This is a genomic window from Caballeronia pedi (assembly GCF_001544915.2).
In the GTDB taxonomy this organism is placed as follows: domain Bacteria; phylum Pseudomonadota; class Gammaproteobacteria; order Burkholderiales; family Burkholderiaceae; genus Caballeronia; species Caballeronia pedi.
Genome location: NZ_FCOE02000007.1, coordinates 1 through 112,625 on the forward strand (window position 1 = coordinate 1; position 112,625 = coordinate 112,625).

At 64.8% G+C, this 112,625-nt stretch carries 109 protein-coding genes (1 of these 109 running past the window's edge); 59 read left to right on the forward strand and 50 right to left on the reverse strand.

What is annotated here, in order from left to right; all coding sequences use genetic code 11:
* Positions 1-162 precede the first annotated feature (162 nt).
* The 10 genes from AWB80_RS12510 (at position 163) to AWB80_RS12555 (ending at position 9,404) form a co-directional block, all read left to right on the forward strand.
* A complete protein-coding gene (locus AWB80_RS12510; protein WP_061174990.1) occupies positions 163-1,425 on the forward strand; it encodes a molybdopterin-binding domain-containing protein in 1,263 nt (420 codons plus the stop codon).
* On the forward strand, positions 1,422-3,122 hold the full coding sequence (locus AWB80_RS12515; protein ID WP_061174991.1) for a formylmethanofuran dehydrogenase subunit A: 1,701 nt from the start codon (positions 1,422-1,424) through the stop codon (positions 3,120-3,122). The genes AWB80_RS12510 and AWB80_RS12515 overlap by 4 nt, the downstream gene beginning before the upstream one ends.
* Positions 3,123-3,127: 5 nt before the next feature.
* The gene (gene fhcD / locus AWB80_RS12520) at positions 3,128-4,069 is read left to right on the forward strand and encodes a formylmethanofuran--tetrahydromethanopterin N-formyltransferase (protein WP_061174992.1); all 942 of its coding nucleotides are present in this window, start codon (positions 3,128-3,130) and stop codon (positions 4,067-4,069) included.
* The gene (locus AWB80_RS12525) at positions 4,066-4,887 is read left to right on the forward strand and encodes a formylmethanofuran dehydrogenase subunit C (protein WP_061174993.1); all 822 of its coding nucleotides are present in this window, start codon (positions 4,066-4,068) and stop codon (positions 4,885-4,887) included. Before fhcD ends, AWB80_RS12525 begins: the two co-directional genes overlap by 4 nt.
* 62 nt (positions 4,888-4,949) lie before the next feature.
* Positions 4,950-5,522, forward strand: coding sequence for a cytochrome b (locus AWB80_RS12530; protein WP_061174994.1), 573 nt, complete (start codon positions 4,950-4,952; stop codon positions 5,520-5,522).
* Entirely contained in the window at positions 5,519-6,439 is a 921-nt protein-coding gene (pqqB, locus tag AWB80_RS12535) for a pyrroloquinoline quinone biosynthesis protein PqqB (RefSeq protein ID WP_061174995.1), read from the forward strand. Before AWB80_RS12530 ends, pqqB begins: the two co-directional genes overlap by 4 nt.
* Before the next feature lie 14 nt (positions 6,440-6,453).
* The gene (gene pqqC, locus AWB80_RS12540; RefSeq protein WP_061174996.1) at positions 6,454-7,200 is read left to right on the forward strand and encodes a pyrroloquinoline-quinone synthase PqqC; all 747 of its coding nucleotides are present in this window, start codon (positions 6,454-6,456) and stop codon (positions 7,198-7,200) included.
* Positions 7,197-7,505: a pyrroloquinoline quinone biosynthesis peptide chaperone PqqD gene (pqqD, locus tag AWB80_RS12545; RefSeq protein WP_208635643.1), complete on the forward strand. Its 309-nt coding sequence runs from the start codon at positions 7,197-7,199 to the stop codon at positions 7,503-7,505. The genes pqqC and pqqD overlap by 4 nt, the downstream gene beginning before the upstream one ends.
* Before the next feature lie 4 nt (positions 7,506-7,509).
* Positions 7,510-8,706, forward strand: coding sequence for a pyrroloquinoline quinone biosynthesis protein PqqE (gene pqqE / locus AWB80_RS12550; RefSeq protein ID WP_061174997.1), 1,197 nt, complete (start codon positions 7,510-7,512; stop codon positions 8,704-8,706).
* Complete coding sequence (locus AWB80_RS12555) at positions 8,703-9,404, forward strand: response regulator (protein WP_061174998.1); 702 nt, start codon at positions 8,703-8,705, stop codon at positions 9,402-9,404. Before pqqE ends, AWB80_RS12555 begins: the two co-directional genes overlap by 4 nt.
* Here the strand turns inward: AWB80_RS12555 and AWB80_RS12560 are convergent.
* On the reverse strand, positions 9,332-10,354 hold the full coding sequence (locus AWB80_RS12560; protein ID WP_061175240.1) for an ATP-binding protein: 1,023 nt from the start codon (positions 10,352-10,354) through the stop codon (positions 9,332-9,334). The two genes, AWB80_RS12555 and AWB80_RS12560, sit on opposite strands and share 73 nt — an antisense overlap.
* Before the next feature lie 175 nt (positions 10,355-10,529).
* On the opposite strand from AWB80_RS12560, the gene AWB80_RS12565 reads away from it, so the two are divergent.
* Positions 10,530-12,881 carry a TonB-dependent receptor gene (locus tag AWB80_RS12565; protein ID WP_061174999.1) on the forward strand — a complete coding sequence of 784 codons (2,352 nt, stop codon included), beginning with the start codon at positions 10,530-10,532 and terminating at the stop codon, positions 12,879-12,881.
* A gap of 56 nt (positions 12,882-12,937) precedes the next feature.
* Here the strand turns inward: AWB80_RS12565 and AWB80_RS12570 are convergent, their stop codons facing one another.
* Positions 12,938-13,984, reverse strand: a complete 1,047-nt coding sequence (locus tag AWB80_RS12570) for a beta-propeller fold lactonase family protein (protein ID WP_061175000.1) — start codon at positions 13,982-13,984, stop codon at positions 12,938-12,940.
* Between the two features lie 149 nt (positions 13,985-14,133).
* The gene (locus tag AWB80_RS12575) at positions 14,134-14,661 is read right to left on the reverse strand and encodes a DUF3280 domain-containing protein (RefSeq protein ID WP_087131255.1); all 528 of its coding nucleotides are present in this window, start codon (positions 14,659-14,661) and stop codon (positions 14,134-14,136) included.
* A 270-nt stretch (positions 14,662-14,931) separates the two neighbouring features.
* Between AWB80_RS12575 and AWB80_RS12580 the strand changes: the two genes are divergently transcribed.
* Positions 14,932-15,141 (forward strand): hypothetical protein, encoded by a 210-nt coding sequence (locus AWB80_RS12580; RefSeq protein WP_061175001.1) that lies wholly within the window; start codon positions 14,932-14,934, stop codon positions 15,139-15,141.
* A gap of 42 nt (positions 15,142-15,183) precedes the next feature.
* Here AWB80_RS12580 and AWB80_RS12585 read toward each other — a convergent pair whose 3' ends face one another.
* Positions 15,184-17,379 carry a SulP family inorganic anion transporter gene (locus tag AWB80_RS12585; protein WP_061175002.1) on the reverse strand — a complete coding sequence of 732 codons (2,196 nt, stop codon included), beginning with the start codon at positions 17,377-17,379 and terminating at the stop codon, positions 15,184-15,186.
* 231 nt (positions 17,380-17,610) lie between these two features.
* Here AWB80_RS12585 and AWB80_RS12590 point away from each other — a divergent pair, with 231 nt between their 5' ends.
* The 3 genes from AWB80_RS12590 to AWB80_RS12600 all read left to right on the forward strand — a co-directional run bounded on the left by AWB80_RS12590 (position 17,611) and on the right by AWB80_RS12600 (position 18,903).
* Positions 17,611-17,934 (forward strand): hypothetical protein, encoded by a 324-nt coding sequence (locus AWB80_RS12590; protein WP_061175003.1) that lies wholly within the window; start codon positions 17,611-17,613, stop codon positions 17,932-17,934.
* Positions 17,931-18,311: a VOC family protein gene (locus AWB80_RS12595; RefSeq protein WP_061175004.1), complete on the forward strand. Its 381-nt coding sequence runs from the start codon at positions 17,931-17,933 to the stop codon at positions 18,309-18,311. The genes AWB80_RS12590 and AWB80_RS12595 overlap by 4 nt, the downstream gene beginning before the upstream one ends.
* A 343-nt stretch (positions 18,312-18,654) precedes the next feature.
* Complete coding sequence (locus tag AWB80_RS12600) at positions 18,655-18,903, forward strand: hypothetical protein (RefSeq protein WP_087131256.1); 249 nt, start codon at positions 18,655-18,657, stop codon at positions 18,901-18,903.
* Positions 18,904-18,987: 84 nt separating this feature from the next.
* On the opposite strand, the gene AWB80_RS12605 is transcribed toward AWB80_RS12600, so the two are convergent.
* Together AWB80_RS12605 and AWB80_RS12610 are read right to left on the reverse strand one after the other, a co-directional pair.
* Entirely contained in the window at positions 18,988-19,587 is a 600-nt protein-coding gene (locus AWB80_RS12605) for a DnaJ domain-containing protein (protein WP_061175006.1), read from the reverse strand.
* An 88-nt stretch (positions 19,588-19,675) separates the two neighbouring features.
* Entirely contained in the window at positions 19,676-19,996 is a 321-nt protein-coding gene (locus tag AWB80_RS12610; protein WP_061175007.1) for a hypothetical protein, read from the reverse strand.
* A 102-nt stretch (positions 19,997-20,098) separates the two neighbouring features.
* Between AWB80_RS12610 and AWB80_RS12615 the strand changes: the two genes are divergently transcribed.
* From AWB80_RS12615 to AWB80_RS12625, 3 genes are all read left to right on the forward strand, one after another.
* The gene (locus AWB80_RS12615) at positions 20,099-20,653 is read left to right on the forward strand and encodes a phosphonate degradation HD-domain oxygenase (RefSeq protein WP_061175008.1); all 555 of its coding nucleotides are present in this window, start codon (positions 20,099-20,101) and stop codon (positions 20,651-20,653) included.
* Positions 20,654-20,753: 100 nt separating this feature from the next.
* On the forward strand, positions 20,754-22,163 hold the full coding sequence (locus AWB80_RS12620; RefSeq protein WP_061175009.1) for an MFS transporter: 1,410 nt from the start codon (positions 20,754-20,756) through the stop codon (positions 22,161-22,163).
* A gap of 105 nt (positions 22,164-22,268) precedes the next feature.
* Complete coding sequence (locus tag AWB80_RS12625) at positions 22,269-22,844, forward strand: lytic transglycosylase domain-containing protein (RefSeq protein WP_061175010.1); 576 nt, start codon at positions 22,269-22,271, stop codon at positions 22,842-22,844.
* A 36-nt stretch (positions 22,845-22,880) separates the two neighbouring features.
* Here AWB80_RS12625 and AWB80_RS12630 read toward each other — a convergent pair whose 3' ends face one another.
* Both AWB80_RS12630 and AWB80_RS12635 read right to left on the reverse strand, forming a co-directional pair.
* Positions 22,881-23,225: a hypothetical protein gene (locus AWB80_RS12630; RefSeq protein ID WP_061175011.1), complete on the reverse strand. Its 345-nt coding sequence runs from the start codon at positions 23,223-23,225 to the stop codon at positions 22,881-22,883.
* 102 nt (positions 23,226-23,327) lie between these two features.
* Positions 23,328-23,627: a hypothetical protein gene (locus AWB80_RS12635; protein WP_061175242.1), complete on the reverse strand. Its 300-nt coding sequence runs from the start codon at positions 23,625-23,627 to the stop codon at positions 23,328-23,330.
* 388 nt (positions 23,628-24,015) lie between these two features.
* Here AWB80_RS12635 and AWB80_RS12640 point away from each other — a divergent pair, with 388 nt between their 5' ends.
* Both AWB80_RS12640 and AWB80_RS12645 read left to right on the forward strand, forming a co-directional pair.
* Positions 24,016-24,489: a hypothetical protein gene (locus AWB80_RS12640; protein ID WP_061175012.1), complete on the forward strand. Its 474-nt coding sequence runs from the start codon at positions 24,016-24,018 to the stop codon at positions 24,487-24,489.
* Positions 24,490-24,670: 181 nt separating this feature from the next.
* Positions 24,671-25,174 carry an Mpo1 family 2-hydroxy fatty acid dioxygenase gene (locus tag AWB80_RS12645; protein ID WP_061175243.1) on the forward strand — a complete coding sequence of 168 codons (504 nt, stop codon included), beginning with the start codon at positions 24,671-24,673 and terminating at the stop codon, positions 25,172-25,174.
* Here the strand turns inward: AWB80_RS12645 and rarD are convergent, their stop codons facing one another.
* The gene (gene rarD, locus AWB80_RS12650; protein ID WP_061175013.1) at positions 25,175-26,152 is read right to left on the reverse strand and encodes an EamA family transporter RarD; all 978 of its coding nucleotides are present in this window, start codon (positions 26,150-26,152) and stop codon (positions 25,175-25,177) included.
* Between the two features lie 392 nt (positions 26,153-26,544).
* Between rarD and egtD the strand changes: the two genes are divergently transcribed.
* A complete protein-coding gene (gene egtD / locus AWB80_RS12655) occupies positions 26,545-27,513 on the forward strand; it encodes an L-histidine N(alpha)-methyltransferase (protein WP_061175014.1) in 969 nt (322 codons plus the stop codon).
* Position 27,514: 1 nt separating this feature from the next.
* On the opposite strand, the gene AWB80_RS12660 is transcribed toward egtD, so the two are convergent.
* Genes AWB80_RS12660 through AWB80_RS12680 form a run of 5 tightly spaced genes read right to left on the reverse strand, consistent with a single transcriptional unit; the run spans position 27,515 to position 33,595 of the window.
* The gene (locus AWB80_RS12660) at positions 27,515-27,811 is read right to left on the reverse strand and encodes an acylphosphatase (protein ID WP_061175015.1); all 297 of its coding nucleotides are present in this window, start codon (positions 27,809-27,811) and stop codon (positions 27,515-27,517) included.
* Between the two features lie 49 nt (positions 27,812-27,860).
* Positions 27,861-29,000: a hybrid sensor histidine kinase/response regulator gene (locus tag AWB80_RS12665; RefSeq protein ID WP_061175016.1), complete on the reverse strand. Its 1,140-nt coding sequence runs from the start codon at positions 28,998-29,000 to the stop codon at positions 27,861-27,863.
* A gap of 22 nt (positions 29,001-29,022) precedes the next feature.
* Positions 29,023-29,619, reverse strand: a complete 597-nt coding sequence (locus tag AWB80_RS12670; RefSeq protein ID WP_061175017.1) for a chemotaxis protein CheB — start codon at positions 29,617-29,619, stop codon at positions 29,023-29,025.
* A gap of 2 nt (positions 29,620-29,621) precedes the next feature.
* Positions 29,622-30,458, reverse strand: a complete 837-nt coding sequence (locus AWB80_RS12675) for a CheR family methyltransferase (RefSeq protein ID WP_061175244.1) — start codon at positions 30,456-30,458, stop codon at positions 29,622-29,624.
* Between the two features lie 17 nt (positions 30,459-30,475).
* Positions 30,476-33,595 (reverse strand): hybrid sensor histidine kinase/response regulator, encoded by a 3,120-nt coding sequence (locus tag AWB80_RS12680; protein WP_061175018.1) that lies wholly within the window; start codon positions 33,593-33,595, stop codon positions 30,476-30,478.
* A 173-nt stretch (positions 33,596-33,768) separates the two neighbouring features.
* Here AWB80_RS12680 and hpnA point away from each other — a divergent pair, with 173 nt between their 5' ends.
* From hpnA to AWB80_RS12695, 3 genes are all read left to right on the forward strand, one after another.
* Positions 33,769-34,779: a hopanoid-associated sugar epimerase gene (gene hpnA / locus AWB80_RS12685; protein ID WP_061175019.1), complete on the forward strand. Its 1,011-nt coding sequence runs from the start codon at positions 33,769-33,771 to the stop codon at positions 34,777-34,779.
* A gap of 244 nt (positions 34,780-35,023) precedes the next feature.
* A complete protein-coding gene (locus tag AWB80_RS12690; protein ID WP_061175020.1) occupies positions 35,024-37,270 on the forward strand; it encodes an NADP-dependent isocitrate dehydrogenase in 2,247 nt (748 codons plus the stop codon).
* Between the two features lie 200 nt (positions 37,271-37,470).
* Positions 37,471-38,001 carry a hypothetical protein gene (locus AWB80_RS12695; protein WP_061175021.1) on the forward strand — a complete coding sequence of 177 codons (531 nt, stop codon included), beginning with the start codon at positions 37,471-37,473 and terminating at the stop codon, positions 37,999-38,001.
* Between the two features lie 14 nt (positions 38,002-38,015).
* On the opposite strand, the gene AWB80_RS12700 is transcribed toward AWB80_RS12695, so the two are convergent.
* The gene (locus tag AWB80_RS12700; RefSeq protein ID WP_061175022.1) at positions 38,016-39,218 is read right to left on the reverse strand and encodes a glycosyltransferase; all 1,203 of its coding nucleotides are present in this window, start codon (positions 39,216-39,218) and stop codon (positions 38,016-38,018) included.
* A gap of 436 nt (positions 39,219-39,654) precedes the next feature.
* Here AWB80_RS12700 and ispH point away from each other — a divergent pair, with 436 nt between their 5' ends.
* Both ispH and hpnH read left to right on the forward strand, forming a co-directional pair.
* Entirely contained in the window at positions 39,655-40,617 is a 963-nt protein-coding gene (ispH, locus tag AWB80_RS12705; protein WP_061175023.1) for a 4-hydroxy-3-methylbut-2-enyl diphosphate reductase, read from the forward strand.
* A 13-nt stretch (positions 40,618-40,630) separates the two neighbouring features.
* Positions 40,631-41,785: an adenosyl-hopene transferase HpnH gene (gene hpnH, locus AWB80_RS12710; RefSeq protein WP_061175024.1), complete on the forward strand. Its 1,155-nt coding sequence runs from the start codon at positions 40,631-40,633 to the stop codon at positions 41,783-41,785.
* A 70-nt stretch (positions 41,786-41,855) separates the two neighbouring features.
* On the opposite strand, the gene AWB80_RS12715 is transcribed toward hpnH, so the two are convergent.
* The 4 genes from AWB80_RS12715 to AWB80_RS12730 form a co-directional block, all read right to left on the reverse strand.
* A complete protein-coding gene (locus tag AWB80_RS12715) occupies positions 41,856-42,251 on the reverse strand; it encodes a type II toxin-antitoxin system VapC family toxin (RefSeq protein ID WP_061175025.1) in 396 nt (131 codons plus the stop codon).
* Positions 42,248-42,487: a type II toxin-antitoxin system Phd/YefM family antitoxin gene (locus AWB80_RS12720; protein ID WP_425266850.1), complete on the reverse strand. Its 240-nt coding sequence runs from the start codon at positions 42,485-42,487 to the stop codon at positions 42,248-42,250. Before AWB80_RS12720 ends, AWB80_RS12715 begins: the two co-directional genes overlap by 4 nt.
* Positions 42,488-42,626: 139 nt before the next feature.
* Positions 42,627-42,821 carry a YbdD/YjiX family protein gene (locus AWB80_RS12725; protein WP_061175026.1) on the reverse strand — a complete coding sequence of 65 codons (195 nt, stop codon included), beginning with the start codon at positions 42,819-42,821 and terminating at the stop codon, positions 42,627-42,629.
* Positions 42,822-42,847: 26 nt separating this feature from the next.
* Positions 42,848-44,932 (reverse strand): carbon starvation CstA family protein, encoded by a 2,085-nt coding sequence (locus tag AWB80_RS12730; protein WP_061175027.1) that lies wholly within the window; start codon positions 44,930-44,932, stop codon positions 42,848-42,850.
* Positions 44,933-45,099: 167 nt separating this feature from the next.
* Between AWB80_RS12730 and AWB80_RS12735 the strand changes: the two genes are divergently transcribed.
* Both AWB80_RS12735 and AWB80_RS12740 read left to right on the forward strand, forming a co-directional pair.
* Positions 45,100-46,527: a cache domain-containing protein gene (locus AWB80_RS12735; protein ID WP_061175028.1), complete on the forward strand. Its 1,428-nt coding sequence runs from the start codon at positions 45,100-45,102 to the stop codon at positions 46,525-46,527.
* A complete protein-coding gene (locus AWB80_RS12740; protein ID WP_061175029.1) occupies positions 46,517-47,155 on the forward strand; it encodes a response regulator in 639 nt (212 codons plus the stop codon). The genes AWB80_RS12735 and AWB80_RS12740 overlap by 11 nt, the downstream gene beginning before the upstream one ends.
* Before the next feature lie 6 nt (positions 47,156-47,161).
* Here the strand turns inward: AWB80_RS12740 and AWB80_RS12745 are convergent, their stop codons facing one another.
* A complete protein-coding gene (locus AWB80_RS12745) occupies positions 47,162-47,779 on the reverse strand; it encodes an MlaC/ttg2D family ABC transporter substrate-binding protein (protein ID WP_061175030.1) in 618 nt (205 codons plus the stop codon).
* Positions 47,780-48,059: 280 nt separating this feature from the next.
* Between AWB80_RS12745 and hpnN the strand changes: the two genes are divergently transcribed.
* Entirely contained in the window at positions 48,060-50,720 is a 2,661-nt protein-coding gene (gene hpnN / locus AWB80_RS12750; RefSeq protein ID WP_061175031.1) for a hopanoid transporter HpnN, read from the forward strand.
* A 47-nt stretch (positions 50,721-50,767) separates the two neighbouring features.
* Positions 50,768-51,682, forward strand: coding sequence for an MlaA family lipoprotein (locus AWB80_RS12755; RefSeq protein ID WP_244206488.1), 915 nt, complete (start codon positions 50,768-50,770; stop codon positions 51,680-51,682).
* A 91-nt stretch (positions 51,683-51,773) separates the two neighbouring features.
* Here the strand turns inward: AWB80_RS12755 and AWB80_RS12760 are convergent, their stop codons facing one another.
* From AWB80_RS12760 to AWB80_RS12770, 3 genes are all read right to left on the reverse strand, one after another.
* Positions 51,774-52,082, reverse strand: coding sequence for a type II toxin-antitoxin system RelE family toxin (locus tag AWB80_RS12760; protein ID WP_061175033.1), 309 nt, complete (start codon positions 52,080-52,082; stop codon positions 51,774-51,776).
* On the reverse strand, positions 52,082-52,333 hold the full coding sequence (locus AWB80_RS12765; RefSeq protein ID WP_061175034.1) for a type II toxin-antitoxin system Phd/YefM family antitoxin: 252 nt from the start codon (positions 52,331-52,333) through the stop codon (positions 52,082-52,084). The genes AWB80_RS12760 and AWB80_RS12765 overlap by 1 nt, the downstream gene beginning before the upstream one ends.
* A gap of 64 nt (positions 52,334-52,397) precedes the next feature.
* Positions 52,398-52,871, reverse strand: coding sequence for an acyl-CoA thioesterase (locus AWB80_RS12770; RefSeq protein ID WP_061175035.1), 474 nt, complete (start codon positions 52,869-52,871; stop codon positions 52,398-52,400).
* Positions 52,872-53,255: 384 nt separating this feature from the next.
* Between AWB80_RS12770 and AWB80_RS12775 the strand changes: the two genes are divergently transcribed.
* The gene (locus tag AWB80_RS12775) at positions 53,256-53,630 is read left to right on the forward strand and encodes a DUF1493 family protein (protein ID WP_061175036.1); all 375 of its coding nucleotides are present in this window, start codon (positions 53,256-53,258) and stop codon (positions 53,628-53,630) included.
* A 9-nt stretch (positions 53,631-53,639) separates the two neighbouring features.
* On the opposite strand, the gene AWB80_RS12780 is transcribed toward AWB80_RS12775, so the two are convergent.
* The 8 genes from AWB80_RS12780 to AWB80_RS43940 all read right to left on the reverse strand — a co-directional run bounded on the left by AWB80_RS12780 (position 53,640) and on the right by AWB80_RS43940 (position 60,858).
* Positions 53,640-54,296 carry a phosphorylase gene (locus AWB80_RS12780; RefSeq protein WP_244206496.1) on the reverse strand — a complete coding sequence of 219 codons (657 nt, stop codon included), beginning with the start codon at positions 54,294-54,296 and terminating at the stop codon, positions 53,640-53,642.
* Positions 54,297-54,322: 26 nt separating this feature from the next.
* On the reverse strand, positions 54,323-56,302 hold the full coding sequence (shc, locus tag AWB80_RS12785) for a squalene--hopene cyclase (RefSeq protein ID WP_061175038.1): 1,980 nt from the start codon (positions 56,300-56,302) through the stop codon (positions 54,323-54,325).
* Positions 56,302-57,576 carry a hydroxysqualene dehydroxylase HpnE gene (gene hpnE, locus AWB80_RS12790; protein WP_061175039.1) on the reverse strand — a complete coding sequence of 425 codons (1,275 nt, stop codon included), beginning with the start codon at positions 57,574-57,576 and terminating at the stop codon, positions 56,302-56,304. Before hpnE ends, shc begins: the two co-directional genes overlap by 1 nt.
* On the reverse strand, positions 57,576-58,424 hold the full coding sequence (hpnD, locus tag AWB80_RS12795) for a presqualene diphosphate synthase HpnD (protein WP_061175040.1): 849 nt from the start codon (positions 58,422-58,424) through the stop codon (positions 57,576-57,578). The genes hpnE and hpnD overlap by 1 nt, the downstream gene beginning before the upstream one ends.
* 234 nt (positions 58,425-58,658) lie before the next feature.
* Positions 58,659-59,600: a GGDEF domain-containing protein gene (locus AWB80_RS12800; RefSeq protein WP_061175041.1), complete on the reverse strand. Its 942-nt coding sequence runs from the start codon at positions 59,598-59,600 to the stop codon at positions 58,659-58,661.
* 2 nt (positions 59,601-59,602) lie between these two features.
* Complete coding sequence (locus AWB80_RS12805; RefSeq protein ID WP_061175042.1) at positions 59,603-60,226, reverse strand: chemotaxis protein CheC; 624 nt, start codon at positions 60,224-60,226, stop codon at positions 59,603-59,605.
* Positions 60,219-60,587 (reverse strand): response regulator, encoded by a 369-nt coding sequence (locus AWB80_RS12810; protein ID WP_061175246.1) that lies wholly within the window; start codon positions 60,585-60,587, stop codon positions 60,219-60,221. The genes AWB80_RS12805 and AWB80_RS12810 overlap by 8 nt, the downstream gene beginning before the upstream one ends.
* A gap of 109 nt (positions 60,588-60,696) precedes the next feature.
* A complete protein-coding gene (locus AWB80_RS43940) occupies positions 60,697-60,858 on the reverse strand; it encodes a hypothetical protein (RefSeq protein WP_160147435.1) in 162 nt (53 codons plus the stop codon).
* Between the two features lie 515 nt (positions 60,859-61,373).
* On the opposite strand from AWB80_RS43940, the gene AWB80_RS12815 reads away from it, so the two are divergent.
* Both AWB80_RS12815 and AWB80_RS12820 read left to right on the forward strand, forming a co-directional pair.
* Entirely contained in the window at positions 61,374-63,614 is a 2,241-nt protein-coding gene (locus tag AWB80_RS12815) for a hybrid sensor histidine kinase/response regulator (protein WP_061175043.1), read from the forward strand.
* Positions 63,615-63,794: 180 nt separating this feature from the next.
* The gene (locus AWB80_RS12820) at positions 63,795-65,081 is read left to right on the forward strand and encodes a hypothetical protein (protein ID WP_061175044.1); all 1,287 of its coding nucleotides are present in this window, start codon (positions 63,795-63,797) and stop codon (positions 65,079-65,081) included.
* A 68-nt stretch (positions 65,082-65,149) separates the two neighbouring features.
* Here AWB80_RS12820 and AWB80_RS12825 read toward each other — a convergent pair whose 3' ends face one another.
* A complete protein-coding gene (locus AWB80_RS12825) occupies positions 65,150-65,701 on the reverse strand; it encodes an NADPH-dependent FMN reductase (RefSeq protein ID WP_061175045.1) in 552 nt (183 codons plus the stop codon).
* Between the two features lie 463 nt (positions 65,702-66,164).
* On the opposite strand from AWB80_RS12825, the gene AWB80_RS12830 reads away from it, so the two are divergent.
* Positions 66,165-66,404, forward strand: a complete 240-nt coding sequence (locus AWB80_RS12830; RefSeq protein ID WP_061175046.1) for a DUF4148 domain-containing protein — start codon at positions 66,165-66,167, stop codon at positions 66,402-66,404.
* Positions 66,405-66,515: 111 nt separating this feature from the next.
* On the opposite strand, the gene AWB80_RS12835 is transcribed toward AWB80_RS12830, so the two are convergent.
* Positions 66,516-67,448, reverse strand: coding sequence for an AEC family transporter (locus AWB80_RS12835; RefSeq protein ID WP_087131258.1), 933 nt, complete (start codon positions 67,446-67,448; stop codon positions 66,516-66,518).
* A gap of 561 nt (positions 67,449-68,009) precedes the next feature.
* Here AWB80_RS12835 and AWB80_RS12840 point away from each other — a divergent pair.
* Positions 68,010-68,579 (forward strand): lipocalin family protein, encoded by a 570-nt coding sequence (locus AWB80_RS12840; RefSeq protein WP_061175047.1) that lies wholly within the window; start codon positions 68,010-68,012, stop codon positions 68,577-68,579.
* An 11-nt stretch (positions 68,580-68,590) separates the two neighbouring features.
* On the opposite strand, the gene AWB80_RS12845 is transcribed toward AWB80_RS12840, so the two are convergent.
* Together AWB80_RS12845 and AWB80_RS12850 are read right to left on the reverse strand one after the other, a co-directional pair.
* On the reverse strand, positions 68,591-68,845 hold the full coding sequence (locus AWB80_RS12845; RefSeq protein ID WP_244206489.1) for a hypothetical protein: 255 nt from the start codon (positions 68,843-68,845) through the stop codon (positions 68,591-68,593).
* Positions 68,846-68,947: 102 nt separating this feature from the next.
* Positions 68,948-70,402: a sigma-54 interaction domain-containing protein gene (locus AWB80_RS12850; RefSeq protein ID WP_061175048.1), complete on the reverse strand. Its 1,455-nt coding sequence runs from the start codon at positions 70,400-70,402 to the stop codon at positions 68,948-68,950.
* A gap of 306 nt (positions 70,403-70,708) precedes the next feature.
* Between AWB80_RS12850 and AWB80_RS12855 the strand changes: the two genes are divergently transcribed.
* The 4 genes from AWB80_RS12855 to AWB80_RS12870 all read left to right on the forward strand — a co-directional run bounded on the left by AWB80_RS12855 (position 70,709) and on the right by AWB80_RS12870 (position 75,687).
* A complete protein-coding gene (locus AWB80_RS12855; protein ID WP_061175049.1) occupies positions 70,709-72,109 on the forward strand; it encodes a GntP family permease in 1,401 nt (466 codons plus the stop codon).
* A 767-nt stretch (positions 72,110-72,876) separates the two neighbouring features.
* Positions 72,877-73,671, forward strand: coding sequence for a 3-hydroxybutyrate dehydrogenase (locus AWB80_RS12860; protein WP_061175050.1), 795 nt, complete (start codon positions 72,877-72,879; stop codon positions 73,669-73,671).
* Between the two features lie 155 nt (positions 73,672-73,826).
* The gene (locus AWB80_RS12865; RefSeq protein WP_061175051.1) at positions 73,827-75,386 is read left to right on the forward strand and encodes a methyl-accepting chemotaxis protein; all 1,560 of its coding nucleotides are present in this window, start codon (positions 73,827-73,829) and stop codon (positions 75,384-75,386) included.
* Between the two features lie 67 nt (positions 75,387-75,453).
* A complete protein-coding gene (locus tag AWB80_RS12870) occupies positions 75,454-75,687 on the forward strand; it encodes a hypothetical protein (protein ID WP_061175052.1) in 234 nt (77 codons plus the stop codon).
* 10 nt (positions 75,688-75,697) lie between these two features.
* Here AWB80_RS12870 and AWB80_RS12875 read toward each other — a convergent pair whose 3' ends face one another.
* On the reverse strand, positions 75,698-77,698 hold the full coding sequence (locus AWB80_RS12875) for an AI-2E family transporter (RefSeq protein ID WP_061175053.1): 2,001 nt from the start codon (positions 77,696-77,698) through the stop codon (positions 75,698-75,700).
* Between the two features lie 275 nt (positions 77,699-77,973).
* On the opposite strand from AWB80_RS12875, the gene AWB80_RS12880 reads away from it, so the two are divergent.
* Together AWB80_RS12880 and AWB80_RS12885 are read left to right on the forward strand one after the other, a co-directional pair.
* Positions 77,974-78,156 (forward strand): DUF1289 domain-containing protein, encoded by a 183-nt coding sequence (locus AWB80_RS12880; RefSeq protein WP_061175054.1) that lies wholly within the window; start codon positions 77,974-77,976, stop codon positions 78,154-78,156.
* Positions 78,157-78,257: 101 nt separating this feature from the next.
* The gene (locus AWB80_RS12885) at positions 78,258-78,560 is read left to right on the forward strand and encodes a hypothetical protein (protein WP_061175055.1); all 303 of its coding nucleotides are present in this window, start codon (positions 78,258-78,260) and stop codon (positions 78,558-78,560) included.
* Here the strand turns inward: AWB80_RS12885 and AWB80_RS12890 are convergent.
* Positions 78,547-79,470, reverse strand: a complete 924-nt coding sequence (locus AWB80_RS12890) for a LysR family transcriptional regulator (RefSeq protein WP_061175056.1) — start codon at positions 79,468-79,470, stop codon at positions 78,547-78,549. The genes AWB80_RS12885 and AWB80_RS12890 overlap by 14 nt on opposite strands.
* Before the next feature lie 129 nt (positions 79,471-79,599).
* Between AWB80_RS12890 and AWB80_RS12895 the strand changes: the two genes are divergently transcribed.
* From AWB80_RS12895 to zwf, 7 genes are all read left to right on the forward strand, one after another.
* The gene (locus AWB80_RS12895; RefSeq protein ID WP_061175057.1) at positions 79,600-80,898 is read left to right on the forward strand and encodes an MFS transporter; all 1,299 of its coding nucleotides are present in this window, start codon (positions 79,600-79,602) and stop codon (positions 80,896-80,898) included.
* Positions 80,899-81,012: 114 nt separating this feature from the next.
* Entirely contained in the window at positions 81,013-82,089 is a 1,077-nt protein-coding gene (locus AWB80_RS12900) for a porin (protein WP_087131235.1), read from the forward strand.
* A 37-nt stretch (positions 82,090-82,126) separates the two neighbouring features.
* Complete coding sequence (locus AWB80_RS12905; RefSeq protein ID WP_061175249.1) at positions 82,127-83,557, forward strand: M20 family metallopeptidase; 1,431 nt, start codon at positions 82,127-82,129, stop codon at positions 83,555-83,557.
* A gap of 135 nt (positions 83,558-83,692) precedes the next feature.
* A complete protein-coding gene (locus AWB80_RS12910; protein WP_061175059.1) occupies positions 83,693-84,313 on the forward strand; it encodes a glutathione S-transferase family protein in 621 nt (206 codons plus the stop codon).
* Between the two features lie 51 nt (positions 84,314-84,364).
* Positions 84,365-86,452: a 2Fe-2S iron-sulfur cluster-binding protein gene (locus AWB80_RS12915; protein ID WP_061175060.1), complete on the forward strand. Its 2,088-nt coding sequence runs from the start codon at positions 84,365-84,367 to the stop codon at positions 86,450-86,452.
* Between the two features lie 71 nt (positions 86,453-86,523).
* On the forward strand, positions 86,524-87,423 hold the full coding sequence (locus AWB80_RS12920) for a LysR family transcriptional regulator (protein ID WP_061175061.1): 900 nt from the start codon (positions 86,524-86,526) through the stop codon (positions 87,421-87,423).
* Positions 87,424-87,598: 175 nt separating this feature from the next.
* Positions 87,599-89,074 (forward strand): glucose-6-phosphate dehydrogenase, encoded by a 1,476-nt coding sequence (gene zwf / locus AWB80_RS12925; protein ID WP_061175062.1) that lies wholly within the window; start codon positions 87,599-87,601, stop codon positions 89,072-89,074.
* 683 nt (positions 89,075-89,757) lie between these two features.
* On the opposite strand, the gene AWB80_RS12930 is transcribed toward zwf, so the two are convergent.
* The 5 genes from AWB80_RS12930 to AWB80_RS12950 form a co-directional block, all read right to left on the reverse strand.
* Positions 89,758-91,056 carry an FUSC family protein gene (locus AWB80_RS12930; protein WP_061175063.1) on the reverse strand — a complete coding sequence of 433 codons (1,299 nt, stop codon included), beginning with the start codon at positions 91,054-91,056 and terminating at the stop codon, positions 89,758-89,760.
* 89 nt (positions 91,057-91,145) lie between these two features.
* A complete protein-coding gene (locus tag AWB80_RS12935; protein ID WP_061175064.1) occupies positions 91,146-91,784 on the reverse strand; it encodes a LysE family translocator in 639 nt (212 codons plus the stop codon).
* A gap of 92 nt (positions 91,785-91,876) precedes the next feature.
* Complete coding sequence (locus tag AWB80_RS12940) at positions 91,877-93,493, reverse strand: alkaline phosphatase D family protein (RefSeq protein WP_061175065.1); 1,617 nt, start codon at positions 93,491-93,493, stop codon at positions 91,877-91,879.
* Positions 93,451-94,029: a universal stress protein gene (locus tag AWB80_RS12945; RefSeq protein WP_061175066.1), complete on the reverse strand. Its 579-nt coding sequence runs from the start codon at positions 94,027-94,029 to the stop codon at positions 93,451-93,453. Before AWB80_RS12945 ends, AWB80_RS12940 begins: the two co-directional genes overlap by 43 nt.
* A 33-nt stretch (positions 94,030-94,062) precedes the next feature.
* Positions 94,063-94,449, reverse strand: a complete 387-nt coding sequence (locus AWB80_RS12950) for a tellurite resistance TerB family protein (RefSeq protein WP_061175067.1) — start codon at positions 94,447-94,449, stop codon at positions 94,063-94,065.
* A 207-nt stretch (positions 94,450-94,656) separates the two neighbouring features.
* On the opposite strand from AWB80_RS12950, the gene AWB80_RS12955 reads away from it, so the two are divergent.
* The 3 genes from AWB80_RS12955 to AWB80_RS12965 all read left to right on the forward strand — a co-directional run bounded on the left by AWB80_RS12955 (position 94,657) and on the right by AWB80_RS12965 (position 97,476).
* Positions 94,657-96,000 carry an MFS transporter gene (locus AWB80_RS12955; RefSeq protein ID WP_425266851.1) on the forward strand — a complete coding sequence of 448 codons (1,344 nt, stop codon included), beginning with the start codon at positions 94,657-94,659 and terminating at the stop codon, positions 95,998-96,000.
* A gap of 304 nt (positions 96,001-96,304) precedes the next feature.
* Positions 96,305-96,787: a glycoside hydrolase family 108 protein gene (locus tag AWB80_RS12960; RefSeq protein WP_061175069.1), complete on the forward strand. Its 483-nt coding sequence runs from the start codon at positions 96,305-96,307 to the stop codon at positions 96,785-96,787.
* Complete coding sequence (locus AWB80_RS12965; protein WP_061175070.1) at positions 96,787-97,476, forward strand: hypothetical protein; 690 nt, start codon at positions 96,787-96,789, stop codon at positions 97,474-97,476. The genes AWB80_RS12960 and AWB80_RS12965 overlap by 1 nt, the downstream gene beginning before the upstream one ends.
* Before the next feature lie 11 nt (positions 97,477-97,487).
* On the opposite strand, the gene AWB80_RS12970 is transcribed toward AWB80_RS12965, so the two are convergent.
* Positions 97,488-98,006: a Spy/CpxP family protein refolding chaperone gene (locus tag AWB80_RS12970; protein ID WP_061175071.1), complete on the reverse strand. Its 519-nt coding sequence runs from the start codon at positions 98,004-98,006 to the stop codon at positions 97,488-97,490.
* Between the two features lie 300 nt (positions 98,007-98,306).
* On the opposite strand from AWB80_RS12970, the gene AWB80_RS12975 reads away from it, so the two are divergent.
* A complete protein-coding gene (locus tag AWB80_RS12975; protein ID WP_061175072.1) occupies positions 98,307-98,840 on the forward strand; it encodes a nucleoside deaminase in 534 nt (177 codons plus the stop codon).
* A 12-nt stretch (positions 98,841-98,852) separates the two neighbouring features.
* Here the strand turns inward: AWB80_RS12975 and AWB80_RS12980 are convergent, their stop codons facing one another.
* Positions 98,853-99,620, reverse strand: a complete 768-nt coding sequence (locus tag AWB80_RS12980) for an IclR family transcriptional regulator domain-containing protein (RefSeq protein ID WP_061175073.1) — start codon at positions 99,618-99,620, stop codon at positions 98,853-98,855.
* Between the two features lie 271 nt (positions 99,621-99,891).
* On the opposite strand from AWB80_RS12980, the gene AWB80_RS12985 reads away from it, so the two are divergent.
* Both AWB80_RS12985 and AWB80_RS12990 read left to right on the forward strand, forming a co-directional pair.
* Positions 99,892-101,301: an MFS transporter gene (locus AWB80_RS12985; protein WP_061175074.1), complete on the forward strand. Its 1,410-nt coding sequence runs from the start codon at positions 99,892-99,894 to the stop codon at positions 101,299-101,301.
* A gap of 108 nt (positions 101,302-101,409) precedes the next feature.
* Positions 101,410-102,324, forward strand: coding sequence for a LysR family transcriptional regulator (locus tag AWB80_RS12990; protein WP_061175075.1), 915 nt, complete (start codon positions 101,410-101,412; stop codon positions 102,322-102,324).
* 9 nt (positions 102,325-102,333) lie between these two features.
* On the opposite strand, the gene AWB80_RS12995 is transcribed toward AWB80_RS12990, so the two are convergent.
* Both AWB80_RS12995 and AWB80_RS13000 read right to left on the reverse strand, forming a co-directional pair.
* Positions 102,334-103,218 (reverse strand): bifunctional helix-turn-helix transcriptional regulator/GNAT family N-acetyltransferase, encoded by an 885-nt coding sequence (locus tag AWB80_RS12995; RefSeq protein ID WP_061175076.1) that lies wholly within the window; start codon positions 103,216-103,218, stop codon positions 102,334-102,336.
* A 32-nt stretch (positions 103,219-103,250) separates the two neighbouring features.
* Positions 103,251-104,264, reverse strand: a complete 1,014-nt coding sequence (locus AWB80_RS13000; RefSeq protein ID WP_061175077.1) for an AraC family transcriptional regulator — start codon at positions 104,262-104,264, stop codon at positions 103,251-103,253.
* 193 nt (positions 104,265-104,457) lie between these two features.
* On the opposite strand from AWB80_RS13000, the gene AWB80_RS13005 reads away from it, so the two are divergent.
* Complete coding sequence (locus tag AWB80_RS13005) at positions 104,458-105,309, forward strand: class I SAM-dependent methyltransferase (RefSeq protein ID WP_061175078.1); 852 nt, start codon at positions 104,458-104,460, stop codon at positions 105,307-105,309.
* Here AWB80_RS13005 and AWB80_RS13010 read toward each other — a convergent pair.
* The 4 genes from AWB80_RS13010 to AWB80_RS13025 form a co-directional block, all read right to left on the reverse strand.
* Positions 105,299-106,351: a Gfo/Idh/MocA family protein gene (locus AWB80_RS13010; RefSeq protein WP_061175079.1), complete on the reverse strand. Its 1,053-nt coding sequence runs from the start codon at positions 106,349-106,351 to the stop codon at positions 105,299-105,301. The genes AWB80_RS13005 and AWB80_RS13010 overlap by 11 nt on opposite strands.
* 62 nt (positions 106,352-106,413) lie before the next feature.
* Complete coding sequence (locus tag AWB80_RS13015) at positions 106,414-106,635, reverse strand: hypothetical protein (RefSeq protein ID WP_244206490.1); 222 nt, start codon at positions 106,633-106,635, stop codon at positions 106,414-106,416.
* Positions 106,636-106,713: 78 nt separating this feature from the next.
* Complete coding sequence (locus AWB80_RS13020; RefSeq protein WP_061175081.1) at positions 106,714-108,093, reverse strand: ATP-binding protein; 1,380 nt, start codon at positions 108,091-108,093, stop codon at positions 106,714-106,716.
* The gene (locus AWB80_RS13025; RefSeq protein WP_061175082.1) at positions 108,090-108,752 is read right to left on the reverse strand and encodes a response regulator; all 663 of its coding nucleotides are present in this window, start codon (positions 108,750-108,752) and stop codon (positions 108,090-108,092) included. Before AWB80_RS13025 ends, AWB80_RS13020 begins: the two co-directional genes overlap by 4 nt.
* Before the next feature lie 200 nt (positions 108,753-108,952).
* Here AWB80_RS13025 and AWB80_RS13030 point away from each other — a divergent pair, with 200 nt between their 5' ends.
* The 4 genes from AWB80_RS13030 to hpnK all read left to right on the forward strand — a co-directional run.
* On the forward strand, positions 108,953-109,342 hold the full coding sequence (locus AWB80_RS13030; RefSeq protein WP_143328022.1) for a hypothetical protein: 390 nt from the start codon (positions 108,953-108,955) through the stop codon (positions 109,340-109,342).
* Between the two features lie 257 nt (positions 109,343-109,599).
* Positions 109,600-110,805, forward strand: coding sequence for a bacteriohopanetetrol glucosamine biosynthesis glycosyltransferase HpnI (gene hpnI / locus AWB80_RS13035; RefSeq protein WP_061175250.1), 1,206 nt, complete (start codon positions 109,600-109,602; stop codon positions 110,803-110,805).
* Positions 110,806-110,827: 22 nt separating this feature from the next.
* Complete coding sequence (gene hpnJ, locus AWB80_RS13040; RefSeq protein ID WP_061175084.1) at positions 110,828-112,252, forward strand: hopanoid biosynthesis associated radical SAM protein HpnJ; 1,425 nt, start codon at positions 110,828-110,830, stop codon at positions 112,250-112,252.
* Between the two features lie 4 nt (positions 112,253-112,256).
* Positions 112,257-112,625 carry the 5' end (the start) of a hopanoid biosynthesis-associated protein HpnK gene (gene hpnK, locus AWB80_RS13045; RefSeq protein WP_061175085.1) on the forward strand. Its footprint extends 465 nt past the window's final position, so only the first 369 of its 834 coding nucleotides appear in the window; it begins with the start codon at positions 112,257-112,259; its stop codon lies off the right edge, out of view.

Consider the following 112,625-nt stretch of genomic DNA (forward strand, 5'->3'; position numbering starts at 1 on the left):
CTGCTTTCTTTGGTTACTTTCTTTGCAGCAGCAAAGAAAGTGACTGCCGCCCCGCACAGGGGCAACGCTTATAGACCGACGCGAAAACGGGATCCGGCGAAAAACAAGCGCAAGCAAAAGCAGAACCCAAAACCGGCATAAGCCTTGCTTTAAAGCACGACCATGCCCGCCACCCCCACAACACAGAACCCACAGGCCGCAGCCCCGAAAACCTGGACCTGCCCGTTCTGCCCAATGCTATGCGACGACATCACGCTCGCACCCACCGCCGACCGCGGCCTGTCAGCACCGCAAACCGCCTGCGAAAGGCTAAAGGCATCACTTGCCCAAGTCAGCCCACACGACGCAAGTCGAAGCCCAACGATCGACGCTCAACCCACCGATCTCGTGTCGGCGCTCTCGCGAGCCGTGGCGATCCTGTCCAGCGCACGGCGGCCGCTTTTCGGTGGACTCGCGACCGACGTAGCCGGCGCACGCGCACTCTATGAACTCGCGGCGCAACACGGCGCCATCCTCGATCATCTGCACGGCGACACGCTCGCCGACAGCAACCGCGCCATGCAAGACCGCGGCGCCTTCTTCACGACGCTCTCGGAAGTGCGCTCACGCGCCGATCTCGTCATCGTGTTCGCATGCGAGCCATCGCGGCGCTATCCACGCTTCTACGAGCGCGCAATCGGCGCAGGACGCGACGTGAGCATCGTATTCGTCGGATGTGACATCGACAAAGCAGCGAACGCGCGGACCGAATCGATCCTGCGCGAAACCGATCCCTTCGATACGCTCGCGCTCTGGTCCGCGCACGTCGAAGGCGGCCGCCCCATTTCGACGCCCGAACTCGTCGCGCTGACTGAGCGCATCCATTCCGCGCAATACACCGCGTTCATCTACGAGCCTTCGACGCTGTCGATGAAACATGCGGCGCTCGCAATCGAAGCATTGCAACGCATCGTGAAAGCGCTCAACCGCACCGCACGCGCCGGCGCGCTCGCCTTGACCGGCGACGACGGCGCCGCCTCCGTCAATCAGACCGTCACGTGGCTTTCGGGCTTTCCGCTGCGCACGCGCGTCGCGTATGGCCTGCCGCTCGATCACGATGCACATCGCTATCGCACCGAAACGCTACTGAGCCGCGGCGAAACCGATGCGCTCGTCTGGATCTCGAGCTTCATGCCCGAGCCCTTGCCCGCATCGCTCGATGACCGCGTGCCCGCGATCATCCTCGGCCATCCGTCGATGCAACTGTCCGCGCGCAAGGGCACGACCGTCTTCATCCCTGTCGCGATACCGGGCATCGACAGCGGTGGACATCTGTTTCGCATCGATACCTCGGTTGTCGCGCCGCTCGCCGCCGCGCGCGATACCGGCCTGCCGACGGTCGCATCGATCGCGTCGCGGCTCGCGCAGGCAGGGAGGCCGTCATGAGCCTCACGCGCCTCAAAGGCGGCACGCTCTACGATCCGGCGAACGGCGTGAATGGCGAAAAGCGCGATATCTATTTCCTCGACGGCCGTATCGTCGATAACGCGAAAGGCGAAACCATAGCGCCCGACCGCGATTTCGACGCGAACGGCATGGTCGTGATGGCGGGCGGCATCGATCTGCATTCGCATATCGGCGGCGGCAAGACAAATCTGTCGCGCCTGCTGCTGCCGGAAGATCATCGCGACGATCCGCGCGCCGTGCCCGATCGCCCGAACGAAGGCCGCTACATGCGCCTGCCCTCGTGCGGCACGTGTGCGCCGGGCACGCTTGCGGCCGGCTACCGCTATGCGGAAATGGGCTACACGGCCGCATTCGAGCCCGCGATGATCGCATCGAACGCGCGCCACGCGCATCTGGAAATGGGCGACACGCCGATCATCGATCACGGCGCCTACGTGATGATGGGCAACGACGAACTCTTCCTGCAGATGCTCGCCGCGAACGAAGACTTCGAGCGCCTGCGCGATTACGTCGGCTGGACCATCGATTCGAGCAAGGCGCTCGGCGTGAAAGTAGTGAATCCCGGCGGCATCTCGGCGTTCAAGTTCAATCAGCGCTCGCTCGATGTCGATGAAAGGCACGTGCATTACGGCATCACGCCGCGCGATGTCCTCAAGACGCTCACGCGCGCACTCACCGATCTGCGCGTGCCGCATCCGCTGCACGTCCACGCGAGCAATCTCGGCGTGCCCGGCAATCTCGAATCGACGATCAGGACGATGGACACGGCAGAAGGTCTGCCCATTCATCTGACGCATATCCAGTTCCACAGCTACGGCACCGAAGGCCCGCGCAAGTTTTCATCCGGCGCGCGCGCGATCGCCGAAGCGGTGAACGCGCGGCCCAACGTGACGATCGATGTCGGCCAGATCATCTTCGGCCAGACCGTCACCGCATCCGGCGACACCATGATGCAGTTCAAGAACGCGCCGATGGCCCGGCCGCGCAAATGGGTGCTCGGCGATATCGAATGCGATGCGGGCTGCGGCGTCGTGCCGTTCAAGTATCGCGAGCAAAGCTTCGTGAACGCGCTGCAATGGATCATCGGGCTGGAAATCTTCCTGCTCGTCGACGACCCGTGGCGCGTGTCGATGACGACCGATCATCCGAATGGCGCGCCCTTCACGAGCTATCCGCATCTGATCCGTCTTCTGATGGACAAGTCCTTCCGCGACGCGCAACTCGACACCCTTCAAGCCGATGCGAAGACCGCGAGCGCGTTGAGCGAAATCACGCGCGAGTTCTCGCTGTACGACATCGCGATCATCACGCGCGCCGGTCCCGCGAAGCTGCTGGGTCTCACTGATCGCGGCCATCTCGGCGCGGGCGCGGCGGCGGATATCGCCGTGTATCGCGACGACGCCGATCGCGAACGCATGTTCACATCGCCCGCGTATGTATTCAAGGACGGCGCGCTGATCGCGCGCGACGGCACGCTGCTCGCGACGCCCACGGGCGGCATTCATTACGTCAGCCCCGAGTACGACCGCGCGATCGAAAAGCGCGTGCGCGACTACGCGCAGGCGAATCTCGCGACGCGCTTCGAGAACATCGCGATCGGCGACGACGAAATCTGCGCATGCTGCAACGGCGGCAGGCTGCTGCCGGTTGCATGCTTCGCCGCGAGCGGAGGCTAAAGCGCATGCGCATCAACGACACGCAGATCGACGACACCTTCGCCGAAGCCTTTCCGATGAAGGCGACACGCCTCGTCATCACCGCGCATACGCCGACCTGGGCGCGGCATGCGGCCAATTCGCTGACGGGCTTCGCCACGTCCGTCATCGATTGCGGCTGCGAAGCGGGCATCGAGCGCGATCTTTCAGGCGACGAAACGCCCGATGGCAGGCCAGGCGTCGCGGTGCTGATCTTCGCGATATCGTCGAAGGAACTGGCCAAGCAGATCGCGCGGCGCGTAGGGCAATGCGTGCTGACATGCCCGACCACGGCCGTGTTCGGCGGCATCGATCCGGCGACGACGCGCGCGCCGCTCTCCGACAATGCGCCGCTCGGCGCGGGCCTGCGCTTCTTCGGCGATGGCTATCAGATATCGAAAGTGCTGGACGGCACACGCTACTGGCGCGTGCCCGTGATGGACGGTGAATTCGTCTGCGAAGAATTCACCGCGACGGTGAAAGCGGTCGGCGGCGGCAATCTGCTGTTTCTCGCGCGCGACACGGACAGCGCGTTGCACGCCGCCGAATCCGCCGTTGCCGCGATGCACGCGTTGCCGAACATCATCACGCCGTTTCCGGGCGGCGTGGTGCGCTCGGGATCGAAGATCGGCTCGAAGTACGCGGGCGCGAGCGCGTCCACCAACGATGCGTTCTGCCCGACGCTCGTCGGCTTGTCGAAGAAGAGCGAGCTGACGCCGGATGTCGCGTGCGTGCTCGAAATCGTGATCGACGGACTCACCGACGCCGATGTCGGCGCGGCCATGACAGCGGGCATCGCGGCCGCGACGAAGATCGGACGCGCGGGCGGCGTGCTGCGCATTTCCGCCGGCAATTACGGCGGCAAGCTCGGGCCGTATCACTTCAAGCTGCATGAATTGTCGAAGGATATCGACGGGAGCCGCGCATGAACGCGATCACGTTGCGCGTAAAAAGTGCGCCGGACTTTCGCGTCGACGGGTCGAAATTACTGCCTGCGTCGCTCGCGGCGGTGTCGCGGACCGAGTTGCCGCGCATCATGCTGCAAGGCGCGGGCGAGACGTGCGCGCTCGGCGATCTCTTCGATATCGCGCTGGTACAAGCCGACACGCCCGCGCTCACGATCGAAGGCGACGCGCGCTGGCTCGACAACATCGGCGCGAACATGGATCAAGGCACGCTGACGGTGCATGGCGCGACGGGCGACCATGCGGGCATGAAGATGTCCGGCGGCGAGTTACGCATATATGGCGATGCGGGCGCGTACAGCGCGTGCGAAATGCACGGCGGACGGCTCTCGATTCACGGTAACGCCGGCGATTTCGCCGCGGCGGCGCTGCCCGGCGACATGGAAGGCATGACCGGCGGCACGCTCGCGATTCACGGCAACGCGGGCGCGCGTCTCGCGGACCGCATGCGGCGCGGCACGGTGCTCGTCGCGGGCGATGCGGGCGATTTCGCGGCGTCGCGCCTCGTCGCGGGCACGGTCTGCATCGGCGGAAAAGTGGGCGCACACTTGGGATACGGCATGCGGCGCGGCACGCTGTTGCTGACAGACGCGCCATCTCGAATCCCGCCGACCTTCACCGAAGGCGGGCGCGGTTTCGACGTGTTCTGGCTGCTGCTCACGCGCATGCTCGCGCGCGAGATCGCACCCTTTTCACAACTCGCGGGCAAGATGTTGCCGCGGCGCTACGCGGGCGACCTCGCGGTGGATGGACGGGGGGAATTGCTGATCGCCAATCGCTAGCCTGGCGATAAAAATGGACCTGTATCCTGGAGAACGAAAATCATTTTCACGGGAGAGATGTCATGAGCACTGCGCGGACCAACGCAACGTCACGCAACGGCGGCATCGATGCCGCGGGCGAACGCTACGCACGCCCGTTGATCGCGCTGCACTGGCTGATCGCGATTGCGATCATCGCGATGCTGTGTGTCGGCTTCTATATGGTCGGGCTGCCGCGCGGCCTGCCGTTCAAGTCGGACCTCATCAACTTCCATAAGTCGCTTGGAATCACGGTTTTCCTGCTGGTGCTGATGCGCATCCTGGTACGCCTGGCTTATGGCCGGCCGCCTCTGCCGCCGATGCCGACGTGGCAACGCGCCGCCGCGAGCATTACGCAGGCTCTTTTATACGTAGGCATGGTAGGGATGCCGCTCACCGGTTATCTCGGCTCGTCGTTCAACAAGTTCGGCACGAAGTTCTGGGGTCTCGCGCTGCCTCAATGGGGCTGGGACGACAAGCATCTGCGCGAGATTTTCTTCGGCATCCACGGGACGATCGCGTGGATCATGGCCGCGCTGATCGTGGTGCATTTTCTCGGCGCGATGAAACATCAACTGGTCGATCGCGACGGACTCCTGCGGAGGATGCTGCCTTGAAAATTCGCGTGCTGGGTTCATCGGCGGGCGGCGGCTTTCCGCAATGGAACTGCAACTGCCGCAATTGCGACGGCGTGCGGCGCGGCGCCATCGCGGCGCGTGCGCGCACGCAATCGTCCATTGCTGTTACCGATAACGGCGAGGACTGGCTGCTCGTCAACGCATCGCCGGACATACTCGCGCAGATCGCGGCGAATCCCGAGTTGCAGCCCGCGCGCCGCGTGCGCGACACCGGCATCGCCGCCGTCATCACGATGGATGCGCAAATCGATCACGTCACCGGTCTTCTGATGCTGCGCGAGCGCGGCACGCCGCTGCCGCTCTATACGACCGACGCCGTGTGGCAGGACCTCTCGACGGGCTTTCCGGTCACGTCGATTCTCGCGCATTACTGCGGCGTCGAGCACAGGCGCATCGCGCTCGATGGCGCATCGTTCAGCGTGCCGGAACTGCCGCGCGTGACCATCGACGCATTGCCGCTGTCGAGCAAGGCGCCGCCCTATTCGCCGCATCGCGACGCGCCGGAAACGGGCGACAACATCGGCCTCATGTTCACCAATACCGCGACGGGCAAACGCGCGTTCTATGCGCCGGGGCTCGGCGCGCTCGAAGCGCATGTGCTCGATGCGATGCGCGAAGCCGACCTGCTGCTCGTCGACGGCACCGTGTGGACCGACGACGAAATGATTCGCCTCGGCCTCACGAAGAAGACCGGCAAGGATATGGGCCATCTCGCGCAGAGCGGCGCGGGCGGCATGATCGACGTGCTCGATTCGATCGATCGCGCGGGCGTGCGCAAGGTGCTGATCCATATCAACAACACGAACCCGATCCTTATCGAGGACGGGCCGGAGAGGCGGATTCTGTCGGAGCACGGCATCGAAGTCGCGCACGACGGCATGAGCTTCGAGCTATGACTGGAGACCGTTAGATGTCCGATCCGATGCTCAACCCAAGCACAGGCCCGATCTTCACCGCGGTGAAGGACGACGGTCCCGCGTGGACGCGCGATGAATTCGAAGCGCAGTTGCGCGCGAAGGGCACGGCGTATCACATTCATCATCCGTTCAATGTGAAGATGAATAGCGGCGGCTGTTCGAAGGAACAGATACGCGGCTGGGTCGCGAACCGCTTCTACTATCAGATCAACATTCCGCTGAAGGATGCGGCGGTGATGTCGAACTGTCCCGATCGCGAAACGCGGCGCCGCTGGGTGCTGCGCATCCTCGATCACGACGGTCAAGGCGATCAGCCCGGCGGCATCGAAGCATGGGCGCGCCTCGGCGATGCGGTCGGCCTCTCGCGCAACGATCTCTGGTCGCTGAAACTCGTGACGCCGGGCGTGCGCTTCGCCGTCGATGCATATGTGAACTTCGCGCGCCGCGCGCCGTGGCAGGAATCGGTGTGCTCGTCGCTCACGGAGATGTTCGCGCCGCAGATCCACAAGGATCGTCTTGCGACGTGGCCCGAACATTACACATGGATCGAGCCTGAAGGACTTTCGTATTTCCGCTCGCGCGTGTCGCTTGCGCAGCGCGATGTCGAACATGGGCTCGAAGTGACGCTCGCGCATTTCAAAACGCGCGAGCAGCAACAGCGCGCGCTCGATATCCTGCAATTCAAGCTCGACATCCTCTGGACCATGCTCGATTCGATCGAAAAGGCCTTCCCGCAATGAGCGACAGCAACCCGACCCAACGCAAGCAGGAAGCAGTCGAAGCGCCGGACGATTCGTTGCAGCCGAAACTGAAACGCCTGTTTCGTCTGCAATGGGAGCCGGCGCAGGATGCGCATGTGCTGCTCTATCCGGAAGGCATGGTGAAGCTCAATCAGAGCGCGGCGCAGATTCTCCTGCGCTGCGACGGCACGCGCGATATCCCGGCGCTCGTCGCGGATCTGGAGCAGGCGTTCAACGCGAGCAATCTCGGCGACGACGTGCGGGCGTTCATCGCCGGCGCGCGCGCACGAGGCTGGCTGGAGTAGCATCATGACCGACTTGTCCGAACCGATCGCAAAGCCCGAGCACGAAGGCGTGCCGATAGCGCCGCCATTGTGGCTGCTCGCGGAATTGACGTATCGCTGTCCGCTGCATTGCGTGTTCTGCTACAACCCGGTGAACTACGCCGATCACACGCGCGAACTCGACACCGATCAATGGATCGACGTATTGCGTCAGGCGCGCGCACTGGGCGCGGCGCAACTCGGCTTCTCGGGCGGCGAGCCGCTCTTGCGCGACGATCTCGAAACGCTCGTCGGCGAGGCGCGCAAGCTCGGCTTCTATACCAACCTCATCACGTCGGGCATCGGCCTGACGGAGAAGCGCATCAGCGCATTGCAGGACGCCGGACTCGATCACATCCAGCTTTCGTTTCAGGATTCATCGCAGGAGCTCAACGACTTTCTGTCCAGCACGAAGACCTTCGACTACAAGAAGCGCGTCGCGAGTCTCATCAAGGCGCACGGCTTTCCGATGGTGCTCAACTGCGTGCTGCATCGCTATAACCTGCCGCATATCGGGCGCATCATCGACATGGCGCTCGCGATGGACGCCGAGTATCTCGAACTCGCGAACACGCAGTATTACGGCTGGGCTCATACGAACCGCGCGCAGCTCATGCCGACCAAGCAGCAACTCGATGAAGCGGAGGCAATCGTCGAGCGCTATCGCGGCGAGATCGGCGACAGGTGCAAGATCTTTTTCGTCGTGCCCGATTACTACGAGCGCAGACCCAAGCGCTGCATGAACGGCTGGGGCTCGGTGTTTCTCGGCATCGCGCCCGATGGCGCCGCGCTGCCGTGCCATACCGCGCGCTCGCTGCCCGGCCTCACGTTTCCGAACGTCACCGAGATGCCGCTCAAGGACATCTGGTACGAGAGCGATGCGTTCAACCGTTTTCGCGGTTTCGGCTGGATGAAGGAGCCGTGCCGCAGTTGCGATGAAAAGGCCATCGACATGGGCGGCTGCCGCTGTCAGGCGTATCTGCTGACGCAAGACCCCGCCAATGCCGACCCGGTGTGCGACAAGTCTCCGCATCACGAACGCGTGATCGAAGTCGTGCGCGCGGCGTCGCTCAGGCAGGCGCCGCAGGAACAGCCCATCGTCTTTCGCAACGATGCGAACTCGAAACGCATCGCGGCGCTTGCTCGCGGTAATGGTTCAGAAGAAGGAGAAAACCAGCCATGAATGCCGACATCTCCGTGCTGCTGGTGGACGATCACGCCGTCGTGCGTGAAGGCTACAAGCGTCTGCTCGAACTGAGTCCCGACGTGAGCGTCGCGGGCGAAGCGGCGAACGCGGCCGAGGCCTATCAGAAGTTTTGCGCGTTGCAGCCGGATGTCGTCGTGATGGATCTCGCGCTGCCCGGCGCGAGCGGCATCGAGGCGATGCGGCGCATGCTGGCGCGCGAGCCGCATGCGCGTGTGCTGATCTTCAGCGTGCACGAGGAAGCGATCTTCGTGCGCCGCGCGCTCGATGCCGGCGCGCGCGGCTATGTCACCAAGGCGAGCGCGCCCGACGTGCTCGTCGAAGCGGTGCGTGCGGTTGCGCGTCGCGTGTGTTATCTGAGTCCGGATATTTCACAGGCGCTGGCGTTGCGCGCGACGATTCAGGAAGGGCCGCCGGGACGGCAACTGTCCGCGCGCGAGTTCGAGGTGCTGCGTCTGCTCGTGCAGGGTTATACGCTGCCGAGCATCGCGGAGAAGCTGGGTTTGAGTCAGAAAACGGTAGCGAATCATCAATCGGTGATCCGCCAGAAATTCGGCGCGGATAATGGCGTGCAGCTTGCGCAGATCGCGAATCGCCTCGGGCTTCACTTCGCCGATTTCGCTTCGTCGGCCGCTGCGTCGTTCGGGCCTGAAGTGGGCAACGGCAGCCCCGCCTGAGCCGGCACGCGCGCGCAGAACAAAAACCCTGCGCCCGGCTCGCTCGCAATCTGGAACTCTCCGCCGAGCGCTTCCACGCGCTCGCGCATGCCGATCAAACCCAGCCCCACGCGCGGCTTCGACAGATCGACACCCGGCCCGTCATCGGCCATCGTCACGACGATTTCCTCCGGCGCGCGCGCCAGAAAGATCTCCACGCGCGAGGTCCGCGCGAACTTCGAGACATTCGTCAGCCCTTCCTGCACGAGCCGGTAAAGCGTGATGTTGAGCGCATCGCTCAGATTGTCGAAATCGCCGTCGACGGCGAGCGTGAAGGTCGCATCGGGCAAGCGCTCGCGCCAGCCTTCGACGCAATGTTCGAGCGCGGTCGGCAAGCCGAATTCATCGAGCCCGATCGGACGCAGCTTGCGGATCATCCCGCCGATCTCGCGATACACATGCGTCGCGCTTTGCATCAGCGCCAGCGACAGCCGATGTATCTCCGCCTCGCGCCCCGCCGACAGATCGCGAATGCGCCCCGCATCGAGCGACATCGCGTTGAGGTATTGACCGAGTTCGTCGTGCAGCTCGCGTGCGAGATGGCGGCGCTCGGTTTCCTGCGCGGCGAGCGCCTGGTTCGCGAGGCGCCGGTTCTCGGCCAGCAGATGCTCGGCCTCTTCCTCCAGCGCGCGCCGCCTTCGCACTTCCGACTGCGCCTCGCGATAACGCCGCCACGCGAACCATGCAAAGCCGACGGCGAGCACGACGAGCGTCGGCGGAAGTTCGTCGAGCTGAAAGCGTTCGGCGCTGCGCGTCCAGCGATATGCGAACTCGCTGAAATCGAAACGCGCGAACAGCGCGCCGGCCACGAGCGTCGCGGCCAGCACCCACGCGAGATCGCGCCATACCGACGAGCGCGGCGCGGGACGGTCGACGTCTTTTGCGAGAGTGGGCAAGGATTCGGATGGCATCACGGAATGCATTCTACGCACGCCTTCTTCATGCCGTGGGGTAGCTGGAACGCGATTGGGAACGCTTCCCTGCGCGATCGGGAAAAGCTCCCGGCCCACGCGTCCATTCTTATGCGACGCTTTCATTCAGGGAAACATTCCTTTCGCGTGGATCAGAATATAAAAGGAGACGACGATGAAGAGCATGCAGCGCCTGCCCGCGCGCGCGCATCCGTTCAAACCCCGAGCAGGATTGCGGCTCGTCTTTGGCAGCGCGTTTGCGAGCATCACCGTGGCCGCGTGGGCGCAGACGCCCCCAGCCGATACCGCCGAAGCGCCCGCGCCAGCATCGGCGGCCGTCGCGCAGACCGATACACCGCCGAACACGGAACTGCCTTCGATCATCGTCGTCGGCACCACGCCGCTCGTGGGCGTCGGCACGCCGCTCGAGAAAGTGCCCGCCAACGTGCAGACGATCAAGGGCGCCGATATCGAAGCGCAGCATACGCCCACGATCACCAACTACCTGGAAAAGAACGTCGTCAGCGTCGACACCAACGACGCGCAAGGCAACCCGTGGCAGACCGATATCAACTATCGCGGCTTTACGGCCTCGCCCTTGCTCGGCACGCCGCAAGGCCTCTCGGTGTTCATGGACGGCGTGCGTATCAACGAGCCCTTCGGCGATGTCGTCAACTGGGATCTGATTCCGCAGGCCGCGATCCAGACGATGCAGATCATCCCCGGCTCGAATCCGACCTTCGGCCTCAACACGCTGGGCGGCGCGGTCGCGGTGCAGACCAAGAACGGCCGCAGCAATCCGGGGGGTAATGTCGATCTCAGCTTCGGCTCGTGGGGACGCAAGGCCGCGCAGATCGAGCAGGGCGGCGTGATCGGCGATCATCTCGACTACTATTTCACCGCCAACGTCACCAACGACAACGGCTGGGCGGACCACAATTCGAGCCGCCTGCGTCAGGCCTTCGGCAAGATTCGCTACACCGACGCCGATACGACCATCTCCGTTTCGATGGGCGGCGCCGACAACACCCTGAACGGCTCGCAGACGATCCCGCGCTCGTTCATGGACAACTTCCGGCAGGCCTACACGTTTCCGGACACGAACGAGAATCAGGTCGGCTATCTGACGATCAACGCGGAGCATTACTTCACGCCGAACATCCAGTTGAGCGGCAACGTGTACTACCGGCACTATCGCAACAAGAACGTGAGTTCCAACGTCAACGATGATTTCGACCCGGACGGCGACGATGCCGACGAACTCACGCAAGCCTTCAACGATCAGTCGGTGATCGTGACGGACAGCTATGGCGCGAGCCTGCAACTCACGCTGCTCAACAAACTGTTCGGCAAGGATAACCAGTTGATTATTGGCGCTGCCGGCGACTTCGCCAATTCGCATTTCACGCAGTCGTCGCAGCCGGCGGAATTCACCGACTCGCGCGCGACCATCGGCACGGGTCCGTTCGCCCCGCAGACCGACGCGAAGACGCGCAACGAGAACTGGGGCATCTACTTCGAGAACACGCTCTCGTTCACCGAGCAATGGTCGATGACGCTCGCCGGCCGCTACAACTGGGCGAAGGCGACGATCGGCGATGAAAGCGGCGTGCAGCCGCTGCTCGACGGTAACCACACGTTCTCGCGCTTCAATCCGGCCATCGGCTTCAACTGGAATCCGACGCCGTACTTCACCGCCTACGCGACCTACAACGAAGGCATGCGCTCGCCGACCGCCATCGAGCTTGCGTGCGCGGACCCGGCGGCGCCCTGCTCGCTGCCCAACGATTTCATCGCGGACCCGGACCTGAAGCCCGTGATCTCGAAGACCTTCGAGATCGGTGCGCGCGGGCGCGTCGGCAGCCATACGACGTGGAGCGCCGCAGCCTATAGCACGACGCTCACCGACGACATCCAGTTCGTCAGCAGCCAGGGCGCGGCCAGCACGCTCGGCTATTTCCAGAACGTCGGCAAGACGCGGCGGCAAGGCTTCGAACTGGCGGGCCGCACGCAATGGGGACCCGTCGGCGTCGCGGCGAGCTATAGCTATGTCAACGCGACGTATCGTTCGACGTGGACCGAAAGCAGCGCGAGCAACTCGAGCGCGGACGGCGACGGCAACATCACCGTGCATTCGGGCGATCGCATTCCGGGCATTCCGGCGAACACCGTGAAGATGCGCATCGACTACAACCCGATCTCGCGCTGGAACATCGGCACGAATCTCACGTATCGCAGCAATATCTTCGCGCGCGGCGACGAGAACAATCAGGACGCGAACGGCAGCATCGCGGGCTATTTCCTGATCGATCTCGATACGACCTACAACGTGACCAAGCAACTGCAGGTCTACGCGACGGTGAAGAACCTGCTGAACAAGCGCTACGCGAACTTCGCGATTCTCGGCGAGAACTTCTTCAACGGGCCGAATCACACGTTCAATGGCGCGGACACGGTCAACGAGCAGTTCCTCGGCGTCGGTGCGCCGCGTGGCGTGTGGGTGGGGATGCGGTACGCGTGGAAGTAACAACGAGAAATGGCCGCGCAACGCGGCCATTTCTTCCATGCACGATCGAGTAACGATCAGCGCCCGACGATCGACCCCGCGCCCGGCGGATACGTCACGATTCCCCACGCCAACGGCAAGTCGCCGATCTGCTTGACCTCCTTGTAATCCGCTCCGTCGAGCACATAGACCGCGTTCGAGCGCCCGCACGCGAGCAAGAGCTTCGAGCCGTCCGGCGTGAAGCTGAAGTGCCAGCAGCGCTGACCGACGGGCACGTCCTGCATGTGCTCGAACGTGGTGCCATCGAACACCTGCAAGGTCTTGTCGCGCGATGCGGCCACCAGCAGCCGCTTGCCCGACGGATCGAACGACACGCCATACGGGCCCGTCTTCGTATCGACCGTCTTCAAGGTCTTGAGGCTCGTGCCGTCGAGCACGACGAACTTGTTCGCGTTCTCCAGCGTGACGACATACTGCTTGCCATCGGGCGACACCTTGATGCCGCGCGGACGCGAACCCTTCGAGAGCTTCACGGTGCGCACCGGCTTGCCGGTTCCGACGCGATAGACCGACACGGTGTCATCGCCCTCGTTGGTCACGAGAATCAGCTTGCCGTCCGGCGAGAACTCGACGCCCTCGGTCTCGTGCCCGCTCTTGACCGAATGCGTGACCTTCATCGTCTTCAGATCGACGATGGCGATTTCGGCGGGCGGCGCGTTGGGATCGTCGTCGTCTTTCTCCGGTTCGCCCGGCTTCGGCGGGCCGCCGCTTTCGCCCGGCTCGTAGGTCACGTATGCATGGCCGCCGAACACGCGCACGAACTCCGGATTCTTGCCGATCTTCACGCGGCGCACGACCTTGCCCGACGATGTATCGATCTCCGACAGATCGCTCGTCGTCTTGTTCGCCACGTACAGACGCGTGCCGTCCTTGTTCAGCGACAGACCGCGCGGGCCGTCCTTGCCGAGATCCCAGGTCTTCGAAAGCGAGAGGCTGTCGAGATCGATGACGCCGACGCCGGCGTTTTCGGTCGTCACGTAAGCGGTCGGCGCGGCGGCGTGCGCGAGGCTCGCCGCGAGTGCGAGCGATGGCGCGATGACCGCCGCCCTGAATCTGACTTGCATGGTCGTCTCCAGCGGTTTCAATGCGTTTATTCGAGTTCGTGGACGCACGCGCGCGGCGCATCGCACGGCGCGCGTGCCTGCAAGTCCAACTTAGCCCAATCGGCGCTGCCGTGGCAACGGCATCAGCCGGGAGAAATTCCCGAATTCGCTCAGCGCGTCGCGGCGGGATCGCTCGCGAGCAGATCGACGAGCGCCTTCGCGCCGCGTCGCCACGACAGATCGGTGTTGCCGCGAATGTCGACGGAGCGCTGGAACAGCATTGCGCCGGTGCCCGCATCTTCGACGCGCAGATTCATGTTGAGGATCAGATTGCTGATCTTCTGCACCCAGCACACGCCGACACGCGATGCATCGAGTTGCTTCGCCACGCGCAATTCGCAGCCGTTGCACGCGTTCATGTCCTGCGTGCGTTGCAGCGATGCGATCAGATCGCCGGCCTTCGCATTGTCGGCGACGCGAAACAGCGCGCGCTCGCGCAGGTCGTCGCGCAATGCGCCGCTCACCATCGTGAGCCGCTCGGACTGAATGCGGTTGATTTCCGCGTCGTTGTAGGCGGCGTTGTCGTCGATGAGCGTGCAGTCGAGCATCGCGATCGACTGGGACGCGTCTTGCGCGAGCGCGCCGCTCATGGCGATGGCGAGCGCCATCGCGAGCATCGCGCGAAGCATGTGGATCATGGTCGTGGCCTCGATGATGAGCGGCTGTCTGCGCCAACAGTAGATCGCAAACCTGTTCGCGCGCATCCAACATACCGGCCGATGCCGCCACGATCAAGAGGCGCATCGAACGAACGGAAGATTCCGCGCGCCACGCCACGCATGCCTCGCAGCGACGCATGAGCGCACGCCCACATTCGTCACATCGAATGGCATGGCGCTTGCAAAAAACACAACCGAGCATGTGCCGTGCTCGACACGTCCGATTCCATTTAGCCAGGGAGAACCATCATGAAACACACGCTTGTCATCCAGGATCTGCCGCCTGGCGGCGCACAGACCGACGAAGCATCGCTCACGCCTGCGCAGATGAAGCGCATCGTAGGCGGACGCGCGGTGCTCGCCACCGTCGACGGCCGCGGCTACGCGACCATCGACGACTGGGACATCAACACGGCGATCTTCGAAGGCCGCATCAAGGGCAGCGAACGCGACAATTGACGCGCACGCACGCCGGGCACGCATCGCTCGCCGGATGCGTGCTCACGACGCCGCGCGCAATGCCTCGTCCGCGACGGCAAGACGCGAGGCCATCATCTTCACGACGAAGCGATGCCATTCCTGCGCGGTCAACGGGTCGTCGAGTTCGAGCGTGCGCAGGCCCGCGAGCGTGAGACGCCGCAGGCGCGCGGGTTCATCGGCGACGACATCCGCGCTGCGCGGCGCGTTCGTATAAACCGCCATCTCGCCGATGATCGTCCCCGGGCCGAACGAGCGCAGCCGCACCGAGCGCCCGTCCGCAAGCGGCAGCGACACGGTCACGCGCCCTGCCTCGACGATATAGAGCGCATCGCCCGCGTCGCCGCGCCGAAACAGCGCTTCGCCCGCGCCGATCTCGCACACATCGAGCAGACCGGCGAGCCCTTCGAGCGCGCGCGCCGTGAAATGCGGCGCGAGCATCGCGCGAAAATCGCCGGCTGGCACGCACGGTTCGGGCGCGCGCGTCAGCGCGGCAAGCTGCTGCGCTTCGATCCATTCGAGGCCCGCATCGAGCGTGTCGAACTCGCGCAAACCGAGCGAGAGCGCGCCGGTGCGCGTGAGCAGCGCGCGCGAGTTGCGCGGCAACGCGGTCAGCACGAGATCCGCGCCGATCGCCGCGCACGCCTGACGCAGCTTCACGAACGCGAGCGACACCGACGCGTCCATGCCGTTGGTCCACGCGAAATCGAGCACGACATAGCGCACCGGACGCGGCCCATGCGAACGAATGCGCTCGCGGATGCGCTGCAGCATCGAATTCGCCGAGCCGAAGAACAGAAAACCCTGCAGGCATACGCCGCAGATCTCGTCGCCGCGATCGATCAGAAGCCGGGTTTCCTCGATGCTGCGTTCGACATTCGAGGTGCGCGTGCGGCCGTCGAACTCCATGCGCACGCAGCCGGCGCGCCCATAGAGCAGCGCGAACGTGACGCACGCCGCGACCACGCCCGCGACCACGCCGGCAATCACGCCATAGAACGCGATCACCGCGAGAATCAGCGGCACCAGCAGATATTCATGCCACGTGAGCTTGCGATACGCGCCGACGAGCCAGTCCATCATGAGCCGCAGGCCCATGTAAATCTGCATGCCGACGAGCACGGGCACCGGAAAGAGCGACACGAGATCGGGCGACGCGATCAGCACGAACAGGCACGCGAGCGCGGCGAACACGCCCGCCGCGCGGCTCGTGGCTCCAGCGCGCGCGTTGAGCATCGAGCGGTTGTACGACTGATAGCCGACCATGCCGCCGAACAGACCGCTCGCGATATTCGCGAGGCCGGCGGCGCGCATCTCGCGATTCAGATCGATGTCCTGTCCGGTCGCCGCGCCCATCGCGGTCGAGTTCATGATGATCGTGATCGCCGACACCGACGTGACGATGAGCGTCTCGGGCAGGTGCGCGACGATCGCGCGCCAGTCGATCTCGCCGTGCGCCAGCGACGACGGCAGATGCAGCTCCGGAATGCGCAGCGCGTGCATCGGCACATGCTGAAGCAGCAGACCCATGTTGCGGGCGTCGTCGGGAGAGATGCCCGCGACGTGCAAGAGCGCATAGAAGAGCACGATGCCGATGGCGAGCGTGATCGGCAACGCGGCCGAATGCCGCCAGGTGCGCGCGAGGATCGTCGCGAGCGCGCCGACGAACAGCGCGGGCGCCCACGCGAGCCAGTGCAGTTGCACGAGCCGCGGCAGCGTGTGCCAGTCGAGCGCGACGCCCGTCAGTACGCGAAACGCGCCCGCGATCAGCAGATAACCGGTGCCCGCGAGAAAGCCGCCCATTACCGGATACGGCAGGAATTGCAGCGAGCGGCTGCGCTTGGACGAACCGATCGCGAAGAGAATCAGCCCCGTCACGAGCGAGCACAGCGCGATGGCGACGAGCACCGTCAGCAGGATCACGGTAGGCGTGCCGCCGTTCGCGCGCACGCTGCTCGCGACGCCCGCCGCGACGCCGACGAGAAACGCCGTCGCGTTGCTGTCCGGCCCGCCGATGTTCATGCGCATCGAACTCGTCAGCGCGATGACGAACGCCGTGACGATGCAACTGACGAGCGCGGTCGGCACGCCGAGTTCGGCATAGCGCGCGAGATCGGCGCTGAAGATGAGCGTGCCGAGGCTCATCGCGTAGCACAGCATGACGAGCGTGGAGACGGTGCCCGCGGTGATATCGCCGACGAGCGCGGCTGCGCGCGGCATGGCGCGCGCGAGTACCGTGCGATGTGGCGTGGCTGGCTTCACGGCGCCTCCCGAAGCGGGGAAACGGCTGGCGGATGCGCTCGCGCGCGAGTGCGCGCAAAGTATCCGTCGCGCGCGAAGACACTGTCAATTCTCCGCTTACATCCTACGTGAGCGTGCACCGCGGTGGATTCATCGCGGCAACAGGAGTAACGTTGACGAGCGAGCGAACATGACTCCAAGGAGGCGATCATGCCCGACGATCCCGCTCAATGGCACGTCTTCGATTACGAAGGGTTCGAGATTCACGTGCTGCCGCAGTTGAAGCCGACGCCCGAGCACGCGCAGCAGAGCAAGGTGGACCGCTACGTGTATGTCGGTCACGTGTGCAGGCCGGGCGCGAACGCGAATACGCCGGGTGAAGCCGTGCACTTTCATGCCGACGGCGAGGACGCCTACAAGTCCGCGCAGGACGCCGTGGACGATGCGCGGCATATCGGCAAGAGCATCGTCGATGGCACGCATCCGGATCTTTCGGTGCTGCCGCTCGTGTCGCATCACCATCATCCGGGATGAACGAACGACAACCCGACGACGGCGATGCGCACGTCGAAAGCCTGAGCGCGATCACGCTCGCGACGCACGACATGTCGCGCGCGGTGCGCTTTTATGAAGCCCTCGGTTTTCGCATGCTGTATGGCGGCGCGAACGAGGCGTTCACGTCGTTCGCGCTCGGCAGTTCGTTTCTCAATCTCACCAGCGAGACGCACGGCCCAATTCCCTTCTGGGGCCGCGTCATCATCTACGTATCCGATGTGGATGCGTTCTATCGGAAGGCGCTGGCGCACGGCATCGAGCCGCAATTCGCGCCACGCGATGCGCCGTGGCACGAGCGCTACTTCCATCTCACCGATTCCGATGGTCACGAACTGAGCTTCGCGCGCCCGCTTTGAGTCACACGACGCGGGCACGATGTTCGCTTGGATGTCAGTGACGGGTAACGTACGCATCGGCCATTTGATATGAACGATCGCGCACATACCGGCGCAGCACGTTGCATGACGATGACTCCATGGCATGACGCGTTTTGCATGAACGGGGTGCGACAGAAGATGCGTGAAAGCTCGCTGTTGCTATTTCGCAAAAACGGGCACGGCTCACGGATTCAAGGCGTAGAGTTAAAGTGCTTTGTCAAGAACGTGGTGCGTTGCGGCAGGGGTTTCATCGATCGGGGCGTTAAACATCGGCGAATTCGGCCGATAACCCGATCATGAATGCCGCATGCAGGAGACTGAAATGAAATGCGCGAATGAGCGGTCCCTTCGTTACCAGGTCGAAAAATGGCTCGCACCGGGCAGCGTGCCCGTGCATGTGAGGCAGTTCAGCCGCACGCGTTCCGACAGGCGTCGATACGTGTGTGTCGAAGCGCTGCACGGTGCAGCATCGAGAGCGCTGTTCTTCTTCCGTCACGACGACGGACACTGGTGCGTCTACCCGCCCGCGCCGAAGCAAAGCAATATGCGCAGCGAAAGACTTGCGGCCTGATCGATCGCTTCAACCTGATTCGATTTTTCGTTTTGCGCCGCCCCGCTCATAAAACAGGGCGTTCCTCGCGAATGCAGTCAATAATCAGAAACGCAGATTGTTGAGGAACTGAAACCACATCGCGCCGAGCGGATTAGAAGCGTCGGCGGTGGCGGCTTCCTTCTCTTCCTTCTTGTCGTTGCCACTTGCTTCGACTTCTTCTTCCGGCGCTTCTTTTCGTTCTTCTCTTGCCTGACGCGATTCATGCAGCGCGATCGCGCTGTCCGCGATCTGCCGCGCGGTGGGTTCATCGCACGACGCGCCGAGCAACACGCCGAACACGACATCGCGGTTATGGCCCTGCGATGCGAAACGCATCGCGAGCGACACGCGCTCCGCATAGAGCGCCTCACGTGCCTCGCGTTCCTTCGCTTCGCGCGCCTCGCGTTCCGCTTCTTCCTGACGCACGCGTTCTTGCCAGCGGCCCATCTCTTCGGCATAGATGCGGTCGTAGACCCCGCGCTGGGCCGGGTCGGAGAGGATGGCGTAGGCTTCCTTGATTTCCTGGAACTTCGCGCGTGCGGCGTCTTCGTTGCCCGCGTTGCGGTCCGGATGGCAGCGCATCGCGGCCTTGCGATACGCGCGTTTGACTTCTTCTTCGGTGGCGTGCTCGTTCACGCCGAGCGTTTCGTATAGCGTTGCCATCTTGCGTTCGGTGGATACGGGTCGACCAAGCATCGTAACACGCGAAAAACGGGGTCTCTTCGCGCGATGCGGCATTGCAACACGCACATCATCGGCCGGTGATCGTGCGCGCGGCCGCGCTGCCGAGCGTGTCGAAGATGGCGCGCGCCGGTTTCAGATAGCGCGCGATGTGAAAGCGGATGTTGATCACCGCCAGCACGAAGATCACGAGCGTGATCAGCAGATAGTCGCGCCGCTCGGGCACGATCTGATAGCGCGTATGCAGCAGCACGAACACGATCCACACGAACGCCGGCGCGTGCACGCTCCAGTGCCGTTGCGCGAAATACCACGCGATGCGGCGCACGTCGCGCCGTGACGCGCGATCGAGTCCGGCGAGCGCGGGATGTCTGGTGAAGAACAGAGGCATCGAAATGGGTCCTTGCGCGCGCGGCCATCATCGCGTCATGAAGGCCTGCGAGAATCGCGCGTTTTCACGTTTCCAGCATACCTGCTCGACTCTTTCCTTACGATGGCCCTTTCCCTCGACGACATCCGGCGTCTCTTCAATCAACACGGCGCGATCGCCTATAGCGGCGAGCCGGTGACGCAGTTGCAGCATGCGCTGCAAAGCGCGACGCTCGCCGAAGAGGCGGGCGCGAGCCGCGAGCTCATCGTCGCCGCGTTGCTGCACGACCTCGGGCATTTGCTGAACCTGCAGGGCGAGACGCCGACCGAACGCGGCGTCGACGATCTGCATCAGTACTTCGCGCTGCCGTTCCTGCGCCCGCTATTTTCCTCCGCCGTGCTCGAACCGATTCGCCTGCATGTCGATGCGAAGCGCTGCCTGTGCGCGATCGATCCGACGTATCACGCGCGGCTATCGGCGGATTCGGTGCGCAGCCTGCGCCTGCAAGGCGGCATGTTCGACGATGAAGCCGCCCGAGCCTTTCTCGCGAATCCCTACGCGCAGGACGCCATCGCGTTGCGACGCTGGGACGACGAAGCGAAGGACGCGCAGCGCGTCACGCGCGGGCTGGACTATTTCATGGAGATGGCGGCAAGCGTCGCGCTCACGCGTGCCTGAGCGCGTACGCGTTGTATCGCGCTAGACTGTGCGCCATGCAACCATCCCCATTTCAGCACGCCTTGCAGCAAGCCTTCAGCACCCGAGCGAGCGCGGCATCGTGAAAGGCGGCAACTTCCGGATCACCGCCGCCGTCATAGCCAGCGCGCTCTTCATGCAGAACATGGATGGCACGATCGTCGCGACCGCCATACCGACGATGGCCCGCGATCTTCGGGTCGATCCGGTTCATCTGTCCAGCGCGATCACGGCGTATCTCGTCGCACTGACCGTGTTCATTCCCGCGAGCGGCTGGGTAGCCGACCGCTTCGGCGCGCGCCGCGTGTTCATGTGGGCGATCGCCACCTTCACGCTCGCGTCCGTCGCGTGCGCCGCCGCGTTGAACCTGCCGCAATTGCTGGCGGCGCGCGTCGTGCAAGGTCTCGGCGGCGCGATGATGGTGCCCGTCGGCCGCCTGATCCTGTTTCGCGGCGTCAAGCGCGAAGAACTCCTGCAGGCGACGACCTGGCTCACGATGCCCGCGCTCGTCGGTCCACTGCTCGGTCCGCCGCTCGGCGGCTTTCTCACCGACGCGCTCTCGTGGCGCAGCATCTTCTGGGTCAACGTGCCGGTGGGCATCGTGGGCCTGTTGCTCACGTGGAAGCTGCTGCCGCCATCGCCGATCGAGGATCGCACGCCGCCCGATCTGCAGGGGATGCTGCTGTCGGGCGCATCGCTCAGTCTGTTCATGATCGGCATCGAAAGCGCGGGACGCGGCGTGCTGCCAGCGGGCGTGCCGTGGATCTGCGTCGCGGTCGGCCTGCTGCTCTTTCGCGTGACCGTGCTGCATTGCCGGCGCGTGCCGAATCCGGCCATCGACTTCTCGCTGCTGACGATTCCCACGTTCCACGCCGCGACCGTCGCGGGCAGCCTGTTTCGCGCCGGCGCGGGCGCGCTGCCCTTTCTCGTGCCGCTCACGCTACAAACCGGTTTCGGCTACAGCGCGACCGCGAGTGGCCTCGTCACCTTCGCGAGCGCGCTCGGCTCGTTCTGCATGCGCCCGATGACTGCGCTCGCGCTGCGCCGCTTCTCGGTACGCACGGTCTTATGCGCGGGCAGCGTGGTGTTCGCGGCTGTCCTGCTCGTCTGCTCGACGATGTCGCAGGCCTGGCCCGCCGCCGCGATCTTCGTGCTCCTGCTGCTCGGCGGACTCGGCCGCTCGCTCAGTTTCGCGACGATGGGCGCGCTCGCCTTCGCCGATGTGCCCAAGCCGCGTCTGGCCGCCGCCACCTCGTTTCAGGGCACCGCGCAGCAACTGATGAAGGCGGTCGGCGTGACGGTCGCGGCGGGCACGATCCAGGCGACGATGCTCGTTTCCGGCAGCGCGCACACCGAGCGCTGGCAACTTGCGTGTGGTTTCATCGTCACGGCGCTCGTCGTTCTGGCCTCGCTGCCGATGTTCCTGCGGCTCTCGGAAAAAGCAGGCGAAGGAATTTCCGCACCCTCGGCAAAACGCGCGGAGCGCACGTAAATCGTTCCGATTTTCGAAACGAAACATCAGATTTAAGACAAGTCCATGATCCACAAGGATTTTTTCTGCGGCTATAATGCGATTCCGCTTTGATCCGTCCAACCGATGCGCCGTTTCCTCGCCCTCTTTGCCGCCCTTTCCGTCACGCTGAGCGCTTCACATAGCGCGCTCGCGCAGGAAAATCCGCTCGCCGCTAGCGATGTCGCGGCACAGTCCGCCGCCGAGCAAGACCCGAAGGTGCAGCAGGCGAGTCACAAGATTTCGGAAGTTCTCACGCGCAAATTCGGCGTGGCGCGCGAAAAGGCGCAGACGATCGCAGCGGCGGTCATGTCGTCGGCGTCGAAATATTCGCTTCCTCCGGCGCTGCTGCTCGCCATCATCTCGATCGAATCGCGCTTCAAGGAAACGGCCAAAGGGCCGAACAATGCCACGGGGTTGATGCAGGTGGTGCCGTCGGCGCACAAGCGGCTCGTGCGCAACGTGGATCTGACCGATCCGGAAGACAACATCGAAACCGGATCGGCCATCCTGCACGGCTATATGAAATCCGCTCAGGGCGATCTCGACGCCGCGCTGAAGAGCTACGGCGGCTCGCGCGCCTACGCCGAAAAAGTCAGCTTGCGCGCCAAGACCTTCGAGCCGGCAGCATCCGTCGATGCCGCATCGGCGAGCGGTCAGTAACTGTCAATCTTCACTTCGCGCAGCGTTGACGCCGATTCAATATGCCTTCTGCGCTCCGCTGCCCTTCGACGGCGTACCGCCAGAATTCATATTGCCGTTGTTCGGCGCGCTGCGTTGAATCGTGTTTTGATCCTGGCTCATGCCGTTGGTGGCATCGTTGCCCATGCCGCTCTTCGCGCCCGTGCCAGTCGCGCCATCCGACGAGCCGCCCACGCCCGTGCCGCTCATGCCGACGCCGCCGCCCTTGCCCGCCGCCGCCGAGCCGGAGCCCGACGAGCCATTGCCGCCCCCGCCCATCGAGCCGCCTGCTTGCGCATAGGCACCGCCCGACAAGCCCAGCACGAGCGCGGAAATCACCAGCGTCTTCGTAGTCGCGTTCATTGCAAGTCTCCAGAAGTTTGCGTATCGGTCGCGGCGCATTCAACGCAGCGACCGTGTACACATCAGCGCAAGCGACGTGCCGCGTCTTCGACGCCTGCGCGATCAATAGCAGGGCACATAGGCGCCGCGATAGTTGTCATAGCAGTAGCCGGGCGGCTGCGCGGGTTGCTGATACACCGGCTGTGCGTACGCGGGTTGTTGATAGACGGGCTGCGCATAGGTCGGCTGAGCGCTCGCCACGGATGTCACCAGCGCGCCGAGCACCGCGCCGCCGATCAGCGCTCCGACGATCGCACCGCCATCGCCGCCACCACGATGACCGCCGCCATGTCCATGCGCCGACGCCTGGCCCGCCACCGTCAAACTACCGATCATCAACAAGACAAGTGCTGCGCGTTTCATGAGCTTCTCCATTTCCCGTTTGGCCGGGTTCATGGAAGTCATCTTAAGCAGACAGCTAAGAAATAACTGCAGCAGTTGGTAACCGCTCATTTCAACGATTACAAATACGCGGGCATATAGATTCGGATGCCGAAGTTTCAAGACGACGTTACAAATCGAATTGAATTCGAGCAACGGTAACAGGTTTTCGTTCTATCGCGGTAAAGCCCTTCGCCAGGAGATATGAAACCAGCCGCTTTTACCGTACGCCGTTTCATTTGCTCGCCACTGGTTACTGTTTGTCACCAGAAGACTGTCAACTACATCGAGGGACCCGGCGTTTTCATCGTCAACGCGGCGCACTGCGCGCCACGTGTCCTCAAAGAAGAGATCAAGGGAGTTTCAAACCATGAAGAAGATCGTCGCTGCTCTCGCATCCGCCATGCTCGTTTCCACCGTATTCGCGCAAACCGCCGCAACCGATGCCGGCAAAGCGCAACTGAAGGCAAACAACGAAAAAGCCGAGGCTCAGGCGACCGCCAACAAGAAGAAGGCCGAAGCGCAGCACGATGCCACCAAGGCACAGACATCGGCGAACGAGGACAAGGCATCGGCGCAAGCCGACGCCAACAAGGAAGCCGCGAAGGTAGCGCAGGCGACCACGCCGGAACAGGCTTCCGACGCTCGCGGTGATGCCGCCAAGGCACAGGCGAAAGCCGACAAGAAGAAACACGCTGCACAGACGAAGGCCAACAAGAAGAAGCAGGACGCAGCGAAGGATGCCAACGTGGCGCAAGCAAAGGCCGATAAGGAAAAAGTCGAGGCGCAAAGCGACGCTAACAAGACGGCCGCCGATGCGAAGGTGGACGCGGCGAAGAAGTAAGGGAGGCCGGCCACATCGCATCGCGCACTGGGCATTGCATATCGATAAAACCGGTGCGTTAAGTTCGGGCGAGCCTTTGGGCTCGCCTTTTTCCTTTGAACTAAAGGAAATGCTCTACTTGCCGATGTCGCCACGCGGCTTATCATTCGTGAAACAGAAGAACACGAAGGAGACGTCCGACATGCGCACGCTGACCGATCAGTTGTCGCAATACGCCGCTTATCATCGCGACAGGCGCAATATCGCCACGCACTTCGTCGGCATTCCGCTTATCGTGCTCGCGATCGCGGCGTTGCTGAGCCGTCCCGCATGGCCCGTGTTGTCGGGTGCGTTCCTGCTCACCCCAGCATGGGTGCTGTTCGCACTGGCCACGCTCTACTATCTCTGGCTCGATGTACCGCTCGGCATCGCCATGGGCATCGTGTCCGCGTCGAGCGCGGCGTTCGGGCAATGGGTCGCGTCGCAAAGCACATCGATATGGCTCGCGACCGGCCTCGGCATGTTCGTGACCGGCTGGGTCTTTCAGTTCATCGGTCACGTGCGCTATGAGCATCGCAAGCCCGCCTTCGTCGACGATATCGTCGGACTCTTGATCGGACCGCTCTTCATTCTCGTCGAGCTGATGTTCGGGCTCGGCCTGATGCGCGATCTGCACGACGCCATCGAAACGCGCAGCGCGCGCTGATCAGTCGACGCGCTCGATTTCCTCCGCGACGGTTTCATGCTCGACACTCGCGTGATGCTCGCTCATCGGCAATGCTTTGTTGCGCGAGCGCTCGCGCATCAAAAGACGCGCGCTATGCACGCCCGTCAACACGACGGCGATCCAGATCGGCACATACGTGCCGAGTTGCCGCATCGAAAATGGCTCGCCGAGCAACAGCACGGCCACGCCGACGAGCAGCACCGGCTCGACATAGCCGAGTATGCCGAAAAGCGCAATCGGCAGATGACGGCTCGCGCGCAGATACGACGCCAGCGCGATCGTGCTCAACGCGCCGAGGCCGGGAAGCAGCAGCAAGCCGAGATGCGGCGAGCCGGAGACATCCGCGAACGAGCCGCGCACGATCAGCATGATCACGGCGACGGGCGCGATCAACATGATCTCCACCGCGAACGACACGAGCGGATCCGCATTGAGCTTGCGGCGCAACACGAAATACGGCGGATAGCCCAGCATGACGACGAGCGTCGGCCACGCGAACGCATGTGTGACGACGAGTTCGTGCGCGACACCGACAGCCGCCGCGACGACGCCCGCCCACTGAAAAGCATCGAGCCGCTCACCGTAATGGAAACGTCCGAGCAGCACCATCGCGAGGGGCAAAAGGAAATAGCCGAGCGATACTTCGAGCGCGCGCCCGTGCAGCGGCGCCCAGAGAAAAATCCACAGTTGCACGCCAAGCAACGCGGCGGCGGCGGCGAACGCCAGCAGCAGATGCGGCGTTTTGGCGAGCCTCGAAACGAGGGCGCATAATTGCGGCCAGCGCTTTCGCACCGCGACGAGCGCAAGCGCGCCGGGCAACGTCCACACGATGCGCCACGCGAAGATGTCGAGCCCGTCGAGTGGCGCGAGCCATTTCGTATAGCCCGACATGAGCGCGAAAAGCGCCGAAGCGCCGACGGACAGCGCGATGCCGCGCGCGAGGTCATGCTGATTCATCGAGAGTGGCGCGCTGCGCGGAAGGTGGATGCAAGCCGAATGAAACGGGACGTCGCATTCTAAACGCAGCGTGCCGGCCTTTTTCAAAACCTGCTTCAAACACGAACCGGCGGGCGCGCCCGCTTCTTGCTAGACAAAGGCTTCGCATTTCGGCATGAACTTCGCCGCGTGAACCTGGCGCCATCAGCGCCGTCTCACGCGACTGTCTTTAGCCGGTCACGATGATCGGCGACCCTTGGCGGTCCGGCCCATGGCTCCGGTCCGTTTCCCACAGTCCCGAGCGGCATTGCGTACGAACCCGCCGCTCACGTCATTGCATCCGCAGCAACACGCGCCGTGCGATCGCCTTCGAAGATCGCACGCGAAGAAAACGCCGCTTCGATGGAGACGTCATGACTCAACCCGCCTTGTCGCCTCGCTTTGCCAACGCCTTCGCGGAGGCCGTGTACACAGGACTCAGCAAGCGTCCGCAAAAAGAATTGCCCTCGATGTATCTGTATGACGAAGTCGGCTCCGCCCTCTTCGAAGTGATCACCGCGCTGCCCGAATACGGCGTCACGCGCGCGGAAGAGCGCGTGCTGAAGGACCACGCCGCCGATATCGTCGCGGCCATGCCGGGCGAGATTCAGGTTGCCGAACTCGGCAGCGGCAGCGGCCGCAAGACCCGCCGCATTCTCGAAGCGCTGTGTAAAAAGCAGCCCACGGCTTACCATCCGATTGAAATTTCTCGCACCGCGCTGCAGTTGTGCCGGCGGGAGCTGAGCGATATCGAGCGCGTCTCGATCGTCGGACACGAGCGCGATTACCTCGCGGGATTGTCGGAAGTCAGCGCGAAGCGCAAGGAAGGCGAAAGGCTGCTCGTGCTGTTTCTCGGCAGCACCATCGGCAATTTCGCGCGGCTCGCGGCCACCCGCTTCCTGCGCTCGATCCGCGGCATGCTCCAGCCCGGCGATGCGCTATTGCTCGGCACCGATCTCATCAAGCCGCTGCCGGTCCTGATCGCCGCGTATGACGATCCGATCGGCGTCACGGCCGCGTTCAATCTGAACATGCTCGCGCGGATCAATCGCGAACTCGGCGGCGACTTTCCGCTCGATGCCTTCGAGCACGTCGCGCGCTTCAATCCCGATGCGCGCAGCATCGAAATGCATTTGCGTGCGAAGCGCGCGCTTTCCGTGCGCGTGCGCGGCGCGGATCTGCGCGTCGAGTTCCGCGAAGGCGAGACGATCTGGACGGAAAGCAGCCACAAGTATGCGGCCGATGAAGTCGCGCCGATCGCCGCCGATGCGGGCTTCGAATGCACGCATCAGTGGCGCGACGAGGAATGGCAGTTTGCGGAGAGTCTGCTGGTGGCGAAGTGACTTAGTGCTGCTCGAAGCGCTCATAACGCTTCTCGACGTGGCGCTCTTCGCTGTGGAAGTCGGTGACGCGGGCATGCGGCGGCCCGCGTCGCAGCCATTCGAGCATCAGATCGACCTGATTGGCCGCGCCTTGCACGATCGCTTCCACGGAGCCGTCGTCGAGATTGGCGACCCAGCCGCGCACGCCGAGCGCGTGCGCCTTTCTGACCGTGTAGTGCCGGAAGCCGACGCCCTGCACGACGCCGCGCACGCGCACGTAATAGGTTTCGATTCTCGTATCCAGATCCGGGCCTGGCATCGCGCTTTCTCCTCTCAGAAGTTGATACGCCGCATTGTAGACACGCTCGTCAGCTCAGGCGAAACGGCTGCGCCATGTCGGCGCGCTCGCCCGAGCGCGGATGCGGCACGCGCGGCAGCGTGACTTCGAACACCGTGCCGGACTCGGCCGTCGAGCGCACGGCGACGTCGCCGCCGTGCATCTGCGCAATCTCGCGCGTGATGTAAAGCCCGAGCCCGAGCCCGCTCGATTCGTGCTGGCGTCGGCCGGAGCGATACGGCGCGAAGATCGTCGGCAGGACGTCGGCGGGAATCTCGCCGGCATTCTGCACCGTGATGGTCACATCGTCCGCGTTGCCGTCGAGCCGCACCTGGATCGCCGAGCCTTCGAGCCCGTGCTGCAACGCATTGCCGATGAGATTCGAGAACACCTGCGAAAGCAGATCGCCGTCGCCCTGCAAAAGCGTGTCGCCCTGACGCAGCACGAAAATGCGCCCTTTGCCGACGCGCGCCTCGTATTCATCGACGATATTCTTCGCGAGCGTCATCAACTCCACCGCGCGCGGCTGCAAGGTCACGCGCCCGCCGCGCAGACGCGCGAGGTTCAGCAACTGATCGACCATCCGCACCATGCGCATGCCGCTCGACTTGATGCGCGTGCCGATATTCGCGACGTTCTCGTCCGGCACGAAGCGCGCGAGATATTCCGCCGACGCGATCACCGCCGACAGCGGCGTGCGCAGATCGTGGCCGAGCACGGCCATCAGCATCTCGTTCGCATCGAGCAGTTGCTGCACGGTCGCAAGCTGCGTCGCGAGCTGCTGCTTCTGACGCTCCATCTGAATGAACACATCGACCTTCGAGTTCAGGATGCGCGAATCGAACGGCTTGTAGAGGAAATCCACCGCGCCCGCTTCGTAGCCGCGGAAGGTGCGGCTCGCGTCCTGCGCGGTCGCCGTGAGAAAGATGATCGGCACGTGCGCGGTGCGCGGGCTGCCGCGCATGAGTTCGGCGAGTTCGAACCCGTCCATGCCGGGCATGTTGACGTCGAGAATCGCCAGCGCGACTTCGTGCTTGAGCAGCAGCTCGAGCGCGGCCGGCCCCGATTCGGCCTTCAGCACCGACAGATCCGGCCGCGCGAGCGACGCTTCGAGCGCGGTGATGTTGTTGCGGATGTCGTCGACGATCAGCACGTGGATGGGTTGCGTCATCTGGTGACTCCTTGCCTTCTTGTCATGGCTGACGCCCGATGCATCGCGATAGCCGCATCGCCATGTCGTCGAGCGTCAGTACTTCGTTCACTGCGCCTTGCGCGATGGCGGCGAGCGGCATCGCGGGCGCGGGGGCCGTCGCCGGGTCCTGCGCCCAGCACGCACCGCCCGCATCGCGGATCGCGCGTGCGCCGCGCGCGCCGTCGTCGTTCGCGCCCGACAGCACGATGCCGAGCAGCCGCGCGCCGTAGGCATGCGCCGCCGATTCGAACAGCACGTCCACCGATGGCCGCGAGAAGCGCACAGGTGGATCGACAGACAGCGCGATCGCCGGCGCCGCGCCGTCTTCCGATTCGACCAGCATGTGATAGCCCGGCGGCGCGAAATACACGGTGCCCGGCGCGATCTCGTCCTTGTCGAACGGCTCCTCGATGACGAGCTCGCAGCGCGCCGCGAACAAACCCGGCAGCAGGCTCGGCTGCCCTTGCCGCACATGCACGACGACCAGCACCGGCGGCGCGAAGGTCTTCGGCAACGCGGGCAGCAACTGATTGAGCGCCTCGACGCCGCCCGCCGATGCGCCGATCACGATTGCCCCGATGCGGTCCGCGTCGAACATCGTCACACCTTCTGATAGAGCCGCTCGCGCGGATTGAAGTCCGCGAAACGGTCGGCGCAGGTGGAAAAGCGCAGGCTCTCCTTGCTGCCGAGGCCGAGAAAGCCGCGCCGCACGAGCGAATCGCTGAACAGGCCGAGCGCGCGATCCTGCAGCGCGCGATCGAAATAGATCAGCACGTTGCGGCACGACACCAGATGCGCTTCGAGGAACACGCTGTCCGTCGCGAGACTGTGATCCGCGAACACCACGCGCGACTTGAGCGTCTGCGAGAACTTCGCCGCGCCGTAGGCCGCGTGATAGTAGTCCGACAGCGAGCGCTTGCCGCCCGCCGCCAGATAGTTCTGGCTGAAGCCCGCCATGCGCTCCAGCGGATAGATGCCGCTCTCGGCCAGCCGCAACGCTTCGGCGTTGATGTCGGTCGCGTAGAACACCGTGCGCTCCGCGATCTTCTCTTCCGCGAACAGCACCGCGAGCGACCACAATTCCTCGCCGCTGCTGCATCCCGCGACCCACACCTTGATCGACGGATACGTCTGCAGAATCGGCACCACCTGTTCGCGGATCGCGCGGAAATACTGCGGGTCGCGAAACATCTCGCTCACCTGCACGGTGAGGTACTGAAAGAGCCGCGCGAACAGCGCCGGGTCGCGCAGGATGCGCTCCTGCAAGTGCGAAAGCGTCGGCACGCTGAAGTCCTGCACGGCCTGCGCGAGCCTGCGCCTCAGCGAACTCACGGAATAGTGCCGGAAGTCGTGCTGATAGCGCAGGTAGATCGCTTCCAGAATCAGCTTCAGTTCGATATCGAACGTCGCTTCTTCGTCGTGGCGGACGTCATTCATCTGAGAGAGGGTTCCGTTCATCGCTGGCGCAGCCATACGCGGCACAGCGACACGAGCTTATCCACGTCGATGGGCTTGGATATGTAATCGTCCGCACCCGCTTCGAGACATTTCTGGCGATCGCTCGGCATCGCCTTCGCCGTCAGCGCGATGATCGGCAAACGCGCAAATTCCGTGCGCTTGCGGATTTCGCTCATCGCGGTGAGGCCGTCCATCTCGGGCATCATCACGTCCATCAGCACGAGGTCGATATCGCCGCGGCGCGCGAGCGCTTCGAGCGCCTCCCGCCCGTTGCGCGCGATTTCGAGCGTCGCGCCGAGCGGCTCGATCACGCGCGAAAGCGCGAAGATATTGCGCACGTCGTCTTCGGCGAGCAGGATCGTGCGGCCTTCGAACACGTCGTCGCGCTGACGCGCCGCGCGCAGCATGCGCTGCTGCTCCGGCGGCAACGCGCTCTCGACGCTATGCAGGAACAGCGTCACTTCGTCGAGCAGGCGCTCCGGCGACTTCGCTCCCTTGATGATGATCGATTTCGAGTAGCGGCGCAGGCGCTGCTCCTCTTCCTGCGACAACAATCGCCCCGTATAGACGATGACCGGCGGCGAAGCCTGCCCGCTGCCCGTCGACACGCGTTCGAGCAGGTCGTAGCCGGAGCCGTCGGGCAGCGCGAGATCCATCACGACGCAATCGAACGGCGCGCGCTGCATTTCCTCGACGGCCTCGGCGATCGATCCCGCCTCCACGATGCCGACCGTCTCGCTCGCGAGCAGCGCGTGAATGCTCTGACGCAGCGCCGGATCGTCCTCGACGACGAGCACGCGGCGCATGCCCTGCGCCGAACGCGCTTCGAGCTTGCGGATCGCGTGGGCGAGTTCCTCGCGCGCGCTCGGCTTGAGCGTATAGCCGATCGCACCGAGATGGAGCGCGACATCGGCGTGATCGGTCGCGGAGACGATGTGAATCGGAATGTGGCGCGTGAGCGGATCGTGCTTGAGCCATTCGAGCACCGTGAGACCCGACTGATCCGGCAAGCCGATGTCGAGCAGGATGCCGTTCGGCTGCAGCGAGCGCGCGAGTTCGACGCCCTGCGTGGCGGTGGCTGCGTGCACGCAGTCGAAGTCGAGCTCGTGCGCGAGATCGTAGAGAATGCGTACGAAGGTCTGATCGTCCTCGATGACGAGGATCACGCGATCCGGGCGCTTGCGGTCGGCGCGGTCGTCGACGATGGCGATCGGCTCGGGCATCGCGACGGGCGCCTGCACCGGCAACGGCTGCACGGGCTGCATCGTCGCGGGCGCGGGTTCGCTCGGCGCGACGATCGTGTCGAGCTTCGCGGTGACGGTGCCTTCGCGCGCGGCGATCGGCAGCGTCACCGAAAACACGCTGCCCTGCCCCAGTTCGCTCGACACCGATACCGAGCCGCCGAGCAGGCGCGAGAACTCGCGTGAAATCGACAGCCCCAGACCGCTGCCGCCGTATTTACGGCTCGTCGTGCCGTCGGCCTGCTGGAACGCCTGGAAGATCATGTCCTGCTTTTCGCGCGCGATGCCGATGCCCGTGTCGCGCACCTCGAAGCGCAGCGCGCTTTCGCTCGCGCGTTCGACCGCGACCGTCACGCGCCCGCGCTCGGTGAACTTGAACGCGTTCGACAGCAGATTGCGCAACACCTGCAAGAGCCGCTGGCTATCGGTGACGAAGTACTGCGGCACGTTCTCGCCATGCCCGGTGACGAATTCGACCCCCTTGCTCCCGGCGACGGGCGCGAAGGATTGCTGCAGCGTCTGCAGAATCGAATCGACGGAAGTGGGCGCGAACTGCACGTCCATCTGTCCCGCCTCGACCTTCGAGAGATCGAGAATGTCGTTGATGAGCGAAAGCAGATCGCTGTTCGACGAATGAATCGTTGCTGCGTAACGCACCTGTTCGTCGGTCAGGTTGCCTTGCTTGTTGTCCTGCAGGAGCTTGGCGAGAATCAGCGAGCTATTGAGCGGCGTGCGCAGTTCGTGCGACATGTTCGCGAGGAACTCGGACTTGTACTGGCTCGCGCGTTCCATTTCCAGCGCGTTCGCGGTCAGTTCCTGTTGCGCCTGCAAAAGCTCGGCCTTCTGGCGTTCGAGATGCTGCGTGTGCTCTTCGAGCTGGACATTGGTCTGTTCGAGTTCGGCCTGCTGCTGTTCGAGACGCGCCTGCGAATCCTGCAACGCGCGGCCCCGCTCCTCCAGTTCCTCGTTCGACACGCGCAGTTCTTCCTGCTGCACCTGCAATTCCTCGCTCTGGCGCTGCGTTTCCTCGAGCAATTCGACCATGCGCGCGCGATAGCGCGCCGAACGCAGCGCCATGCCCACCGGCTCCGACGCCATTTCGAGCAACGCGCGGGCATCGTCGAAACGTCCTTCGCCGCCGACGAAACCGACTTCGATCGCGCCCGCGACTTCGCCATCGGCGAAAAGCGGCGCGATCACCACGCGCGACGCCGCCGCCGAGCCGAGCGCGGAACCGGTTTTCAGATAATGCGACGAAGCGTCGCGCAGTTCGAGCACGCGCTCATCGGCGACGGCCTGACCGACGAGCCCCTCGCCGCGCGCGATCCGGCGCGGCGCGCTGTCTTCGTCGGGCAGCGCCCACGCCGCGACGCGCACGAGCGCATCGCCGTCGAGCGCGTAGACGACGCCGACTTTCGCGTTCACGTAGGGAATGATCGAACGCAGGATGCTCACGCCGATCGAAGCCGGAGACTGCTCGCCACGCAATTTGACGGCGAGCTGCATGATGCCCTGCTGCAGCCAGGTCGTGCGTTGTACGGCGAGCCGCGATTTGATATATAGATGCGCCACCGCCGCGAGCACGAGCAGCACGACGATGCCCATCGCGCGGTTGATCTGCAGCACTTCGCGGCTGGCGGTCGGGTCCACCGCCGCAAATGCGTATCCTGCGATCATCAGCAGGGCCGACGCGCCCGCCGTGACGATCGGCACCGCGGGCCGGTCGACCCACACGCAGAGCACGACCGGCAGCACGTAGAAGACCCAGATCGCGACGCGCATCGGCGTGAGCACATCGATGCAGAACACGACGGCAAGCGTGATCGCGATGGCAAGGTAGATCCAGGCAGTCAGGTTTCGAGTGTCTTGAGGCATCGTTGACCGGTTATGTTCATGTTTTGCGCGGGCCCCGCGCCGGCAGCAGGCACGGACCTTAGCATGAGCCGCAAGTCCTTGTCACATCGGGCTTCGCGGCCGATCGGCGCATGCTTTCCCGCGCGGCAGTTGTTACGAAAGACCGCCGTGCCAGTGTTTTCAACGAGGTAAGAATGACTGATTTTTCTGGCTCTCGCGTGCTCGTCACGGGCGCCTCGGGATTCGTCGGGTCCGCGGTTGCGCGGCTCGCCATCGAACGCGGTTTCGACGTGCGCGTGCTCGTGCGCAAGACCAGCCCACGCAAGAACGTCGAATCGCTGAATGCGGAAATCGTCGTCGGCGACATGCGCGACGAGGCCTCGATGCGCGCGGCGCTCAAGGGCGTGCGCTTTCTGTTTCACGTCGCCGCCGATTACCGCATCTGGGCGCCCGACCCGAGCGAGATCGAGCGCGCCAATCTCGACGGCACCGAAGCGACCATGCGCGCGGCGCTGGCTGAAGGCGTCGAACGCATCGTCTATACGAGCAGTGTCGCGACCTTGAAGGTGACGAGTTCCGGCGCGATCGTCGATGAGACCAAGCCCTCGGACGCGGCGAGCACGATCGGCGCGTACAAGCGCAGCAAGGTGCTGGCCGAGCGCGCCGTCGAGCGCATGGTCGCGCAGAACGCGCTGCCGGCGGTGATCGTCAATCCGTCGACGCCGATCGGCCCGCGCGACGTGCGCCCGACGCCGACCGGGCGCATCATCGTCGAAGCGGCGACGGGCAAGATTCCCGCGTTCGTCGATACGGGCCTCAATCTCGTGCACGTCGACGATGTCGCCAACGGGCACTTTCTGGCGCTGGAACGCGGGAAAATCGGCGAACGGTATATCCTCGGCGGGGAAAACCTGCCCTTGCAGCAGATGCTCGCGGATATCGCCGGATTCGTCGGCCGCAAGCCGCCGACCATCAGGCTGCCGCGCGGGCCGCTCTATCCGGTGGCGCTCGGCGCGGAACTCGTCGCCAAACTGACCGGCAAGGAGCCGATGGTCACGCGCGACGCGTTGCGGATGTCGAAGAACAAGATGTACTTCACGTCGGCAAAGGCGCAGCGGGAACTCGGCTACAGCGCGCGGCCGTACGCGCAAGGACTGAAGGATGCGCTCGACTGGTTTCGGGCGAATGGCTATCTCGCTGCATGAAGCGCGAAATCATTTCGTGAAACGTTCCGGCAGGCGTAACGGCGTGCAAATCGCCAACTCTTGTATAAGACTTGAAAAAAGTTAAGTCATTGATCTATCACGGAAAACGCCAGTTTTGTCCGTTCGCGCGCCGCGAAATTCACACGCGCGAACCGCAAAATCAGGCAGAATAGCGGTTTGTTGCCGGAAGGGCGATTGAGGCCGGCGGTTTTTTCCAACCTGTTTTCGGATGTCGAGACAAGCGATGAGTAATCAGCAACCCACCATCATCTACACCCTGACCGACGAAGCTCCGCTGCTCGCGACCAGCGCCTTTCTGCCGATCATCCGTACCTTCACCGCGCCGGCGGGCGTCAATGTCACGACGAGCGACATCTCGGTTGCCGCGCGCATCCTGGGCGAATTCCCCGAATTCCTGACCGACGCGCAAAAGGTCCCCGACAACCTCGCCGAGCTCGGCCGCCTCACGCAGCTCGACGACACCAACATCATCAAGCTGCCGAACATCAGCGCGTCGCTGCATCAGCTGACGAGCGCGATCAAGGAACTGCAGTCGAAGGGCTACAAGCTGCCCGACTATCCCGAAGAGCCGAAGAACGACGAAGAGCAGGCCATTCGCGCGCGCTACGGCAAGTGCCTCGGCTCGGCCGTGAACCCAGTTCTGCGCGAAGGCAACTCGGACCGCCGCGCGCCGCTCGCCGTCAAGAACTACGCGAAGAAGCATCCGCACAGCATGGGCGAGTGGAGCATGGCCTCGCGCACGCACGTCGCGCACATGAAACACGGCGACTTCTATCACGGCGAAAAGTCCGTCACGAACGATAAAGCACGCGAAGTGCGCATGGAACTCGTCACGAAGCGCGGCGAGACCATCGTGCTGAAGCCGAAGGTCAAGCTGCAGGATGGCGAGATCGTCGACAGCATGTTCATGAGCAAGAAGGCGCTGGTCGAGTTCTACGAAGAGCAGATGGAAGATGCGCGCAAGACCGGCGTCATGCTGTCGCTGCACGTGAAGGCGACCATGATGAAGGTCTCGCACCCGATCGTCTTCGGTCACGCGGTGAAGGTGTTCTACAAGGACGCGTTCGCCAAGCACGCGAAGCTCTTCGAGGAACTCGGCATCAACGTGAACAACGGCCTCGTCGATCTGTACACGAAGATCGAGACGCTGCCGGAATCGCAACGCGACGAAGTCATCCGCGACATGCACGCATGCCACGAGCACCGCCCGGCGATGGCGATGGTCGATTCGGCCAAGGGCATCTCGAACCTGCACGCGCCGAACGACGTGATCGTCGATGCCTCCATGCCCGCGATGATCCGCGCCGGCGGCAAGATGTGGGGCGCCGACGGCCGTCCGCAAGACACCAAGTGCCTGATTCCGGAAAGCACGTTCGCGCGCATCTATCAGGAAATCATCAACTTCTGCAAGACCAACGGCGCGTTCGACCCCAAGACCATGGGCACGGTGCCGAACGTCGGCCTGATGGCGCAGAAGGCCGAAGAGTACGGCTCGCACGACAAGACCTTCGAGATCGCGGAAGACGGCACGGCGCGCATCGTCGATAACGCGACCAACGAAGTCATCGAAGGGCTGACGCAGGAAGTCGAGAAGGGCGACATCTGGCGCATGTGCCTCGTGAAGGATGCGCCGATCCGCGACTGGGTGAAGCTCGCCGTCACGCGCGTGAAGAACTCGGGCACGCCGGCGGTGTTCTGGCTCGACCCGTATCGTCCGCACGAAGCCGAATTGATCAAGAAGGTCGAGACCTACCTGAAGGACTACGACACCCGTGGCCTGGACATCCAGATCATGTCGCAGGTGCGTGCGATGCGTTACACGCTGGAGCGCGTGATTCGCGGCATGGACACGATCTCGGCCACCGGCAACATCCTGCGCGACTACCTGACCGACCTGTTCCCGATCATGGAACTCGGCACGAGCGCGAAGATGCTGTCGATCGTTCCGCTGATGGCGGGCGGCGGCCTGTACGAGACGGGCGCGGGCGGCTCGGCGCCGAAGCACGTGCAGCAGCTCGTGCAGGAAAACCATCTGCGCTGGGATTCGCTCGGCGAATTCCTCGCGCTGGCGGTGTCGCTGGAAGAACTCGGCATCAAGAACGACAACGCGCGTGCGAAGCTCGTCGCGAAGGCGCTGGATTCGGCCACCGGCAAGCTGCTCGACAACAACAAGAGCCCGTCGCCGAAGACCGGTCAGCTCGACAATCGCGGCAGCCAGTTCTATCTCGCGATGTACTGGGCGCAGGAACTCGCGTCGCAGACGGAAGATCGCGAACTCGCCGCGCTGTTCGCGCCGCTCGCGAAGACGCTCGCTGCGAACGAGCAGAAGATCGTCGACGAACTCGCCGCCGTGCAGGGCAATGCGGCGGATATCGGCGGCTACTACAAGCCGGACGAAGCGAAGCTCGAAGCGGTGATGCGTCCGAGCAAGACGCTCAACGCCGCGCTCTCGGAAGTGCGCGCGAAGTAAGGTTGGACGGGCGCGTGATGCGCGCCCTGCGAACCGGCATCTCTTCGGAGATGCCGGTTTTGTTTTTTTGGAACGGACGAAAAACTGTCGTGTAATCCGCACGCTCGGTGCAATTGGTTACAACCTGTGCCGACCTCGCCAAATTCGAGCGGGTAGAATCGTTGCCTCGCCGCCCAGTTGCCAGACACAGACACACTCGCATGAATCTACAAGACCAGCTCGGCGCGCTGGAGTCGAGCCTCGATACGCTCCTCCAGACCGCGGCCGCATCTGACCGATCATCTGTCGAATCGAACGAAACCGTTGTTGCGTCGAATCAGCCGTCGCCTGACGAACCGCCCGCATTGGGCGGCGCGCGTGAGCCGGACGATTCCGCCGCGCCCGCCGAACCGCCGGGCCTCAACGAGCCGCCGACGCTCGTCGTGTCGCGTCCGGAGCGCGATGCGATCGAAATGACCATCGCGGGCAAGACGGTGAAGCTGAGTCCGGAAGGGGTGTCGGAACTGATCGAGGAATTGTCGAACGTGCGCGCGTCGATGTCGCCGGAGCAGCCGGCGGGGATCGCGCCGGGGTGGCGCTTCGCGGCGACCAAGGACCCGGTCATGGCGACGCAGAAGTATCCGAATGGCGACCGGCTGCTGATCCTGCGTCACAGCGGGCACGGGTGGGTGCCGTTTTCGTTCTCGCCGAACATGGTGATCGAGTTGTACGCCATGTTGACGAAGAAGTAAGCGCACTTCGCGACTTACGAACCTTCCTGCGTCGGCGCCTGAACCCGCGCCTTCCACTGCCCGCCCTTCCCGCTCCAGTAACGCACCGCCGAACCGATCGTCGCGCTGACGTAGAACAACGCGACGAACGGCAGAAGCGGCGCCCACAACAACGATCTGCGGTAGTAGCGCAGCATCGGCCCATAGGCGATGCACATGAACGCCCACGCGGCGCAAGCGGGCCAGGCGCGCGCGCCGAACGCCAACGCGAAGACCGGCGGCACGAGATAGATCAGCACCATGCCGAGCACCGTGCCAGCGAGCAGCAACGGTGAATAGCGTAATTGCGTGAAAGCCGTGCGCGCGATCATGTTCCAGACATCGCGCCAGCTATCGTAGGGACGCAGGGATTCGCTGCGTTCGGCGAGATCGAGACGAATCGGACGCGCGCCGTTGCGGCCCGCGCGATGCTTGATGCGCGCCGCGAGACTGCAATCGTCGATCAGTTCCTGGCGGATCGATTCGATGCCGCCCGCCTCCACGAGCGCCGAGCGGCGCACCAGCATGCAGCCGCCCGCCGCGCCGGCGGTCGGCTTCTTCACGTCGTTGACCCACGCGAAGGGATAGAGCTTCGCGAAGAAAAACACGAACGCGGGAATCAGCGCCTTTTCCCAGAGCGAATCGCAGCGCAGACGCACCATCAGCGACACCAGATCGCGGTCTTCGAGAATCGTGCGCGCGACGAGTTGCGTCGCGGCATCGGCGGGATGGTAGATGTCCGCATCGGTCAGCAGCAGGAATTCGGCGGGCAGGCCGAGCGAATCGATCGCGCCGATGCCTTGCGACTGCGCCCACACCTTGCCCGACCAGCCCGGCGGCAGCGGCTGCGCGGTCAGCACGGTCAAACGGTCTTCGAGCCCGAGATCGCGGGCGGCGGCAAGCGCGACGCTGGCGGTGCCATCGGTGCTGTGGTCGTCGACGACGATCACATGGAACGCGCCCGCGTAGTCCTGCTTCAGCAGCGAACCGACGGCGCGTCCGATCACATCCGCCTCGTTGCGCGCCGGCACGACAGCCACGAGCGCAGGCCACGCGCCGCGCCGCGCGATCTCCGCACTGCCGACAGCGTGGATCGTGGTATCGGAAAGCGCTGGGGCGGGCTCCGCGCGCCAGAAGCCGCCGCGCGCCAGCAGCAGCACGATCCAGATCAAGAAAGACAGCCAGGCGATCAATAGCATGAAATAAACGATTAGCGTGTGAACAGTGGCGTAGCCGGACGAAGCGCGCGGCGTTTCAGCCGACTCGGACGTTGCGCAAAAAATACACAAACGCCGACGGCGCGCGGAATCCTTCCAGAACGAGGCCCGGCGGGCCGCGCGGCGCAAGTCTCGCCGGCACGCGGGCCGAAGCGTCCGACAGTTTACTGGGTTCTGAAAATCGCCGTATTTCAGCGCCGACAACCGTTTCGTGGACTGAAGCAGGCATTGAGCACCCAAAAAGGGAACGCGTTAGAATACGCGGTCAACTTCGGCGCGCAGACCGCGTACAGCATGTCTTTTTTTCCGGTCTGCTTTCCAGGCACTCTTCCGACGTTTTCCGAGGCGTCGCGAAGGATGAATCAACGGAAAGCGCCGGCTAACCCCGAAACCCGCGTCAGTCGGAGTTCGTTCGAATATGCGTATCATCCTTGCTCAACCCCGCGGCTTTTGTGCGGGTGTGGTCCGTGCGATCGAAATCGTCGATCGGGCCCTCGAACGGCATGGCGCACCGGTCTATGTGCGCCATGAGATCGTTCATAACCGTCATGTCGTCGACAATCTGCGGAGCAAGGGCGCACGTTTCGTCGAAGAACTCGATGAAGTGCCGCACGGCGCGGTAGCGATCTTCAGCGCGCACGGCGTCGCGCGCAAAGTCGAAAAGGATGCGCAGACGCGCGGCCTCGATGTGCTGGACGCCACCTGTCCTCTGGTCACGAAAGTGCACGTGCAGGGGCGCCAGTATGTAGCGCAGGGACGCACGCTGATTCTGATCGGCCACGCGGGCCATCCGGAAGTGGAAGGCACGATCGGGCAGATTCCCGGCGTCGTCGTGCTGGTGCAGAGCGAAGCCGAAGTGGCGAAGATGACGCTCGCGCCCGACACGCCCGTCGCCTACGTCACGCAGACCACGCTGTCGGTCGACGACACACGGGGCATCATCGACGCGTTGCAGCGCCGCTTCACCGATATCGTCGGGCCGGATACGCGCGACATCTGTTACGCGACGCAAAACCGCCAGGCCGCCGTGCGCGAACTGTCGAGCCAGGTGGACGTGCTGCTCGTGGTCGGCGCCACCAATAGTTCAAATTCGAACCGCCTGCGGGAGATCGGCGCCGAGAGCGGCGTGCCGAGCTACCTCGTCGCGGACGGTTCAGAGATCAAGCCGGAATGGTTTGCCAGGGTGCAGACGGTCGGCATCACCGCGGGCGCTTCGGCGCCCGAGGAAATGGTCAAACATGTGATCGATGCCCTGCGCGCGTTCGGAAACGTCGAAGTCACGACGATGAACGGCCGCGAGGAAAAGGTCGAATTCAAACTCCCCGCGAAGCTCACTCAACCGGTCGCCGCCGTTGCGGCAACCGCGATTCGCGAAGAATAAGGAGAGGACGCAATTGTCTATCCCGATGCTCCAGAAGGCGCGCGTTGGCGCCTATATCTTCAAACAGCACATCACGGGCACGAAGCGCTACCCGCTCGCGCTGATGCTGGAACCGCTGTTCCGCTGCAATCTGGCGTGTAACGGTTGCGGCAAGATCGATTATCCGGACCCGATCCTGAACCAGCGTCTGTCGCTGGAAGAATGTCTCGGCGCCGTCGACGAATGCGGCGCGCCGGTCGTGTCGATCGCGGGCGGCGAGCCGCTGCTGCACAAGGAAATGCCGCAGATCGTGAAGGGCATCATGGCGCGCAAGAAGTTCGTGTATCTCTGCACGAACGCGCTCTTGATGGAAAAGAAGATGGACGACTACGAGCCGAGCCCGTACTTCGTCTGGTCGGTGCACCTCGACGGCGACCGCGAGGCGCACGATCACTCGGTTTCGCAGCCGGGCACCTATGACAAGGCCGTCGCGGCCATCAAGGAAGCGAAGCGCCGCGGCTTTCGCGTGAACATCAACTGCACGCTGTTCAACGACGCCGAACCCGAGCGCGTGGCGAAGTTCTTCGACACGCTCGGGCCGATCGGCGTCGATGGCATCACGGTTTCGCCGGGCTATGCATACGAGCGCGCGCCGGACCAGCAGCACTTCCTGAACCGCGACAAGACGAAGAATCTGTTCCGCGAAATCTTCAAGCGCGGCAACAACGGCAAGAACTGGTCGTTCAGCCAGTCGACGCTGTTCCTCGACTTCCTGGCGGGCAACCAGACGTATCAGTGCACGCCGTGGGGCAACCCGGCGCGCACGGTGTTCGGCTGGCAAAAGCCCTGCTATCTGGTCGGCGAAGGTTACGTGAAGACCTTCAAGGAACTGATGGAAACCACCGACTGGGACAAGTACGGCACGGGCAAGTATGAGAAGTGCGCGGACTGCATGGTCCACTGCGGCTTCGAGGCAACGGCCGTGATGGACACGGTGGCGCATCCGCTGAAGGCCGCGAGGATCGCGCTTTCGGGTCCGCGCACGACGGGCGCCTTCGCGAAGGAACTGCCGATCGACAAGCAGCGTCCGGCTGAATTCGTGTTCTCGAAGCACGTGGAGATCAAGCTGGAAGAGATCGGCCGCATGCAGAAGAACAAGGGCGCGAAGACGGCGGCGGCGGTGAATTGAGCGCGCGTTGACGAAACAGGAATGAAGAAGGGCGGATGGCTTTGGGGTCATCCGCCCTTTTGTTTTCCAGCTACCAGATTGTCCTGACGTGCTCGTATTTGCGAATCAGACGATCCCTTGTCACCAGGGGCGCCGATAGCGCCCGCGCCGTCGCGACGATCACGCGATCCGCGGGATCATTGTGAAACGCCCCGGGCAGTTCGATCGATCGGATGGCGATGCTGCTGTCCACCGGCATGAATCGCACGGCGTCGATTCGACCGACCCGTTCGACCCAGTCGCTGACGTCCATCGACAGTCGTATCTTGCCTCTGCTCACCAGCAAGGCAATTTCCCACGCACTCATGGCCGAAACGACGATCTCTCCGTTTTCGCCCGATTCCTCCGCGATGGCTGCGCGCGCCTGCTTGCTGAGCGCCCCACCGCCGATCCACCATAGAAGCGTGTGCGTGTCCAGCACGATCATCGATACGCCTCCCAGTCGTCCTCGCCGAGCGGCTCGAATGCATCTTCGCAAAACAGCACGCTTCCGCGCAGTTCTTCCAGCGGAGTCAGCGATGAACCCTCGTAGCGCCGGATTTCGAGCACGGGTTTTCCATGGTCTGTCACAATCATATGTTCTCCTGTCGATTCAACGAGACGAAAATATTCAAGCGCTTTAGCCTTGAACTCCGATTTCGAAACTCGCTTGACAGTCATGATAGCGCCCATGGTCATTTTCAAGTAGTCATTTTACCCTCGTCCGGATGGAATAGGCAAAACCGACATTTCCGACGCCCACAAAAAAACGCGACGGCTCTCACCGTCGCGTCCTTGTCACCTGCCGCTACACCACATCAACTCAGCAGCACTTCCCCGCCCCCGATCCGTACCTCGCTTCCTGCCGCTCGCGGAAGAACTCCGCATAGGTCATCGCGGGCTTGTCGGGATGCGTCGTCTGCATGTGCGTGACGTACGCGTCGTAGTCGGGCATCCCGACCATCAGGCGCATCGCCTGGCCGAGATACCGTCCTGCTTGCTGAAGATCGCTGAACATCGCTTGCTCCTTTGTGCGGCAAAGACTCAATGTCCCGAACGAACCGCCGCGTTCGCGCCCGCGGGCATCGCTTCGAACGGCGTCTCGCGCACCGTCGGCCTGGTTTCGCGACGCGCGCGCAACACGGCCAGCACGCCGTACACCGCGATGCTCACCACGACGAAAATGAACAGCCCGGCAAGCGCCGCATCGACGTAATCGTTGAAAATGATGCGCTGCATCTCCGCCAGCGACTTCGCCGGCGCCATCACCTTGCCCGCGTCGTACGCTTCCTTCAGCTTGCCCGCGTGCGCGAGGAAACCCACCTTCGGACTCGCGTCGAAAATCTTCTGCCAGCCGGCCGTCAACGTGCAGATGAGCAGCCAGATCGTCGGCACGAGCGTGACCCATGCGTAGCGCTCGCGCTTCATCTTGAACAGCACGACGGTGCCGAGCATCAGCGCGATGCCCGCGAGCATCTGGTTCGAGATGCCGAAGAGCGGCCACAGCGTGTTGATGCCGCCGAACGGATCGACCACGCCCTGATACAGGAAGTAGCCCCACGCGGCGACGCACAGACCCGTCGCGACGAGATTGGCCGGCAGCGACTCCGTGCGGCGCAGCGCCGGATGGAACGTGCCGAGCAGATCCTGCAGCATGAAGCGGCCGGCGCGCGTGCCCGCGTCGACGGCGGTCAGGATGAAAAGCGCCTCGAACAGAATCGCGAAGTGATACCAGAACGCCATCATCGCCGGGCCGCCGATCACCTGGTGAAGAATGTGCGCCATGCCCACCGCAAGAGTCGGCGCACCGCCCGCCCGCGCGATGATGGTCGTCTCGCCGACCGCTTTCGCCGTCGACGTCAGCATGTCCGGCGTCAACAAAAAGCCCCAGCCCGTCACGGTCTGCGCGACCGCTTCGGGCGTCGAGCCGAGCAGCGCGGCGGGGCTGTTCATCGCGAAATACACGCCCGGCTCGATCACGCAGGCGGCGACGAGCGCCATCATCGCGACGAACGATTCCATCAGCATCGCGCCATAACCGATGAAGCGCATGTTGACTTCGTTGTCGATCATCTTGGGGGTCGTGCCCGACGCGATCAGCGCGTGGAAGCCCGACACCGCGCCGCACGCAATGGTGATGAAGAGGAACGGGAACAGGTTGCCCGACCACACCGGCCCGCTGCCGTCGACGAACTTCGTGAAGGCCGGCATCTTCAGCTCGGGCGCGACGATCAGAATGCCGATCGCGAGGCCGAGGATCGTGCCGATCTTGAGGAACGTCGAAAGATAATCACGCGGCGCGAGTAGCAGCCACACCGGCAGCACCGAGGCGACGAAGCCGTAGCCGATCAGAATCCACACGAGCTGCACGCCGGTGAACGTGAAGTACGGCGCGAGCGTCGCCGATTCGGCAACTTGCCCGCCGTAGACGATCGCGAGCATCAGGCCGACGAAGCCGATGATCGACACCTCGCCGATGCGCCCCGGACGGATGTAACGCGTATAGACGCCCATGAAGAGCGCGATCGGAATCGTTGCCGCGACGGTGAACGTGCCCCACGGCGAATTCGTCAGCGCCTTCACGACGATCAGCGCGAGCACCGCGAGAATGATCACCATGATGAGGAACGCGCCGAACAGCGCGATCACGCCGGGCACGGTGCCCAGTTCCATCTTGATGAGGTCGCCGAGCGAGCGGCCGTCGCGGCGCGTCGAGATGAACAGGATGACGAAATCCTGCACCGCGCCCGCGAACACCACGCCGCCGAGAATCCACAGCATGCCGGGCGTGTAGCCCATCTGCGCAGCCAGCACCGGGCCGACGAGCGGTCCCGCGCCGGCGATCGCCGCGAAGTGATGGCCGAACAGCACGTACTTGTTGGTCGGCACGTAGTCGAGGCCGTCGTTGTGACGCACGGCCGGCGTCATGCGCAGGCCGTCGAGCTGCAGCACCTTGCCCGCGATGAAGCGCGAATAGAAGCGGTAAGCGATGAGATAGACGCAGACCGCCGCGATGACGATCCACAGTGCGCTGATACTCTCGCCGTGGGCGAGTGCGATGGTGCCGAATGCGAACGCGCCCAGCAGCGCGAGCGCGATCCAGACCAGGAATCCTGAAGCCCGATTCATGGCGTCTCCTTGAATGTTATTGCCCTTGGGGTAAGCCCTTGGTGCCGTCTCATGCGCCGCGACGACGCATTGGGCGGTAGTATTCGCCTTCGCCCGAGCGCTTACAAGCGCACAACTACGTAACCGGACTACGTAGAATCACGTAGCAAGAATCGCTTCATGAGCCGATGAATCTCAAGGCAAAGATCTTTCTGCTGGCGATCGTGCCGTTCGCGCTGGCGATCGGCGGAATCACTTACGGCGTGCGCCAGCAGGCTGAAACACTCGCGCAGGCCCAGCACGACACCACGCAGGCCGCGTACATGTCGAGCAAGGAGATCGAGCTGCGGCATTACGTCGAGATCGCCAAGAGCGCGATCGCGCCGTACTACGACGCCCCCGCCGACGATCCGCGCAGCGACGACGAACGCCGCCGCCTCGCGCTCGACGCGCTGCACCGGCTCGATTTCGGCCAGGACGGCTACTTTTTCGTCTACACGATGCGCGGCACGTCGCTGATGCATCCGCGCCAGCCCGATCTCGTCGGGCGCGATCTCTGGCTGATGCGCGATCCGAACGGCGCGCTGACCATCCAGGAACTCATCAGGCAGGCGTCGCAAGGCGGCGGCTACGTGCGCTACGTGTGGCGGCGGCCGTCCACCGGTTTGCTCGCGCCGAAGCTCGGCTATGTCGTGCCGCTGCCGCGCTGGGGCTGGATGGTGGGCACCGGCATCTATCTGGAGGATGTCGAAACGACGCTCGCGCGCATCGATACGCAGGCGGCCGTCAACATCGAGCGCACGCTGATGTGGATCGGCGCGATCGCGCTGGCCGGGCTCGCGATCATCGCCGTATGCGCGGCGGTGCTCAACATCAGCGAGCATCGCAGCGCGGACGCGAAGCTGAAACTGCTCGCGCGGCAAGTCGTGGATTCGCAGGAGCAGGAGCGCGCGCGCCTGTCGCGCGAGCTGCACGACGGCATCAGCCAGATGCTGGTTTCGGTGAAGCTGCTGCTCGAATCGGCGCTCGCGCGTTTCGAACGCGGCGCGGCGCGCGAGCCGACCGCCGAAGCCGCGCTCGCGACGAGCCTCGGACGCCTGTCCGGCACGCTGCGCGAAGTGCGCCGCATCTCGCACGCGCTGCGACCCGCGATGCTCGACGATCTCGGCCTCGCTGCCGCGCTCGGTCAGCTCGCGCGCGAACTCGACGGCCAGGACGGCACCGAAGTGCGCTTCGAATCGATGGACGACGGCAAACCTTGTGCGGCGCAGCGCGCGACGCTGCCCGACCCCGTCAACACCGTGCTGTTTCGCATCGCGCAGGAAGCGCTGACCAACATCGCGCGGCACGCGCAGGCATCGCGCGCGGCGATCACGCTGGATATCGCGCCGCACGCCGTCACGCTCGACGTCACCGACAACGGCCGCGGCTTCGACGCGCACACCGCCATCACCGATCCGGCGAGCGGCGTCGGCCTGCGCAACATGCGCGAACGGCTCGACACGCTCGGCGGCACGCTCGCGGTCAGCTCGCAGCTCGGCCGTACGTCGATCACCGCGCGCGTGCCCTTGCCGCTCGCCGCGCCCAACCTCCATGGACATATCGATGAGCGCTGAACCGGTCCGCATCATCCTCGTCGACGATCACCCGCTCGTGCGCGACGGCCTGCGCGCGCGTCTCGATTCCGTACCGCATCTGCGCGTGATCGGCGAGGCGGGCAACGCGAAGGAAGCACTCGCGCTCGCCGCCGACGAATCGAATCCGCCCGATCTCGCGCTGATGGACGTCGGCATGGCGGGCATGAGCGGCATCGAACTGGCGACGCTCTTTCACGAGCGCTTTCCCGGCATCCGCGTGCTGATGCTGTCGATGCACGATAACGTTGAATATGTGAAGCAGGCGGTGCGCGCGGGCGCGAGCGGCTATGTGCTGAAGGATTCGCCCGCCGCCGAGATCATCCAGGCGATCGACGCGGTGCTCGCCGGCAAGACCTTTTTCAGCGCGGGGCTGGCCGCGCGCATGATTCAGGCACAGTCGATGCAGACGCCGCTCGAACGCCTCACGCCGCGCGAGCTCGAAATCCTCGATGCGCTGGCCGAGGGCTTATCGAGCAAGCAGATCGCGCAGCAACATGGGCTGTCGGTGCGCACGGTGGAAACGCATCGGCTGAATTTGAAGCGCAAACTCGATATCGACGGTCAGGCCGAGCTGATCAAGTTCGCGGTGGAGCACCGCCGAACGTGATGAAACTCAGCCCGCCGAACGGGCGTTGTGCTCGGACAGGAACTTGATGAGGCCATCGACACCGCCTTTCTGCAACTGACCCGCGAACTGTTGCTGATAGACCTGGATGAGCCACGCGCCCATCATGTCGATGTCGTAGATTTTCCAGCCCTGCGGCGTCTTTTGCAGGCGGTAGCGCACGGGATTGTCGCCGCCGGTGGAGATGACGTGCGATTCGACGACCGTGTCTTTCGCGTTGGCGTCGATGTTGGGCGCGTCGAACTTGAACTTCACGTCCTGATCGCGCAACTGCGCAAGCGACGCCGCGTAGGTGCGCACCAGCAGCGTCTGGAACTGGTCGTAAAGCTGCTTCTGCTGCTCGGGCGTGGCGCTCGCCCACGCCTTGCCGACCGCGATGCGCGTCGTGCGCTGAAAATCGGTGGCGGGCAAAAAGCGCGTCTCGACGAGCTGCGTGATCTTGGCCATGTCGCCGCCGCGCGCCTGCGGGTCGGCCTTCATCGCGTTGACGGTGCCTTCGACGGCGCCCTTCACGACGGCATCGGGACTTGTTTGTGCGAGCGCCTCGCCTGCAAAAAACATCGAGGCGAGGAGGAAAGCGAAGCAAAGGGAAATATAGCGTTTCATGGCACCCGTTCTCTGATCAGGTTTTGGTGGCGCGGGTTGTGCGAATCATGCGGCCATCGGACATTGCAAGCGAGGCCGCGTGACTGCGGGTCAGTATACCGACACCGCAGCGCCGCAACAGTTCAAGCACGCTTCAGGCACGGAGTGTTCCAGCGCGCCCGCTATACTTGCGCGGCACACCGCGTGGTCTTGCGGACAGGATTCGGAATCCGGCGGTCGGCATCATGCAACTCGCGCGTTCGCACGCGCAAAAATAACAGGACACACAGGTAGCGTCTTCATGCTGACGTCCAACATTACCCGCTTCGTCACTCTCGCCATCCGCCGACCGGCGTGGATTATCGCCGTTTCGCTCGTGCTCGGCGTGCTCTCCACGATTTATGTCGTCCATCATTTCCGCATCAGCACCGACGTCAGCCAGCTGATCGAAACCGAGCCCGAATGGGCGGCGCGCAGCAAGGCCATCGACGAGGCCTTTCCGCAGCGCGGCGCGACGCTGCTGATCGTCGTGCAGGCGCCCGCGCAGGAATTCGCCGATGCCGCCGCGAACGAACTCGCCGCCGCGCTCGCGAAGGAACCGGAACGCTTCAAGTCGGTGTCGCAGCCCGCGGGCGGCGCGTTCTTCGAACACAACGGCCTGCTCTATCTGCCGACGGAGAAGGTCGAGCAGGTCACGAAGCAGCTCGTGCAGGCGCGCCCGCTGATCAACACGCTCGCGCACGACCCGACGCTCACCGGCCTCGCGCAGACGCTCAACACCACGCTCAATCTGCCGTTGACGCTCGGCCAGGTCAATCTCGGCCAGATGGCCGGCCTGCTCGGCAACAGCGCGACCGTGCTGGACCGCGTGCTCGCGAATCAGCCGGCGGCGTTCTCGTGGCGCGATCTGGCGGATTCATCCAAGGCCGACAAACCCGGCCGCGCGTTCGTCACCGTGTTGCCGGAGCTGAACTTCAATGCGCTGAAGGCGGCGGCGGGCACGTCGGACGAGATTCGCGCGAAGGCGTCCGAAATCGGCATCGACAAAAAATATGGCGCGACGCTGCATCTGACCGGCGCGCAGCCGCTCGCCGACGAGGAATTCGCGTCCGTGCAGGACGGCGCCGTGCTCAACGGCGTGCTCACGTTTCTCGTCGTGCTGATGATCCTCTGGGTCGCGCTGCGCTCGAAGCGCATGATCCTCGCGGTGTTCATCACGCTGTTCGTCGGGCTCGCGATCACCGCCGCGCTCGGCCTCATGATGGTCCACGCGCTCAACATGATCTCGGTCGCGTTCATGGTGCTGTTCGTCGGTCTGGGCGTGGATTTCGGCATTCAGTTCGGCGTGAAGTATCGCGAGGAACGCTACAAACACAAGCGGCTCGACGTGTCGCTGGCGGAAACCGCGCGCCATGTCGCTGTGCCGCTCACGCTCGCCGCGGCCGCAACCGCCGCGAGCTTCTTTTCGTTTTTGCCGACCGCGTATCGCGGCGTGTCGGAGCTGGGGTTGATCGCGGGCGTCGGCATGTTCGTCGCGTATGCGACCAACATGACGCTGCTGCCCGCGCTCATCAAGGTGTTCGCGCCGCCGGGCGAAGCGCGTTCGCCGGGTTTTCCGATGCTCGCGCCCGTCGATGAATTTCTCGACAGGCATCGCAAGCCGGTTCTGATCGGCACGCTCGTGGTGGTGATCGGCGCGCTGCCGCTGCTTTTCGATCTGCGCTTCGACTTCAATCCGCTGCATCTGAAGGACCCGCACACCGAGTCGATGGCGACGCTCACCTCGCTCCAGGATTCACCGGAAGGCGCCGTGAACGATGTCGCCGTGCTCGCACCGTCGCTCGCCGAAGCCGACCGTATCGCCGCGAAGCTGCAAAAGCTGCCGGAAGTCGATCGCGCGACCACGCTCTCGTCGCTGATCCCCGCCGATCAGCCGAAGAAACTCGAACTCATCAAGGCCGCGGCCGATCAACTGCTGCCCGCGCTCGATCAGCAAACCGCATCGCCCGTGACGGACGAAGTGCGCGTCGCGGCGCTCAAGCGCGTGTCGAGCCAGCTCTCGCTCGCCGCCGACGAGCATCCCGGCCCCGGCGACAAGGAAGCGAAGCATCTGTCGCAGACGCTCGCGAAGCTGGCGCAGGCCGACGCCGCCACGCGCGAGCGCGCCGAGCACGCGATGGCCGCGCCGCTGCGTATCGCGCTCGCGCAATTGCGCGCGCTGCTCACGCCGAGCGAAATCACGCGCGCGACGCTGCCGCCGCAGATGGTCGCGTCGTTCGTGACGCCGGACGGTCAGGCGCTCGTCGATGTCTCGCCGAAGATTCCGCCCGGCGTCGATCCCAACGACGACACCCTTCTCGCCCGCTTCGCCGACGCCGTGCAGAAAGCCGAGCCCGATGCGATCGGCGGGCCGATCTCCGTGCGTCATTCGGCCGAGACCATCATCAAGGCGTTCGAACAGGCCGCGCTCTATTCGCTGATCGCGATCGCGGTGCTGCTGTGGCTCGCGCTACGCCGTTTTGGCGATGTTCTGAGAACTTTGGTACCTTTGCTCGTTTCCGCGATCGTCACGCTCGAACTGTGCGTCGTCTTCCGGATGCCGCTCAACTTCGCGAACATCATCGCGTTGCCGCTCATGCTGGGCGTCGGCGTCGCGTTCAAGATCTATTTCGTGATGGCGTGGCGATCCGGCCAGACGCGCTTGCTACAGTCGAGCCTCACGCATGCCGTTATGTTCAGTGCGGCCACGACCGCGACCGCGTTCGGCAGCCTGTGGTTCTCGCATCATCCCGGCACGTCCAGCATGGGACGGCTTCTGGCGCTGTCGCTCTTTTGCACGCTGATCGGCGCCGTGGTGTTCCAGCCCGTTCTGATGGGCAAGCCGCGCAAGGTGCGCGCGGCCGACCGGGCGAAGCTGCGGGCGGCGCGGCGACATGACAACTTACGAGGAATTGAAGAATGAAGTCGGGATCGGCGGCGCTGTCCGCCCGTGCAGTGCGTAGATTGGGAATGAGTGTGGTAATCGCGGGCGCGCTCGCGACCGCAGGATGCGCGACCGGCCCGGATCGCAATCCGAAAGACCCGCTCGAGCCGATGAACCGCAAGATCTTCACGTTCAACGACACGCTCGATACGTACGTCGCGAAGCCCGTCGCGCAGTTCTACGTCGATTACACGCCGAGTCCGTTCCGTACCGCGGTCAGCAATTTCTTCTCGAACCTGGGCGATTTCTCCAACTTCGCGAACAACCTGCTGCAACTGAAGATCACCGATGCGACGCAAGACTTGATGCGTATCGCGATGAACTCGGTGTTCGGCATCGGCGGTTTGATCGATATCGCATCGCCGGCCGGCTTGCCGAAGCATCATCAGGATTTCGGCCTGACGCTCGGGCATTACGGCATGCCGTCGGGGCCGTATCTGGTGCTCCCGCTGCTCGGCCCGAGTTCGTTCCGCGATTCGACGACCTGGCTGGTCGACTGGCGTGTGAATCCGCTGAGTTACTCCGATCCGGAGATTCGCTGGCCGTTGTTCGGCGTGAATTTCGTGAGCGCGCGCGCGGATCTGATCGGCGCGACCGATCTGCTTTCTGCTGCCGCGCTGGATAAGTACGCGTTCGTGCGCGACGCGTACACGCAGCGTCGTCAATATCTTCTGACGGGCGGCGGCGCGGCCTCGCTGCCCGATTACGGCGACGAGGGCGCGGCGGAACCGGATGGGGCGAGCGCGCCGGGCGCGACGGGTGGCGGCAGCACGGAGCAAGGCCTGCCGACGTATGTCGATCCGGGCGCGGCGGCGTCGCCGGCGGGTGGTGTCGGCGGGAAATCGCCTGCGCCGGAAGAGAATGCGCCGAAGGGCCAGCCGTCGCCGAGTTCGAGCAAGGGACAGGGCTTGCCGCAATATGAGGATCCGGCGGCGAAGTAGGCGGGTTCGGGGTCGGTCTGAAAGGGAAACGGGCGCGTGAGCGCCCGTTTTGGTTTAGTGCGCGGCTTCTGTGCGCCGTGCGGTTCGTGGATCAAAGGCTCTGCCCTCGCTCCCACACAGCGGCCGCGGCCTCATAAATGCCGCCATCGCGACGCCCAACTGCCAGCACAACGATATCCGGCTGATCTTCGTCGTCGCGGACGAGATAGACGAGCCGGTAGCCGACGCCTCGCAGCTTGATCTTGTAGCAATTTACGAGCGGAGCGCGAAGCTCGGAGCCCGGCACGCGTGGAGACTTCAGGCGTTTGCTCAGCGCCTGCTTGAAAAGCGCTTTGACCGAGCCATCCAGGTCCGCCCAATCTTCCAGCGCCTCGGGTACGAACAGGAGTTCATACGCCATCACAGATCGTCGATGTTGACCTTGACCGCGCGTTTCACCGACTTCAAACGGGACTGGACCAGGCTCGCCAACTGACGCTCGTCATACAGCTCGGCCATTTCCGCCATCAACTCCGGCGATACCGTATAGAAAGCCGGGCGATTGTGATTGAGCACGGCGACGGGCTCACCACCCGCCTCCTCGATCACTTTCCCCGGATTCTGCTTGAATTCGGAGATGCTGACGGACAACACGCTATGAATGCGCTCCATGACGGCACCTTAAATAGGTCGAAATTTAGACCTATTTTACACGGCTATCATGCGGAGAAACGCTTCAATGTGCGGCTTCTTCCGCCTCTTCCTCGACCAGATCATCGCCCGACATTTTCGGCGCTTCCACGGCGCCCTGATCGCGGCGATACGCCTCGAACAGTTCATCGGCGTAGCGAATCTGCGTGCGGCCGTGCGGCGCGGGCTCGCCCTGCTCGCTCAGGTTCACGAACACCATCTTCTCGACGGTCAGAATGCTCTTGCGGGTGATCTTGTTGCGCACTTCCGCGCGCAGCGTGATCGAGGTGCGGCCGAAATGCGTCGCGGTGATTCCCAGTTCGATGATGTCGCCCTGACGCGCCGAGCTCACGAAGTTGATCTCGGACATGAACTTGGTGACGACGCGCTGATTGCCGAGTTGCGAGATCGCGTAGATCGCGACTTCTTCGTCGATCCAGCGCAGCAGGCTGCCGCCGAAGAGACTGCCGTTCGGGTTCAGATCTTCGGGCTTGACCCATTTGCGGGTATGGAAATTCATTTGCGGTACCTCACTTTCGGTGCTGGCGCGTCGTCCTGCAAAAAAGCGACGCGCGATGATTAGTGTTTTCCCTTATTATACCGACGTGAGGGTTAACCCGCAGAAAGCAAGGGTGTCACAACCACCCGAACGCAGTGGGGCGCGCCAATCGTTGTGCTGATACGTTTTTTTGACGATCTATTGGCTGCGTCCGGCGTGTTGCTGGGACAGAACGACGTGATAATCGCCGGCAAGCTCGGAGGCGCGACACCCAACACAAGCGTCGCTCCACTCCTTTCACGCGCAGCGATGCCTTACGAATTGCGAATCCGAATACCGATGATCACCCGAGTCAGTGCGGGTGCGCGTCTATAACGCCATGGTGAAGCCGGAGGACCGCTTGGCATGACTGGAGACCCAACCTGGACCAATCTCGAAGCATTCACCCGCGAACGACTCGGCGCCCCGCTATTCGGCTCATTGACGCTAACCCCCTCGTCACGGCTCGAAGAGGATCTCGGTCTCACCGGCGTCGACGCAGTGGAATTCATGGACAAGTGCGCGGAAACGTTCAACGTCTCGGCTCAAGGCTTCCCCTACGCGCGATACTTCGGCGCGGAAAACTTCGACCCGATCGGCTCAGTGGTGCAACTATTCTCGAAACGGCATCGTCCGCCGGCACTGGTTCCGCTGACGCTCGGCATGCTCGCGCAGGCGATGAGGCTCGGCCGCTGGGACACGACCTTGCTGGAAGCCCCGCACGACGCCGATAACGCCTGAAACCCTCGATCAACCCAACGCCAGCGCCCGCGCCGATTCCAGCGCGTGTCGCGCCTGCACGAGCGTCGCGCGAGCTTCGCGTGCATCGGACGCGAGCCGCAAAAGCGCGCCCAGTTGCGTCGGATCGCGCAGCAATTCACGCAGAATCGGGCCGATGGCCGTAGTGCCGTCGTCGCGCAGACCGGCCGTCGCAGCCGGCGGCAACGTCCGCCACGCCGGGTCGACGACTGCGCGGCACACCGCGAACGGCAAGCCGCGCGCCGTCGCGATCGCCCCGGCGATATGCGATTCCATATCGACGGCCAGCGCCCCCGTCGACGAATGCAGCGAGCGCTTTTCCGCCTCGCTCTTGACGGGCGCGGCGACGCCCGCCATCTTGCCGCGCCGCGTGACGCGCCCGACCGGCGTGCCCGCGAACGCATCGGCGATGCGCGCGGACCACGCCGCATCGGTCTGCAGCTCGCCGAACGGTCCGCACACGCTTTCGGCCACGATCAGCGCGCCCGGCGCGAGATCCGGCGCGAGCCCGCCCGCCGTGCCGAAGCTGATCACGCCCGAGCAGCCGCGCGCGATCGCGTCCGACAACGCGCGTTCGAGCCAGTCGGCGCGCGCCGCGAACACCACGTCGACGCCACGCCCGCGCACGATCTTCGCCTCGAACGCCATGCCGGTCACGGCGACAACGGGCGCGCTCACATCGCCGCCGTCACGCGCGTAAGGCCTTCGCGCGTCAGATTGCGGTAGCGCGCGAGCGCCCACAGCGGGAAGAACTTGCGATAACCGTGGTAGCGCAGATAGAACACGCGCGGAAACCCCGTCGCGGTGAAGCGCGTTTCGTCCCACAGGCCGTGCGCCTGTTGCGTCTTCAGCAGATAGCCGATGCCGCGCGCGACCGCCGGATGCTCGACGAGGCCCGCCGCCATCAGCCCGAGCAGCGCCCACGCCGTTTGCGACGCCGTGCTCGCCGCCTGCTCGTAACCGCGATAGTCGAGCTTGTAGCTCTCGCCGTCCTCGCCCCAGCCGCCGTCCGCATTCTGGATGCCGATGAGCCAGGCCGCCGCGCGTTCCATGCGCGGATCGGTCGGCGCGACGCCCGCCGCGTTCAGCGCGGACATCGCCGACCAGGTGCCGTAGATGTAGTTCAGGCCCCAGCGCCCGTACCAGCTTCCATCGCGCTCCTGATCCCTGACGATGTAGTCGAACGCGCGCCGCGCGGGCTCGCTGTTGAACGATGTCTCGCCGAGCTGCGCGAGCATCGACAGGCAGCGCGCGGAGACATCGACGGTCGGCGGATCGAGCAGCGCACCGTGATCCGAAAACGGAATGTTGTTCAGGTAGAACTGCGTGTTTTCCGGCTCGAACGCGCCCCAGCCGCCGTCGCTGCTCTGCATGCCGACGACCCATTCGCGTGCCCTCGCGATCGACTCGCCGTACAGCGCGGTGCCGTTCTCGCGATCGGCGCGTTCCATCGCCATCGCGACGACGGCCGTGTCGTCGACATCGGGGTAATGCGGGTTCGCGAACTGGAACGCCCAGCCGCCCGGCCGCACGTTCGGACGGCGTGAGACCCAGTCGCCGCGCACGTCGAGAATCTGCAGCGGCACCAGCCAGTCGAGGCCGCGCGCCACCGCCGAGCGCGCCTTCGGCATGCCGGTTTCGAGCAACGCGTGCGCCGCGAGCGAGGTATCCCACACCGGCGACAGACACGGCTGGCAATACGCCTCGCCATCGTCGGCTTCGTCGATGACGAGCAGCTTGTCGAGCGACTTGCGCGCGATCGCGCGGTGCGGATGCTCGGGCGGGTAGCCGAGCACGTCGTACATCATGACCGAGTTGGCCATCGCCGGGAAAATCGCGCCGAGACCGTCCTCGCCGTTCAGGCGCTCGTCGACGAAACGCACCGCTTCATCGATCGCGCGCTCGCGGCCGGCTTTCGGCAGCAGCGGGTCGGTTATGCGCAGAATCGAATCGACCACGCGGAAGAACGCGAACCAGCCGCGGCTCTGGTGCCCCGAGCGCGCCGGCATGCCGGTATTGACCGGCGGATTCGTGAACACTTCGTCGATGCGCACGCCGCGCGGATTGCGCGCGCGCGGACGCTTCGCGTTGAGCACGAGCATCGGCACGATCACCGTGCGCGCCCAGTACGACACCTTCGACAGATGGAACGGGAACCACATCGGCAGACGCATGATCTCGACGGGCATCATCGGCACCGCGCGCCACGACACGACGCCGAACAGCGCGAGCAGGATGCGCGTGAACACGTTCACCTTCTCCGCGCCGCCGGCGGCGAGAATCGCGCGGCGGGCACGCTGCATGTGCTCGGCGTCGGGCGAATCGCCGATCATCTTCAGCGCGAAATACGCCTTCACGGTCGCGGAGACGTCCATCGCGCCGTCCGTGAAGAGCGGCCAGCCGCCGTCCTCGCGTTGAATGCGCCGCAGATAGCGGCCGATCTTCGCTTCGAGTTGGTCGTCCGCGGTCTCGCCGAGATAGTGGACGAGCAGCACGTATTCGGCCGGGATGGTTGCGTCCGCTTCGAGTTCGTAGAGCCAGTAGCCGTCCGGATGCTGCGCCGCGAGCAGCGCGTCGGTGGCCTGGTTGACGGCGGCGTCGAGCGAGGCGCCCGGCACCTGCGCGCCCACGGCCGACAGGGATAAATCGTTCATCAGCGTTCCATCGATGGGTTCAACAGCGCGTCCGCGGCCTTCTGGCCGGAACGGATCGCGCCTTCGATCGTCGCGGGCAGGCCGGTCGCCGTCCAGTCGCCCGCGAGCGTGAAATTGTGCCAGCGCGTGCGCGTGGCGGCCCGCAAACCTTCCTGCGCGGGCACGGCGGCAAACGTCGCGTGTTCCTCGACGACGACTTGCCACGGCGGTATCGGCACGGCCGGCATGCGCACGGCCTGCGCCGTCTCCTGCCACACCGCCCGCGCGATGTCTTCGTGCGGCGTCGCGAGCCAGCGGTCCGCACTCGCGAGCGTGACGGAGAGCCGCCCGTCGGCCGCGCAAATCCGGTCCGACATGCCGTTGACGACGCACGTCAGCGGCTGAATGCCGTTCGGCGCGTCGGCGGCGAAATGCACGGTGACGATCGCGCGCGATGCATCCGGCGCGCTCAGGTCAGGCACCAGCCGGCGCGCCGCATCGGGCGGCACGGCGAGCACGACGCCGTCGCCCGCGCCGAGCGTGATCGGCTCCGCGCCTTCGAAAGCCAGCGAGCTTACACGCTCCCTCGAATCCGTGCCCGATACGCCGATGCCCGCGACGCGCGAACCGAGCCGGATTTCCGCGCCGCCATACTGCAAAAGCCGCAGCGCCGGTTCGACGAACGCATGCGACAGCCCGCTTCTCGCGATGAGCGGCCGGCACGCCTCCCCGCCCTGCGCGACCGTCTCGCGCAGCAGGCCGGCAGCGAGCGCCGCACTCGCCTCCGAAGGATCGGCGTTGAGCATCGCGCGCAACAGCGGGCGCGCGAGCAGTTGCCACACGCGATCCTTGCTGCGCACCGATTCCTCGACGGTGCGCCCCGGCTTCGCCCAGAGCAGCGGCAGGAACGGCAGATAATCGGCGGGCTGCGTGCCGGGCACGCGCGCGTCGGCGTCGAAGGTCCAGCGCGGCAGGCGGCCCGTCGACATGCGGACCGTCCACGCATCGCCGGTAGCGACATCGAAGAACGGATATTCGGGATGCGCCGGGCCGAGCAGCGTTTCCGCCGCGCCGATCGTGCGCAGATAGGCGATCGCCGAATAATTGCCTGAAAGCAGCAGATGATTGCCGTTGTCGAGCGTGGCGCCGAGCCGGGTATCGAAGAAGGAGCGGCAGCGCCCGCCCGCGTGCGGCGCCGCTTCGTGCAGCACGACGCGCGCGCCGCGCCGCTGCGCCTCGACCGCGGCGGCGAGGCCGGCCACGCCCGCGCCGACGACGATGACCCGCCGGGACATCAGATCAGGTTGCGCGCCACGATCCACAGCAGGCGCGAACGCGGCGTCCGCACGCGCGTGCGCGGCAGGTCGAAGCCGCGTTTCAGATTGGCGTCGAGCACGGTCCGATACGCCGCCGACATGATGCGCGGCGCGCGCACCAGAGCACGCGGCGAGGCCGCCATGATCGCGTCGGATTGTTTGTAGTGGCCCTTCGCGCGTTCGGCGAGCACGGCGCACACGCGCGGCAGGCGCGCATCGCCGACGATGCTCGCCGGATCGCTGGTCGAAATGCCTTCGCGCGCGAGCAGTTCGCGCGGCAGATACACGCGGCCGATTTCCGCGTCCTCGTCGATATCGCGCAGGATGTTGGTCAGTTGCAGCGCGCGCCCGAGATGATGCGCGAGCCGCCGCCCGGCGTCCTCGTGCATCCCGAAGATTCTCACCGACAGCCGCCCGACCGCGCTCGCCACGCGATCGCAATACAGGTCGAGCGTGGCTTCGTCGGGCGCGACGATATCGCCGGCGGCGTCCATCGCCATGCCGTCGATCACGGCCTGGAAGTCGTCGCGGGAAAGCTGGAAAGCCTGGATGTGGCGCGTGAGTGCTTCGAGCGATCGCTTCGGCGCGCCGGCGTAGCACGCGTCGATGTCGGCGCGCCACTGGTCGAGCGCGAGCGCGCGCTCGCGGCGCGGGAGCGTGCCTTCGTCGGCGATATCGTCGACCGCGCGGCAGAACGCGTAAATCTGGTACATCGCGTCCCGCTGCTCGGCGGGAAGGATGCGCATCGCGAGATAGAACGAGCTTCCCGACGACGTTTTCGCGGCGTCTGGAGCAGGATCGTCAGCGATGATGTTGGAAACGGCCAAGACGAACTCCGCTGTGGCGCCCCCAAGGGCAAATTAAGAGATCAGGCGCCAGTCTCGATGCAACCCGACGCGCGCGGAACCACCTGGCGCTGTGCGGGAGAATCGAAGAGAAAGAGCCGGCGCGAGCCGGCTGCGACTGCGCCGGAAGCGGCAAAGAGTATATCAATTCTTTGCCTGATTGCGCCTAAGCCGCACGGGACGCGCGGGCCGGGGCGCGGCGCGCCGGGCGACGGTTCAGGCGAACCCCACCGCCCGGTTCCGCCCTTCGCGCTTGGCGGTATAGAGCGCCGCATCGGCCTCGTTGATGAGCGCCTCGTAAGACGACGTCACCTCCGTGCGCGCACGCGCCACGCCCACGCTCGCCGTGACCGGCACGGGCGCGCCCTGCACGTCGATGGGCGTCTCGCAGATCGCGCGGCGCACTTTCTCGGCGACGATCATCGCGTCCTCGAAAGGCGTGCACGGCAGCAGCAGCGCGAATTCCTCGCCGCCGAAGCGCCCGAACACGTCCTGCACGCGCACGCTCTTCGCGACGCGCTCGGCCATCACACGCAACACCGTGTCGCCGACGAGATGGCCGAGATCGTCGTTGATGCGCTTGAAGTGGTCGAGATCGAACAGCAGCATCGACAGCTCGCCGCCGTAGCGCTGCCAGCGCGAAAACTCGTCGCGCAGGCGCAGCTCGAAATAGCGCCGGTTCGCGATGCCGGTCAACCCGTCGCGGTCGGCGAACTCCTGCAGCTTCGCCACGGCTTCGTCGCGGGCGCGCTGCATCATGCTCGCGTGCGTCGCGTCGGAAATCGTCACGCAGACGGCGCGCACCTCGCGCTCCAGCGTGAGCGGCATGAAGGTGCAGTCCTGCTGCATGAAGTCGACGCCGCCGGTGATCGGCCGGTCATGGTCGAACTTGAAGAGATACGGCCGCTGCTCCCACGAGCTGAACGCGAAGCTGCCGAGCTGGAACACGCTTTCGATCTTGCGCGTGAGCCACACGCGCGGCAGTTCCGGGAAGCTCGCGAAGATGGATTTGCCCGTCACCTGCTCGGCGGTCTTGCCGCTGTGGTCCTGCATGAAGCGGTTCCACATCAGCACGTTCAGGTCGCGATCGAGCACGAAGATGCCGAAGCCGACGCGCTCGATCACGAGTTCGGAGAGCGCGTGCCGCAGTTCGTCCATGCTCACAGACTCGACAGCAGCGCGTCGAGCGCTTCGTTCAGATGCGCGATGGCGTCTTCGGCCATCAGCATCACGAGGTGCGCGCGAAAGCTGTGGTCTTCGAGCGCGAAATTCACTTCGAGCAGCAGGGCGGTCTTCCAGGCGAGCATCGCGGGCTGGAAGACATCGTCGAGCCCGATTTCCATGCCGAGCATGCCCGGCGGCGAAAAGATCGGCGAGCGGCCGAGGCGGTCGAGAATGCACGACACGCACGCGCCCATCAGCACGGTGGCGACGTCGAACACGAGTTCCGTGCGCGTCGTCGTTTCATAGGTGGATTTGGTGTACGGATCGTCGACGAGCGCGCACAACTGATCGACGCTGCCGCTCTTGCACAGCACGATCGCCTCGCCCTTGATGTCCGAGCGAAAGCCTTGGCGCACGGCCGTGACCGTATCGGTGATGCCGGTCATCTCGGAGAGCGCGGCGGACGCCTCGGCCACGCTCACCACGCGCACGCGCGGCACCGACAGTTCGATGAACGTGCCGAGCAGCTTCGACAGGCGCGTCGCGGCCTGGCCCATCGCCATATTGGCGACTTCCTGCAGCGCGTCGCGCTGGTCTTCGTTCAGTGCGGCATCAACCATGGAGTCCGTACTCCTTCAAAACGGGGCGCAGCGCTTCGGGCGTCACCGGCTTCGGCAGGAACGCGACCGCCCCGAGCGCGCGCACGCGTTCCTGGGCCATCGGCTGCACATCGGCGGACACGACGATCACGAAGGTGTTCAGGTCCTCGTGCTGCAAGGCGTCGAGCACCTGATAGCCGGTCATGTCGGGCATCGTCAGATCGAGAAACATGACCGACGCGCGGCCCGCCCGGTAATGGTCGAGCGCCTCGCGCCCGTTGGTGGCGTAGGAGATCTCGACGTCCCACTCCGGGGGCAGCGCGCGCGTCAGCACCTTGCGCGCGAGCAGGGAATCATCGGCAATGACAATCGGCAACGGCATGGTCGGCAGGATCTCTTGGGCGTTTTTGGGCTGGGCACGGTCGAGCCGCACACACGGCATGCTCTCGCATGTGATTACGGCATCCGCGCGGCAATCTTTATGGGGATCTTTACGGCGAGATCGGTGTGAGCGCGCGGGTCCGGCGAAAGTGCGGACGCTGTCGCAGATCCAGTTCGGCGGCGATGAGCCAGGCGCGCCGCCGGCGCACATGCGCGCGCCAGGCGGCGGGCGTGCGCTGCGTGATCAGATGTTGGCTCCCGACCGGCGTCATGTTGCCTGCCCCCTGCGTGATCCGGACCTGCCGGATCGTGGCCTTCCTCTCCCCAAACGGTCGCGCTGCCCACCGGCGTATTCGCCTTGCAGGCCGTACTGCTTCCCCGTCGCGCGCCGTGAGGCTGCTTTTTATCTCCGAAGCGCGCTCTGGCGGCGCGTACATCGGAGGATTGCATTGTCTGACTATCAGAATGTCAAAGCAACTCGCCAAAGCGCAAAGCCAGAATTAATCCGACGAAACGGGATCGTAATGAGGGAGATTTAGCTCACCGTCTCTCGGTATGGTACGTTGTCATCCTTTTGTGTACGTTTGCGCTACCGATAATCTCGCTAACTGTGCGCGGCGTCTGAGGTTTTCCTCGAATCTCGCGCGCGCTGCAAGGATCCGACCGGCATGCTTCCTGCATCCTACTTGCGGCTACACCGCCCGCGCTTGATGGGCGGCCCACGGGCGCCCGTCGCAGCGAACCAACGGCGCGAACTTCGAGTAAGTTTTCCAATTCGCTGCCAAAAATGACGCTGCAACGTGAGGAGTCCGACGCCGAATCCGCGGCGGAACCATGGCAGGAAGAACCGCCGTTCCCGGTGGTTCCCGAGCGCAACTTCGCCGCGCAGCGCCTGACGCTTTACGCCCTGCTCGTCGCCGCGATCGTGCTGCCCTGCGTGTACGTCGCCATCACCGCCTTTACCGATTACCACGCGCGCGTCGCCGATGCCTCCGAGATCGTCGCGCGCAATGCACGCGTCGCCGAGGAGCACGCGCTCAAGGTCTTCGATCTCAACGTCACGCTGAACGAGCGCATCGTCGATCTGCTCGACGACCTCGACGCCGACGCGATCCTTCGCGACAGCGCGACCATCCACCAGCGCCTCAAGGCGATCAGCACGAGCTACCAGCAGGTTGCGGCCGCGTCGGTGTTCGGCCCCGATGGCAGGCTGCTCGCGACCAGCCGCGTCTGGCCGACGCCCGATATCTCGGTTGCGAACCGCGAGGACTTCGGCGGGCTGCGCGCGGGTCAGCAGATCGAGCAGATTTCCCGCGTGATGATCGGCCGCGTGGCCGGCGAACAGGTCTTCAATACGGCGGTCGCGCGCCTGACGCCCGCGGGCAAGTTCGACGGCATCGTGTCGATCGCGCTGCGGCCGTCGTATTTCGGCGCGTTCTATCGCGAGTTGATCGGCGACAACCCGAGCGTTTCGCTCGGCCTGTCGCGCTCGGACGGCGAAGTGCTCGCGTGGTTTCCGCCGCGCCCGGCCGACCGCATGGCGCTCGCGGCCAGTTCGCCGCTGCGCGACGCGTACGTCGCGGGTCGCAGGAGCGGCGTGGTGAAGATGGTCTCCGGGCTCGACAACCAATTGAAGATCGTCGCGTTCCGGCGCGTCGGCACGTATCCGATCTACGTATCGAGCGGTTATCCGATCGCGACAATCTGGGCCGCGTGGTGGCGGCATCTGAGCGTGCTCGCGCTCTCCATCTTCGCGCCGTGCGTCGTGCTGTGGGCGGTCATCGGCCAGTCGCTGCGGCGGCTCGCGACGGAACAGGAAGCATGGGAGCGCTGGCAGGCCGAGGCGTCGATGCGCCGCTCGATCGAATCCGCCTACCGGCAGGCGCGCAAGATGGAAGCGCTCGGCAATCTCGTCGGCAGCGTCGCGCATGATTTCAACAATCTGCTGATGATCGTCTCGACCAACGTGCAGATCGCGCGGCGGCGCGGCGCGGCCGGCCTCGACCGCGAACTGTCCGCGATGGAGCGCGCGTTGAAGAGCGGCCAGTCGCTGACCCGGCAACTGCTCGGCGTCGCGCGCAAGCAGCCGTTACGCAGCGAGATCATCGGCATCGGCAAATGGGTGCCGGCGGGGCGCGAGCTGCTGCGCGCATCGCTCGGGGCGAAGGTGGCGCTCAATGTCGAGGTCGCGCCGGACGTGTGGGCGATCCGCGTCGATCCGGCGGAACTGGAGCTTGCGCTGATCAACGTCGCAGTGAACGCGCGCGACGCGATGCCCAATGGCGGCACCTTCACCGTGCGCGCCGACAACGTGCGCTTTCGTCACGAGGACGGCTTTCCCATCACCGGCGAATTCGTGCAGATCAAGCTGGAGGACAACGGCTTCGGCATGAGTTCGGACGTGCTCGGCCGCGCGTTCGAGCCGCTTTTCACGACCAAGCCGAAAGGCATGGGCACGGGTCTCGGCCTGCCGCAGGTCTTCGCGTTCTGCGAGCGCGCGGGCGGGCTCGCGACGATCGACAGCGCGATCGGCGCGGGCACCGCCGTGCGCCTTTATCTGCCGCGCGCGGCGGCGGGCGCGCCGGGCTCGGCCACGGTGGAAGAACGCACCGCGGCGCCGGAAGCGGACGGTCTGCGCGTGCTCTTGGTCGAAGACAACGAAGAAGTCGCGGCAGGCACCGAGGCGCTGCTGACGATGATGGGCCACCGCGTCACCTACGTCTTCAACGCCGATGCCGCCGCCACCGTGCTCGAAGCCGCGCGCGCCGAAGCCCCGGCCGATTTCCCGTTCGACGTCGTCTTGTCCGACATCCACATGCCGGGGCAGATGAACGGCATCGATCTCGCGGAGATGCTGCAACGCTTCGAGCCGCACGTTCCGGTGATCCTCGTCACGGGCTACGCGGAAGAGCTGGACCGCGCGCGGCGGGTCGGTGCGCGCGTGCTGTCGAAGCCGTTCGACATTGCGCTACTCGACTCGCTGTTGCGCGCGATCCGCGAGCGCGCGGCACGCTCCGTCGATCGTTGAATTCCGCGCAACGGTTTCGTTTTTTGTACGCGCCGTTGTAAAAGCGGCGCGCATCTTTCCGTCCGCCTTCCTGCCCGCGCCGCCTGCGCGCATCCGGCACGCGAGTTGCGTAATCGACGATATGTCCGGCGACCCGTTATCGCCGATTTTCGGAATTCCGCCCATCCGCAGGAGGCGTAAATGCGACACACCGTCATCGGAGTTTTCGACACCTATGCGCAAGCCGAGGACGCGCGCGCGGCCCTGCTCGCCGCAGGCTTCCCGCGCGCGGATATCGAACTGCAGGCCAACCCGAAGCGCGACGACGCCGCCGCGCCGTCCGACATGCCCGATGCCGAAACACATCGCGAGCCGGGCATGCTCGCCAACATCGAACGCTTCTTCAGCATGCTTTTCGGCGGACGCGATCAGCCACCCGAAGTCGCGCATTATTCCGAGGCCGTGCGGCGCGGCGCGGTGCTCGTGGCCGTCGATACGCCGAGCGTCGAGCAGGCCGACATCGTGCGCGCGACGCTGTCCGACCAGGGCGCGATCGATATCGACGAACGCGCGGCGAGCTGGACGACGCTCGAACACGGCGCGCCCGAAGCAGCCGCCGATGAGCGCGACCACTCGGTGCTGGATGAACTCGGTCTCGGACGCGGCAGCGGCGTGCCGGGCCGCGAACCGGTGAACGATCCGGACATGACGGCGACGCGCGCGCGGGCTTATCCGCGTGCGGATGTCGGCGATCCGGCCGCGGTGGCGCCGCGCGACTACGTCAGCGACCCGGCCGACGACGTGTTGATGCCGCGTGGCGGGATGCAGTCGCAATCCCAGTCACAGACTGCGCAGAGCCAATCGATGATGAGCGACGCCGAACGTGCCGCGCGCGACCCGCTCGCCGGACGCGATCCGGTGACGGGCCGCGATCCGTACGCGACGACTGGCGTCGATCCGCTCGCGGCCGGTTCGCTGTCCGAGCGCGATGCGCTGATGGGCCGCGATCCGTTGCCGGGCGTGCGCACCGATACGGCTGCGGAATGGCGTCCGGTCGAGCCGCTCAGCCCGCTCGACGAACCGGCTGCGCCGTATCAGCCGGGCGCGACGCGCGCGATGGGTTCGTCGCCCGATCCGGTTGTCGCTTCGGCGGGGACGCAGGCAGCCGGGCCGGTCGGTCCCGTGCCGGGCGCCGGTCCGCAAACGGTGCCCAACGAGTACATGGAGTACGAAGAGGACTTCCGCGCCGATTACGATTCGAAGTATTCGGCCACGGGCGCGCCGTACGAGGATTATCAGGGTGCCTATCGATACGGCGCGACGCTCGGCAACGACGACCGCTATCGCAGCCGCGCGTGGGACGATCAGATGGAGTACGAGACGCGCCGCGACTGGGAGAGCCAGCATCCCGAAGGCGATACGTGGGAACGCTTCAAGGCGGCGATCCGCCACGGCTGGGATCGCGTGACGGGACATCATCACGTCTGATTTCCCGGCAGGCGGCATCAAACGGAAACGGCCCGCTCGCGCGGGCCGTTTTTTCGTGCAGAGCGTGCTTATGCGGCCCGGTCGCGCACCCACGCGACGTATTTATCCATGAAACCCTGCAGATATTTGCGCGTGTCCTCGCTCACGATCTTGCCGCTCGCATCGATACGGCTTTCGTCGTGTTTGATGTACATCTCTGGCTGATTCATCAACGCGATGTCGAGATACGCGCACACGCCGCGCAGATGCGACTGCGCGATCGCCGTGCCGATCGCTCCGACCGACGTCCCGATGATCGCGCCCGGCTTGCCGCCCCACACGCTCTGCCCCCACGGACGCGACGCCCAGTCGAGCGCGTTCTTCAGCACGCCGGGAATCGAGCGGTTGTACTCCGGCGTGACGATCAGGAGGCCGTCGGCATCGGCGATCTGCTGTTTGAACGCGCGCGCGACTGCCGGAAAATCGCTGTCGTAATCCTGGCTGTAGAGCGGCAGGCTGCCGATGTCGAGAAACTCGAAGGAAAAATCGCCCGGCGCGAGCGACGCGAGCGCATGCGCGAGCTGTTTGTTGAATGAATCCCGCCGCAGGCTCCCAACAACCACCGCGATCTTCAAAGCCATGACATCGTCCCCCGTGAAAAAGGATGAAAAGGTGGATGACCCGAACGACGAAGCTGTCCGGAAGCGCCGTCTCCAGACGACACGCGTGCACATGATAGGCGCAACGCAGGGAAGTCGTCTTCGATCTCCGCTCGCGCTTCGCGGACTATTTTTGCGACGAAACGAGCAATCTACTTCCCGGCGCGGCTGCATGCGGCTCGCGGCGAGCTATCCCCATGGTTATCCACAGAATCTGTGGATAAGTCGAGGGTAAGTCCCATTCCGTTTAGTTTTTGATACGTAAACGAAACATGACGCCCACGGATGTGGCGTTCGATCGCACCGGGACTGAGCATCGCGGGCCAGCATTCAACCAGTCTCGACAACAATGTGTTGGCTCAATCGGTATTTCTGCCCAATAGGATTCCTCCTAGACTGCATCTCAAGCGTCGGCCCCGACGCACACGCATCACGGAGATTTCCCATGAAAAACATGCTGATCGGCGGTCTGGTTCTGTCCGCGCTTCTCGCCACCGCGCCGGCTTTCGCCCAATCGACGTTCGTCGGAAAGTCACGCGCGGAAGTGAAGGCGGAACTCGCCACCGCGCGTAGCGCAGGCGATCTCGACGCCGTCAATTCGCTGAGCTATCCGCAATTGCGCCCGTATCAGGAACGGCATGCGCAACTGCGCGCCGACATGCGCAACGACGGCAGTTCGCGGTAAGCAGCAAGCAGGTCGAAGAATCAGAGGCAGCAGTCTCAACTGGCCCTCCTCCACCGTCGAACAGAAGGTGGTTACGCCCGACGCGCTCGCGCCGGGCGTTTTTTTGTGCGCTCAGAGCATCGTCGTCAGGGAGAACGTGACCGTGACGAGCGATATCACCGTCGAAAACAGAATCGTGCTCGACGTCACGCCGCCCTCGCGCCGATAAAACTCCGCGAGCATGAACGGGCCGGTGCCGGTCGGCAACGCGCTGAGAATCACGGCGGTCTTCGCCCACAGCGGCGGCAGGCCGAACAGATGGAACGCCAGCCACCACGTCAGAAGCGGCTGCGCGACGAGCTTGAGGCTCACGAGCGCGCTCGTCGTCCTGAAGTCGCGCGCTTCGCCTTTCGCGCCGAGAAAGAGGCCGAGCGCGACCAGCGCGCAGGGACTCGCCGCGCCGCCCAGCAGCTTGAGCAGCGCCTCTGCGCCTTCCGGTACGCGCGCGCCCGAACCGCTCAGCAATGCGCCCGCGAGCGGCGCGACCAGCAGCGGATTCTTCGCGAGCGATTTCGCCACGTGCGCGAGCGTCGCGCCGATGTGCTTCTCGGTCTGCAGTCCGAGTTCGATCAACACGATCGCCACCGCGAACAGCACGCACACGGTGATGATCGTCGCGATCACGGCGGGCGCGAGACTCGCCTTGCCGAACGCCAGCAGACAAAGCGGCAGACCGACGAAACCGGTGTTCGGATACGCCGCGTTCAGTCCGTCGATACTGGCATCGGCGAGATGACGCGACTGCATCAGGCGCACGGCGAGCGTCAGCAGAAAGATCGCCGCCGAGCCGATGCCGAACGCGGCGATGAACGCGGGCTGATCGAGCATGCTCCACGGCGTCTTCGCCATGATGTCGAAGAGCAGCGCGGGCAGCGCCAGATAAACGACGAACCGGTTCAGTTCGGACGCCGCGTTGGGTCCGAGCGTGTTCAGCTTGCGGCAGGCGTAGCCAGCGAAGATGAGACCGAAAACGGGAAGGATGATCGTGAACAGCGGAGCGAGCAGCGAAGGCAGCGATGCGAATGGGTGAGGCAAGTCAACCGGCGAAGGCATGAGGCAGCAGCTCTTGGATGGAACGAAGAAAGAGCGAGAGGATACCCCGGGTCAAAAAGGTGAGACGTTTCGGGAGTCGCGCGACGGTGAGCCGCCCGATACACAAGCTGCTCACTCTTTGGTGAATCGTACGGATCGCCAAACAAGGAGGCGACCTAAGTCACATCGTTAACTGGATGGTGCAAGCCATTGTTCTTAAACGTATTAGATTCCCGTCCGCTCGTTGCGGCGCATCAGAGTGTTTGCACCCCGCCAATAGCGGCGGGCGCTGCGCCATGTTGCGCTCGACGGACGAAAGCGTTTAAAGGTGAGGTGATGCGGGAGTGCGGCGAACGGCGCGCTTTCCGCTCGCACCTGCAAAACAAAACCCAATCAGGACAGCCACTTGCGCCTCACGCCGGTTCTCGCGCGCGTCCGGAAAACAGTCCAAAGGTGAGCAAATTCGGGAGCCGCGTGCGGACGGAACGAAGCTTGCTGATCCGTCTGCCTTCGCATATCTCACTTTCACGCAACATGAAAATCGGACGATCCTGGGCATACAGCGCCGCCGCGCTGGCGTTGATCGGCGGCATTGCAGCGCTTGCCGCGTGTGCGTCGAATGGCGCGCGCAAGAGCGGCAACGACCATGTGCCGGAACCTTCGAAGGCCGTCGATCTCGATCGCTATCTCGGTCACTGGCACGAGTTCGCGCGTTACGAAAACCGCTTCGAGCGCAATTGCGAAGGCGTCACGGCGAATTACGCGCGTCGCGAGGACGGCCTCGTCTCCGTCGTGAACGCATGCAGGCAAGGCGGCGTGAGCGGCCCGTACCGGTCGGCGGAAGGGCGCGCGAAGATCGTCCCGGGATCGAACGGGACCAAGCTGAAGGTGTCGTTCTTCGGGCCGTTCTATATCGGCGACTACTGGATTCTCGATCACGCCGACGACTACACATGGTCCATCGTCGGCGAACCGAGCGGGCGCTATCTGTGGATTCTGACGCGCGAGGCGAAACCTTCGGCGGAGTTGCGCCGCGCGCTGATCGAGCGCGCGCGCGCGCTCGGCTACGACGTCACGATGCTGCGCGAGACGCAGCAAAGTTAACCAACACGCCGTCAGCTTCCCTTGCAGGCGACGAGCAGCGCGTTCTGATTGTTCTCGGTCGACTGATCGAGCACGTCATAGCCGCTCGGACAGAGCGCTTTCGCGTTGTCCGTGCAGTTGCGCCAGCCGCCGTAAGCGGGGCACTGGATCTGCTGGGTCGGACGTCCGTCGTTGGAGAAAAGCGGCGGCGCGCTGCTGCATCCGGCGAGCGCCCACGCGCTGCCCACAAGCATGACTGAAAGGCCTGTCGCCTTGCCGAGCTTCATCCCGCTTTTCATCCGTTACCCCTTGATTCTTGGTTGTTATTTTCGATTTCGGGAGTATGCCACGCGAAGCTTTCGTGTCGATTTGACTTGTCGCAAAAGCCCTCAGACAGCGATTCCGAGCGCGGCGATCTTCTTGTACAGCGTCGCCCGCCCGATGCCGATTTTCTCCGCCGCATCGGCCACGCGCCCGCCGGCCGCGCGCAGCGCATCGGAGAGAAAGCGCTTTTCGAAGTCGGCCAGCGCATCCGCGTAGGACACGTCAGGCGCAGCGTCGCCTTCCTGCGCGACCGGTTCCGCCTGCGCCGCGATCGCGACGCGCCCCGCGTCGATGAACGCGCTCAGCGCGCGGGCGTCGATGTGTTCGGTCTCCGACAGCATCAGCGCGCGCTCGAGCGTGTTGCGCAGCTCGCGGACGTTGCCCGGCCACGAATACGCTTCGAGCAGCCGCAAGCCGTCCTTGTGCAGCACGAAATGGCCGACATGCCCCGGCCGCGTATCGGCCGACAGGTCTTCGAGGATCGCGTAGGCGAGCGCTTCGATATCGGCGAGGCGTTCGCGCAAGGGCGGCGCGTGAATCGTCAGCACGTTCAGCCGATAGAACAGATCCGCGCGAAAACGTCCCGATGCGACGAGCGCGGGCAGATCGGCGGACGTCGCCGCGATGATGCGCACGTCCGCGCGCACGATGCGATTCGAGCCGAGCGGCTCGAATTCCTTGTCCTGCAGCACGCGCAGCAGCTTGCCCTGAAGCGGCAGCGGCATGTCGCCGATTTCATCGAGAAAGAGCGTGCCGCCGTCGGCCAATTCGAACTTGCCGACGCGGCCCTTGCGCTCCGCGCCCGTGTAAGCGCCCGCCGCCGCGCCGAAGAACTCGACTTCGAGCAGCGTGTCGGGAATCGCCGCGACGTTCACCGTAACGAGCGGCTTGCCCGCGCGCGTCGATGCGCCGTGGATCGAATGCGCGAGCAGTTCCTTGCCGGTGCCGGTTTCGCCAAGCAGCAGCACCGGCGAATCGACGAGCGCCGCGCGCCGGGCCTGCCGCTTCACTTCGAGGCTGGCCGGGCTGGTGCCGACGAAGCTCGAAAACGTGTACTTCGCGCGGCGCGCCTGCGCGAGCGACTGACGCGTGGCGATCAGCTCCTGCTGCACGCGCGAGTAATGCGCGAAAAGCGGCGTAAGCGCCTTCATTTCGTCGAAGAGCGCAAAGCCGATCCCGCCGATGATCGCGCCCGACTCGTCCTTGAGCGGCAAACGCGTGACGACGAGCGGCTCGCGGTCCGTTTCGAGCACGTCGAGCAGGATCGGCTTGCCCGTCGCGACGACTTCGCGCATCAGGCTGTTCGGGATCACCGTTTCGCAGTCGAGGCCGATCGCGTCGAGCGGATCGTCGAATCCAAAGCGCGCCGCGTAGCGTTTGTTGATCCAGACGACGCGCGCGTCCGCATCGACGATGAACGTGCCTTCGCTCAGATTCTCGAAGGTCTTGAATAGCGACTCCATCGCGCGGCGCATGACGTCGCTGTAGTCCACCGGGACGTTGATCCAGTCGTTGCGCATGAGGCCAGAATCTCCGTTTTCTCTTTTTCGAGACCGAATATCTCAATTCTGAGACGCGCCGGATATCCGCATCTGCACTAGGTTGCAAAAGGGATTTGGGCACTTTCGCGCTAGCCGGATCGTCTCCATTTCGAGACATCCGGTTGAAACGTTTTAGTGGCATGATTGCCCGATGCCCGTCCGGCATGGGTTTCAGCGTGTTGGCACGGAACCTGCATTCCGCCCGCGCGGTGCGTACCCCGCGCCGAAGCGCTTCCAGAAGAAGCGCGCGAACGTTTCGAAGAACAAACCACTCCTGGAGACTCAATGTCGTTCCTCATCGTGCTCGCCGCCCTGGCGTTCCTGATGCTTGCCGCGTATCGCGGTTACAGCGTCATTCTTTTTGCGCCGATCGCGGCCCTCGCGGCGGTCCTGCTCACCGATCCCGCCGCCGTCGCGCCGGTCTTTTCCGGCATCTTCATGGAGAAGATGGTCGGCTTCGTGAAGCTCTACTTTCCCGTGTTCCTGCTCGGCGCGGTGTTCGGCAAGGTCATCGAACTGTCGGGCTTCTCCGAGTCGATCGTCGCCGCGGCCATTCGCTACATCGGCAAGTCGCGCGTGAATGCGGTGATCGTCGCGGTGTGCGCGCTGCTCACCTATGGCGGCGTGTCGCTGTTCGTCGTCGTGTTCGCGGTGTATCCGTTCGCGGCCGAGATGTATCGCCAGAGCAATATTCCGAAGCGCCTGATGCCGGGCGCGATCGCGCTGGGCGCGTTCTCATTCACGATGGATTCGCTGCCGGGCACGCCGCAGATCCAGAACATCATCCCGACGACGTTCTTCAAGACGACCGGCTGGGCCGCGCCGTGGCTCGGCGTGATCGGCTCGCTGTTCATCATCGTGGTGGGGCTGACGTTCCTCGAATGGCGCCGCCGCTCGGCGATGGCCAAGGGTGAGGGTTACGGCACGTCGCTCGTCAACGAGCCGGAGCGCGTCGAATCGACGTCGCTGCCGAATCCGTTGCTCGCGATCGCGCCGTTGATTCTCGTGGGCGTCGCGAATTTCGCGCTGACCAAGTGGATTCCGACGTGGTATGGCGCGAGCTATACGGTGCCGCCGGAAGTGCTGCCGGGCGTGCATGCGCCGGTTACGACTGCGGTCAAGACCGTGGTTGCGATCTGGGCGGTCGAAGGTGCGCTGTTGCTGGGCATCGTGCTCGTTTTGCTGACGGCGTTCTCGCGTGTGAAGGAGCGGTTTGCGGTGGGGACGCGTGCGGCTGTCGCGGGCGCGCTGCTCGCTGCGATGAACACGGCTTCCGAATATGGCTTCGGTGGCGTGATCGCGGCACTGCCGGGCTTTCTCGTGGTCAGCGATGCGCTGAAGAGCATTCCGAACCCGCTCGTCAATGCGGCCATTTCGGTCAGCGCGCTGGCGGGGATTACGGGCTCGGCGTCGGGCGGCATGAGTATCGCGCTGGCGGCGATGTCCGATACGTTCATCGCCGGTGCTCAGGCGGCGCATATTCCGCTTGAAGTCCTGCATCGGGTGGTGGCGATGGCTTCCGGCGGTATGGATACGTTGCCGCACAATGGCGCCGTCATTACGCTGCTCGCGGTGACCGGGCTTACGCACCGCGAATCGTACAAGGACATTTTCGCGGTGACGATCATCAAGACGTTGGCTGTGTTCTTCGTCATCACGGTCTATTACCTGACGGGCATCGTTTGACGCTTTTTTGCCGCTAGCCTTGTTTCTCGCCGGATCCCGTTTTCGTGTCGGTTGGTTAGCGTTGCCCCTGTGCGGGGCGGCACCTACTTTCTTTGCTGCTGCAAAGAAAGTAGGCAAAGAAAGCAGCTTTTCCCATCCGGAACGCTTCATGCCGGCCGCGGCACAGGCGATCGTTTCGGGCACAGCCGTAGCGAGTGCCCTCATAGGTCACCTCGGGCGTGGACCGCGCACGGTCTGACACGCTACTCGTTTCAGCGCGCTGGTTCAGCACGAAAGAGTTCCGGCACAGCGCTACGCGCTGCCGTTGGGTATGCAAGGGAAACCAGCGGGACGCACGCGCATTCCCGATTGAGCGGTCGGCCGCGCAGCGGGCCGGAGCTATTTCGTGCTGAACCAGTCTGTTCCGTGGTGCGATGTGGCAGACCGTGCGCGGTCCACGCCCGGTTAGACCTACGAGGGCACTCGCTACTGCTGTGCCCTAAGGGTTCGCCTGTGCCGCGGCCGGCTTGAAGCGTTCCGGATGGGGAAAGCTGCTTTCTTTGGTTACTTTCTTTGCAGCAGCAAAGAAAGTGACTGCCGCCCCGCACAGGGGCAACGCTTATAGACCAACGCGAAAACGGGATCCGGCGAGAAAAAAACCCATCGGCAACCCTAATTACGCGCCCACAACCGTCAAGCCAAACTCTCAACCAGAGCAAGACCAACCAAAACGCCGGGCCACGCAATGGCCTCAAGAAAACCCAAACCACTTGGAAAGAAAGCCGCCCATGACCCAACCCGCATCGAACCAATCGCTCACTGGAAAGACGGCACTCGTCACCGGCTCGACGAGCGGCATCGGCCTCGGCATCGCCACCGCGCTCGCACAGGCCGGCGCGAACCTCGTGCTCAACGGCTTCGGCGATGTCGACGCCGCCCTGAAGCAGATCGAAGCGACCGGCGCGAAAGCCGTGCACCACCCCGCCGACATGACCAAACCGCAAGAGATCGAAGCGATGATCGCCTTCGCGCATGAACAATTCGGCGCCGTCGATATCCTTGTGAACAACGCGGGCATCCAGCACGTCGCGACCATCGACGAATTCCCGGTCGATCGCTGGGACGCGATCATCGCCATCAATCTGAGCTCGGCGTTCCACACGATGCGCGTCGCGCTGCCGCAGATGCGCGCCCGCAACTGGGGCCGCGTGATCAACATCGCGTCGGTGCATGGGCTCGTCGGCTCGGCGGGCAAGTCGGCTTATGTCGCCGCGAAGCACGGCATTCTCGGCCTCACGAAAGTCGCTGCGCTCGAAAACGCCCGCACCGGCGTGACCGTCAACGCAATCTGCCCGGGCTTCGTGCTCACGCCGCTCGTGCAAAAGCAGATCGACGATCTCGCCGCGCGCGATTCGCTCACGCCCGACGCCGCCCGCACCAAGCTGCTCGGCGACAAGCAACCGTCCGCGCAGTTCGTGACGGCGCAGCAGATCGGCGACATGGCTGTATTCCTCTGCTCCGACGCCGCCAGCGAAATGCGCGGCTCGGCCCTGCAGATCGACGGGGGATGGAGCGCGCAGTAAGGCAGGCCGACTCTATCGGCGGCATTCCGCCGCACTTGAGCGTTTTGCTCGGATTCCCCTAAAGATCGTGGGGGTTTCGTCCGTTATGTCCTTGTAATTCGAAGCGCGCCGCCTGTCGATCAGGCGGCGCGCGCATCGACAGAGCCAAGGACATCATGCGCAACAACCAACCCGTCACCCAGCAAGCGTTCGAATTTCCCGCCTCGGAGATGCTCGTCTCCGCCACCGATCTCTCCGGCAACATCCAGTACTGCAATCCGGCGTTCGTGTCGGTGTCCGGCTTCTCGCGCGAGGAGCTGATCGGGCAGCCGCACAACATCATCCGGCACCCCGACATGCCGCGCGAGGCCTTCGCCGATCTCTGGGCGACGGTGCGCGCCGGCCGGCCGTGGACCGCGCTCGTCAAGAACCGCCGCAAGAACGGCGATCACTACTGGGTGCGCGCGAACGTCACGCCGGTGATGGAGCACGGCAAGGTCGTCGGCTATCTCTCGGTGCGCGTGAAGCCGACGCATGACGAAGTGCGCGAGGCGACCGCGCTCTATGCGCAGATGAAGGCCGGCCACGCATCGCACAAACTCGTGCGCGGCGCGCTCGTGAAGCATGGTCTCGCGGGCAGGCTCGCGGCGCTCGCGCACATGCCGGTGAGCGCGCGTCTCGGCACGGCGTTCGCCGCCGCGCCCGTCACCGCGTTGATCGCGGCGCTGGCCGGCTGGCGCGGCGCGCCGCCGCTGCCGTTCTGGATCGCGCTCGGCGTGAGTTCGGCCGTGAGTCTCGCGGGATGGATCGCGCTGTCGCGTCAGGTGGATGCCCCCGTGCGCACGATGTCCGGCTTCGCCGCGCGCATGGCCGCCGGCGATCTGACCGTCGACATGCCCGACGCGCGCCACGACGATCTCGGCGACGTGCAGCGCGCGCTCGGCCAGTTGAAGGCGAATCTCGCGGCGATCGTCTTCGACGTGCGCGGCCAGATCGGCGGCATGCTCGACGCCGCCAACGAGATTTCGAGCGGCAACACGGACCTGTCGCGCCGCACCGAAATGCAGGCCGCCTCGCTCGAACAGACCGCCGCGACGATGGATCAGCTCACCACGACCGTGCAAGGCAACGCCGACGCAACCGTGCGCGCGCTCGAACTCGTGAAGGAAGCGCAGGCCGCGGCCGACGACGGCGCGCGCATCGCGAGTCAGGTCGAGCAGACGATGGCGGGCATCACGGCGGCGTCGCGGCGCATCGCCGATATCACCGACGTCATCGACGGCATTGCGTTCCAGACCAATATCCTCGCCCTGAATGCGGCCGTCGAGGCGGCGCGGGCGGGCGAGGCGGGCCGCTCGTTCGCGGTGGTCGCGACCGAAGTGCGCAATCTGGCGCAGCGCTGCGCGGCTTCGGCTAAGGAAATCGAGGGCGTGGTGGCGACGAGCGTCGCGCAGATCGCGCAAGGCACGAGCCTCGTCACGCGCACGACGAGCCAGATGCGCGCGATCGACGAAGCGGTGAACCGCGTATCGACGATCATCATGGAAGTCGCGAAGGCGAGCGGCGAACAGGCCGACGGCATCGCGCAGGTGAATCAGGCGGTCGCCCATCTCGACGATTCGACCCAGCAGAACGCCGCGCTCGTCGAGCAGGCGGCGGCCACCGCCAAGCGCCTCGCGGAGCGCGCCGTCGTGCTCGATGAAGCCGTGCGGCTTTTCACCGTCGCGAAGGCCTGAACGCGCGCTGCCTGAAGTCACGCATCGCTTGGTACTATCGGAGCATTGCCCACAAGGAGTGTCTCCGATGACCGCTGAGAACAATCGCGCGGAAGAAGCGCGAGCGATGGAACGTATCGTCAACGCGACCCGCCAGGTTCAGTCCGCCTTCCTCGCGCTGCAGACGCAGTTTCCGCCCGAAGGCGACGGCCGCCCGTCGCAGATCGCGCTGCAGACCTTCGACGCCGCGCTCCAGGAACTCGAAGACGCGCAGGCGGCCTTCGACACCATGCTCAACGATCTGTTCGACGGCAACCGCTGAGCGCTTCGCCTCATGCGTTACGCAGTTCGGGCACGTTCTCGCCCGGGCCATTCAGCGCGGCTTCGGCGCCCGCGTCGCTGAGACCCGCCCACGGCACGCCGTCGGTGGACTGGCGTCGCGCGGCGGCCACGCAGGCGTCGACCAGCTCCTTGAACGACACCGCCGCCGAACTCGTTCGCACCAGCACTTCGCCTTGCAGCGGGCTTTCGGGAAACACCAGCCCGACGATCAGTTCCGCCGACGACGCCCTTTGATGCAGGCGTCGCAGCAGATTGCGCAGATACGGCGGCGACTCGGCCGCATCGAACGACACCACGCAGATGATCGACACACCCGCGAGATCCACTTCGCTGAAGCGTCCGCGCGAGAACCGCTCGTAGCCCGCGAGGTCCGCGTACAGGCCGTGCTTGCGAAAGAGCTGCACGGCGATGGTCGCCGCGAGATCGTCCAGTTCGCTGCGGCCCGCGATGCACAGCACCGACGCCGTATGCCCTTCCTGCTCGGCGTCGAAGCGCGCGGGCGGCGTTTCGTGCGCGAGGTTCGAGGCATCGTCGGGAGAATCGAGGCTGGCGGGCGGCGTGTCCCTGCGCTCGATGCTCACGGCGGTATCGTCGGCATCTTCCAGCCCTTCGATGATGTCGAGCGCCGATTCGTTGATGCGCCGCAACTGATCCGCCGTCACGACGCCGCGCAGCACGTCGTTGTGGGCGTAGCGCAGGCCTTCGAGCGCGACTTCGTCGTAATAGGCGATCAGCGAGCGCTCCTTGAGCAGCGTCTCGGCCTGCACCAGCGCTTCGTCGGGATCGTTCGCGAGCAGGCGCTGATAGAAGTTTTCGGCGGGCGTGAGCGCGGGCCGGTCGCCGAACAGCACATCGAGAAATTCGAGGCGGTCGACGTGACGGCCGAGAATCACGAGGCACAGCGTGAGCGGCGTCGAGAGCACGAGGCCGATCGGCCCCCAGATCCAGCTCCAGAAGATCGCCGCGACGATCACCGCGAACGGCGACAGGCCGGTGCTATGTCCGTACAGCAGCGGCTCGACGACCTGACCCGCGACGATATCCGTCACGCCGAACAGGACGATGGTCCACACGAGCATCGCCCAGCCGGGACCGACCGCCGCCGCGAACACGACCGCGATGATCGCCGCGATCCACGTCCCGACGTAAGGCACGAAACGCAGCAGCGCGGTCATCACGCCGAACAGCAGCGCGCCCGGCACGCCGATGATCGCGAGCCCGATCGAAATGATGATGCCCACACTCATGTTGATGCCGAGCTGCGCGAGGAAATAGCGCGACAGTCGCCGCGCGGCCTCGTCCATCGCGGTGGTGGCGCGATGCAGGTCGCGCGAGCCGAACAGCCGTATCAGGCGGTCGCGCAGATCCTCGCGCTGCAGGAGGATGAACACCGCGACCACGAGCACGATGCCGGTGGTTTCCAGCGGGCTGATGATGGGCGACAGAAAGCGCTGCGCCAGCTCCAGCGGCGTCGGCGTGGGCTCGTGCACTTCGACGGGCATCGGCTGATCGATCGGCGACGCGGCCGGATTGTCCTCGTTCTTCGGCTCCTGCTCGCGCGCGGGCGAAAGGCGCTTCAACGCACGCGATGCGCGGCCGAGAAACTCATCGGCGCGACCGACCGTCATGCGCTGCACGTTTTCGATCTTGCGCTCGACGGCGACCTGATACTTCGGCAGATCGCCCGCGAGCTGCGCGACCTGCGCGCCGATCAGCGCGCCGACCGCCGTCAGCACCGACAGCGCGATCACCACCGCGACCATCACCGACGGCACCTGACCGAGGCGCAGCCGCCGCAGGAAATCAACGAAAGGCGCGAGCAGAAAGCTCAGCAGAATCGCGAGGATGATCGGGATCATGACCGCGCGCCCGAAGTACAGCGCACATATGATGATGACGCCCGCCACCAGCGACGCCAGCGCGCGCACGCCGGGCGCTTCGGGCGGCAGGATCTTCGCGGGTGGCCGGCGCGGCCCGGGTGCTTGCGGCATGGGAACGGCTCGCTTTCGGTATGAGGCCGGCCGTGGCGCGGCCAGCTTTGTGTGCGGGGAGCAGGGACGCTCAAGCAAGGCGCGTGCCGTCGGGACAGCGTCCGTCGCCCATGAGGTGAGACTATTCGGGAGCCGAATTCTACTGCATTCGTTGCAAGGGTGAGTAAGTACGGGAGCGTTGACGGTCTATCGGCGCGATCGAAACTATCAGTTGGATGCGTGGGTACGGCCCATGCGACATTGACAATCGCCGCCGCACACTGGAAAAGGACATCATGGCAGTCGATTCACCCTGCATCAGTATCTGCAAGTTCGACGAGAAGACCGGCTTATGCATCGGCTGCCTGCGCACGAAGGACGAATGCAAGCAGTGGAAGAAGATGAAGGACAAGCATCGCGTGCGCATTATCGACGAGCGGCCGAAACGCAAGGCCAGGCTCAAGAAGCATAAGAAGTAGGCGGCGCGAACGAACAAACGCTGGACTGGTTGGCGAAAGGGTAATGGCGATTTTCGTTGCGCGCGCGGACTACACTGAATGAGACTTCGCAGGAGTCCGCCATGAAAGTGCCCCGTATCGCATTCGTTTTCGCCTCGGTCTTTGCCGCTACTTCGGCTCTCGCGCAGTTGCATCCGAGCGTCGAAACCGACATGTACGCGCCGCAGAACAGCACGAAGCTCATGCCGGACGCGCCGCTCGGCAGCCAGTATCCGACGCACGGCAACGCGCAGGCCGGCGAACTCAACCTCAATCCCAGCGATCCGCGCGCCCAGCTCGTCAACGGCCTGCCGAACAACGCGAGCAGCGGCGGCTATGGCTCGCCCCTCGCGGGCAACAAAGCGAACGTGACTAAGCCGGACTGAGCGCGGCCGCGCGGCTGCGGCGCTTCGCCAGCACGTCTTCGATGCACTCGACGAACCGTTCGGCCGATGCCGTCAGCACCGCGTCGCGCCGCGACAGCAGAAAGAGCCGGCGCGCGGGCGGCTGTTCGATGAGATCGAGCGTCTTCAGCTGCTCCAGCGCGTCCTCGCCGCGCAGCGCGAGGTGGGTCCACGACGTCACCACGTCGCTGTTGAGCGCGAGCCCGTAATACAGCGTCTGCGAGGCGCAGCGCGTCACGCGGCGCGGCGGCGGGAGGCCTGCGCGCTCGAACTGCGTCGCGAGAAGGGCGCGGAATTCGTCGGACGGGCCGGTGTGCAGCCACTCGGCGTCGCTCAGTTCGGCGAGCGAGGTCGCGTGCGCGAGCGCGCCGCGCCGGCTGACCGCGAACCACATCGGAAAAGTGGCCAGTTCCACGCAGCGCAATCCGGCGAAATCACGCGCATGCCTGCCCGACGCCAGCGCGAAATCCAGCGTGCCGTTTTTCAACTGCTCGACGAGTTGCGGCGGATCGAACTCGACGAATTCCAGCGCGACATCCGGCGACGCGGCCCGAAAACGCTGATACGCCGGCGGCAGCACGGTGAAGCCCGCGAGCGGCGTCATGCCGATCACGACGCGCCCCTGACGCGCGTCGCGCAGCCTGGCGAGTTCGTGCTCGGTGCGCTGCATCTCGTTGACGATCAGTTCCGCGCGCTGCAGCATCAGGCGGCCTTCGGTGGTGAGCGTGACGCCCGACGAACTGCGCGCGATCAGCGTCAGGCCGACTTCGTCCTCCAGGTCGCGCAGCGCGCGCGTCACGGCGGGCTGCGTCACGCACAAGAGGCGCGCGCCTTCGTGGATGGTCCCCGCGCGCGCGACCGCGACCAGCGCGCGCAACTGGTGAAGCTTCATGGTTCTGCGTCTCCGTCTGATAACCAGCGTTTATCAGCATAAGAATTTATGGTTATTCGAATTATAGGGGCGCGTCTATGATCGCCCGACGCTCATCGAAATCGAGCGAATGACAAGGAGACCTCAGTGATGCAAGACCTCACGCCCGCCCTCGGGACGGCCGCGCCCGCGCGCGAGCGCACATCCCGCTCCAGAGCGAAGACCATCGTCGCGACATCGGCTGGCAACGCGCTGGAGATGTTCGACTTTACCGTGTTCAGTTATTTCGCAGCCCTGATTGCGAAGAATTTCTTCCCCGTCGATTCCGAAGCCGGACCGATGCTGCTCGCGCTCGCGACCTTCGGCGTCGGCTTCGTGATGCGGCCGCTCGGCGGCATCCTGATCGGCGGTTACGCGGACCGGCACGGCCGCAAGGCGGCGCTCACCCTGACCATCGCGCTGATGATGATCGGCACCGCGATGATCGCGCTTACGCCCACTTACGCGCGGATCGGCATCGCGGCGCCGGTGTGCGTCGTGCTCGGGCGGCTGCTGCAGGGCCTGTCGGCGGGCGGCGAAATCGGAGCGGCGACCACTTTTCTGATGGAATCCGGCCCGCTGTCGCAGCGCGGCTTCATGGTGAGCTTTCAAATGATGAGCCAGGGCGTCGCCGCCCTGCTCGGCGCGCTGTCCGGCGCGCTGCTGTCGGCCGCGCTGCCGCCGGCGTCGCTCGAAGCGTGGGGCTGGCGCCTGCCGTTTCTGTTCGGCCTGCTGCTCGGGCCGGTCGGCCTGTATATCCGCCGCCATCTCGACGAAACGCACGAGCCGCGCGCACGGGAAAAAAGCGCGCTGCGCGAAGTGCTGACCGCGCATCTCGGCCGGCTGCTGCTCGGCGTGATGATGATCGTCGGACCGACGTCGATGCTCTACATCATGGTCTTCTACATGCCGGGTTACGCGGTGCGCGAGCTGCATCTGCCGGTCGCGACATCGTTTCTCGCTGGCTGCGCGTCCGGTCTCACGATGCTCGTCGCTGCGCTCGCCGCCGGGCTCTTCATCATCGACCGTCTGCCGCGGCGCAAGCCGCTCGTGTTCGGCACCTCGTTCGCATCGCTGCTGTGCGTGGTGCCGGCGTTCAAGACGCTCCTGACGATGCCATCGATTCCAGTGCTGATCGTGATCGTGGTGCTGGTGATGGGGCTCGCGACGCTCGGCACGTCGTCGTTCTTCCTGCTCATCATGGAAGGCTTTCCGCAGCACGTGCGCGCCACCGCGCTCGCGATGATTTACAGCTTCGGCGTGACCATCTTCGGCGGCTTCGCGCAGTTCAACGTGACGTGGCTGCTGCATCGCACCGGCGACCCGATGACGCCCGCGTGGTATCTGCTCGTCGCCGGCGTCGTGAGCCTCCTCGCGATCTGGCGTTTCCCCGAGCGGCGCGTCGAGTAGACGCCGCTTTCCTTCGCGCTTTTCTCCCACATCGCGATTCGCCGCAAGGCGGATCGTGGCGGGCGCGCGCGTCCGCCGCGATCCCGCCGGCACACTCAAACAAGAACACGAGACATGCATTTCACGACTTTCCACGCAGCGCGCATGGTTTGCGCGCTCGGCTTCATCGGCGCCAGCGCGTGCGCCCCGTCCGCTTTTGCGTCGATGACGCTCTACGGCGCCGTCGACAGCTTTCTCCAGTACTCGAACAACAGCGGCGATACGGCGTGGCGCCTGCAGAGCGGCGGCGCGTCGACCTCGCGCTGGGGCATCACCGGCAGCGAGGATCTCGGCGGCGGCGTCTATTCCGGCTTCCGGCTGGAAAGCGGCATCAACCTGATGAACGGCCAGCAGCAAAGCGCGACCTCGATCTACAACCGCGAAGCGAACGTATGGCTCGGCGCGCAGCGCTTCGGCACGATCAAGCTCGGCAAGCAATATCCGGCGATTCCGCCCGAAGGCGCCGATCCGTTCTATGCGGTCGGCATGCTCTCGCCGTGGGCGAGCAGCGTGCTCGCGGTGTCCGATCTCGGGCCGGGCGCGGCGACCGTGCAGGCGCGCACCGACAACGCCATCAGCTACGAAACGCCGATCTGGTCCGGCTTCAGCGCGAAGGTGCTGTACGCGCTGCGCAATGCGGCGGGCGCAAGTCCGGTCGCGCGCAACGCGGGCGGGATCGTCAATTACGCGAACGGGCCGCTCGCGTTCAACGTCGCCTACAACGCCGTGTGGACCGATACGCCGCACGGCCCGGCGGCCAGCACGCCCGACGGCCCGCGCACCGACATCGTGATGGCCGACGTGCTGTACGACTTCGGCGCGCTCGCGGCCTCGGCCACCTACACGCTCACGCGGCCCACCGCGCCGAACACGTATGTCGCGGCGGTCTATTCGCTCGGCGCGGTGTGGACCCACGGCCCGCACGTGATTCGCGCGGGCGCGGTGTATCGCAACGTCGCGGGCCGCGAGGACAGCGCGTTCGGCGCGCTCGTCGGCTACGACTACCAGTTTTCGAAACTGACGGGCGTCTATGCGCGCGTCGGCGGCTTTCGCAATCAGGGACGCTCGCAACTTTCCTTCGGCTCCGATCCGCTCGCCGCGCCAGGCGTGAATCCGTTCGTCGTCGCGCTCGGGCTGCGCAAGAAGTTCTGACTTTCCTTTCCCTTTCGACATGGAGACATCGACCGACATGACCCACATCGCCACCGCGTACATCGACGAACACGCGACGCGCTATATCGCGCTCGCCGATTCCATCTGGCAGCTCGCGGAATTGCGCTACGAGGAAACCGCGTCCGCGCGCCTGCATATCGATGCGCTCGAAGCGGCCGGCTTTCGCGTGACGCGCGGCGTCGCTGGCATTCCGACCGCGTTCGTCGCGCAATGGGGCGAAAGCGGCCCGGTCATCGCGATACTCGGTGAATACGATGCGCTCTCCGGCATGAGCCAGGAAGCCGGCGCGCTGCAATGCCGGCCGGCGGACGACATCGCCAACGGCAACGGTCACGGCTGCGGGCATCATCTACTGGGCACGGCGTCGCATCTGGCGGCGGTGGCGGTGGCCGCGCAACTGAAGCAGAGCGGTCAACGGGGCACGGTGCGCTTCTACGGCTGCCCGGCGGAGGAAGGCGGCTCCGGCAAGACCTTCATGGCGCGCGCAGGCCTCTTCGACGACGTCGATGTCGCGCTGTGCTGGCATCCCGCCTCGCATACGGGCGTGTTCGCGGCCAGTTCGCTCGCCAACATCCAGGCGTATTTCCGCTTTCACGGCAAGGCGTCGCACGCGGCGGCGTCGCCGCATCTGGGCCGCAGCGCGCTCGATGCGGTCGAGCTGATGAACGTCGGCGTGAACTATCTGCGCGAGCACATGCTGCCCGAGGCGCGCGTGCATTACGCGGTGACCAATACCGGCGGGCTGTCGCCGAACGTCGTCCAAGCGAACGCCGAAGTGCTGTATCTCGTGCGCGCCCCGCGCAACGATCAGGCCGCCGACCTGTACGCACGCGTCTGCGACGTGGCGCGCGGCGCGGCACTGATGACGGGCTGCCGCGTCGAGATCGTGTTCGACAAGGCGTGCTCGAACCTGCTGCAGAATGCGGTGCTCAATCGCGTCGTGGACCGGCATCTGCATGCGTTCGGCGCGCCGTCCTACAGCGCCGACGAAACCGCGTTCGCGCGCCGCCTGCAAGCGGACACGCTGACCGACGACGATATCGAAAGCGCGTCGCGCTCCCTGTCGCATGCATGGCGCAATCCGGCGCCGCTGTTCGATCGCATCGATGCCTACGAGCCGGGCAACGAAAAGCCGCTCTACGGCTCGACCGATGTCGGCGACGTGAGCTGGGTCACGCCGACCGCGCAATGTTTCGTCAGTTGTTTCGCGTTCGGCACGCCGTTCCATTCGTGGCAGCTCGTCGCGCAGGGCAAGACGTCGCTCGCGCACAAGGGCATGCTGCTCGCGGCGAAGACGCTCGCGGCGTCCGCGCTGGAGCTGATCGCGACGCCCGCGCTCATCGACGAAGCCAGGGCGGAGCTGATCGAACGCCGTCACGGCAAACCGTACGTCTGCCCGATTCCGCCCGAGGTGCCGCTGCCGTTCATGCGCAATCGAGCATCGTAGATAAACGCGTCACTGTTCTCGCATCGAGAACAGTGATTTGAATTTGCCTGCCATTCTCCTTCTTCGCGCAAGAACCCATACTTGATTCACAGGACGGGATTTCTCCCGGCCGCCAACCGAATCAGGGAACCTGCCGTGAAGATCTACTACCATCCGCTGTCCGGCCATTCGCACCGCGCGCGTCTTTTCCTCAATCTGCTTTCCATCGAGCACGAGGACGTGTTCGTCGACCTCGCCGCCGCCGCGCACAAGACGCCCGAGTACCTGAAACTGAACCGCTTCGGCCAGCTTCCGGTGCTCGTGGACGGCGAGACGGTCGTCCCCGATTCGAACGCGATTCTCGTCTATCTCGCGAAGAAATCCGGCGCTGCGAAGTGGCTGCCCGACACGCCCGCAGAAGCCGCCGCCGTGCAGCGCTGGCTCTCGGTCGCGGCGGGGCAGATCGCGTTCGGACCGGCCGCCGCGCGCCTCATCACCGTGTTCGGCGCGAAATTCGACGCGGACGAAGTCATCGCCCGCGCGCATAACGTGCTGAAAGTGATCGACGCGGAACTGGCGAACCGCGAGTGGATCGCGGATATCGGCGCAGCGCATCCGACCATCGCGGATGTCGCGCTCTACAGCTACATTGCGAGCGCGCCCGAAGGCAACGTCGATCTCTCCGCTTACGCGAACGTGAATGCGTGGCTCAAGCGCGTCGAGGCGCTGCCCGGTTTCCTTCCGTTTCAAAAGACGGCCGCGGGTCTCGCGGCGTAAAGTGAGCGCGGCGGCCCCGCCGCCGCGCCTGACTCGAAGAGGCATACGATCATGTCCACTTCCGTGCTGCCGAACACAGCCCCCGTCGCCACGCCTTCGCCGTGGCATCGCGGTGAAATCGCCATCCAGAAAGCCTTCGGCGCATACGAGCGCATGGACGGCGTCGGGCGGCGCGTCGTGCGCGATTACATGCCGGACCAGCATCGCCAGTTCTTCGCGCAGTTGCCGTTCATCGTGGCGGGCGCGGTCGACGAACACGGCGATCCGTGGGCGACGCTCGTCGCCGGGCATCCCGGCTTCATGCGCACGCCCGACGCGAAAACGCTGTCGATCAGCCGCGCTCGCGATCCGCTCGATCCCGCCGACGCCGGCATGGACGACGGCGCATCGATCGGGCTGCTCGGCATCGAGTTGCACACGCGGCGGCGCAACCGCATGAACGGCGTGATCAGCCGCGACGGCGCGAACGTGGATTTCGCCGTGGCCGTCGAGCAGAGTTACGGCAATTGCCCGCAGTACATCCAGTTGCGCGATTTCGAGTTCGTGCGCGATCCGGCCACGCCTTCGCCCGTGCAGCCGGTCCTGCTCGACGCGCTTTCGCCGCGCGCCACGGCGATGATCACGGGCGCGGACGCGTTCTTCGTCGCGTCGTATTTCGATCGCGAGGACGGGCATCGGCAAGTGGACGTGTCGCATCGCGGCGGCAAGCCGGGCTTCGTGCGTCTCGCGGACGACGGCTCGTTCACCATTCCCGATTTCGCGGGCAATCTGTTCTTCAACACGCTCGGCAATATTCTCGTCAATGGCCGCGCGGGCCTCGTGTTCGCCGACTTCGAAAGCGGCGACCTGCTGCAACTCGCGGGCGACGCCGAAGTGCTGCTCGATTCGCCCGAAACCGCCGCGTTCCAGGGCGCGGAGCGGCTGTGGCGCTTCACGCCGCGCCGCATCGTGTATCGCGCGGAAGCGCTGCCGATACGGTGGAAGGCGCGCGGCGACGGCGCATCGCCCAATTCGCTGATGACCGGCGACTGGGCGCAAGTGGCCGAGCGCCTCAAGGCCGCCGCACTCGCCAACGTGTGGCGCACGTTCCGCGTGAGCAAGATCGTCGATGAAAGCGATACGATCCGCTCCTTCCATCTCGAACCCGCCGACGGCGCGGGCATCGTGCCGCATCTGGCCGGCCAGCATCTGCCGATTCGCGTGACGCTGCCGGGCGAAGCGAAGCCGGTGATTCGCACCTACACGCTGTCGGTCGCGCCGTCGGACGGTCTGTACCGGATCAGCGTGAAGCGCGGCGGACGCGTGTCCGCGCATCTGCACGACACCTTGCGAGTCGGCGGCGTCATCGAAGCGCGCGCGCCCGCGGGCGACTTCACGATCGATGCGCTCGAGCGGCGTCCTGCCGTGCTGATGGCGGCGGGCGTCGGCGTCACGCCGATGCTCGCGATGCTGCGGCACATCGTCTACGAAGGCCTGCGCAAGCGTCGCGTGCGGCCGGTCTGGATGATCGTGTCGGCGCATTCGCTCGCAAACCGCGCGTTCACGCGGGAAATCGACGCGCTCGAGCAAAGCGCGGGCGGCGCGGTCAACGTGATCCGCGTGCTGAGCGACACGGAGGGGGCGAGCCTCACGCGCGATTACGACGCATCGGGGCGCATCGACATCGATCTGCTGACGAGCCGCCTGCCTTTCAACGACTACGACTTCTATCTGTGCGGGCCGGGCGCGTTCATGCAGACGCTCTACGATGGCCTGCGCGCGCTCAACGTCGCCGATACGCGCATTCATGCGGAAGCGTTCGGGCCGTCGGCGCTGAAACGCACGGCGGATCGCGGCGCGGACGTCAAGCCGATGCGCCCGGCCGCGACCGAACCGGTGAAAGTAAGCTTTGTGAAGTCGGTCAAAGACGCGCAATGGAAACCGGGCGGCGGCACGTTGCTGGAACTCGCGGAAGCGAGCGGCCTCGCGCCGGAGTTCAATTGCCGGGGCGGCACCTGCGGCACATGCCGCACGCGCATCGTGCAGGGCGCGGTGTCGTATGAAAGCGAGCCGGCGTTCCATGTCGGCGACCATGAAGCGTTGATCTGCTGCGCGATGCCCGCCGCCGAAGAAGGAGACACGCTCAAGCTGGATCTTTAACGATTGTGCCCCGCGCGCATATCCCCGAGAATGCACGGCATCCTTCAAGCCCGCGTGCCTCGTGCTTTCTCATGGACCGTTTACAGGCAATGACGACCTTCGTCACGGTGGTCGAAACCGGCGGCTTCGCCTCGGCCGCGCGCAAGCTCGACGTCTCGCCTTCCGTCGTGAGCCGCGTCGTGACTGAGCTGGAAGAACACCTCGGCGTGCGCCTGCTCACGCGCACGACGCGCGTCGTGCGCCTCACCGACACCGGCAGCGGCTATTTCGAGGACTGCCGCCGCATCCTCGGCGAAATCGACTCCGCCGAACTCTCCGCGACGGGCACGCACTCGTCCCCGCGCGGCCTGCTTTCGATCACCGCGCCGGTGATGTTCGGCAGGCTGCACGTCACGCCGATCGTGCTCGACTATCTCCAGCGCTATCCCGAAGCCGATGCGAACTGCTGGTTCGTCGACCGCGTCGTCAATCTTGTCGACGAGGGCATCGACGTGGCGGTGCGGATCGCGCAACTGCCGGATTCATCGTTGCAGGCGATCAGTGTCGGGCGCGTGCGGCGCGTGCTGTGCGCGTCGCCCGCGTATCTCGCGAAGCACGGCACCCCGCGTCATCCCGACGATCTCGCCGCGCATGTCGTGATTGCGTCGACGGGCTCGTCGACGCCGCCGGAATGGCGGCTGCATGACGGCGAGCGGCAGATTCTCGTGCGCAACCATGCGCGCTTCACGACGACCACCAACGATTCGGCCATCGCCGCCGCGCTCGCGGATTTCGGCATCGCGCGGCTGATGTCGTATCAGATCGCGCAGCATGTGAACGAGGGAAGTCTCGTCATCGTGCTGCCCGAATTCGAGCCGCCGCCCTTGCCGATCCATCTCGTGCATCGCGAAGGACGCCATGTCACGCAGAAGGTGCGCGCGTTTCTCGACCTCGCCGTGACCACTCTGCGCGCCGATGAATCGTTGCGCTGAAACGCGCTAAACATACGCGCTGTCGGTGACATTTCGTCCATCGTCCGTCGAATCGAACGTCCGTTAGCACGACTGCCGTGCAAAATGCCGGCAAAACATGCAACATAGCTGTCTCGAACGATCGCACCGATCGCCGCGCTTTCGGCTTTCCTGAACCTTTACCGGCTCACGCACCATGACGAATCCAACTTCTCCCTCGAATGAACGCCCGCTCGACATGATCATCTTCGGCGGCGGCGGAGACCTGGCGGCGCGCAAGCTGCTGCCCGCGCTCTACATGGCGCACATGCACTGCAACCTGCCCGCCGACACGCGCATTCTCGCGATCGGCCGCAAGGACTGGGCGCGCGAGGATTACCTGAAAAACTTCATGGAAGAACAGGCGCGCCCGTTCATCGACGCCAAGGCGTTCGATGCGCAGTCGTGGGACAAATTCCTCGCGCTGTTCGACTACGTGCGGGTCGATGTCGAAAACCCGTCCGACTTCCAGCGTCTCGCGCAGGCCGTGCGGCCCGGCTCGCAGCGCGTGCTGTATCTGTCGACGTCGCCGGAACTGTTCGTCACCATCTGCGAGAACCTCGACAACGCCGGCATTCTCGACGACCACGCGCGCGTGGTGCTGGAAAAGCCGCTCGGTCACGATCTCGCTTCCGCGCGCGCGATCAACGATGCGGTCGGCAAGCACTTCAAGGAAGAGCAGATTTATCGCATCGACCATTATCTCGGCAAGGAAACCGTGCAGAACCTGATGGTGCTGCGCTTCGGCAACGCGATCTTCGGGCCGCTGTGGCAGGCGCCGTATATCAAGAGCGTGCAGATCACGGTGTCGGAGACGGTTGGCGTCGGCAGCCGCGCGGGCTTCTACGATCACACCGGCGCATTGCGCGACATGGTGCAGAACCACTTGCTGCAACTGCTGTGCATCGTCGCGATGGAGCCGCCCGTATCGCTCGATCCCGACGCCGTGCGCGACGAGAAGCTGAAGGTGCTGAAGTCGCTGCGGCCGATGACCGTCGCCGATACCGCGCGCGATACCGTGCGCGGCCAGTACACGGCGGGTGCGGTGGGCGGCGAGGCGGTGAAGGGCTATCTCGAAGAGCAGAACGTGCCGGCCGACAGCCGCGCGGAAACCTTCGTCGCGTTGCGCGCGCATATCAACAACTGGCGCTGGGCCAATGTGCCGTTCTTCCTGCGCACGGGCAAGCGCATGCAGAACCGTCGCTCGGAGATCGTCATCGACTTCGCGGACCTGCCGTTCTCGATCATTCCGGACGGCCCGCGTCACTACGGCAACCGGCTCACCATCACGCTGCAGCCGGAAGAATCCATTCAGCTTCAGATGATGGCGAAGGAACCGGGCAGCGGCATGCACATGCAGCCGGTCACGCTCAATCTCGATCTCCAGCAGGCGATGACGCAGCGGCGCGCCGAGGCGTATGAGCGCTTGTTGATCGATGTGATTCGCGGCAGGCTCACGCACTTCATGCGGCGCGATGAACTGGAAGCGGCGTGGACGTGGGTCGAACCGATCCTCAATGGCTGGAAGGAACTGGGCGATCGGCCGCGTGGGTATACGGCGGGGACGTTCGGGCCGGCGGCGTCGAGCGCGCTGATGGCGCGGGAGAATCAGGCTTGGGCGGAGGAGGCTTGAGGGCTTGGGCGCCGTGGGCCGGCGCGTCGGAGTGTGCTGTTGTTGAGGGATGCAAAGTTGCTTGATTGACTTTCGCCGGATCCCGTTTTCGAGTCGGTCGGTTAGCGTTGCCCCTGTGCGGGGCGGCACCTACTTTCTTTGCTGCTGCAAAGAAAGTAGGCAAAGAAAGCAGCTTTTCCCATCCGGAACGCTTCATGCCGGCCGCGGCACAGGCGATCGTTTCGGGCACAGCCGTAGCGAGTGCCCTCATAGGTCACCTCGGGCGTGGACCGCGCACGGTCTGACAAGCTAGTCGTTTCAGCGCGCTGGTTCAGCACGGAAGAGTTCCGGCACAGCGCTACGCGCTGCCGTGGGGTATGCAAGGGAAACCAGCGGGACGCACGCGCATTCCCGATTGACCGGTCGGCCGCGAAGCGGGCTGGAGCCATTTCGTGCTGAACCAGGCACGCTCGCGGCGCGATGAGTCAGACCGTGCGCGGTCCACGCCCGGTTAGACCTACGAGGGCACTCGCTACGGCTGTGCCCTAAGGGTTCGCCTGTGCCGCGGCCGGCTTGAAGCGTTCAGGATGGGGAAAGCTGCTTTCTTTGGTTACTTTCTTTGCAGCAGCAAAGAAAGTGACTGCCGCCCCGCACAGGGGCAACGCTTATAGACCAACGCGAAAACGGGATCCGGCGACAAACCCTCACCGAAATCCGCCAGACATTGCCTTCGTTCCCTTGCGCCTCTCCCACCCCGCCCCCACCGCCATCACCCCCGACAACACCACGATCCCGCCCAGAATCCCCGCAAGCCTCATCGCCGCCGGCATCGGATCCGACGACCAATGATGATCCTGCACGAACACCATGATGAACGCGATGCCGAACTGCCGACCGACATAGCTCGCGCCTTGCGCACCCGTCTGCACGTGACAGCCCATCCACACGCCCGCGCACAGCGCGAACATGCAGGCGAGCGCGTTCTCGCCGAGCACGGGCAGTAGCGCAAGACTCACCGCCCCCGCCAGCAGACAACCGATGAACCGCTGCACCATGCGCTCGGCGACAGGCTTGTGCGTCGGCTTGCCGAGCGCCGATGCAGGCAGGATCAGCACGGCGACCGCCGTCACCATCGCCTGCGCGAAACCCGGCAGATTCCACGTGTAGGCGAGCGCCGCCAGAATCATCACCGACCACGCGGCCTGCCACGCGAGGCGTTTGCGCATCGCGAGCGCGGTCTGCTCGGCGCGCGCGATATGCATCGCATCGAGCGCCTGCACGGCCTGCGCGGCATCGGAAGGAATCACGGTGACGGTCTGCGCGTTGACGCCGTCGACGCGATCGACTGTAGATGCCGCCTGCGCGCGCGGCACCGGCGGCGTCCCGCGCGACTTCCGGTAGTGCTGCACGCCCGCATGAAACAGCGCCGACACGGCCACGCACGCCACCGTCCCGACGATCACCTCCGCCACGCGCAGCAGCGCGAACGACGCCGTCGCCGCCGCCGACACCAGCCGATGCGCCTCGAACGTCACCATCAGCGCCGTCACCGCGCCGAGCACCCACGCGTAGCCCGCGTCGGACACGAGCGCGCGATACACCGACACCCCAACGATCACGCCGAGCAGCGGCACGAAAAGCCACGGCATGTCGCCGATCACCGGCCCCGCCACCGCGCCGATGAGCGCCCCCGCCACCGTGCCGACGACGCGCTGCACGCCGCGCTGCGCGCACGCCGAGAACTTCGATTGCATGACGGCAAAGCCGCTGATCGCCGCCCACCAGATGTTGCTCAGGTGGAACGCATAGGCGAGCGCCACGGCGAGCCCGACCGACAGCATCGCCTGGGTGGCGAAGAGCGCGCGCGCCGGCGTCGGTCTGATGGCGATGAGTTCCCGCCCGAGCGCGGTGAACGCATCGCGGATGATGTGGACGAGCGAGCCCAGCGCCGCGGCGCTTTCGTGCTGAAGGGGATGAGCGTGGCGCGGGGAATCGGTGGGCATCGTTCTGGCGATTGTTCAGGCGTGTGCCTTGAGCGTAGCCGCCGATCGTCCAGAAGCAAAGCCGAACCGCAAAAGATGCGGCAAATCCGCTACACGCGCGACGTCAGCAGCCGAATGCCCGCCGCGCCGAACACGAGCGCGAGGCAGGCATCGAGACCACGCTGGATGCGCTTGTAAATGCGCCGCGCGGCGGCCATCGAAAAGAGCGCGGCATAGCCGCCGAACACGCACGCGCCGATGCACAGGCACCCCGCGACGACCGAGAGCATATGACCCGGCCCCTCGCCCGCCGACGATCCGAGCGCCGCCACCGACATCCACACGAGAATCGCCTTCGGGTTGGTGAGATGCAGCAGCGCGCCGCGCGCGTAGAGCTTGCGGCCGCTTTGTCCCCGCGCATCCGCCGATGATCGACGCACCGGCGGCTTCCATGCCGCGCGCCCCGACTTGAACGCGAGCCACAGCAGATAGATCCCGCCGCAGATCTTCACGCCGATGAGAAAGCCCGAATACGCCGTCAGCGCGGCGGAAAGGCCGAGCGCGGCGAGCATCGCCCAGAAGAACGAGCCGGACATCACGCCCGCGGCGAATGCGAAAGCCGCGCGCCGCCCCGACGTGCTCGCAATCGACATGATCGCGAGATTGCTCGGCCCGGGGCTCGCCGTGCCGACGAAATACGCCGAGTAAGCGATCAGCAGATTCGCACTGAAAAAGACGTGTCCGTTCATGGCGGTTGCGGGTCCGTTCGAATGCCCGTCAGTGTGCGCGAACGAGGGCCGAAGCGTCCATGAACGCTTCGCATCCGCGCGGGCAGGCCAGTTCACGCCTCCGGATCGAGCTTCACCTCGTAGAGCGAGCGGCCGTCCAGGTCATGCAGCGAGACGGTCAGCGCGCGGCTCGCGGGATCGATCTTCGCGCGGCCATAGAACTGCTGCAGCGCCGCGGGCGAGCGGTTCTGCGGGTTGTCCTTCGGCACGCTCACGTAGCGCAATTCAGGCCCGAAGGTCATGTCGAGATCGTTGGGGCCGAAGGTGCCTGCATTGATCGGGCCGCCGACGAATTCCCAGAACGGCTTGAATTCGGTGAACTTCGCGCGCGACGGATCGTAGTGCGTCGCCTGCGCATAGTGCACGTCGGCCGTGATCCACACGACATTGCGGATGTCTTCCTGCTTGATGAAGCGCAGGATCTCCGCCAGCTCAAGTTCGCGTCCGAGCGGCGCGCCGTTTTCCGCGTTGGCCCAGGCTTCGAACGTGCCCTTCGGCACATCGGGGTTCGCATCGGGCACGACGAGCGAGATCGGCATGTCGCTCGCAATCACCTTCCACGTCGCGCGCGACGCCTTCAGCGATGCCTTCAGCCACGCCGTCTGTTGCGAGCCGAGGAACGCCGAATCGGCATCGAGACGCGTCTGCCGGTTCGGCGAATTCGCGCCGCGATACGAGCGCTCATCGAGCATGAACACGTCGAGCAGCGGGCCGAACTGAAAGCCGCGATAGACCTGTTCCGGATCGAGCTGGTTGATGCGATACGGGTTGTATTCGAACATCGCCTGCTTCGCGCGCGCTTCGAGCAGATCGATCGAGCGCGTCTGATAGCGCTTCTCGGCCTCACCGATGCGCTGCCCCGGATACCAGTTGTTGCGCACTTCGTGATCGTCCCATTGCACGAGGAACGGCACTTCGGCGGCGAAGCGGCGCTTGTTTTTGTCGAGCTGGTTATAGGCGAAAGCCGCGCGATAATCGTCGAGCGTCTGCGCGACGTGCGACTTGCCTTCGGTGACGATATTGGTCCACAGCGTGCCATCGGGCAGACGCACGTCGGCTTCGATCACGCTGTCGGCATAGATCTGATCGCCCTGATGGATGAAGAAATCCGGCGACTCGCGGCGCATCGCTTCATAGATGCGATAGCCGCCGAAGCGCTCGTTGATGCCCCAGCCCTGCCCCGCTTCATCGCCCGAAAAGACGAAGCACACCGGCTTGTCCGCATCGAGCGATGCCGTGCGCAAGCGTCCCGTCACGGGCTCGCTATGCGCCTTGCCATCGACGAGATCCTGAAAGCGCACGCGATAGAACACGTCCGCGCCGGGCGGCAGGCCGGTGAGATCGATGCGCGCCGTGAAGTCGCTGCCTTCGAGCGCCGCCGGCCCGATGCGCCGCTGAAACGTCCTGAAGTTCTCGCTCGTCGAATATTCGACGAGCATGCGCGCCGGCCGGTCCGCGCGGCTCCAGATGATGCCGCTCGTCGCGGTGACGTCGCCGCTCATCACGCCGCCGGGCAGTTGCGGACGCAACCTGTCGGCGGTGACGACGGCGGGCGCGACGCCTTGCGCGAGTGCATCGGCGAGACCCGCGCCCGTGAGCGCGAGTCCCGTGCCGGAAACGAGCCCCTTCAGCAAGGTGCGTCGGGACGGTTTGACGATGCGATCCGGCATGGCGAGCTTCCTCTCGAACTGTACGATGGGGTAGTGACGTGCTGCGTCGAATCGCCGATGGTAAAACGTAACGGTGTCGCTTTTGTTGCAACGGGCGCTTCATTATCGGCAATGAGCACGCGCCGGTTGCTGTGACGGCTCACCGCATCGGACACGCGCTCTTCCCAGAAGCGCCAGTTCGTGGCCCTGCTGCGGCCGAGCACGATGAGATCCGCGTCGAACTCGCGCGCCGCCTGCGCGATCGTGCGCGCGAGGGTCGTGCCGCTCGGCAGGTCCATCGTCACGCACAGACCGTTGATGCTCGATGCGCGTATCGCCTGCAAGGTGCGCTTTTCGACTTCGCGCGCGAGCTGTTCGATGTGGGCGAACGCCGCGCCGAAGTCATGCTGCGCGGACGATACGGCCCAGAACGGCATGCGGTCCACCACGTGAAGGGCCGTGAGGCGCGCGTTGCATTCGCGCGCCCGCGCGATGCCGAGCGCGAGCGCGGCATGACTCAGGCCCGGTCCCACCGCGACGAGAATGTGCTGTTGCATGATGTCGTCTCCTTGTATCGAACGTCGCACGCTTCAGTGCATGCGCCACGCGCGCCTGACCGCATCGATCACGGCGGCTTCGGTGAACGTCATCACGCCGTCCGCGACCACCGCGGATTCGCAGAGCGTGAGCACATCGCGCCGCATTCGCTCGCAGCGCACTTCTTTGGCGAGCTGTTGCACGACATGCGGATCGACGCGGCACGCATCGTCCCAACTCAGATATGCGTCACGCATGAGGTCCTCGCAGACCTCCTGCACGATCTCATGCAGCTCGCCGGGATCGAGCCCGAGACGCGCGTAGAACCCGCGCCGTTCGAGCTCTTCGACTTCGGCGCTGCCTATATGCCCGTCCGCGATCAGCGACATCACGACGATGCGCGCGGCCGCACGCGGACTGTCCGATGGATAGTGGCGCATGGTTCTTCTCCTCGATGAAACGTGGTCGACGAAAAGCGGTGCGAGTGTTTTCGATGAGACCGCGCCGCCCTGATGATTCGCATCGTAGGGACGGAGAATGAGCATCGAATGAGCGCGTCATACCCGCACGGTATGGGCCTAGTCCGCATCGGTATTGGACGTGGCGCGCGTTGCTCTCGTACGCTCCGGCGGATACCAAAAACGGAGATAACCATGAGCACGCCTCTCGATATCGCGTCGCTGATCGACAAGGAACGCATCCGGCCATTTCAGTGGGCCATCTTCCTGTTGTGCTTCGCGACCACCCTCTTCGATGGCTTCGACACGCAGGCCATCGCGTATACGGGGCCTGCCATCGTCGCAGCCTTCGGTCTCGCGCCCGGCGATCTCGCGCCGATCCTCATCGCGGGGACGCTCGGCATGACCATCGGTGCGATGACGCTCGGTCTCGTCGGCGATCGCGTGGGGCGGCGTCCGGCGCTGCTCGGCGGGGTCGCGCTGTTCAGCATCGCATCGCTGGCGACGGCGTTCGCGAGCGGCACCGGGCAGATTCTCGTGCTGCGCTTCATCGCGGGACTGGGCATGGGCGGCTGCACGCCGGTGCTGCTCGCGCTCGCGGCGGAGTTCGGACCGGCACGGCATCGCGGTGCGATCATGACCGGCGTGCTGCTCGGCCTGCCCGCGGGCGCGATGCTCGGCGGCCTGCTCGCCGCGCGCATGATGCCCGTGATCGGCTGGCAGGGCGTGTTCATCGTCGGCGGCGCAGCGCCGCTCGCATTGCTCGTGCTGCTCTGGTTCGCGCTGCCGGAATCGCTGCATTACCTCGTGACGCGTTCGCGCGACGATCACCGCGCCGCGCGCGACATGCTTTCGCGCATCGTGACCTGGCCGCTCGCCGACGACGCCCGCTTCGCGGTGCATGAAGCGAGCACGCGCGCGAGCGTCGCCGCGCTCTTTCGCGAAGGCAACGCGCGCAACACGCTGGCGATCTGGGCCGTCTACTTCTTCAACTGGATCGCGTGGTTCATGTTCCTGTCGTGGCTGCCGACCGTGCTGAAGGCCGCGGGCCTGCCCGCCGCGCAGGCGCCGCTCGGCACGGTGGTCGTGAACGCGGTGTTCATCGTCTGCGCGATTCCGCTTTCCATCGTGTTGCCGAAAATCAGCACGCGGCGTCTGCTGATCGCGTTGCTCGCGCTCGGTATCGCCATTGCCATCGGGCTTGCGTATGCGGGTACGTCGTGGGGGCTCGTGTTCACGCTCGCGGGCGCGGCGGGGCTCGGCATCGGCGGGCAGCAGATCGCGCTCAACTATCTCGTGGTCGGTGCATATCCGACGACGCTGCGCGCGACAGCCACCGGCTGGGCCATCGGCATGGGTCGCGTGGGCGCGATCGCCGGATCGGCCGTCGGCGGCACGTTCCTCAACATGGGCGGACCGAGCGGCTTCTATCTGACGCTCGCCGTGCCGCTCGCCGCAGCGCTCCTCGCGGTCATCGCGATCCGCACGAACGAGCGCGAAGCCGATAGGTCGCTCGCGCCCGCCACGCACTGATCCACTGATCGCTGTCTGCGCCGGCCGAACATACGCGCTCGAAAAGCGTTCGCCGACGCACGACAGTTCGCTTTTCTCCGCACGTCTCCTTGCGCGCACAGAGCCTTGTCACACAAGGCTCGCATGCATTTCAGGCGGGATCTGGCACGGCGGGTGCATAAAGCCCTGCCGTCGCGTCATGACTGCCTGCCACTGTTTGACGCGACCGGGCCGGTCGCCTCGCGCGCCGGCCCGTTTCTTCCGGCGCCGCGGTTCGACTCGCGAAGTTCCGGCGGCACGCGCAGGCGCCAAGGAGATCAACATCATGAACAGTTTCGACGACGCCTTCGAAGCGCTGATCGGCAGCGAAGGCGGCTACTCGTTCCATCCGGCGGACCCGGGCGGCGAAACGATGTGGGGCGTGACGGCGCGCGTCGCGCGCGGCTACGGCTATGCGGGCGCGATGAAGGATCTGCCGCTCGAACTCGCGAAACGCATCGCCAAGCAGAAGTACTGGGACCCGCTGCATCTCGACGAATTCGATCCACGCGTCGCCTTCCATATCTTCGATGCGAACTACAACGGCGGCCTCGTCGTGCTGTGGATGCAGAAGGCTTCGGGCGCGAAGGAAGACGGCAAGTTCGGCCCCGATACCGTCGATGCCGTGAAGGCCGCCGATCCGATGCGCTTCGTCCTGCGCTTCATCGCATATCGGTTGCGTTATCTGAAGGGCCTGCATGCCTGGCCGACGTTCAGCCGCGGCTGGACCGAGCGCATGGCGACGAATCTTCTTCTGGGAGCAGCATGATGGACTGGTCGAAAGTGGCGGCAACCATCGGCGCGAAGGCGCCTCTTCTGGCGGGTCTCATCGGCGGGCCGGTCGGGCTCGGCGTGACGACGGCGGCCGCGATCATCTCGCACGCGCTCGGCACGCCGGGCGATCCGGATGTCGTCGAGACCGCGCTCAACGATCCCGCCGCGCTGGAAAAAATCAGTCAGGCGGAAAACGCGAACTCGTTGCAGTTGCAGCAACTCGTGGTGGCGGCGGCGCAGGCGCGCCTGTCGTTCGAAGCCGACATGGCGCGCATCGCGGCGGGCGATCGCGCCGATGCGCGCGCCATGGGCATCGCGAACAAGGACTGGGTGCCGAAGGTGCTCGCGATGAGCGTCACGGCCGGCTTCTTCGGCATCCTGCTGCTGATGGCGCTGCGCGCGTTGCCCGAGGCGAATCGCGATCTCGTAAACGTCGTGGTGGGCGCGCTCGGGACCGCGTGGATCAGCATCATCGGCTATTACTTCGGGACTTCGGCGGGCTCGATGCGCAAGACCGAGCTGCTTGCGCAGCCCAGCGTGCCGATTACGTCCGAGACGGCCGTCACGCTGCGCGATCCCGCACCGGCGACGGCTTCGCGCGATCAGTCCGGCGCAAGTTCTGATCATGCGCCTCGTGCGTTCATGCCGGGAGGGCAAGGGCCGATTTTCACGGGCGGGTCCTGAGCATCATCGCGTCAGAGCCCGGTTCGCGGCTCGTAGGGACGCGCCGGATGATGCACGATGTTCTCGAACTGCGGCCTGATCGCATCGCTGAAGGTGGTCTTCTGCTGATCGTTCAGGCCGCTATAAAACTTGAGCCACGCTTTCGCCGATTGATCGGATAACGGCGCGTCCTGCTGCCGGGCCTTCTCGTCCATCGCGTGCAGCGCGGAGAGATCGAGGATCGGCTGCTTGAGCATCGCCTGCATGCGCGCCTGCATCTGATCGGCGTTCATGCGCTCGGAAGCATGGCTCTGGCGCATCGCGTCGAGCGCGGCTTGCCATTGCACTTCCTGATCGGCGGTGAGATTCAGTCTTTCATGCAGCGTGCGTATGTCGAGCGGCTGCACGTGAGCGGCCGGAGGGTTATCCATCGGCAGCGACTGCGCGTAGACCGGCGCTGAGCCGACGCCGAGCGAGAGCGCGGTGACGACGCTCAACACCGAAAGCTTGAGAAGCACGCTGCTGCGAGCCGATACGTTGAGTCGGGTCATGTCGTTTCCCCTTTCCTTTTGTCGATGTCGGGCGGTATCGCCGCAACCATGGAATGGAGTGTAGGGACGGGGAATTAGGTGAGAGTGAGGAGGCGTGAGCGCTGGTCCCGAAAAGCCTCACCTTTGAACTGCGCACACAAGCCGCCAAGCCCCGCCACACATAGCCGCACGCCCCTCGCCAGCCCCCACTCCCGAAAACCCTCACCTCGCGCTTATTCCCGCTATCGCCGCACGCGTAATCGCCCGGCTTTTTGCCGCGCTATCCTGCTCTCCCCATCAGCATGCGAAGGAGACGCCTACATGCCCATCACCACCCTAAGCACCCGACGCGACGACCTTCCGCCCCAGGGTCTCGCGCCCACGCGCGAGCAGATCGTGCGGCATCTGCAGCACGCGAGCGCCGTCGCCGAGCGCGCAACCCTGCTCGGCCATCATCCGTTCGGCGCGATTCTGGTCGGGCCGGATCAGGAAACCGTGTTGATGGAGCAAGGCAATGTCGATACGGTGAATCACGCGGAGTCGGTGCTCGCGCGGGTCGCGGCGCTCAACTTCACGCCGGAGTATCTGTGGGGCTGCACGCTCTATACATCGGTCGAGCCGTGCTGCATGTGCGCGGGCACGGCGTACTGGGCCAACATCGGACGCGTCGTGTACGGACTCACCGAAGCACGTCTGCTCGAAGCCACCGGCAATCACGCGGAAAATCCGACGATGAGCGTCTCGTCGCGCTATGTCTACGATCATTGCCAGAAGCCGGTCGAACTGATCGGCCCGATCGATGAAGTCGAGGACGAAGTGCTGCGCGTGCAGCGCGACTTCTGGTCCAAAAGATAAAAACGATAAACCTCAGATCACGTTCAGCATCGACAACGCCGTCTCCTGCAACGGCTGCAACACACGGGCGAGCGCCGCCTCGCCCGTCTCCTTGCCGATCGGCATGTTCGCCGACAGCGCCGCCACCACCTCGCCGTGTCGGTTCTTCATCGGCACCGCGACGCCGCGCACGCCCATCTGCAATTGCTGCTCGATCGCGACGTAGCCATCCACGCGCGCCTGGCGAATCTTGTCGTACAGCCGGTCCTTGTTGGTGATGGTGAGCGGCGTGAAAGGCTTGAACTCGGTGGCCTCCAGCCAGCCGCGCACCGACGCCTCGTTCATGTACGCGAGCATCGCGATGCCGCCCGACATCAGCGCGGCCGGCACGCGCGCGCCGAGCACGAAGCCCGTCGTCATCACGCGCGTGGAGCCGTTGCGCGCGATGATCACGAGATCCCAGTCGTCGAGCACGCTCACGTACACCGACTCGTGGATCAACGCGCTCAACTGCTGCAGATAAGGCTGGACGATGCGCGGCAGCCGCGCCGATTCGAAATACGACCAGCCCATGCGCAACACGCGCGGCGTGAGATTGAAGAGCTTGCCGTCGGTCTGCACGTAGCCGAGATGCGCGAGCGTCAGCAGATAGCGGCGCGCGGCGGTGCGCGTGAGGCCGGTGCGCATCGCTGCCTGCGTCGGGGTCATGCGCGCGTGCTGATCGTCGAAGGCTTCGAGGATCGCGAGACCCTTTTCGAGACCGGCGATCCAGTCGCGTTTGTCGAGTTCCGGTTTAGTCATGCTGACATGCTTGTTTAGTTATGGATGACGGCTTGTTTCGGCGCTCCATCAAAGCCATTTGCTAGTGCTAACCCCCAAAGTGATCGATTATCGGACACTCGCGTACGATAATCGCGCAAAATTTATCATAAAGCGTTGATCCAAAGGGGTTGCGCTCTTATTCTCCAATCACTTTCAGAGCGACGCGAAATTCCGGTGAGACGAATGCACCGACCGCCGCTCGATCAGGTTCCCAGGCTCAACTCCATAAACCCATTTCGGAGACATCTCTATGGCTAGCCCCAAGGACGACGCGCACGGCGGACGCCAGGCGAAAAAAGCGACTGCGAGCGGCTGGATCGGCTCGGCGCTGGAGTATTACGACTTCTTCATCTACGCCCAGGCGGCAGCGCTCATTTTCCCGCAGTTGTTCTTCCCTTCGGGCAATCCGAAAGTGGCGATCATCGCGTCGCTCGCGACCTACGGCGTGGGTTATGTCGCCCGTCCGATCGGCGCATTCGTGCTCGGCCATCTGGGCGATACGCACGGCCGCAAGAACGTGCTGCTGATCTGCATGTTCCTGATGGGGTTCTCGACGATGGCCGTTGGTCTGCTGCCGACGTATCACAGCGTCGGCATGCTGGCTCCGGCATTGCTGGTCGTGCTGCGTCTGGTCCAGGGCTTCGCGGTGGCTGGTGAAATCTCCGGCGCAAGCTCGATGATTCTCGAGCACGCACCGTTCGGACGCCGCGGTTTCTACGCGAGCTTCACGCTGCAGGGCGTGCAGGCCGGCCAGATTCTCGCCGCCGCCGTGTTCCTCCCGCTCGCCATGTTCATGCCGGAAGACATGTTCAATTCGTGGGGCTGGCGCATTCCGTTCCTGCTGTCGGCCTTCGTGCTGGTCGCGGGCTACATCATCCGTAAGGAAGTACACGAAACCCCGGCGTTCACGTCCGAAGAGTCGCACGGCGATCTGCCGAAGTCGCCGATCAAGGAAGCGTTCGCCAACAGCACGCCCGACATGATCCGCGTCGTCTGCATGGCGCTGATGAACGTGATTCCGGTGGTCGCGACGATCTTCGGTGCGGCGTATGCGGTGCAGGCTTCGTACGGCGTCGGCTTCCACAAGAGCGTGTATCTGTGGATTCCGGTGGTCGGCAACATCGTCGCGGTGCTGGTGATTCCGTTCGTCGGCAATCTGTCGGACAAGATCGGCCGCAAGCCGCCGATCATCGTCGGTGCGCTGCTCTCGGGTGTGCTCGCCTTCGCCTATCTTTACGCGATCAGCATCCGCAGCGTGCCGCTCGCTTTCGCGATGTCGATCCTGATGTGGGGTGTCGTGTACCAGGGCTACAACGCGATCTTCCCGAGCTTCTACCCGGAACTGTTCCCGACCCGCTCGCGTGTTTCGGCGATGGCGATTGCACAGAACATCGGCACGACGATCACCGCGCTGCTGCCCGCGCTGTTCGCAGCCGTGGCGCCGCCGGGATCGAACAACATCCCGGTGATCGTCGGCTCGATTGCGTTCGGCGTGACGATCATCGCGGCGATCGCAGCGTACTCGGCGCGTGAAACCTATCGCATCCGCCTGAACGACCTGGGCAAGAAGGATGCAGTGCCGATGAGCGAGCAGGAATACGAGCGTCTGCGTGCCGACTCGATCTCCGTGGAAAAAGTCGCCAAGGCGCACCACGCGTAACGATGACTGTGCTGGAGTGATTTGCCGGGCCCTTCGGGGCCCGTTTTTTTTGGGGCGTTCGTTTCGCGATAACATCAATGCCATCTCATCGATGACACGGAGGCATGAATGGCGGGTTTCAACGAACGCACCCTCAACGGCATCGGCGTGTTCGCCGCGATCGTCGATGCGGGCACGTTCGCCGCGGCGGGCGAGCGGCTCGGCATGTCGCAACCGGGCGTGAGCCGCGCGATCGCGCGGCTCGAAGCGCGTCTGAAGATACGCCTGTTCGACCGCACGACGCGCAGCGTCTCCCTCACCGATGAAGGCCGGCGTTTCTTTGCGCACGTGATGCCGCATCTCGCGGGGCTAGAGGAAGCGGCGGCCACCGCATCGGAGGGCGCCACGGCCGTGCGCGGGCGCCTGCGCGTGAATGTCGATCCGATCTTCTCGCGGCTGCTGCTCGGCCCGAAGCTCGATGCGTTTCTGAAAGCGCATCCCGAACTGCAACTGGAACTCATCACGAGCGACCGTCTCGGCGACATGATCGCCGACGGCTTCGATCTCGCCATCCGTTTCGGCGAGCCGCGCGAATCGAGCCTCGTCGCGCGCAAGCTGCTCGATACGCCGGTGCGCACCGTCGCCGCGCCGTCGTATCTCAAACGTTGCGGCAAGCCCGCGACCCCGCAAGCGCTCGCCGACGACGCGCACGCCTGCATCGAGTTTCGCGACCCCGAAACGGGGCGGCCGTTCGTCTGGGAGTTTCATCGCAAGAGAAAGCGCATCACCGTGGAGACGCGCGGCCGTCTCACGCTCAACGATCCCGGCACGATGCTGAGCACGCTGCTCTCGGGCTATGGCATCGCGCAGATTCTCGCGCTCGGTCATGAACACCTGCTCGCCGATGGCAAGCTGATCGACCTTTTCCCCGACTGGCCCGACGAGCGCTTTCCGCTCTACGCGTTCTATCCGTCGCGGCATCATCCGCCGGCGAAGACGCGCGCGTTCCTCGATCTCGTCATCGCGCTGACGGGACAGCACTGACGAATCGCGTCAGCGCAATGCTTTCTCGAACCAGTGATCCGCGTAAGGCTCTGCGCTGAACGCGTCGACCTCGACATACCCCGATTGCCGATACAGCCTGATCGCCTCTTTGAGCGTCCGGTTGGTTTCGAGACGCAGGCGCTTCGCGCCGCGCTCGCTCGCGTGCCGTTCGGCCTCGTCGAGCAGGCGCCGTCCGAGGCCCAGTCCGCGCGCGTCCGCGCTCACCCACATTCGTTTCAATTCGGCTGGCGCGTCGCCGTGAAACTTGAGCGCGACACAACCGAGCGCCGCGCCGCGCAGCCTCGCCACGATCAGCGCGCCGTGCGGCGCGGTCAGTTCGCGCGCATCGGCGGACAGGCTGAGCGACGGATCGAAGCCCGCATCGAAGCGCGCGTTCAGCTCCGCGAAGTATTGATCGATGCACCATCGCGCATCGATGCTCGCCGGATCTTCGATTGCGAAGCGCACCAGCGACGGCTGAAGCAGCCGCTCGACTTCGGCCATCGCCGCGATCAGCCGCTGGCGCTGCGCGTCGTTCAACGGCGCGAGCATGCCGCCGGCGACCGCATCCGATAGCCGTTCCAGTTCATCGCGTTCGGCGCGGCCCGCTTCGGTCAGACTGGCGCGGCGCACCCTGCGGTCGTCGGGACGCGACTCGACCGCGACAAGCCCTTGCCGCTCCAGCGCGGCGAGCGTGCGGCTCAGATAGCCCGAGTCGAGACCGAGACGCTCGCGCAGCACGCGAAGATCGACGCCTTGCGCGCCGATCTCCCAGAGAAGCCGCGACTCGCCCATCGGACGGCCGCGCCCGAGAAAGTGGTCGTTGAGCGCGCCGATGCCATCGGCAACGGTGCGATTGAAGCTGCGAATCTGGCTGATGTCGGTCGGGTTCATATCTCTGACTCTAGTCAGAGACTAGTTCGACGTCAAGCCGAATGCGTCACCGCTTCCACGCGCGTTTTCTCGCGCCGCCACGTCGCGGGCGGCTTGCCGACGAGACGTTTGAACGCGCGGATGAACGCCGCCTCTGACGCGTAACCGACGTCCTGCGCCACGGCCGCGATCGTCGCATTCGTATTACGCAAGAGGCCGGCCGCGACCTGCATGCGCCAGTTGACGAGATACTGCATCGGCGGCAGTCCGATCATGTCGACGAAACGCTCATGCAGCGCCGAGCGCGAGAGACCCACGCGCTCGCCGAGTTCTTCGACAGTCCATTCGTGCGCGGGCGCGTCGTGCATCACGGCGAGCGCGCGGCCGACGAAACGATCGCGCAGGCCCGCGAGCCAGCCGCGGCTTTCCTCGGGCAGCACGTCGACATAACGGCGCACCGCATCGACGAACATCATTTCGCTCATGCGTTCGAGCATCGCTTCGCCGCCCGGCCGCTTATGGCGCGACTCGACCACCGCCTGCTGCATGAAGTGATTGATCCAGCCATGACCGCCGCTTTCCTTCAGATGAAGGAGCCTCGGCAAGGTGGCGATCAGCGGATTGAACGGCCGCAGATCGCAGCCGAGAAAGCCGCACACGAGCATCGTTTCGTAGATGTCGTCGGGGCACGGATTGTTGCCCGCTTCGACCGCGTCGAAGGTCAGTGCGAAGGGCAACTGATCGATCTTCGTCGACAGCGCCGCGACGTCCACTTCCGCGCGCATGCCGGGCGCGCTCGAAATCACGTGGGCGTCGCCGTGCGGAAACACGATGATGTCGCCGCTCGCGAGCCGCACCGGCGCTTCGCCGTCGATCGCGCCCCAGCAACTGCCGCGCGTCACGACGTGATACTCCATCACGTGCTCGCATTCCGGCATGACGATGGCCGCGATATCGCACGCGGCGGGCGCCGCCGCGGCCCAGTTGCGGTTGCCGCTCACGTGAAAGAAGAGCGCGCCGCGCAGGCGCACCGTGCGCAGCACATCGGAAAGGATGTCATGGCTCATGTCGGCTCCCGTCGATCGAAAGCAACGCGACGCCGCAGCGAATATGAAGCGAGCGAGAAGCGGACGAGAAGCGGACGATCGGGCAATTCGCGGCGACTCGCGGACAGGCGTCGATGCGATGGTAACGGGATACTGCCTGTGCCCGCCATCAGGGCGATGCTCGACCCCTCATCTGGAATCTGGAGACGGAACCATGCATGCGTTGAATACATCCGCTGTTTGCGACGAACCGAACACCGCACGACCCGACTTCGCCGCGATCAAGACCCGGCAGCAAGCCACCTGGGCCAGCGGAGACTTTGCCGTGATCGGCACGACTTTGCAGATCGTCGGCGAGATGCTCGCCGAATCGATCGACCTGCGCGCGGGCGAACGCGTGCTCGACATCGCCGCCGGCAACGGCAACGCGACGCTCGCCGCCGCGCGCCGTTTCGCGCACGTGACCTCGACCGATTACGTGCCCGCGCTGCTGGAAAAGGGCCGCGCACGCGCGCAAGCCGAAGGACTCGCCGTCGATTTCAAGGTGGCCGATGCGGAAGACCTGCCCTTCGACGACGGCAGTTTCGATGTCGTGCTGTCCACCTTCGGCGCGATGTTCACGCCCGATCACACGCGCCCCGCGAGCGAGATGTTGCGCGTGGCGAAAAGCGGCGGACGCATCGGCATGGCGAACTGGACGCCCGAGGGATTCATCGGCCAGCTCTTCAAGATCATCGGCGCTTACGTGCCGCCGCCCGCGGGCCTGCAATCGCCCGCGCTATGGGGCACCGAGCCGCATCTCGTGGCGCTGTTCGGCGCCCAGGCCGCCGACATTCGTTGCGTGCGCAAGCACTTCAACATGCGTTATGAATCGGGCGCGCACTGGATTCAGGTGTTCCGCGATTTCTACGGCCCGGTGCATCGCGCGTTCGCCGCGCTCGACGCCGCGAAACAGGCGGATCTCGAACGCGATATCGCCGGCTTGCTGGAGCGCTGCAACGTGGCGGGAACGTCCTCGCTCGTGGTGCCGAGCGAGTATATGGAAGTGGTGATCGTCAAGCGTTGAGCGTGACGGGCGCTTCGCGACGCGCGCTGTCGATGATCGCCGCGAGCGTCGCCGCGTTGTCGAGACTCACCTGCGCGTAGTACTCGATCGCGGCGGCGTCGCCCGTCGCGATCATGCGCGCGAAGCTTTCCGCGGTGAAGAAAAAGCCGCTGCCGGGCTCCGACGCCACTGTCTCGAACGGCACTGAATTCGGAATGCCGCGCCGCACGCGCAACTGGCTCGGCAGATAGCCGTACTGATCGCCGCGCGGCTCTGCGCTCGTGTGATTCAGGTACTCGGTATCGATGGTGCCCTGCGTGCCGATCAGCGTCGCGTAACGATGATTGGCCGCGTCCATCGAGCACGAGACTTGCGCGCGGCGGCCATCGGCATAGATGAGCGTCGCCATGAGGCTGATGTCGACACGGCTGTCGGCCCACGTCGCGACCGCTTCGACGCGTTGCGGCGCGCAACCCATCACGAGGCGAATCAGGCTCAGCGGATAGCTGCCCGCATCGAGCAGCGCGCCGCCGCCGAGCTCCGGCTTCATGCGGATGTTCGCGCCGGGATTGCCCACCGTGAAGCCAAAGCTCGCCTGAATCGCGCGCACGTCGCCGATCGCGCCTTCGCCGATCAGCGTCATCATCGCGGCGGTCTGCGGCTGGAAGTAATACGGAAACGCTTCGAGCAGCATCACGCCGTTGCGATCGGCGGCTTCGAACATGCGCACGGCTTCATCGCGATCGAGCGCGAGCGGCTTCTCGCAGAGGATGTGCTTGCCGTGGTCCGCGGCCTTGATCGCCCATTCGGCATGCAGGCTGTTGGGCAACGGAAGATAGATGGCGTCGATATCCGGGCTCGCGAGCAGCGCGTCGTAGCTGCCGAACCAGCGTTCGATGCCGTTCGCGTCGGCGAAGGCTTTGGCGCTTTCGTCGCTGCGGCTCGCGACCGCGTCGACACGCACGGTCTGGCTCGGCTTGACGTCACGCGTGAATTGTCGGGCGATGTTCGCGCCGCCGAGAATGCCGAGGCGCAGGACGGAGGATGCTTGGGTGGACGACATGGCGGATTCCTCGAATTTGTACCAGATGGTTCATCACGAAAAGGTACCACATTCGCGCTGTTTCAGTGCGCGCAGGTATCGGGACGAACTTTCGTGCCGCGTCGGTCCGCCGGCACATGGCAATTGTCCACGCGCTGCTCGTCGCTCGCCTTGTCGCCGAGGCGCTCCTTGAGGGTTTTGGGTTCGGATGTCTCACGCGAGGTCGAGGCAGGCGCGGCTGCGTCAGTCGCATGCGTGGCGCCGATCCACGCGAGACATGCGCACAGAAGAACGAGCTTCTTCATGATAGACCCGTCATGAGGATGAAACAGCAAGCTTCGGCGCGCCCGACGCGCGCCACGCCCCGCTTCTTGCGCTTTCATTCAGGCATGCATTCCGCCGAGGATATCTTTCGCGCGCGCCGTCGCCGCGACCGCGCGCAATCCGCGCACCGCCACGACAAGCCCGCTCGCCCCGGCGCGATTCCTCACGTCGAGCGTCGCATGATGCCGTTGCGCGACGCGCAACGCGATCGCGAGTCCAAGCCCGCCGCCATGCCCCGTCGTGCCCGCGCAGCGATAAAAACGGTCACACACGCGATCGATTTCGCTTTCCGGAATGCCGGTTCCCGAATCGAGCACGGTCAGCGAAATGCCGTCCGTATCGCGCCGCAGCATCACATCGACACGTCCGCCGTGCGGCGTATGACGGATCGCGTTATCGAGCAGGTTGTTGATGAGCACGGCAAGCGCGTGCGTGTCGCCCATGATGGTGAACGCGTCGTGATCGTCGAGCGCCTGTTCGAGTTCGAGGCCGAGGTCGATCGAGCGCGCTTCCGCCAGCAACGAAAAATCGCCGACGCGCGTCTCGCACAGCGTGCGCAGGCTCATCGGCAAGATGGCCGCTTCGCGCGCGGCATCTTCGCGCGCCATGCTGAGCAGTTGTTGCGCGAGATGGATGAGGCGGTTCAGGCGGCCGTCGATCTTGGCGAGCGTCGCGGCATCGACCCGAAGCGAGCCGTCGCCGGTCGCGCCCTGAATCTGCAGCTTGAGCGCGGTGAGCGGCGTGCGCAGTTCATGCGCCGCGTCCGCGACGAACGTGCGCTGCGCCTGCGACGCCTCGTTCAGACGCGCGAGCAGATCGTTCAGCGCGTCGACGAGCGGTCGCAGTTCATCCGGCATCGGCCTTTCGAACGCGATGGGTTCGAGCGATTCCGGCGAACGCGCCGCGAGCGAATGCGACAGTCCGCGCACCGGCGCAAGCCCGCGCGCCACGACGACGAGCACGATCACGACGAGCACCGGAATGAGCAGCGCGAGCGGCCAGATCGCACGCAGCGCGAGCGTGATGGCGAGATCGTCGCGAATGGAATACGGCTGCGACACCTGCACGAAGCGGTCGGGCTGCGCGACGCCGAACGCGCGCCAGCGTATGCCTTCGCGCTCGGCGGAGTGGAAGCCGACGCCGAAGCGCGGTAACGCGGGCTCGCGCGGCGAGTGATAGATGAGGCGCCCCGCGCGGTCCCATATGTCGATGACGAGCCGGTCGTCCGCGATGCCGTGCAGTTCCGGATTGCGTCCCTGCGCGACGTCGTCGGCGCTGATGTTGTGCGGCAGCGAGAGCGCGACGGTGCGCAGTTCGTAATCGAAGAGTTCGCCCGCCTCCAGCCGCGCGGTGCTGAATATGCCGATGCCCGCGATCAGGCACGCGAGCCCCAGCCCGCAGATCAGCCATCCGAGCAGCCATCGGCGAATCGATGTCATCCGATTCTCTTCAGCCGATAACCGACGCCGCGCACCGTCACGATCTCTTCCGCGCCGATCTTGCGCCGCAAGCTGTGGATATGCACTTCGATCGCGTTGCTGCCCACTTCCTCGCCCCAGCCATACAGCTTCTCTTCCAGCTCCGAACGGCGGAACACGCGCGACGGCTCTTCGATCAGCGCCTGCAGCAACGCGAACTCGCGCGGCACGAGATTGAGCGCGACGCCGCCCTTGGCCGCTTCGTGCGCGGCGGGATCGAGCGTCAGTTCGCCATGCGAATACACCGGATGCTTCTGCCCCGTGCGGCGTCTCAGCAGCGCGCGCACGCGGGCGGCCAGTTCGTCGAGATCGAAGGGCTTCATCAGATAGTCGTCGGCGCCGGCATCGAGGCCGCGGATGCGATCGTCGACGGCATCGCGCGCGGTCAGGATCATCACGGGCGCGTCGCCGCCGTTGCTGCGATAGGCGGCGAGCACGTCGAGGCCATCGCGCCGGGGCAAGGTCAAGTCGAGCAGCACGAGGTCGTACACGCCATTGTCGAGCGAAAGCTCCGCGGCCCGGCCGTCCTGCGCCCAGTCGACCGTGTAGCTCGCACGTCGCAACGCGGCGAGCACGGTTTCCGCGATCATCTCGTCGTCCTCCACCAATAACAGCCGCATGCGTTTTCTCCAGGCTCGAACACGTCGCCGCCGATTGTCCGGCCTGCATGCTTAAGCGCCACTTAAGCTTTGCGCGCCGCCGCACAATGTGCCTCCGATATCGGCGAAGCGCGCGTCCGGCTTAAGCATCGCATAAGGTTCGTTCACTCACTATACCGTCGAGCGCGCCGATTCGCGGCCGTCCAGCCTCGGAGATGCCGATGCGATCATCCACACTCGTTTGCCTGCGTGCGAATGCGGTGCTGATCGCGTTGTGCATCGCCGCGTCGGATGCAGCGTGGCTCACGGTCTGCGGCTGCTCCGGCCATGTGCATGCGCTGGAAAGCACCGCAGTGCGCTTCGCGACGCTCGCGAGCGCGATGGGCATCGTGCTCGTCGTGCGGCGCATCGCGAAGCTCGCATTCGATGCCGCCCGCATGGCGCATCGCATCGAATGGAGCGCGCACGAGCTCGTGATCGACGGAACCTGTCCGGGCGACTGGCTGGTGCAGCTTCATGTGGAACTTCATCCCGCCGGCTCCCGGCTGAGCGCCGCGCAAGCCTGTCCGCGCGCGGCGGCATCCTGCAGAGTGCCACGCGGTCGGGCGTGACCTCGGAAACGCGCCCGATCTCCTTCACCCGGCCTCTGCGCCGGGTTTTTTTTCGTCCACGGCCGTTTCGAGGCGTGATGATACACATGCCTTTCATCGATATTTCAATGTGCATTCGTTCGCTTATCTAAGCATCTCTTAAGGTTCGCGAAGGCAGGCTTCGGGTTCCCGACACACATTCGACTCACTGCGATGTGCAAGGCAACTGTGGAGATCCTCATGCCGTGGTTGATGTGTTGCATCCGGACGCGACGATCATGACGGCGCATCCGGTTTCCTTGTTCGAATGGCTCGTCATCGCGCTGTGCTGCGCCGCGACGTGCCACGCGACGCTCGCCGCGCTGTTTTTTCCCGGCTTGCGCGGTGCGGCCCGCGCGCGGCGCAGCGGCGGCGAAGCGTCCGGTTCCGTCAGCGTGCTCAAGCCGCTGTGCGGCATCGAACCGCGCCTTTACTCCAACCTCGAAACCTTCTGCACGCAGACGCATCCGTCATATCAACTGCTGTTCGGCGTGGCGAGCGCATCCGATCCCGCGGCGGCTGTCGTCGAGCGGCTCGCGCGCGCCTATCCGAAACGCGACATCGAACTCGTGATCGACGGCACCGTGCACGGCAGCAATCGCAAAGTGGGCAACCTGATCAATCTCGCCGCGCGCGCAAAGCACGACCTCATCGTGATCGCGGACAGCGATATCGCCGTCGAGCCCGACTATCTCGTGCGCGTGAGCGCGCCGCTCGCCGATGCGCACGTCGGCGTCGTCACGTGCCTGTATCGCGCGCGGCGCGTGGGCGGCTTCTGGTCGCGCATCGGCGGGCTTTTCATCGATGAATGGTTCGCGCCTTCCGTGCACGTGGCCAACGTGCTCGGGCAGCGCCGCTTCGGCTTCGGCGCGACGCTCGCGCTCAGGCGCGACACGCTCGTGAAAAGCGGTGGCTTCGAAGCCGTGCGCGACTGTCTCGCCGACGATTACTGGCTCGCGGAACGCGTACGCGCGCTCGGCCTGCGCACGGCGTTGTCCGACGTGGTCGTCGCAACCGATGTGATCGAGCAGGATCTCGCCTCGCTCTGGCGCCGCGAAATACGCTGGCTGCGCACGATCCGCTCGCTCAACCCGCTCGGCTTCGCGTGCCTGTGCGTCACGTTCACCACGCCCTGGCTTCTGACCAGCGCCGTGCTCGGGCTCGGCTACGAGCACGGCACCGAGATCTCGCAGGGCATCGCGGACACCATCGTCGATCTGAGCACGTCGCTCGGCCTTTCCGCGCGGCTTTTGCTGCACAGGCGCGGCGCGCGCTCGTGGCGCGCGTTCTGGCGCGACCTTCCGCTCCTTGCGTTGCGCGACCTGCTGATGTGGCTGCAATGGCTCGCCGCGTTATTCGGATCCAGCGTGGTGTGGCGCGGCGTGCGCATGCCGCTCGACGACGCGCGCGAACACTACGACGCCAACGCCTCCGACAGTCAATGACGCATTCACCGGACCTCGCACCATGAAGCACACGCTCTTTCTCCAGGCGCCCTCCTTCGACGGCTTCGACGGCGGCGCCGGTTCGCGCTATCAGGCCAGGCGCGAAATCCGCTCGTTCTGGTATCCGACGTGGCTCGCGCAGCCGGCCGCGCTCGTGCCCGGTTCACGCGTGCTCGATGCGCCCGCCGACGGCCTGTCCGTCGAAGCGACGCTCGATATCGCCGCGCGCTACGCGCTGGTAATCATCCATACGAGCACGCCTTCGTTTCCCACGGATGCGCTCTTCGCCGAGAAGCTGAAGGCGCGCGCGCCGGGCGTCATGATCGGCATGGTGGGCGCGAAAGTGGCCGTCGATCCGCACGGTTCGCTCGCTGCGAGCGAGGCGATCGACTTCGTGTGCCGCGAGGAATTCGACTTCACGTGCAAGGAGATCGCCGAGGGCCGCGCGTTCGCCGATATCAAGGGACTCAGCTATCGTCTGCCCGATGGCTCGATCGAACACAACGAAGCGCGCCCGATCCTCGAAAACATGGACGAGCTACCGTTCGTCGCGCCGGTCTACCAGCGCGATCTCAGGATCGACAACTATTTCATCGGCTATCTGAAACATCCGTATGTATCGATCTACACCGGACGCGGCTGCCGTTCGCGCTGCACGTTCTGCCTGTGGCCGCAAACGGTGGGCGGACATCGCTATCGCGTGCGCTCGGTCGAAAACGTGCTCGCGGAAGTGAAGTGGATTCGCGACAACATGCCCGAAGTAAAAGAGATCATGTTCGACGACGACACCTTCACCGACTTCAGGCCGCGCGTCGAAGAGCTTGCACGCGGGCTCGGCCGCCTCGGCGTCACGTGGTCGTGCAACGCCAAGGCGAACGTGCCGTATCCGACGCTCAAGGTCATGAAGGAAAACGGCCTGCGGCTTCTGCTCGTGGGCTATGAATCCGGCGACGATCAAATCCTCCTGAACATCAAAAAGGGCCTGCGCACGGATATCGCACGGCGCTTCGCCGACGACTGCCGCAAGCTCGGCATCAAGGTGCATGGCACGTTCATCCTCGGCTTGCCGGGTGAAACGAAAGAGACGATCGAGAAGACCATCCGATATGCGAAGGAAATCAATCCGCATACGATCCAGGTCTCGCTCGCGGCGCCTTATCCCGGCACGACGCTCTACGAGCAGGCGGTGGAGAATGGCTGGCTCGCGGAGAACAAGGTCATCAATCTCGTCAGCAAGGAAGGCGTGCAGCTTGCCGCGATCGGCTATCCGCACCTCTCGCGCGACGAGATCTATCACGATCTCGAACGCTTCTACAAAGGCTTTTATTTCCGCCCGTCGAAGATCTGGGAGATCGTGCGCGAGATGCTCACGAGCTGGGACATGATGACGCGACGACTGCGTGAAGGCGTCGAGTTTTTCCGCTTCCTGCGCGCGCACGAGGGCTGATGCCGTGCGCGGGATCATCGTCACCGCCGACGACTTCGGGCTGCACGAACGCGTGAACCATGCGGTCGCGCGCGCGCATCGCGAGGGCGTGCTCACGTGCGCGAGCCTGATGGTCGGCGCGCGCGCCGCCTACGACGCGGTGAAGATCGCGCGTGAACTGCCGGCGCTGCGCGTCGGCCTGCATCTCGTACTGACCGATGGCGCCGCGTCGCTGCCGCACTGGTCGATACCGGATCTCGTCGATCCGCGCGGCGCGTTCGAAGGCTCGATGTTCGGGAACGCCGTGCGCTTCTTCTTTCTGCCGGACGTGCGGCGGCAGCTCGCGATCGAAATCCGCGCGCAATTCAAGGCCTTCGCGGCGACCGGCCTCGAA

Bases quoted from the DNA above. Each gene is read 5' to 3' on its own strand.
- AWB80_RS12800 (WP_061175041.1), bottom strand. From the start codon at position 59,600: ATGGACGAACTGCGGCACGCGCTCTCCGAACTCGTGATCGAGCGCGTC.
- AWB80_RS13010 (WP_061175079.1), bottom strand. From the start codon at position 106,351: ATGTCGTCCACCCAAGCATCCTCCGTCCTGCGCCTCGGCATTCTCGGC.
- AWB80_RS12555 (WP_061174998.1), top strand. From the start codon at position 8,703: ATGAATGCCGACATCTCCGTGCTGCTGGTGGACGATCACGCCGTCGTG.
- hpnN (WP_061175031.1), top strand. From the start codon at position 48,060: ATGCTGACGTCCAACATTACCCGCTTCGTCACTCTCGCCATCCGCCGA.
- AWB80_RS12630 (WP_061175011.1), bottom strand. From the start codon at position 23,225: ATGAACGCGACTACGAAGACGCTGGTGATTTCCGCGCTCGTGCTGGGC.
- AWB80_RS12615 (WP_061175008.1), top strand. From the start codon at position 20,099: ATGGCCCTTTCCCTCGACGACATCCGGCGTCTCTTCAATCAACACGGC.
- hpnE (WP_061175039.1), bottom strand. From the start codon at position 57,576: ATGTCCCGGCGGGTCATCGTCGTCGGCGCGGGCGTGGCCGGCCTCGCC.
- egtD (WP_061175014.1), top strand. From the start codon at position 26,545: ATGACTCAACCCGCCTTGTCGCCTCGCTTTGCCAACGCCTTCGCGGAG.
- AWB80_RS12585 (WP_061175002.1), bottom strand. From the start codon at position 17,379: ATGCCGCGCGCAGCCGCGCTCGTCGGCGATATCACCGCGGGCACCGTC.
- AWB80_RS12860 (WP_061175050.1), top strand. From the start codon at position 72,877: ATGACCCAACCCGCATCGAACCAATCGCTCACTGGAAAGACGGCACTC.
- AWB80_RS12530 (WP_061174994.1), top strand. From the start codon at position 4,950: ATGAGCACTGCGCGGACCAACGCAACGTCACGCAACGGCGGCATCGAT.
- AWB80_RS12940 (WP_061175065.1), bottom strand. From the start codon at position 93,493: ATGCCGGATCGCATCGTCAAACCGTCCCGACGCACCTTGCTGAAGGGG.
- AWB80_RS12985 (WP_061175074.1), top strand. From the start codon at position 99,892: ATGGCTAGCCCCAAGGACGACGCGCACGGCGGACGCCAGGCGAAAAAA.
- AWB80_RS12935 (WP_061175064.1), bottom strand. From the start codon at position 91,784: ATGAACGGACACGTCTTTTTCAGTGCGAATCTGCTGATCGCTTACTCG.
- AWB80_RS12990 (WP_061175075.1), top strand. From the start codon at position 101,410: ATGGCGGGTTTCAACGAACGCACCCTCAACGGCATCGGCGTGTTCGCC.
- AWB80_RS13020 (WP_061175081.1), bottom strand. From the start codon at position 108,093: ATGACATCGATTCGCCGATGGCTGCTCGGATGGCTGATCTGCGGGCTG.
- AWB80_RS12735 (WP_061175028.1), top strand. From the start codon at position 45,100: ATGAATCTCAAGGCAAAGATCTTTCTGCTGGCGATCGTGCCGTTCGCG.
- AWB80_RS12580 (WP_061175001.1), top strand. From the start codon at position 14,932: ATGAAACACACGCTTGTCATCCAGGATCTGCCGCCTGGCGGCGCACAG.
- pqqD (WP_208635643.1), top strand. From the start codon at position 7,197: ATGAGCGACAGCAACCCGACCCAACGCAAGCAGGAAGCAGTCGAAGCG.
- AWB80_RS12840 (WP_061175047.1), top strand. From the start codon at position 68,010: ATGAAAATCGGACGATCCTGGGCATACAGCGCCGCCGCGCTGGCGTTG.
- AWB80_RS13025 (WP_061175082.1), bottom strand. From the start codon at position 108,752: ATGCGGCTGTTATTGGTGGAGGACGACGAGATGATCGCGGAAACCGTG.
- AWB80_RS12805 (WP_061175042.1), bottom strand. From the start codon at position 60,226: ATGGTTGATGCCGCACTGAACGAAGACCAGCGCGACGCGCTGCAGGAA.
- AWB80_RS12830 (WP_061175046.1), top strand. From the start codon at position 66,165: ATGAAAAACATGCTGATCGGCGGTCTGGTTCTGTCCGCGCTTCTCGCC.
- AWB80_RS12740 (WP_061175029.1), top strand. From the start codon at position 46,517: ATGAGCGCTGAACCGGTCCGCATCATCCTCGTCGACGATCACCCGCTC.
- AWB80_RS12900 (WP_087131235.1), top strand. From the start codon at position 81,013: ATGCATTTCACGACTTTCCACGCAGCGCGCATGGTTTGCGCGCTCGGC.
- AWB80_RS12645 (WP_061175243.1), top strand. From the start codon at position 24,671: ATGCGCACGCTGACCGATCAGTTGTCGCAATACGCCGCTTATCATCGC.
- AWB80_RS12775 (WP_061175036.1), top strand. From the start codon at position 53,256: ATGACTGGAGACCCAACCTGGACCAATCTCGAAGCATTCACCCGCGAA.
- AWB80_RS12980 (WP_061175073.1), bottom strand. From the start codon at position 99,620: ATGACTAAACCGGAACTCGACAAACGCGACTGGATCGCCGGTCTCGAA.
- AWB80_RS12780 (WP_244206496.1), bottom strand. From the start codon at position 54,296: ATGGCGTTCGAGGCGAAGATCGTGCGCGGGCGTGGCGTCGACGTGGTG.
- AWB80_RS12885 (WP_061175055.1), top strand. From the start codon at position 78,258: ATGAAAGTGCCCCGTATCGCATTCGTTTTCGCCTCGGTCTTTGCCGCT.
- AWB80_RS13015 (WP_244206490.1), bottom strand. From the start codon at position 106,635: ATGAAGAAGCTCGTTCTTCTGTGCGCATGTCTCGCGTGGATCGGCGCC.
- AWB80_RS12850 (WP_061175048.1), bottom strand. From the start codon at position 70,402: ATGCGCAACGACTGGATCAACGTCCCGGTGGACTACAGCGACGTCATG.
- AWB80_RS12660 (WP_061175015.1), bottom strand. From the start codon at position 27,811: ATGCCAGGCCCGGATCTGGATACGAGAATCGAAACCTATTACGTGCGC.
- AWB80_RS12870 (WP_061175052.1), top strand. From the start codon at position 75,454: ATGACCGCTGAGAACAATCGCGCGGAAGAAGCGCGAGCGATGGAACGT.
- AWB80_RS13000 (WP_061175077.1), bottom strand. From the start codon at position 104,264: ATGAGCCATGACATCCTTTCCGATGTGCTGCGCACGGTGCGCCTGCGC.
- AWB80_RS12865 (WP_061175051.1), top strand. From the start codon at position 73,827: ATGCGCAACAACCAACCCGTCACCCAGCAAGCGTTCGAATTTCCCGCC.
- AWB80_RS12975 (WP_061175072.1), top strand. From the start codon at position 98,307: ATGCCCATCACCACCCTAAGCACCCGACGCGACGACCTTCCGCCCCAG.
- AWB80_RS12700 (WP_061175022.1), bottom strand. From the start codon at position 39,218: ATGCTATTGATCGCCTGGCTGTCTTTCTTGATCTGGATCGTGCTGCTG.
- AWB80_RS12765 (WP_061175034.1), bottom strand. From the start codon at position 52,333: ATGGAGCGCATTCATAGCGTGTTGTCCGTCAGCATCTCCGAATTCAAG.
- AWB80_RS13005 (WP_061175078.1), top strand. From the start codon at position 104,458: ATGCATGCGTTGAATACATCCGCTGTTTGCGACGAACCGAACACCGCA.
- AWB80_RS12515 (WP_061174991.1), top strand. From the start codon at position 1,422: ATGAGCCTCACGCGCCTCAAAGGCGGCACGCTCTACGATCCGGCGAAC.
- AWB80_RS12825 (WP_061175045.1), bottom strand. From the start codon at position 65,701: ATGGCTTTGAAGATCGCGGTGGTTGTTGGGAGCCTGCGGCGGGATTCA.
- AWB80_RS12995 (WP_061175076.1), bottom strand. From the start codon at position 103,218: ATGAACCCGACCGACATCAGCCAGATTCGCAGCTTCAATCGCACCGTT.
- AWB80_RS12745 (WP_061175030.1), bottom strand. From the start codon at position 47,779: ATGAAACGCTATATTTCCCTTTGCTTCGCTTTCCTCCTCGCCTCGATG.
- AWB80_RS12600 (WP_087131256.1), top strand. From the start codon at position 18,655: ATGAAATGCGCGAATGAGCGGTCCCTTCGTTACCAGGTCGAAAAATGG.
- AWB80_RS12895 (WP_061175057.1), top strand. From the start codon at position 79,600: ATGCAAGACCTCACGCCCGCCCTCGGGACGGCCGCGCCCGCGCGCGAG.
- AWB80_RS12605 (WP_061175006.1), bottom strand. From the start codon at position 19,587: ATGGCAACGCTATACGAAACGCTCGGCGTGAACGAGCACGCCACCGAA.
- AWB80_RS12965 (WP_061175070.1), top strand. From the start codon at position 96,787: ATGGACTGGTCGAAAGTGGCGGCAACCATCGGCGCGAAGGCGCCTCTT.
- AWB80_RS13030 (WP_143328022.1), top strand. From the start codon at position 108,953: ATGCGATCATCCACACTCGTTTGCCTGCGTGCGAATGCGGTGCTGATC.
- AWB80_RS12525 (WP_061174993.1), top strand. From the start codon at position 4,066: ATGAACGCGATCACGTTGCGCGTAAAAAGTGCGCCGGACTTTCGCGTC.
- shc (WP_061175038.1), bottom strand. From the start codon at position 56,302: ATGAACGATTTATCCCTGTCGGCCGTGGGCGCGCAGGTGCCGGGCGCC.
- AWB80_RS12635 (WP_061175242.1), bottom strand. From the start codon at position 23,627: ATGAAACGCGCAGCACTTGTCTTGTTGATGATCGGTAGTTTGACGGTG.
- AWB80_RS12680 (WP_061175018.1), bottom strand. From the start codon at position 33,595: ATGCCTCAAGACACTCGAAACCTGACTGCCTGGATCTACCTTGCCATC.
- AWB80_RS12675 (WP_061175244.1), bottom strand. From the start codon at position 30,458: ATGAATGACGTCCGCCACGACGAAGAAGCGACGTTCGATATCGAACTG.
- AWB80_RS43940 (WP_160147435.1), bottom strand. From the start codon at position 60,858: ATGACGCCGGTCGGGAGCCAACATCTGATCACGCAGCGCACGCCCGCC.
- AWB80_RS12690 (WP_061175020.1), top strand. From the start codon at position 35,024: ATGAGTAATCAGCAACCCACCATCATCTACACCCTGACCGACGAAGCT.
- AWB80_RS12820 (WP_061175044.1), top strand. From the start codon at position 63,795: ATGCGACACACCGTCATCGGAGTTTTCGACACCTATGCGCAAGCCGAG.
- AWB80_RS12930 (WP_061175063.1), bottom strand. From the start codon at position 91,056: ATGCCCACCGATTCCCCGCGCCACGCTCATCCCCTTCAGCACGAAAGC.
- AWB80_RS12760 (WP_061175033.1), bottom strand. From the start codon at position 52,082: ATGGCGTATGAACTCCTGTTCGTACCCGAGGCGCTGGAAGATTGGGCG.
- AWB80_RS12670 (WP_061175017.1), bottom strand. From the start codon at position 29,619: ATGTTCGACGCGGACCGCATCGGGGCAATCGTGATCGGCGCATCGGCG.
- AWB80_RS12610 (WP_061175007.1), bottom strand. From the start codon at position 19,996: ATGCCTCTGTTCTTCACCAGACATCCCGCGCTCGCCGGACTCGATCGC.
- AWB80_RS12730 (WP_061175027.1), bottom strand. From the start codon at position 44,932: ATGAATCGGGCTTCAGGATTCCTGGTCTGGATCGCGCTCGCGCTGCTG.
- ispH (WP_061175023.1), top strand. From the start codon at position 39,655: ATGCGTATCATCCTTGCTCAACCCCGCGGCTTTTGTGCGGGTGTGGTC.
- hpnJ (WP_061175084.1), top strand. From the start codon at position 110,828: ATGAAGCACACGCTCTTTCTCCAGGCGCCCTCCTTCGACGGCTTCGAC.
- AWB80_RS12890 (WP_061175056.1), bottom strand. From the start codon at position 79,470: ATGAAGCTTCACCAGTTGCGCGCGCTGGTCGCGGTCGCGCGCGCGGGG.
- AWB80_RS12510 (WP_061174990.1), top strand. From the start codon at position 163: ATGCCCGCCACCCCCACAACACAGAACCCACAGGCCGCAGCCCCGAAA.
- AWB80_RS12905 (WP_061175249.1), top strand. From the start codon at position 82,127: ATGACCCACATCGCCACCGCGTACATCGACGAACACGCGACGCGCTAT.
- AWB80_RS12755 (WP_244206488.1), top strand. From the start codon at position 50,768: ATGAGTGTGGTAATCGCGGGCGCGCTCGCGACCGCAGGATGCGCGACC.
- AWB80_RS12695 (WP_061175021.1), top strand. From the start codon at position 37,471: ATGAATCTACAAGACCAGCTCGGCGCGCTGGAGTCGAGCCTCGATACG.
- AWB80_RS12590 (WP_061175003.1), top strand. From the start codon at position 17,611: ATGCCCGACGATCCCGCTCAATGGCACGTCTTCGATTACGAAGGGTTC.
- AWB80_RS12565 (WP_061174999.1), top strand. From the start codon at position 10,530: ATGAAGAGCATGCAGCGCCTGCCCGCGCGCGCGCATCCGTTCAAACCC.
- AWB80_RS12880 (WP_061175054.1), top strand. From the start codon at position 77,974: ATGGCAGTCGATTCACCCTGCATCAGTATCTGCAAGTTCGACGAGAAG.
- pqqE (WP_061174997.1), top strand. From the start codon at position 7,510: ATGACCGACTTGTCCGAACCGATCGCAAAGCCCGAGCACGAAGGCGTG.
- AWB80_RS12625 (WP_061175010.1), top strand. From the start codon at position 22,269: ATGCGCCGTTTCCTCGCCCTCTTTGCCGCCCTTTCCGTCACGCTGAGC.
- hpnA (WP_061175019.1), top strand. From the start codon at position 33,769: ATGACTGATTTTTCTGGCTCTCGCGTGCTCGTCACGGGCGCCTCGGGA.
- AWB80_RS12715 (WP_061175025.1), bottom strand. From the start codon at position 42,251: ATGATCGTGCTGGACACGCACACGCTTCTATGGTGGATCGGCGGTGGG.
- AWB80_RS12815 (WP_061175043.1), top strand. From the start codon at position 61,374: ATGACGCTGCAACGTGAGGAGTCCGACGCCGAATCCGCGGCGGAACCA.
- AWB80_RS12915 (WP_061175060.1), top strand. From the start codon at position 84,365: ATGTCCACTTCCGTGCTGCCGAACACAGCCCCCGTCGCCACGCCTTCG.
- pqqC (WP_061174996.1), top strand. From the start codon at position 6,454: ATGTCCGATCCGATGCTCAACCCAAGCACAGGCCCGATCTTCACCGCG.
- zwf (WP_061175062.1), top strand. From the start codon at position 87,599: ATGACGAATCCAACTTCTCCCTCGAATGAACGCCCGCTCGACATGATC.
- AWB80_RS12640 (WP_061175012.1), top strand. From the start codon at position 24,016: ATGAAGAAGATCGTCGCTGCTCTCGCATCCGCCATGCTCGTTTCCACC.
- AWB80_RS12950 (WP_061175067.1), bottom strand. From the start codon at position 94,449: ATGCGCCACTATCCATCGGACAGTCCGCGTGCGGCCGCGCGCATCGTC.
- hpnI (WP_061175250.1), top strand. From the start codon at position 109,600: ATGACGGCGCATCCGGTTTCCTTGTTCGAATGGCTCGTCATCGCGCTG.
- AWB80_RS12725 (WP_061175026.1), bottom strand. From the start codon at position 42,821: ATGTTCAGCGATCTTCAGCAAGCAGGACGGTATCTCGGCCAGGCGATG.
- AWB80_RS12945 (WP_061175066.1), bottom strand. From the start codon at position 94,029: ATGCAACAGCACATTCTCGTCGCGGTGGGACCGGGCCTGAGTCATGCC.
- AWB80_RS12570 (WP_061175000.1), bottom strand. From the start codon at position 13,984: ATGCAAGTCAGATTCAGGGCGGCGGTCATCGCGCCATCGCTCGCACTC.
- AWB80_RS12845 (WP_244206489.1), bottom strand. From the start codon at position 68,845: ATGAAGCTCGGCAAGGCGACAGGCCTTTCAGTCATGCTTGTGGGCAGC.
- AWB80_RS12560 (WP_061175240.1), bottom strand. From the start codon at position 10,354: ATGCCATCCGAATCCTTGCCCACTCTCGCAAAAGACGTCGACCGTCCC.
- AWB80_RS12920 (WP_061175061.1), top strand. From the start codon at position 86,524: ATGGACCGTTTACAGGCAATGACGACCTTCGTCACGGTGGTCGAAACC.
- fhcD (WP_061174992.1), top strand. From the start codon at position 3,128: ATGCGCATCAACGACACGCAGATCGACGACACCTTCGCCGAAGCCTTT.
- AWB80_RS12855 (WP_061175049.1), top strand. From the start codon at position 70,709: ATGTCGTTCCTCATCGTGCTCGCCGCCCTGGCGTTCCTGATGCTTGCC.
- AWB80_RS12810 (WP_061175246.1), bottom strand. From the start codon at position 60,587: ATGCCGTTGCCGATTGTCATTGCCGATGATTCCCTGCTCGCGCGCAAG.
- AWB80_RS12665 (WP_061175016.1), bottom strand. From the start codon at position 29,000: ATGACGCAACCCATCCACGTGCTGATCGTCGACGACATCCGCAACAAC.
- AWB80_RS12875 (WP_061175053.1), bottom strand. From the start codon at position 77,698: ATGCCGCAAGCACCCGGGCCGCGCCGGCCACCCGCGAAGATCCTGCCG.
- AWB80_RS12970 (WP_061175071.1), bottom strand. From the start codon at position 98,006: ATGACCCGACTCAACGTATCGGCTCGCAGCAGCGTGCTTCTCAAGCTT.
- AWB80_RS12960 (WP_061175069.1), top strand. From the start codon at position 96,305: ATGAACAGTTTCGACGACGCCTTCGAAGCGCTGATCGGCAGCGAAGGC.
- AWB80_RS12595 (WP_061175004.1), top strand. From the start codon at position 17,931: ATGAACGAACGACAACCCGACGACGGCGATGCGCACGTCGAAAGCCTG.
- AWB80_RS12770 (WP_061175035.1), bottom strand. From the start codon at position 52,871: ATGAATTTCCATACCCGCAAATGGGTCAAGCCCGAAGATCTGAACCCG.
- AWB80_RS12575 (WP_087131255.1), bottom strand. From the start codon at position 14,661: ATGATCCACATGCTTCGCGCGATGCTCGCGATGGCGCTCGCCATCGCC.
- rarD (WP_061175013.1), bottom strand. From the start codon at position 26,152: ATGAATCAGCATGACCTCGCGCGCGGCATCGCGCTGTCCGTCGGCGCT.